The sequence below is a fragment of the Lysinibacillus sp. FSL K6-1151 genome (genome assembly GCF_038630755.1).
In the GTDB taxonomy this organism is placed as follows: Bacteria; Bacillota; Bacilli; order Bacillales_A; family Planococcaceae; genus Lysinibacillus; species Lysinibacillus fusiformis_D.
Window position 1 is genome coordinate 350,686 of sequence record NZ_CP152040.1, and the last position, 115,343, is coordinate 466,028.

The following is a 115,343-nucleotide window of genomic DNA, read 5'->3' on the forward strand; positions in this document are numbered from 1 at the left end:
AGCATGACATGTATGAGCAGTATTGCAGCTATAAAGGAATATAAAGCACTCATAACAAAATTGCCGAAGTATCTTGTGATTGTCCAAATGGATAGAGTGGTTTCTAATGCTATTGCAGGTGATCTTCAGGTGAAGCATGAATCACCACAGCTATTAATATTGCAGGATGGGAAGGGAATTTGGCAAGCAACGCATGACAAGATAAAACAACCTCTTTTAGTAGAGGCTATAAAGCAGTATGTAAAAACAACAACTTAAAAAAGATACCTCACAATAGGTTGTGGGGTATCTTAATGGTTAATCCTCTAAAGCCTCATCTTCGTGAAAGTTCGTAGCGCTAGATTCTATATCCACCTGTAGATAATTTGCCCAGTCTATTTTATGATAATCCTCTTCACTAAAATAAATATTCAAGACCTCTGTCATTGTTTTATCACCATCAGGCTCAGTGAGTGGAGCATACCAAGTAATAGCAGGTGTCTTCACACTTTTTAGCTTGGATAATTCAGCAAAAATTTTAGTGGAATCCTTCAACATTTGACTTTTTGATCCCTCTGTCACATCTGTATCCTGAATGGAAATTGTGACAACACCATCTTTAGATTCCTCTACAGAGAATTCATTTTTCACAATCGCACCTACTATATCTTCAACGGTCGTGTTTTGATCGACGGCTACTTCCTTTGGATCCGCACTTTTTCCACAGGCTGCTAAAAGTAGTGAAGTGAATACAAGTAAATAAATTATTTTTTTCAATATCCTAACCTCCCTTGTTACTCCATATATGCGCAAAATGGGAGGGAATTATACAGGCTATGGAAAGGTTGTACAGACTTTTTAAATTAGGAGGGGAACTAGTCGTATTATATAAAGAAGAAACGTTCCATATTATGTAAAAGGTTATGGCGTTTTCTATAATGAAATTTGTAAAGTGGAAAGTATATTAAAAAAGCAAAGAACTTTAACTCCACAAATAAAAAAAGATGATGTTAATAATAGAAAAAGACCCTTTGGCAAGGCGAGAGGTTGATTTCCGTTCCGCCAGCGTCCTTTCCAGGGGAAGCCCGATGAGTCGCTTCGCTCGGGTCGTTAATCAAAACTTAAACAGTCATACAGGCTTTAACGGAATCATACGAAAGATTTATTATTTAATGCTGGTCGGGTCAATTTACTTATTGCCCGTTGTGATTCCTAGCATTGAGTACGCAGGGGATGAGGCAGCCAATGCCTGACTTTATCAAAAACATTTTGGCAATCGTGAAGGATAAAACAGGAGAGGATGAGGTTAAATGAGTTACTTATTTCAAACAAACTCTTTTACCTTCAAACAAGTATTCACTAAAGGCACCTTTCATCATGGCACCACAATTTATTACAGTACATAGTACAGCCAATGATGGACCAGCTACTAATAAAATTTCGTACATGATTGGAAATAACAATTATGTATCATATCACGTTGCTCTAGATGATAAAGAGGTTATTCAAGCAATTCCTTTCAACCGTAACACTTGGCATTGTGGAGATGGCGGAGGCAGTAGTGATCCTAACGCTTTAAAGAAAGGCAACCGTCTTTCTATTAGCATCGAAATTTGTTACAGCAAAAGTGGTGGTGTACGTTATGGAGTTGCGGAGGAAAACGCTGTTCAATACATTGCAAAGCTTTTAAAGCAATACGATTAGAGCATTGAACGAGTGAAGAAACACCAGGACTGGAATGGCAAATATTGCCCTCACCGTATACTAGCGGAAGATCGTTGGGGTAGTTTCTTGAAAAGAATTGAAGAATCAATGAAACCAAAAGAATCCGATTAACCAACTGAAAAGGATTATGACACAATGAAATTCACAAATGAGACAACTAAAACTGCAGTCCGGGATTACCTCAAAAAAGCAGTAGATAAAAAGCTTATTGATAAGTCACACCTAGACAAATTTGATACTGGTACGTTGACAGGTGGCGATTTTGAAGGAATAAAAATTACAGCGGAATAGTAAATAAGAGAAAAGAGGGGGCACTGAAAAATAAAAACTACATCAAGTGCCCTCATAAAAAAACTATTAATTAATTTCCTATAGCTACGGTATAGCTGATACTCCATATAATTAAAATAAACATTATTGTCATAACACTTGCTTCGACATTTGTATCATTCTGTCCCTTTATTAATTTCTTTATTAATTTTATAAAATAGAAACAAAATAAAAACCCATATACTGGCATAAGAAAAAAGCAGCTGAAAGAAAAGAATGCCTCCATTATCTAAACCTCCCTATCTATGTATTATTATAATAAACTAATATACTTCTGAAAAAACTAGTACTTTTTATTCAAATTTAAAATATTTATCCAAAAATGATAAAATATGTATATAATTAAAATTGTAAAAAATAGGGAGGCATGGAAATGAAGAAAAATAGTATTTTAATGTTTTTAGGTGTCATTTTTGCACTAACTTTGGGATTCAATCATCAAGTTGAAGCTGCAGAAGGTGAATCATCTTTAACGGATGCTGAAAAGGATTATTTATATGGCTTGAATTTTAGTAAGGTAGAAGTTGAGAATATGCCATATGAAGAACTAAAGTTCTTAGTTGATAGTGAAGCTGAAATATTAACAAGTTTTGAAGAGATTTATAGTTTTGATGAAGTAACAAGCGATCCATCAGAAGTTACAACTTTTGGTGATATTCCGAGTGCAGATATGAGTTTTAAAGGTAATGTGTTAAAGCTGAATAATAGTACTGTTTCGGGTTACAATGCATTTTATGCACACGCAAACTTCAGATGGTTAAATAAACCGATTTTTGCTTTGACAGATAAAATAGCTATTGGTTTCCCATCAAGTCTTGGTGTTTATATACCAGCTCAATCAGGAAAACTTCAAGGTTTTAACTCAACATATTCTTTATACAATACTTCAACAGGAGGAACTACGTTAATGTCAAGTAGTACTACACCATCAACGTGGGACCCATCTTTAGGAGTAGCAGGTTCGTTTGATCTTAGTGGAACTTTAAATAAATTCCAAACACATGAAGGCACTATTGCTCAAACATTCTATATTAAGTCTTCATCTTCAGGTAAAGCAACAGTTAAGTTCGAATATGGTCATAAGAAATTTACAGGTACAATAGGTATCTCAGTACTTCCTATTGGAGTAAGTATTACACCTAATCAATCAAATGTCGATATAAGAAGTTATGCTGCTAGCTTTAGTTATTAATTAAAATTAATTGAAATTTATCTTACGAAAAAGACCAGGCGCTCAATTGAGTACCTGGTCTTTTTTAGATGTAAGTGAAAATAAATGATGTACTTATTACGTATCCAATGCTAATACAGTTTATTTTGATGTTACCTCTTATGAAAGTATTAACACAATATATTACTAAAGATAAAAATTGCCCAAACCAAAATATGAATAAAACACTAAACCAAATACCAGTTAACATTATAATCCACCTCCTTTAAAAAACAAAAAAAGAGAGCACGCCCTAACAAATAAACGAATTAACGTCTATTAAATGTTAGGGGTACTCCCTTTTTTGTTTTTAAATTTACATATATTCCAATACCATTTGAGTCTTGTTCATTAATTTACTGCCTTGGAACATAAGAGAAGCATTTGCACCTAAAGACTTACCATTATAGCTGTACATAACTACATCTCCAGATTCAGAAATAACGGCACCTTCACCACCAAGGATTTCAAATACTTGATCTTTTGTCATGCCATTTTCTAATTTGTTAAATTGAACAATAGTGCAATTACCGATACTCATAAGTATCAAAATCGATTGAAGTGGACTATTAGGTATCATAGTTTGCTTACAGATTTAGAAGTAAAAGAGATACGTGATAATTTACGTAAAGCATTTAAGTAAAAACGAACAATATTCATTCAATGGATCCTAGAAAGTTCGGAATTGGAAAGCGAGGTGAAAACGAGGGCATTTGAATACTTAGCAACTTACAAAACATTTGATTCAATAGCAGATATGGATTCAGCTGTAGAGAATCATAAGGCTGCTCATTATTACGATTTAACTGAGTCAGAACGTGTCATCGTTTTCAAACTCGCTAGTCATGCTTTAGAGAATCCAGGAGCTTGTCATTTGAAAGCTGCCACAATTGCTGCAGCAATGGAGATCAGCACAAAGACAGTTTATCGAGCTATATCAAAACTGGAATATTTAGGGATTGTTAAAAAGAAACGACTGTAAAAAGCAAAGGTGGACAAGGAGCAAGCATCTACATTATTTTGCCTTACAATGCCCCAACGTGGAAATGCTGAAAAACCCTGTGAGAGTAAGGTTGAAGCGCAACTATCTGAAAACCAATCATCTAAATATTTTAATCATTTATCTTTTAAAACAAGCACTTTACAAAATATATATAATAATGCACACGCTGAAAAAGAAGCTCATAAGGAATACATGAACGAGTACCAGGTGATGCTATTCGATTTCATGAATAGTTTGCCATTAGCTGATAACTTGAAAGACGAATTGCACAAAGTAGTATTAGCTACTCAGGTTCAAAATGCACCTGACTTTATAAAAGTTAAGAACGTGCTATTTAAAATTGTCATGGATATTAAAGAAGGTGTTCTGACAGTTACAAGCACATTGAGAGCCGTATTTGCAGGAGCGTATAACAAGGCTGTGGAGCGTTCAAGTGTGAAGCTTAGGAAATCATCATCTATTGAAGAAACAGCTAATAGAGAACGTCCAGTACCTTTCTATAATTGGCTGAATGAGCGTGCTAATCGTTCGGAAATATGCAGTAGACCAAACTTAGAAAACTGACTTGAATGGTGAAAGGGGAAATAGAAAATGACGCATTTTGAATATATGGAGCAACAAGGGCAATTATCGATTTTTGATTTAGAGGACCAATATGAGGAAATGAAATTCAAAAAGGCATCCACAATTGTTAGTAAACCTATTGATAAAAAGACTGTGGTTGTCCCATGTAAGGTGGGGCATATTGTGTGTAGGTAATTACTAATATGTGTTAAGTATTATCGTTAATTATTATTAATTTTTGCAACAGTTTTGCAACAATGCCCATTTTGATAATAAAAAACTCACCCTCCAATTAAGTAGGGTGAGTCGCTTCAAAGCCATGTGGCTGTAAGATCAAACTAAAAAGCCGCGTATGCCGTAGTTATTATAGAAAGTTTTAAACCACCACTCCTCAAAGTGGGTGTTCGCAGAAGTTTTCCTGCTTATCCTCATGCACCGTAGTGTGAGGCCCGTCATTCCAACTCCAATAATAAAACTCCCTTTTACAGCTTAAAGGTTAAAACTTAATATTATACGAACAATGCAGCCTTTATGGATATAATAAAGCATGATCGACGAACATGCAAGTAAGATGATTACTGTAAATTAGTCAATGGGCAAGTGTTCCAAATGGTGTAATCGACATCTAGAAATACCTTCAAAATGGTGCCACTGCTTCATATTTTTTTCACAAATACGAACGGAAAATACGAACAGTCTTTACTTATTATGATTGATTATGTAAAGATAGGAGCATAAAGAGGATTTTCCTAGAAAATATGTAAAGGAGGAAGCGGAAATGGCAGCTTATCCAAATTGTCCAAAATGTCATTCTGAATATACGTATGAGGATGGCGTAAACTATGTGTGTCCGGAATGTGCACATGAGTGGAGTATGAACGCATCAGAACAGGAGTCGGATGCACTTATTGTAAAGGATGCAAATGGCAATCTGTTAGCTGACGGCGATTCAGTTACCATTATTAAGGATTTAAAGGTGAAGGGTAGTTCTTCCACTTTAAAAATTGGGACAAAGGTAAAAAGTATTCGTCTTGTAGAAGGCGATCATAATATTGACTGTAAAATTGATGGCTTTGGTGCTATGAAATTAAAGTCAGAATTCGTGAAAAAAGCATAAAAACCAAAAGGCACCTAAACTTTAGAAATCAGTTTAAGGTGCTTTTTGTATAACTATTTATTGAAAAACCCTACGTAGTAGAATGGCAAAAGCAGCACCTAATAAGGCGAAAATTGTATGTAAAAGAGCGATGTAGCCGGCTGCAATCACGAGTGCTCCTATTTCTGCGAAGGAATAGGTTGTAATATAGAGCCCATTATTTAGATTATTAAGGATAGCCCAAACAAATACAGGCACGGAGCTTATGATAAAGACAATCCAGATGTTTTTATAGAAAAGGTAAGAAAGACAACCGAAAAGTGCATATGAGATAACAAAGCCCTTTTGATTGCCGAGTAAGGATGAATTAATGGCAAACATAAAAGATAACACAATAAATATGATGTGAAAAAAGGATAATGTTCTTTTCATGGGTAAGTATTCATCTTGAGTTGGCTGTGAATGGGCTAGCCGCTGACATTGCTGACAAGTTGTTAGATGTTGTTCTACAAATTCTATCGTCGGTGCTTGGAGCTTTTGTTTTTTATAAAGAGGTATTAAATCTTCTACAATCGAGCATTCCTGTGACAATACTTTCCCTCCAATCCATGTCCTCTCATTATACGATTTTTTTTAGAAAATAAAAAAAGCCTTCCGTGAATTTTTCAATCGGAAAACTTGTACATGCATCTTATTTATTTGGCTTTAGTACTTCATCTGTTAAGGCTTGAATATCGATATGCGTTTTTTCCTTTACTGCATCCTTTAAAATTTCTGTGCGGAAATATTGCACTGTTGCTTCAAGTGGAATCGCCAAAAGCTTTGAAAGGGCTGATTGGTACATATAGACAAATTCTTTGTCAGTATTGCCACGCTTTAATTCAGCGAAAGCTTCATAAAATTGATCGAGCTTATCCGCAAATTCGAGCAAACGCCCCTCTAACGTATTGTCCTTACCTTCCTTCATCCGTTCAAAGAATATAGCCTGAAATTCTTGTGGGATTTCATTGATAATAAATTTTTCCATCATCTTTTCTTCCACATGTGCTAGCATTTGCTTTAGCTCTGGACTCGCATGTTTGACAGGGGTCTTTATATCTCCAATAAAAACTTCAGCAAAGTCATGGTTGATGGTTTTTTCATATAAGGACTTCCAATCCACTTCTGCTCCATTCATTTCTTCTAATGTTGCGAAGAACATGGCGTATTGTGAGACTTTCCAAGAATGGGCAGCCACATTATGCTCTTCGAACTTGAAGCGACCAGGGCAGCGAATGATACGCTCTAAGTCATTAAGGTTTGTAAAAAATTGATGAATTCCTATAAAAATCACTCCTTTTTGTTTTATAAGTGCATGTTACTATAAACAATACCCTCTTTGTGCAGTTTTCAAACAAATTAACAATGATTCAAGCTGTGTTTACAAAGGATTCACAATTGCTGATAAAGTAGACTTAGGTTGGGTGCTATAATGTAGAGGACTGATGAAAAGGGGAGTACACATCATGTTTTCCATTTATACACTTCTTCTTTATATACATATTTTAAGTGCCGTTCTTTCGATTGGGCCTTTGTTCGTTGTGTTAACGATTGTTAAAAAAATGCGCACAGCTTCCAATGATGAAATGCCACCATATATAGAAGCGTTTAAAGGGGCTATTGCTATTGTTAAACATTCAGGACATGTCCTAGTAGCCTCAGGTATTTTGCTAATGTGGTATGCAGGCTATCATTGGAATACTTCATGGATTGTCATGACCTTCCTTGTGATGTTTGCATCCATTGTATTTTTAGCTAGAGCGTTTAAACCGACGTTACGTACATTTAATACGCCTTCTTATAATCAACAACAATTTGTTTCTCTTTTACAGCGTAAAACATGGATGTATATTTTATTATTGCTTATCATGCTTTGGTTAATGGTAGCAAAGCCGATTTTCTGGTAAAAAGAGCATGGCACAAAAAGATATTAGCCAATAAAACCCGGACTATTTGACAAAACATAATTAGTGTTTTGTCATAGTTCGGGTTTTCTGCGTATATCTATTTGTTAATTGTATCTAGATTGCATGATGGCCGAAGTTATGGTCCAGCCTTTTTAGCTTACAAGGCGTTTAAAATAGCTTTTACGAATAAATAGGTAACTAATGAGGAAAAGCACAAAGAAACAGCAAGAGCTAGCCATGGAAACCTGTAAAAATGCCGTAGAGACCATTGTACGCATAGACAATAATGTCGTCAGCAATAGCATAATGGCAATAGTGAACGGCACAAATATAAGGATCGCTAACTCTTTGGCAATAACGGTAGCTAATTCTTTTTTGGAAAGCCCTAGCTTACGGATGCCAATATACTTTTCCTTCTCCTGTAGTAATGTAGTTTGCAAATAGAAATACAGTATACTCATGGCAGCACTTAAGAAAATTAAACTTAACATGGAGCCTATAAAGAACATGACGCTTTTGATAAACATCTCCGTGTCATACAAATCAATTTTGGAAGTAACATAACGTTCTCCAGGTAGAGATGGTATGTTTTTAGTAATTATATTCGCCAATTCTATATGGGCAGCCCAGTTGTCTAGCTCATAAATATAGGTTTTATAAACTGGGTAGTCTATGGCTTGGTAGATGCTGTCAGGTACAATGAAATAACTATGCTGGAAACCAGTAGATAGCAGATTTTGCTCAATCGTTTTAGTAAGTTTGAACAACTTTATATACGGGTCACTGGCATTGTCTGTTATAGTCGCTACACCTCGACTTCCTGCTACAGCAATAAATTCATTTTGATGTAGGACATTTTCCTGTTGTTGTAACAGGTTATAATCCGATAATGCCATATAGCCAATGCGTTGATCCTCATTTGATTTAAATTCAATAAAAAACTTTTGTGCACGAACCGATGATAGATTATTTTCAAGATAATCAAGATCAGCCTTTACCATATTGTCGTCAGCCTTTGGATCAGCAATGTATTGAAAGCTATACGGGTAATTTTCTTCACTATCCTTTTTTACATTGTAATAAGAGCTAAATAAAATGCTAGTGCATAGAAAGACACCGCTTAATAGGATAGTGACTAGAAACAGCATATTTGCATGTGATTTCATTTTTGCATTTAAATTGGATGCCAACAGCATATTCGTTTTACGAAGATAGGCAGGGGACCTTTCAAATATTTTTAAAAATAGCCTCAAGCCCTGTGCGATGACTAAATGAATTGTACAAAGAATACTAGTGAAAAATAACAGATAATAGAGAATACCTAGCGTGTCTACAATGGCATGCTCGGTTTTTAAGAAGTACGCTAATATACCAGTTATCATTATGCTTAAAATGAACAACACATAATGCGGCTTAATGGATTTTTCGATAATCGTATCACTTTTTAAGAGCTGAATAGATGCTTCTTTATTAATGAACCTCGTTATGACTGTCGATATCACCACAAATAAAATCAGAAATAAACCAATCGTTAAGCCAATTGCTTGTAGAGGGATGTACATACCAAACGTTTCTGCCTTTAAAACAACCTTGGCCCCCATTAAAAAAAGTGGCGTAATGACAAGTCCGAGAACGATCGCAAATAGAATAGCTAAAATGCCAATTAACAAATTTTCTCGGAATACAAGCTTACGAATTTGCTTCATGGAAGCTCCCGTAATCATAAATATTCCTAGCGTTTTGGTCTTCTTGCGTAAAAACGCCATAATTGAATAGGTGATATAAATAAAAGAAAATAAATAAACGAGCATACTAGCTAACATCAGTGAGATACCAAGTGTCGAATCGGGGTCTAAGCTTTTCAGACTTGGATGAAAGACGATCACAGAAAATAAAAAGAAAATAATAATGGAAAACATGCTACTTAAGAAATAAGAAACGTATGTCCATTTGTCCCGTAAAATATTTTGAAGGACGATGTGATTAAAGCTCATGATGCCCACCACCTAAAAAAGCAAGCGTGTCCATTATTTCTTGGTAAAATTGCTTGCGGTTGTTGCCACGATGTATTTCATTATACAACTTGCCATCTTTCATAAAAATAATTCGATTGGCGAAGCTGGCTACATAAGGATCATGGGTCACCATGAGAATAGCTGTTTTGAGCTCGTGATTAATGGAGGTAAATAAGTTCATCACATCATTGACCGCCTTTGAATCTAGATTTCCTGTAGGTTCATCTGCTAACAATAGGCTAGGTTCATGAATAACAGCTCGAGCTATGGCTACTCGTTGTTTTTGTCCACCTGAAATTTCATAAATACGTTTAGGTAACAGTTCCTCGATACCAAGAAATTGAGCGACATGCTTTAAGCGCTGACGCATTTTGGGTGCAGGAAAGCTATCTAATGTTAATGGCAATAAAATATTTTCTTTCACTGTTAGTGTATGCACAAGATTAAAATCTTGAAAAACAAAGCCTAGTTCAGAGCGTCTAAACTGGGCGAGTTCTTCATCATTTAAGACATAGGGATTTCTATTATTGATGATGATATCACCAGCAGTAGGCCGATCAATAGTAGATACACTATTTAAAAATGTTGTTTTTCCACTACCAGAAGGACCCATGACAGCTACGAATTCCTGTTGACTTAGCTGAAAATCAATTCCGTTTAACGCTTTATATGTGAGCTCACCGATATATTCTTTTTGTAAATTGGTTACTTGAAGTATTGTATTCCCCACTTGAAACAACTCCTTTATGATCATTAGATAACTTTAGTATAAAAAAGGAGCGGGATATAACCTATTTCGCTTGATGACGTGAAGATGACAAAGTTGTCATCTTCGTTCATGTTGAAAAAGGATGACGTCATAGTAGAAAAAGCCCTCTTGGCTGACACAGTTCCTATGTTTATTTTTTTTGGCTGTTTGAAAAATTTATGGAAAAAGTCGTAACACGGTCAGAGGATTGAAGAGTGAAGGGGTGATCTAATGTAGTTAATATCTTTTTCACTAAATATAATCCTATACCTGTTGCTTCGCCACTCGTTCGCCCCTTCATACCCGTATAAAATAAATCAAACACTCGTGATATTTCGCTAGTAGGGATTGTTTCACCATAGTTTTTTATGTGTAAAGTGGCGTTGTCATAATGAATTTGAATTGTGCTTGCTATGTCACTATATTTAATGGCGTTATTGAACACTTGATAAAGTACAATTTTTAACCATTTTCGATCTGAATAAATAATATGGTTTTCAGCAAGCATCATTTTTGGAAAAATGTCATTCATGATAAAGTAATCCTTCAAATCATTGATGACCTCCTGCACTAGTTCCTTTAAAACAATGGGTTCAACTTTTAAATCGGCTACTAAATGAGATGTGCGCTCATACGTTAATAGCTGATTAAGTGTAAATGTCAGTTTATCGCATTCTTTATTAACGATTTGCCATTGTAGTAATTCTTCAGTAGTTTTGTTGGATGCGGATTGAACAATTAATTGAATAACAGATAATGGCGTCTTCATTTGATGTGCAAAATGTGATAGAACCAATTGCTTTTCTTGTGCTTGTTCGTCTAATTGTTGTTGCTGAGTTAAAAATAGATACTGTATTTGTCTCAATCTTTCGCTATAAACTTGTTCAATTGGTGCACGTGGTTCAAACAGATGAAGATCCTCCTGTGTGTGGATATCTTTCTGTAGATGCTTATAAAACTTTCGTCTACGATAATAACGACCTAGTAGCCATATACTAAACAGAAAGCTGGCAAGAAAGATAAAGTAGCCATAGTGTGACGCAAGGTCATCTAAAGTATGAATAATCCAAGGTAATAGCAGAAAGCTTATGCCATAGAGAATAAGAATGCTTAGATGTTCTCGAAAGAATAGCTTCATTTACCTTCCTCCACTAATTGATAACCTAGACCACGAATGGTTTTAATCTCAAGTTGTGAGTGGATTGCTTCCATTTTTCTACGTAGTCGACCAATGTTCACGGACAATGTATTTTCCTCTACAAAGGCTTCATCATCCCAGATAGCACTTAGTAGCTTTTGACGAGGCACAACATTGGGATAGGCTTCAAATAATAGCTTACTTAGCTGCATTTCTTTTAATGTTAACAGGCTCTCATTACCTTCTGCCTGAAGACGAACTGTATCTGGATTTAATGTAGTATTAGCTATGGTCATGGTAGTTGTTTCGGTTGAAGCATATTCACCATATGTGCGTCGGAGTAATCCATTAACCTTTGCCATAAAGACGTCTAATGAAAAAGGTTTCGTGATAAAGTCGTCAGCCCCATTTTCAATACCATATACTTGATCAATATCATTTACTCTGGCAGAAACAATGATGATGGGGCAGGTTGAGAGCTGACGAATTTTTCGTGACCAAAAATAGCCATCATAGGTTGGGAGATTGATATCCATAATGACTAGATGGGGTTGAATGGCATTAAATTCTTCGATAATGTGCTGAAATTGTTGGACAGGATAGCATTCATACTGGTACTTGGATAAATGCTCAACGATTAGTGAAGCAATATTTACATCGTCCTCTATTATGTATATTTTGTACATATCTATCGATCCTTCCTTTCTTCATTCTATATGTATAATGTACCCTGATTCCCTTAAATCTATAGAAGAATTGTAATTTGAAATAAGGAATAAGAGCCACTCCAAACTCGGAAAGAGGATGTAATGACTCTTATTTATTATTTTTTGGGAATATGGAAGGTTACATTTGTGCCTTGATTGACTGTACTTTGAATTTGTAATCGCTGACCATAAATTCTTTTAAGGCGTAAATCCGTATTTCGTATACCTATACCAGAGCATGCAGTTTCGTGATTTGCTTGTAATTCCTCTAATAGACTAGGGCTAATTCCCACACCATCATCAATCACGCTAATGGCTATATAAGTTGTGTAATCTTTAATACGGATACAAACAGTACCGCCTTCTGTCTTTTTTAAAATACCGTGTCGAATGGCATTTTCAACTAAAGTCTGTAAAGAAATGGGGGGTATTTCAATTTCTATATTTTCATCAATATCCCATTCAATATGAATTAATTCCCCAAATCGCTGTTGTTTAATGTAAAGGTAAGAGTGAACTAACTCGAGCTCGTGCTCTAGCGGTACAACTCGTTGAAGATTACGAACATCAAAGCTGGCATGTAAATACTCACCAAAATGGTGCATTAAGTCAATCATTCTATCAGTATCAATGGTACTAAGAGAAGCAATCGTATTGAGCGTATTAAATAAAAAATGTGGTTGGATTTGAGCTTGAAGCCAGGCACTTTCCAAATGTAAGTGTTGTTGAATACTGTATTTTAAATCAATTAAGGCGCGACTTCTTACTTTTAACTCTAATGCATTAATAGGTTTTGTTACATAATCATTGGCCCCATAGGCAAAGCCTGTATAAACATCCTCAGGGTGCTTTCTTATTGTTAGTAATAAGATAGGTAATTCGAGCAATGAGTATTGTTTTCGTATTCTTTCGATTACAGCGTAGCCTGAAATATAGGGCAGCATTGCGTCCACAATCACTAAATCCCATGAGGCTTGCTGAATGAGCGTTAAAGCTTTCTCACTGCTTGTAACAGTAGTAACTTTGTATTCAGACTTCGAAAATATACTTTTCATCGTTGTTAAATTTGTAGGATCATCATCAATCATTAAAATACTGAAATGCTTTTCTGATACTGTGGACAGCCCTTGTTCTATAGTTGGTAACTGAGTATTATCTTGAAACATGTAGGATGTATGTTCGCTCTGTTTACTTTCATCTGCAAGCGGTAATGTAAAATAAATGTCTGATCCTTTATTTTGAACAGATTGTATATGCATCGTACCACCATGTAACTCAATTAGTTTTTTTGAAATGAGAAGCCCAATTCCAATGCCTTCATCATGTTCTTGACCTTGTTCATAAGGTGTAAACACAAGACTTTTCACAAAATCGTCCATTCCTTGTCCAGTGTCACGAATGTGGATAATGGCCATATGCTGTTCCTCACGAGCGGTAATTTCTATAGAGCCTTCACTTGTATATTTTAGCGCATTATGCAAAAGGTTAAAAAGGATTTGAATAAGACGATTTTCGTCAGCTAACACATTTGGGAAATTTCGAGGTACCGATGATACCATATGTATTTGCTTTCCGTCTATAATAAAACGAAGCATATCAAAGACCCCATAAACAGCACCTTGAAGGTTTACACTTTGTGTATGAAGATGTAAATTACCCTCTTTTAAGCGGGTATAGTCCAGTATGTCGTTTAATGTGAAGGACATACTTCTCCCTATATCAATCAGATGTTTAAGATTTCGATGATCTTCAGCTACAAGTCTATTCTTCGGATTATCATAAATAGACTGACCTAGGGTAATCATCCTATTCATCGGACTCCACAGTTTCTGTGCATTACTTGTGAGAAATTCATCTTTCAAAGTATCCTCCTTTTGTAGTTTTGCGACTAACTTTTGGATTTGCTGGGAGTTCTCATGAAAACGTCTAAACCAATAACTAGAAAAACCGAGCATAACAAATAAATAATCAAATGGATAAACAGGTATGTCAAATACGTAAATAGATTTGATTAATCCCCATAAAATACCGTTTGTTGTACCAACAGCTGTTAGAGCAATAAAAGCAGAGCTCCTTTTTTGGTTTTCTAAATACTCTCTAAGAGCCAGTACCACGACGTAGAGAAAGGACACTAGATAAAGTACAAAGAAAATCATTTTAGTAGGTACCAGCCACGACATTGGTAAAATTATAATGAATACAGCGTCTAGTACATAAAAGGCAACAATCCATTGAAATGTTTTAGTGCTGTGATATTTAACCAAGAGGACTCTCATAAATTGAACAAAGAAAAAAGAGGCTCCGAGAAAAATAATAGAAGAAAGCTTATAGGACCATACATAATCAAGGTGCAACCAATCTAGCAGAGAGCGATCAAACGTAATTAATTCATCTGCCAAGGGTAGTAGAAAGCCAAATGTAAATAGTAAAACGATAGGTTTCCTATAGATGAACAGAAATACAAGTATGCTAAAAAGAGCAAACAGTATTAGCATAACGACAATTGTTGAAAGAGATAGACCTGTAATTAATTGATGATGAGTCATCGCTGACGCAGTGCCAAATGAAATCCTTTTATTAATAATTGGGCTTTTAGATGTATCAAAATTAGATACATGAAGCATGATGTTAATTTCAGAATGCGTATTTGTAAAATAAACTGTGTAGGGTGCAGCTTGCCCTTTATGATCCTGCCTGTTATCTGCCACTTTACCTGACTGTCCTACAAGTTCGCCATTTATATACAAGGAAGAGGCGGTTGAGATAGCAGGAATACGAATGGCATATCGGCTGTTATCTGCAAGATTAGGTAGCAGAATTTTTAGTTGATAAGTGCCGTAGGGGTGAATTGTTTTCCCGCCTTTTAGTGTAGGAAGAGTTTGGATAGTATGGTCCTCGATATTGGTCTTTTGACTACTTCCTTTATTTTCAGGATTGACGAACTGTCCAGGGGAATAGAGCCATTCGCCATTTAAAGAAAGAACTTCTTCATTCAAAAGGTCCTGATTGTTCAGATCTACAATACCACCTTGGGCACTAGGCTGATGATTAGAGGGCAGGAAGTAGTTTAACCATAGCAATCGTAAAGAAGTAAGGACTATAAAAATGGCAATTATAATAAGTAGATGTCGGATAGTCGTTTTTCTCAACACAGCCATTTTCCCTCCTAATGTATTTCTTAAATAACTTCATCTACCATGCCATGGAATTGGAAAAAAGGAAATATGAAGGGGTGTAAAAGAATACTTTAAACCTATATAAATAGAACTATATGGGGGTCGTAGTACTATCGATTTTTTCCTATTAATCTGAAAAAAAGTAAAATCTCATTAGTTTTTAAGTTTTCTTTAAGAGATATGGCTTATGATGATTGAATAAATATATTAAATTTTGAGTTGAAACATAGATAAGATTTAACGAAAAAATCATCTCAATGGGAGAAATGATCTATTGTGGGTAAATTCAAGTTAAAGTTATCGTTTCTTATTGTTAGTATGACGATTGTCGTTGTACTCGCGACATCTAGTATTAGTATTTGGAGTAGCTATCGAAATTTTAATGAAATTTTGAAGGAAAATAAAACAGACATGCAAGAAATCTATGTAAAGGAAGTCTCTACAATTACGGAAGACTATTTACAAGGTGCTAAGACAAATGATCATTCATTAGAACCGTATATGGAACAAGTAGTTGATACTTTACTTGATGAAAGAATGGTTTCTTTTAGTTTGTTTTTTAAGAAAATTATTGTCCCAATCATCATAGTTGTAGCAGCTGTATTGGGCCTAGCTATATGGTTAGCTATCAAAATTACACAGCCTCTAAAAGATCTTTCAACAAAAATTGAAGTAGGTGAAGAGGGCCAGGAGACTGAGGAGATTGCTGATTGGTATTATGAAGCAAAGCTGTTGAAAAACAATGTACAAAAAATGGTGATTTGCTCGCAAAGTAAAATTTCTGATTTAACAGAGCAATTAAACTTAGATTCATTAACAGGAATCCCTAATCGCAGAAGAATGGATCAAACTTTACATGAATTGATTGTAGATAAGGTTCCGCATGCCATCATCTTAATAGATCTAGATGATTTTAAAAGTATAAATGATACATATGGTCATACAGTAGGGGATGAAGTTTTAAAAGCCTTTGCTATTAATATGCAAAACAGTGTGGGGGATCAAGGTTTTTGCTTTAGATATGGCGGAGAAGAATTTATGGTCATCCTGCCTTCAATGAACATAGATGATGCTGTACAATTAGCAGAAAGTCTACGGATTAAGCAAGCCTTACAAGAAACTGCATGTGGTAGACCCGTAACCATGTCTGCTGGAATTACGGCTTTTACACCAAATATCCAGAGTCCTAACCAATTGATAGAAATTGCAGACCATGCTTTGTATAAAGCTAAACAATCAGGACGTAACTGTTTATGTGTAGTTAGAAATATGAGACAAATGATTGTTAAATAATGTAAAAGCATGCTAGTACTGTACACTAGCATGCTTTTTCCTATCCTCAACATGATGGGTTATATACTTTTTTCAAGCTCCTTTGCTTGTGCCTGTACAACATTTTGAAAAAGGTCTGTTGTCTCCTGAGTGGGTGATACATTTAATTCTGACAATAAAAGGCTATTAAAAGAATGATACATTTTTATGGCTTCAGCACGATTACCAATCTCAGTGTAATGCCGAATTAATAGCTGAACAGTTTTATCGGAATATGGATTTAACTCTAAAGCTAACAATAATGAACGTTCTCTATTTTTAAAATTCCGGTTTTTAGTGTAATAATGAATCAATTCATCGAGTAATTGAGTAAATTGTTTATTCATTAAGTTAGCTTTACTAGCAGTCCATGAATAGTCCAATGTCGCCATAAACTCACCATGATAATTTTGGATGAGCTCCTCCGCCTTCTCGATATCCAATCTTCCTGTTTCTGCTTTAGTATTTAAAATATACTCCAAATCATGGGCATCACATTGAAAATCCTCTAGTTTCAAAATATAGCAGCCATTCGTATATTCAATCACATCAGAGTAACCATACGATGAAAGCGTTGTACGCAAGTATGAAACGGTAGTATGCAATTGGACTCTTGCCTTTTTAATATCCGTATCACTCCAAAGTGTATCTAGGATGGTATCACGAGGTACTGGCATATGAAGCTGTAAAAAAAGAAAGGCAAACAATTCTTTTGTTTTAATCGTTCTCCAATGAATTGCTTTTTCTTCATAAGAAACGACAAATTCCCCAAAGCATCTGATCGTAAGCGAAGGCTTTTGATGAGTTTGAGCTGCTGATGTTAGATCTTTCTGGAACAGCTCTTGAATTCTATTAATCGTCGTTTCTAAGCGAGATTTCGAAATCGGCTTTAATAAGTAATCAAGAGATTGTACATCAAATGCTTGAACAGCATAGTCTCGATAGGCAGTTACAAAAATGATACAGATGTTTTTGTCCCATGTTTTTATTAGTTGTGCAACTTCTAAACCGCTCATACCTGGCATTTCAACGTCTAAAAAGGCTACTTGAAAGTCTAAGGTAGGTCCTTCTATCAGTAAGTCTTTTGCTGTAGTAAACGTTTCAATGACCTCAATGTCATCAAATGCATTTAAATGTTTTTTTATATTAACAAGAGCTAATGGTTCATCGTCCATCACAATTACCCGGATCATATAAGGACCACCTTCCGCTAAATATAGCTGCATTATCAGACTGAGATGTCTATTCTTGATCCTTTGTATGGATGTGTAGGAACTTGCTGAGGTAGATCTTGTAATAATTCAATAGCTGTAGATGTGTTCAAATTGAGTGCGTTTTGCATTACGCTCATTTGTACGGTTTGTTGAAGCTCCATCAGCTGTGATGACATGAGTGAATTAATTTCCATTTCTACATTCCCCCCCCTTTCTTTATTTATCGGCTAAAAATAGCAAATATCTAATATAAAAAAGTCCGAAACTGTGCTACAAAATTATAGATTTTTTACCCTCAAAATCTGCGAATTACTAAAAAATTAATTGAAATTGTATATTTTTCCGTTTTTATAGTAATAATTCCTAATATCAGGCGGATAACCCTGAGTTATTAATTTGCAAACTTATGGTTGCTGTCATAGTAGAGCTTTCAACTCTAGCGTGCTAGCAGCAGATTTGCAACAAATAATAAAATGATGGAGGTATTACTAAACATGAAGAAAAAAGCATTAGCTTTAGCAGTAGCGATGACCTTTGGTTTGAGTCTGTATGCAAGTCCTTCCTCTGCGAAGGACAAATCACCAGGCAATATACTATGGGCAATTCCTGAGATTTATAATTTAACGGTTGGAGAATTCCAGCAACTAAATGAGATGGAGTCGTTGTGGTTCTATCCAGAGCTGGATTTAGTGAAGGACACGACAACAAAAACAGAGTCGGCAAATGAAGATGAATATGTCATCAAAGGCGGTGACACATTATTTTCAATCGCTCGTACAAATAATGTGACGGTTGATGAACTAAAAGCATGGAATAACCTTGGTTCAGATTTAATTTTAGCTGGTGAGTCATTGGCTATTAAGGCTTCGGCTGCAAAACCAAAGCCCAAAACTTCTGAGGGAATTGCAGCTGCAAAACCTGCTACAACGACTACAACTAAACCAGCAAGTGCTCCGGCAAGTGCTCCAGCAACTGGTTCTGGTAAAACATTGACAATGCGTGCGACTGCATATACGGCCTATTGTGAAGGTTGTTCAGGTATTACCGCAAATGGCACAGATATTAGATCTAATCCCAACTTAAAAGTCATTGCAGTAGACCCTAGAGTTATTCCTCTTGGTACAAAAGTTTGGGTGGAAGGCTATGGTGAAGCGATAGCAGCTGATACAGGGGGAGCTATTAAGGGTAATAAAATTGATGTATTTATTCCTACTGAAGGACAAGCACTCCAATGGGGTGTGAAACACGTAACAGTAAAAATTTTAGATTAACTATGAAAAGGGATTTCTCAAGCTTTGGGAAGTCCTTTTTTGATTCAGCAAAAATATTTCATACTAAAAACGATGTACAGAGATTAAAAATACTCCTTTTTCCTAGGAGAGGAGGAGGTCGTATTTATTTGTTTTGTGCATAAGTACTGGGTAAGTTGGTAATCATCAGAAATAGAGGAGGAATTTTTTATGAAAAAAATAAGTTTAATTGGCATTTCTTTATTAGTTTTTGTTGGTGGTTGTAGTTTCTTTAATAAAGAAGAAAAGTTACCTGTAAATGCGACGTCCCCCTTAACGGCTACTGCAAAAGTGATTGGTGCAAATAACGAAAGCTATGGGAATGCGTTTTTTCAAGAAGAGGATAATGGCGTTAGAATGACGCTGGCCTTAACTGGCTTACCGCCAGGCACACATGGTATTCATATTCATGAAGTAGGGAAATGTGAACCACCTAAATTTGAATCGGCTGGTGGACACTTTAATCCAACTAATAAAGAGCATGGTAAATTAAATCCAAACGGCTATCACTTAGGGGATTTACCAAATTTAGAGATTGGTGAGGATGGTAATGTTGATTTAGATTTCCTAGCTGAGGGATTGACTTTACAAAAAGATCAACCAAATTCGTTATTAGATAGCGATGGCAGTGCTATTGTTATTCATGAATCAGCTGACGATTATAAAACAGATCCAGCAGGTAATTCTGGAGCAAGAATTGCTTGCGGTGTAATTCAATAAAATGATGTGGAAGACTGTATCTAATAATTATTAGATGCAGTTTTTTATTATATGGAATAAAATGGTGTTCTATCTAATGATGAGATCAGTTTTATATTTATAATGCATAATGTGTATTATTTATTGCACTTTGCTAAATTACTATTGTATAATTCTTTTATCAGAAAATTCAATCAAATAAGGAGTGATACAATGGGGAAATTGTTAAATTCAAAATTTGAAACGTATTTAATGGATCAAGAGTTTGATTTCTATGAAGAGGAAGAAAAAAATGAGGAGCAAATGGTGAAGGTACATTATGAAGAATATCCAGAAGGGTTTTTTACAAGTTTATAATGAATATTTGATGGGCTATGTTGAAAGTGATGATAACTTTTAACATAGCCCATTACTTTCTGCACCTCTATTTATAAACGGCTTGTTAGGAGCATAATAATGAAATACATCCCTTTACTATTTTAGTTAGGTCTTAAGGCATATGTACTTTTCTGAAATAGATTCATGTATAATGGGAAACAAAAATGCGTATAGAGGTGTAGTTATGTCAAAAGCTTTAACAGTAGAAGAAACGATTTATCAATGGTTTGATCATTTTCACAAATATCCAGAAGTAAGCTGGAAGGAGTTCGAGACAACTAAGAAAATCGCTTCGATACTGGATGAATTACAGATTAGTTATCGTTTACTAGGTGACATACCTGGGTTAATAGCTGAAATTGGAACAGGTGAAGAAATAGTTGCAGTCCGCGCTGATATCGATGCTTTATGGCAAGAAGTTGATGGAAAATGGCAAGCGAATCATTCTTGTGGACATGATGCCAATATGACAATGGTTCTTGGTGCATTACTACTACTGAAGGATCGCCCATTGCAACATCGTGTGCGTTTCATTTTCCAACCTGCTGAAGAATTAGGAAATGGTGCATGTGCAGCATTCGATCGAGGAGCGGTTGATGGGGTAACACATTTATTTGGAGTCCATTTAAGACCAATTGAAGAATTACCACTTGGTAAAGTTTCGCCAGCAATCCATCATGGTGCAGCTTATTTTTTAGAGGGGACTATTCAAGGCATTGATGCACATGGCGCTAGACCTCACCAAGGTAAAAATGCGATTGATGTCATTATGGCTGTGCAACAAATGCTACACAGTATTCATTTATCTCCATTTGAACCACATTCTGCGAAGTTAACGAAAATTATCGCAGATGGAGGTAGTACAAATATTATTCCAGGTAATGCTAGCTTTTCAATGGATATTCGAGCACAACACAATCAACAACTCGAATTGCTACGCAGCAAAATTGAGTTTGGTTTAACATCAATACAGCGACAATTTGAAATTGATATGACTTGGAATTGGGTTGATTTTACGCCAGGTGCTGAAGTTTCACCAATTGCGGCAAACATGGCGAAGGCTGCCATCATTGAAACTTTAGGTGAAGAACATTTAGCGGATGAAATAACGACACCAGGTAGTGATGATTTCCATTTCTATACAGTGAAAAAGCCAGAATTAAAAGCAGCGATGATTGGAATCGGGGCAAACCTAACGCCAGGATTACATCATCCTAAGATGACATTTGATCGTAGTGCTTTAATGGATGCTGCAAAAGTACTTGCTTGTGTATTAGAAAAAAAACCTGAATAAAAAAATAATTTTTAAGCTATATGAAAAAATGTAATTTATTTTTTCATATAGCTTTTTTTGCATGAACATTTTCTTAAATGTATGGATATTCAAGGGTTTGCATTGCTTTTTATTGCTACTTGAAAACGTTTTATTACGCTAAAACAAAGGGATTTGCTAGAGAGGCATAAATTTTTTGCGTTGACTTTTAATTTTTTGAATATTAAGCTAAAAAACGTAAAAAATTATTTGCGTCTTTGAAAAACCGAAATGGGATTTGGTGCAAAAAAAGGGGATGGAAGAATGAAAAAGGATATTAATGCAGGTTGGGCACTACTAACTTTTGCAATTATGATTATTACAATGTTGATTACAGTAGTTGTTTTAGAGCAAAGTCCTCACGTACCTCTTCTTGTTGGCACAACTGTAGCAGCAATTGTTGCCAAAATGCATGGATACAAATGGTCAGAAATTGAAGAAATGATGTATAAGGGGATACGACTGGCATTACCTGCCATTGTCATTATTATTTTAGTAGGTTTGACAATTGGGGCATGGATTGGCGGCGGGGTCGTAGCAACGATGATTTTCTATGGCTTAAAATTAATTTCTCCAGCGTGGTTCTTAGTGACAATCATGGTGTTATGTTCAATCGTGTCATTAGCTATTGGTAGTTCATGGTCAACGATGGCGACAATTGGTGTCGCAGGTATGGGTATTGGTTTAAGTATGGGTATTCCAGCGGCTATGATTGCTGGTGCGGTTATTTCAGGTTCATACTTTGGAGATAAGATGTCACCACTATCAGATACAACGAATCTAGCAGCAGGTTTAACAGGTACAGATTTATTTGAGCATATTAAGCATATGCTTTATACAACAATTCCAGCGTTAATTATTTCGCTTGTTGTTTTTGGAATTCTCGGTAGAAAATTTGCAGATGTTTCCATGAAATCAGAAGAAATTTTAACAACGTTAAAAGTGATGGAAGAAAGCTTTGTCATTTCTCCTTTACTATTACTTGTACCAGTGGGTGTTATTGTTTTAGTAGCTAAAAAGGTGCCAGCAATTCCAGCTTTGATTATTGGTATTGTTTCAGGTTTCTTACTACAAATTTTTGTACAAGGTGGTTCAGCTGCAAGTGCTGTACAAGCATTGCAAGCTGGATTTGAAATCTCGACAGGTAATCACATGGTGGATGATTTATTTAACCGTGGTGGTTTAGACTCAATGATGAATACGGTTTCAATGACCATTGTAGCAATGACTTTTGGTGGTATTTTAGAGTATTCAGGAATGTTAAAAGCACTTATGAACGTAATTGTGAAGTTTGCTAAATCTACAGGAAGTCTTATTGCTTCAACTATTGCAGCATGTGTAACAACAAACGCAACTTGTTCTGAGCAATATATTTCAATTGTTGTCCCTTCACGTATGTTTGCGGGGGTATATCAACAACGTGGTTTGCATTCTAAAAACCTATCTCGTGCATTAGAAGATGGGGGAACATTAACATCTGTTTTCTTCCCTTGGAATACTTGTGGTGTATTTATTTTAGCCACTTTAGGTGTAAGTGCTATGGAGTACGCACCATATGCCATTCTTAATTTTGCTGTACCTATTATCTCCATCATTTATGGATATATTGGATTTGCCATTGTTAAATTAACACCAGAGGAAATAGCAGAAGCTGAGAAGCGTAAAAAAGAATTAGAGCTAGAAAGTTCTGAGAATGTAGCGATTGCAGATTAAAATAAAATTCTCGTAGATACATGTTTATCTACGAGAATTGCTTTTTCTCTTGATGCCATCATTTAGTAGGTCGCAAAATTCAATTCATAAATGGTACGAGGGCGGCCTTGTTGATGGGTCATTTCCTCACCGACAACGTTTGCATAACCATTATCAACTAATTTTTTGATAATACGTTCGGTTGTTCGTCGAGTAACTTGAAGATATTCAGCAAGATTTTGTGATGTAAATTGTGCGGATTGTCGATCATGGCTGAAATTGATTAGTTTAGAGATATTTAATGGACTGAGGCTTGTTAGCTTGGCCATTTGTAAAACGTAGGGATCATCTGTTTTTAAAGACACTTTACCTTCTGAATTCGGAAAAGGTCCTAATAGATTTTTATGTTCATCAAGAATGAAAATCTCGAAAGGCTTCGTAAATGTTAAAGCTTGCTGTGCATTTTGTGTTGCTTCCAAAATGGAGTAACCATAACCGAATGCTAGCTTAAATGGTTGTTCGATTTGTTGTATTAGTTCTTCTAAGCTTTCCCTTTCTAGTGCATTTTGTAAATGACCTGCGGTTGTGTAGAGCTCAAAGGTGTGGGCAGCAATTTGCTTGTACGTTGAAAAGGTAGCCTTAGCAATTTGATTTAAAATAGTTGATTCGATTGAAGAATCCCCCTGAATTTCTAATAGACCGACAACGGCTTTAAAGGCTTCGGATTTGGTTAGTAATGACTTGGATTTAGTTTCTTCTAGACATTGCAGAATAGAATTTGTAGTATCTAGCATACGCATTGCGGGTATGTGAAGTGCTTGTAATTCATCGAAAACACTATGAATACTTGTAATGACAAATTCTATACTTTTGGCATTCCACAAGGTGATATGACGCTGTAAAATATGTTCAGTTGGTTCTGTAATCGATATATGCTGAACATGTGGCTTAGGTCCAGTATATTCTATTTCTGTTAAAACATTGTAAACGAATGCTGGATTCATGACATCAATGGAAATTCTATCGATTGCTACACTATGTTTGGCTACTAGTGATAAGAGTGTTGTAGAAATGGCTGTTTCATCTTGTTTAATATAATTCCATGGTATTGGGATTTCCGAAAGTAATGACTGGGCATGTAAATAGGGTAATGTTCCTCCTAATAGCAGTGCGTCACATGGTTTAATTTGCTTCATTAAAGTTGGTGCTTCAGATGGGTGGTTGTAAAGATAAAATTCTAATTGAACATCGGCTATGTTTTGTGCGATACTAATAATACGATTCATAAATGCTTTAGAACAAATAATCGCTATTTTGGTAGACATGGGCATCGTTCCTTTTCTATTTTTTTAAATATTTAACGACGTATTAACGACATATATAACGACAAGGGAGATTGATTATGATGAAAATCCAACAAGTAGAAATCTTTGCAATACATTTACCTCTAATTGATCCATTTATCATTAGTTATGCTACATATGATACAATGCCTTCTATTATTTTAAAAGTGACTACCGATACAGGTATTGTGGGGTACGGGGAAGCAGTTCCTGATGAGCATGTAACAGGGGAATCATGGGAAAGCACATATGCTGTGCTAAAACATCAACTTGCTCCTGCGGTTATTGGAGAAAATCCAATGGCTTTTGAAAAGCTGCACGAAAAAATGAATAAAATTGTAAAAGACGTACCAGCTGCAAAAGCAGCACTTGATATTGCTTGCTTCGATATCACTGGGAAAGCATTAGGAGTCCCTGTATACCAACTTTTAGGTGGACGTTATCATGACAAATTCCCAATTACCCATGTATTAAGTATTGGGATGCCTGAAGAGATGGCAGAAGAGGCTGCTAATCGAGTAGAAATGGGCTATCGTTCTTTTAAAATGAAAGTAGGCACAGAGGTAACTCGTGATGTTGCACGCATTAAAGCAGTACGTGAACGTGTAGGTGAAGATATTGCTATCCGAGTGGATGTAAATCAAGGGTGGGGCAATGCGTCTACTACCTTACAGGGTTTACGTGCTATGAAGGATTTAAACATTGATTGGTTAGAGCAACCGGTAGATAGTGAAGATATTGATGGAATGGTTGAGATTAAATCAAAATCCGATGTGTCATTAATGATTGATGAAGGACTTCGTGGTGTACGTGAAATGCGTGAAATTATTGCCAAGCGTGCCGCTGATAAAGTAAATATTAAGTTAATGAAGTGTGGTGGCATCTACCCTGCGATGAAGCTAGCTGTCATGGCAGAGATGGCGGGAATTGAATGTCAAATTGGCTCCATGGTAGAATCATCTGTTGGCTCTGCTGCAGGTTTTCATGTAGCATTCTCTAAGAAAATTATGACAAGTGTAGAATTAACAGGCCCGCTAAAATTCTCTAAAGATGTAGGGAATCTACATTATGATGTTCCATTTATTTGCTTAAATGAACAGGCTGGGCTAGGTGTAGAAGTGGATGAGGATGTAATCCAGGAACTATGTAAGTTCTCAACTGTTGTAACAGCCTAAGGAGGCGTAATATGGAAAAGATTTATGAAGGTATGCTTGATAAGACGCCGTTTTTTGTCATAAAATTAACACCTCAGCATTTACAACAAATTGAGGAGTTACAGGTTGAAGTTTATGAAGCATTAGCAGATCAAAGTATCTTGCAGCCTTTAAGTACAGAGGAATTTGAATATATTCTAAATGGCAACGGTATGATGATTGGTGCTTATGTAGAGGACGAATTAATTGCCTTTCGAGCACTGTTAAATCCGCCTATTGATGAGGAACATCTAGGCTATGATTGTGGAATTACGGAAAATGAATTTCAGCGTGTTTTATATCAAGAAATATCGAATGTTTCACCGAAATATCGAGGTTATGGCTTACAAAAAACATTGGCTACAGTAGTAATGAATGCGATTGATTTAGAAAAATATGATTATGTTTGCTCCACTGTAAAGCCATATAATATACCAAGTTTAAAAGATAAATTTTCGCAAGATCTCGTTATTAAAGGCTTGAAAATTAAATATGTTGATAAGCTCCGTTATATTTTCTATAAAGACTTACAACAGGAATTGTCCCCAGTATTTACTGACAAACAAATAATATCAATGGGGGATACAGCCGCACAACAGCAACTGCTAAAACAAGGCTTTCTTGGTACGAGGATGTTTGAAGAAAACAATGATTGGTTTGTTGTATACGAAAAATAAAGTAAAGCCTTACCCTTCGCATAAATTGGTGGAGGGTAAGGCTTTTTTACGAGAGTCTATTATTTCTTCATTGGACAAAAGCCACAGGCCATTAAACCAGGGATATCTTTAGAAAAACAACAAGATTTTCTAACAGGAATATTGATTAAATTCGTAGGGCTCTGACAGCCTGTATATTGCGCCCACCAAGATTTATTTGAGAAGCGTGCCCATGTTTCTGGATTTTCTAAAGCTTCAATATCGTCCATGGCTTGATCGGCCAAGCCTGGATTAGATAACAAAACATGATAGTGCCATAGCAAATAACCAAAGAAGTTTTCCCAAATGGTAAGAGGGGAAATCGATGTTACTTTACGAAGCTGTTGAACAATCACATGGCCATCATAAAGGATTTTCTCAATGACCGCTTGACGTTCATCTTCCTCAACATAACGCCAATCATTTGGATTGGCGAACATGGCAACGGTAAAGCTATTGAATTCCTTTGCAGCATCGAAACGTAATTCGAGTGGCTTGCCATCCCATACCTCATCATAAGCGGCAAGCATATAAAATTGCATAGCAAAGAACATACCATAGCGGCGAGCAAAATGAGAAATAGCGGCCGTTTCTGTTGCGGCATCTGTTATACCCATCATGAGGTTCAAAAAATCAGGATGGTAAAAATCTTTATGTATATCAGCTAATGTAAATAAAGTCCGCTTAGGTTCAGCTGTGTAGATGCTATAGGAATTTAATTGTTGAACTTGATCCATCGTTAAAGCTGGCATGGTAATCCTCTTTTCCTTTGAACTCTGTTAATTTCATTATAAAGTAATCAATTTTGCTTCACAAATGGAATGTCATGCAGTAAAATAAATTAAACATATCTGAAAGGTAGGTTTTAGAATGTCAGTGCCTCATGCAATTCCAAGACCACTCGTTCGACTGAATCAATGGATCATTCTTTTAAGTGTTATCTTTACATGGCTAACAGGGGTTACATGGCTTCTAGTCATTCCACTGACTGCAAATTTATTGGGTATTATATGCCATTATAACCCTATTATTCGTGTCGGTAAGCTATTTCTAAAAAAGGCCCCATCTGCTTATATACCAGAGGATGCACAACAGCAAAAATTTAATTCCAGCATTGCTAGCTTTTGTTTAGGGGTAGGCTTGTTAGGTTATATGTTGAATTGGGCTGTTGTCGGTTATATCTTTACTAGCATGGTTGCAATCGCATCATCTATCGCAATCGCAGGTTTTTGTATTGGTTGTTTTCTACATTTTCAATTGAAGCAATGGCAGTACCGTCGTTCATTAAAAAAATCTTTTTAAAAAAGGGAAAAATTTTATTAGATTATTGTTGACAATTTAATTGATAATGATTATCATTATCGTATAAAGATTATTCCTCCGCTACAATACAGTGTAGAGAGGATGAACTTTAGCTACTTTTCTCCAGAAGTTTGCTAGTTCATGATTACGCTCCTAAAACCCCCCTCATTTTTTGGGAACGTGAAAATCTCAGACGACTCATTCTATTTAATAGGATGGAGTCGTCTTTTTTGTTGGTAAATTTATTACGCCTACTAAAAAAACAGCCCATAAAAGGACTGTTAGGAAGATATATTCTGTTGAACAGCATTTTTTTTCCCAATGATCATAGTATAGTAACTATGTAATAGCATACCTACGATGATGACGCCCAGACCTGCAAGTGCAATAGGGCTAGGGAATGCAATACCTAATAATAAAACCTCACCGATAATAACAAATAAAATTTCTGTTGATTGGGTTGCTTCCACAGCGGCTAGTTTCCCTTGATGGTCTCTTACACGATCGGTTGCTATGAAAAACAATACTGTTGCAATGACACCTGAACTAATTCCTACGAGTAATGATTGGAACATCTGACTTGCTGAGGGCAGTCCAACTGTAAGACTGGCATAAATAGCTATGATGATCCATGCTGGCATTGAAGCAATGGTCATACCAAGTACTCGTTGAAAAGTATCGATCCGTCCCCCACAAATCTCCATCATCTTGCGATTACCAAGAGGATAGGCAAATGCTGCGACGATGACAGGTAAAATACCGAGCATTAAACTTCTAAACGAAACCGATTGTGCATGAGGTATTTGTATAAGTAGAATACCTACTAAGATGACACATGAAATTAGAAGAGATATGAAAGGTATTTTTTGACGTATTGTTTTACCCGCAATAACTGAAACAAAGAGGGGAGCTAATAATACACCAGCAACAATTGTAAATTGCCATGTGCCAGAAACCAACCAACCTGGACCAAACGCTGCGGCAAAGGTTAATGGTGCATAGAATAAAACAAATCCAACAAAGCTCCAAAGTAACCAAGCTATAGGCTGTGCTTTCATTTCACCTGAAAGCTGTGAAAAGCCTTTGCGATAAAAGACAATGATAAGTAAAAAGGGTAGCATGAAAAAGAATCTTAGTGATGCACTCCATAGCCAACTGCCACCTTGCATTTCCATTGCGTGATTTAAAATAAAAGTCACGGCAAAGAAAAGAGAAGCTAAAATGCCTAAGGCAATTTCTTTCATATCGTTCACCTCAATTTGAGTTTAGAGCTTAAACCCTTTATGTAAATTGAAAATTCAGTAATTATTGCTAAAAAAATGACGAAGAAAGGAAAAGCCTTTCTTCGTAACGATGAGTATTGTTCTTTAGCGTGAGTCTAGAATCATTGAACTTACTCGAAAATTCATCAGAAATAAGATAGACTAATTAGCTTGTTGTTCAAAGAGCTGAACGATTTCAATAATAACTTGTGTTGCCTTTTCCATTGTTTCAGCAGATACATATTCAAATTTACCATGCATGTTTTCGCCACCAGCGAAAATATTAGGTGTTGGTAAGCCCATATAGGATAATTGTGAACCATCTGTACCACCACGAATTGGTAAGGTATTTGGTGTAATATCTAATTTTTCCATTGCGGCACGTGCGATATCAACAATTTCTTTTACAGGCTCAATTTTTTCGCCCATATTGTAGTATTGATCTTCAATAGTAATACTTAGGGCATGTTCGCCATATTGTGCTTGAATTTTTGCAGCCGTATCGAGCATTAATTGTTTTTTCTCTTCGAATTTTTGACGATCATGGTCACGCACGATATAAGATAGCTCAGTATGCTCAAGAGCCCCTTTAAAGCCCATTAAATGAATGAAACCTTCATAACCTTCTGTCTTTTCAGGAACTGCGTCAGCAGGCATTTCATTTTGGAAGGCAATGGCCATTGTGATAGCATTCACCATTTTATTTTTCGCAGAACCAGGGTGTACACTTGTTCCATTTGTAACAACCTTTACGCCAGCGGCATTGAAGCTTTCGTATTGTAGCTCACCAAGTGGTCCGCCATCCATTGTATAGGCATAGTCTGCTCCAAACGCGGCAACATCAAATTTATGTGGGCCACGTCCAATTTCCTCATCTGGTGTAAAGGCTACACGAATTTTTCCATGTTTAATAGTAGGGTTTTTAATGAGGTATTCCATCGCTGTTATAATTTCAGCAATACCAGCCTTATCATCAGCCCCTAATAACGTAGTGCCATCTGTTGTAATAAGTGTCTGACCCACGTAATTTTTAAGCTCAGGGAAGTCAGTTGGGGACATCACTAAATGTTCATTTAACTGAATATCTCCACCATCATAATTATCTATGCGCTGTGGATTCACATTTGTGCCCGTGTAGTCGGTAGCTGTATCAACATGGGCTAAAAAGCCGATAGTTGGTACTTCTTTATCTGTATTAGCCTCTAATGAAGCAAATAAATAGCCATTTTCATCTAATGTAATTTCTGTTAAGCCAATTTCAGCAAGTTCGTCTTTCAGGACATGTAACAGGTCAAATTGTTTTTGGGTAGAAGGAGTTGTTTCGCTTGTGAAGTCTGATTGTGTATCAATTTTTGCATAGCGTATTAATCGCTCGATTACTTGTTCTTTCATAAGTATGGCCTCCTAATGTGTATATGTTAAAATTCTTTGTGCATTCACAAAGTTGATTCTGGGCGCATTATGCCAAGGCATAATTGATATTATTGTAACACTTTACTTCGGATTTCGGAATATTGAAGGATACTTAATGCAATAAGTAATTGAGCGCTATAATAAGTTAGCATGATTACTTCGTGTGAAAAAGCTAGTGGCGTGACAAATTTATTAATAGCTAAATAAGAATCAGAAGCAATAAATAACAGAGCACCAATTGTCGCCAATGTAGAATCGGTTTTTATGGCCGTCCATCCCATAGTGAGAATCACTGAAATATAGGCAATCACTGCGATACCAAGTATCGTTTCACCTGTTTTAAAGACAGACCCTGCAATCCAGATGGCCATGCTCGCTCCGTAAAGCAGTAAGAGTATTTTTGCCCACGTGGGTACTTGCCGCTCGTTTGCGGTAGAGAAAGCAAAAATATAAAAGACATGACCTATAAGAAAGCTAGTCAGACCAATTAAAAACCACTGCAATGTATAGTCCCCAATCATACAAAATATAAGCCCAGCAATAATTAAAAGTTGGTATTTTTTAATATGTAATGGCTTCTGAATCGCAGCTAAAATAATGATGAGCAACATGGGAATCACTTTAAAAATGAGTTTTAAACTTTCGGCAATATGGGAAAAGAGAAATATATAATAAAGACCAAATAAAATAATGAAACCTATTAGAAATTTTTTTAACAAATTTTTCAGCTCCTTTCCTTTTGAAATTCAATATTTATGGTAGAATTCCTTTCTGTACAACGTATGTATGAAACTTTTTTAGTATGTAACCGTAAATAAGTAGACAGAAAGCTGAAGAGAGGATGAACCAAATGACTAAGCTACTGATAGCTTCTGCAGTCATTGCATTGATCGCGAGTGTGTTAGTGACACCGCTTATTACAAAGAAGCGAGAAGATGGTAAATCAAGAAAGGTGATTGGATACTTTTTTATTGGTGTCTTTGTACTAGGATTTTTAGCTACTGCAATCACTCTATATGTAACAAAAATTGATGTAAACTGGCTTGTTTTTTGGCCTGCTATTATTTTATTAACGTTAGCTGGCGCCCTGCTTGCAAGTGGTATTGAACGGAAAATAAAAGGTATTTTATTTTTAGCAAGTTTAGGCGTAGCTGTGTATGTATTATCGGCTCCTCTATGGAATGCTAATGAAAAATTTGAATCCTCAGAAATGAAGGAAGAAGTTGAAATAAAACCATTCGATGAGACACAAACACCTGCAAGTGTACCACCGAAATTTGCTCGCAATAAAATGAAAAAAGCTTTCGGGCAAGTGCCAAACACTAGTTACTATGAGTTAGGACGCTTACAAATCCAAAAAGTGAAGGGTGATTATGTTTATATCGCACCTGTTGAATTTTCAGGATTCTTTAAATGGATGAATGGGGATACAACACCTGGTTACTTTATTATGAGTGCCACAGATTCTGCAGATAATCCTAAATTCGTTAAAGAGGAAATGAAATATGTTCCTTCTGCATATTTAAATGCTAATTTAGAACGTCATATGCGTTTACAACATCCATTCCTTATTTTTTATGGAGACGTTCAGCTTGAAGTAGATGATGAAGGTAAGCCTTATTACATTCGTTCATATGGTGAATTTATTACCGCGCGTAATGGCTTTGATGTGAAAGGGATTGTTTTAGTTGATGCACTAACAGGGAAATCGGAAACGGTTGAACTGGACAAAATACCTGAATTTATTGATGGTGCAGTTTCACCAGAGACAGTAAGTTTACAAAACAGTTATTTTGGTAATTATGTTCACGGTTTTTGGAACAGTATGTTTGGTAAAAAGGATGTAAAGATCCCTTCCGATGAAGGAACAGAATCGAATGTAAGTCCAATTTTCGATGAGAAGGGTGATATGTATTACTTTACTGATTTTACAAGCCCTAAAGAAGGTGTAGATTCAATGTTAGGCTATTCCTTAACGAATGCTCGTACAGGGGATGCCACATACTATACAGGAAATTTAGATTCAAGTTATATGGATTCACAGGGTAATTTACAAATTATCGAGAAGAAATTTATTGAGAAAAAATGGACTGGTGAAATGCCAGTGTTATATAACTTTTATGGTGAAGCAAGCTGGCTGACAGCGGTGCTAGATTCCAACGGCTTTTTACAAAACTACTTCATCGTGTCTGCTGCCAATCCTGAAATATCTGTTTATGCTACTACTCCTAAAGAGGCACTAAAGCTATATAAAACGGCCTTAAGTCGTGGAGGAAATACAGTAGATGGTAGCTCAAATGAGGAAGAGAAACAAGTGAGCGGGAAGGTAATGCGTGTTTACAAAGAACGTCTAGGTGATTTTACAATGGTATCTTTCTTATTAAATAATGGTGAAAATTATTTAATTAGTGCCGAAACAGAGCCTTTAGCAATATATTTACAAGAAGGTGATGAGGTCATTCTCACATATGGCGATACAGGTGAACAATTCTTGCCAGTTCGATCCCTCATGATTAAGGGATTACAATAAAAGAACAAAAGACGATCTTCGATATATCAAGATCGTCTTTTATTATGTGGATTTGTCCTCTTGAATAAAGGTTAGCATTTTTTCTTTATGGTTCATAAAGAGTGTTTTTGCGTGGTCATTTAATGTAAAGATTTCATGTAAATAGCCTTGCAGTAATCTATTTTCGTACGCAAAAGAATGTGTGGATTCGCGTTCTAAAATATAGGATAAAAAAAGAGTATGTAAAACAGCTACTTCTAAATTTTGTGTATTGGTAATAAATTTTAAGTTGAGAATAGAGGTATGGGAAACGAACTGATTAACATAATCAATAGCCTGTTTATACAGTGTCAAATCAACATTAGGCTCTAATCGTTTTCTTAGCTGTGTACATGCATTATTTAATTCCTCTATTTTTAAAAATAAACCTCTTACACTTCTTTTATGTTGTTGTTCTAAAGTACGAGCAAGATGTTTATTGATATTGGACATTATTCATTTAACTCCTTTCATCCATTAGGGATCATTTATTAATATGAATGGAATAGCTGGAAAAGGGAAGAGGCTTTTCGTTTAATTTATTGGTGAACTTACTATCTATATCGAGACAAAATCACTAGCCTTAATATCGATGAGTAATAAAATTATGAAAAAAATGGGGTTCTAATCATACGATAGTAACCCCATTTATATTTGGTTATTTCCAGTTAAATCCTTTTGTAGCTAAAAACTCTTTGATATGAGGACGTCGTTGTTCGACTAAAAAATCAGCCATTTGTTTAGTCCAATTATCAATTTTTCTGTTTGATGAACGATTATTGTAATACATTTCCATTGTCTCATTATAAGCTGGTAAAAGCTCTTCATATTTTTCAACATTGTATTCATTTTCATGTAGTATGGCAGATACAGGTAAACGTGGTTTTACTTCATTGCGACGAGCTGGGACACCGATTGTCAGACCGAATAATGGGAAAACGTGATCAGGTAAATTAAACAATTCACTTATTTCAGAAGGTTTATTTCGTACTCCTCCAATATAGCAAATTCCATACCCCATTGACTCTGCTGCAATAACAAAATTCTGTGCAAACAATGAAACATCTGCGACACCAACAAGGACATTTTCAGCTGAATCAGCCACAATGTCTACTCCCTCTAATTTTCCTGCCATTTGAAGACGCTTGAAATCGACGCAGAAGACAAATGCACCACCTGAAGTTTCATATTGACGTGGGTTACCAGAGAGTAAACCTAATTTTTCTTTTTTATCTGCATCTGTTACCCATATAACACTATAGGCCTGCACAAAATGGGATGTTGCAGCCATTTGTGCTGTTGCGATCAAATCTTCGATGATTTCCTTTGAAATTGGTTGTCCATCATAAATACGTACCGATGAATGATTGCGTAATAATTCTTTAACCATTTAAAAACTCTCTCCTTTATGCGTGCTTTATATCAAGAGCATAGCACGCTTTGTCGCCAAAATCGAATGAAAAAAAGATAGATAGTTATATTTAAATAGTTTACAAATGTAGAAATTATCTCGTAAAGTAAAATATTTCATTTAATATAGATTAAATATTCTAAATAGTTTAAAATTATTGAAGCGACTGTTTATTTGGTTGTGCTACCAAAAAATACAATTTCTTTATTCAACGGATGTTAGTGTTTATCTGATGCAACATTATTTGGATAAAGATATAGCTTCTGACGAATGTCACACATTTAATGGAACCAAATATGCAAGTTGAACAAAAATATAGTGGGATGGGGGAATAAGGAATGGAAGAAAAGTTAGCGAAAAAGCTTCGCCATGAACAATTGCGGAGCAAGATTGTAACAGCAGAAGAAGCAGCATCTTGGATTAAAGATGGTATGGTATTAGGGATGAGTGGATTCACACGTGCTGGCGATGTAAAAGTCGTACCTCTTGCACTTGTAGAGAAAGCTAAAAAAGAGAAATTTCAAGTAGATGTCTTTACAGGTGCATCACTTGGTCCTGAAGTAGACCAATATTTAGCAGAAGCAGGTGTCATTCGTAAACGAGGCCCTTTCCAAGCAGATGCTGGTATTCGTAATAAAATCAATAGCGGTGATATCACATTTGTAGATGCCCATCTTTCTCATAATGCTGAACTTGTTCGCCAAGGTATTATAGGTCCTATTGATTTCGCGATTATTGAAGCTGCTGCCATTACAGAAGACGGCTTATTAATTCCTACAACTTCAGTTGGTAACTCTCCGATTTTTGTACAAGAAGCAGACCAAATCATCATTGAATTAAATGTAGCACAGCTTGATGCATTAGAGGGAGTGCATGATATTTTCGTACCTGCGCCACAAGGTAAGCGTGATCCAATTCCTTTGCAAAATGTGTCTGATCGTCTTGGTATAATTGGGATTCCGCTAGATTTAGATAAAGTAAAGGGCATCGTTATTTCAGATATATTAGATGCGCCATCAACAATTGTTCCTGCTGATGAGGAGACAGATGTAATGGCGAATCATTTATTAAATTTCCTACGTGAAGAGATTAAAGTAGGTCGCTTAACAACGAGCTTGCGACCAATTCAATCAGGAGTAGGCTCGGTAGCAAACGCCGTATTGTTAGGCTTTAAAGATTCTGAGTTCGAGAACTTAGAAGTTTATTCAGAAGTTCTACAGGATGCAGTATTTGAATTAATCGATGCAGGGAAAGTAAATTTCGCTTCCGCTACTTCTATTACCCTTTCAGAGCAAGTAGGAAACCGTGTTTATGGGAACTTTGAAAAGTATGCTGATAAATTAGTATTACGTCCACAAGAAATTTCCAATCAACCAGAAATTATTCGTCGACTCGGACTTATTTCAGTGAATACAGCATTGGAAGTTGATATATACGGCAATGTTAATTCAACACATGTTTCTGGTACAAAGATGATGAATGGCATTGGAGGGTCTGGTGACTTTGCACGTAATGCACGTCTAGGGATTTTTGTGACGAAATCGTATGCTAAAGGTGGCAACATTTCAAGTATTGTCCCTATGGTTTCACATGTGGACCATACTGAGCATGATGTGGATGTCATCGTAACTGAGCAGGGTGTAGCTGATTTACGTGGGCTTGCCCCGAAAGAGCGAGCGGTGCTTATCATTGATAATTGTGCACACCCCGATTATCGTGAGCAACTATGGCAGTATTATAATGATGCCAATGAGGCGACTGGTGGACATCATACGCCACACGATCTAGAAAAAGCACTGTCATGGCATGTTCATTATGCAAAAAGTGGGACAATGAAGGACTCTGCGTTTACGAAACAATAAAATACCATCATTAAAGCCTTGAAGGACAATTGTGCTTCAAGGCTTTTTGTTGTGAGCATATTAGAGTTTTATAATAATCCAATCCATTTCCAATAAGTAGCTGAGAACAGAAGAATTAGAAGGAAGCCGATAATCGTTAATGGAATACCAGATTTCAAGAAATCCTTTGTTGTAAATGCTCCTGTCCCATAGGCAAGCATATTTTGTGGTGCGCTAATTGGTAATAGGAAGCCAAAACTTATGACGAATTGTTGCACGATGACAAAGCCAACCTGATCAACATTCGTTGTTAATGTAGAGGCTAGTACGATGAATACAGGTATCAGTGCAGAGGCTAAGCTTGTTGCACTTGCAAAGCCTAAATGAATTAAAATATTAAATAATGTTACGAGTGCGATGGTTGCTAGTATTGGCATCGTATCTAGCCCAAGTGAACCAAATACTTTATCGGATAACCATGATGCACCTTCCGTCTTAAGTAAAATGGTTCCTAGCATAATACCTACGGCAAAGACGATAATTGTCCCCCACGGGATATGAGGTTCAACTTCCTTCCATGAATAAACACCGATTTTAGGCATTAATAAAATAGCGATGGCAATAATTGTGACTGTAGTTGTGTCAAAGGGATGCAATTTCCCTTCAGTTGCCCAGAAAAATAGCAAAACGATTGATGTTATGATTAAGCGAATTTCAGGAGCCTTCAATGGGCCAAGCTCTGAAAGCTGTTTTTTGATGACCTCTTTACCACCTTCGATATTGCTAGTCTCAGGCTTAATTAAAGCGATCATAATGAAAAATAGAGCTACAGACATAATGATTGAGAAGGGGGCAGCATAGAGCAACCAAGCACCCCAGGAGATATCCACATTAAATTGTTCCTGAATAAAGTTTAAAGCGACCATATTTTGAGCTGCTGCTGTCTTGATACCGATATTCCAAATGGAAACGGCTTGTACCGAAGTAATAACAAGTAAAGCGGCGAGTCGACTATCGCGTGGTAAACCAAATGCTGCGACCATCCCTAGCAATATTGGTACGACTGCGCCTGCACGTGCTGTGGCAGAAGGAACAAAAAAAGCGAGGGCTATAGAAACTAAAATGGCGCCGAATACGATAGCTTTTGTTTTTGTTCCTACAAGTGAAAGGATCCAGAGAGCAAGCCGTTTATGTAAGTTGGTAATTTGCATGGCTGCTGCTAAAAAAAGAGCTGCTGCTACTAATGCGACAGCGGAATTACTAAATCCACTTAAGGATAATTTTAAAGCGCCAGCAGTTCCTAATTCTGTAGCAGGATCGTCCATTGATGGAGCGAGCCCTAGTAGAACAGTTACAAGTGCAATGATCATGGCTGAGCTAACGGGATAGGACACGGCCTCTGTTACCCATAGGATGACTGCGAATGCTAAGATGGCTAAAGCTCGTTGTCCAGCAATCGGTAAGTCACCGTTATTAGGTAAAAAAGTAATGATGATTAGTAAAGCAAAGGCCAAGCCAATCCATAGTGGCTTTAAATTCCGTTTCGTAGCTGTTTGATTGGGTGAAGACATATTTTCTCATCCTTTCTACGATAAATATGACGATTATTATCCATAACATCGGTTAGTAAAATGTTTTATTAAGATAAGAACTTGTCTATTTTATTGTAAAAAAATAAGTATGCAGAATAGCTGCTTTTTACAGCGATATAAGTAGATAAAGAGAAAATATACGGTCATAAAAAATACAAAAATATCCATTGTAATATTATTTCTTTTTCTTAAATGCAGACGTTACTTTAGGCTCTGTACCCTTCACTAATCGTTGGATATTTTCGATGTGCAGGATAATAGCTATGCCAAAAAGAAGGACAGCAATTATAGTTGGGCCAATTCCAGGAATCCATAAATATGTTGCCGTACAAAAAACGAGATAAAACTCTAGAACACCGACAATTAAATAGTTAGTTGCAAAGGATAAAATGACAAATAAAATAAGTGCAAATAAACCAATCTTCCAATCTACAGCAAGTAGAATTCCAATAATAGAGGCAGTTCCTTTCCCACCATTGAAGCCCATATAAAATGGGAAATTATGACCCAAAATAACCCCTGCAGCAATAATGTAGGTCAGGAGCCATATTTCTCCTTCGGTTAAATGCGGAGCATCTGCTAAATAAAAGTGTGCACCGATAATAGCTACAACGCCTTTGCCAATATCGATTAGGGCTACTAAAACGCCATATTTCCAGCCGAGGGAAAGTGTAGCATTAGAGGCACCTGCATTGCCATGGCCAGCTTTTTTTAAATCAACCCCCGATAAAAATTGTGCCACTTTAGAGCCGTGAATACAGCCAATTAAATATCCAACTAAGAGAAAAATGATCACGGCTTTTACCATAAAAATACTCCTTTCAAATTTTTTTCTAAATTAGTGTATGCGTTCATATTACGTATAAGAGCTGACAGAAGTTTCGGAAAAAATAAAATTTACATATTGACAGAAAAAAACTCTATGTTTATACTGTGTTACAACGATGGAAATTGAATCTCATACTCTTATCAAGAGCGGCGGAGGGATAGGCCCTATGATGCCCAGCAACCAGTAAGTGATGAACTTACTAAGGTGCTAATTCCTACAGATTCTTACTTGGATCTGGCAGATAAGGGGAGGAAAACTTGCAACCGCAACCCTCTTCTTAACAGGAGAGGGTTTTGTTTTCTACACATAAATCCTCCTCATCTCCGGTACCATCGTAAAAAAATAATTGGAGGTACACAATGACAAATTTTAAACCAGAAACATTGCTGTTACATGGTGGTCAAGAGCCAGACCCAGTGACGGGCTCTAGAACAGTTCCTGTCTATCGCTCAACTGCTTTCGTATTTAAGGACACTGCTCATGCGCAACGTCTTTTTGCCTTAGAGGAAGCGGGGAACATTTACACACGGATTACAAATCCGACAGTGGATGTTTTTGAAAAGCGTGTGGCCTTATTGGAAGGTGGAACAGCAGCAGTAGCACTTTCATCTGGTGCAGCAGCTATCGCATTTTCCATTTTAAATCTAGCTGGAGCAGGCGATGAAATAGTAGCAGGTAGTTCTTTATATGGTGGTACGTATAATTTATTTGCTAACACATTACCGAAGTATGGCATTAAAACAATTTTTGTAGATGAAACAAACCCAGAGAATTTTAAGGCTGCGATTACCGATAAAACGAAAGCTGTCTTCGCTGAAATTTATGGTAATCCAAGTTTAAAAGTTTTAGATATTGAAGCAGTAGCTAAGATTGCACATGCTAACAGTTTACCATTAATTATCGATAGTACATTTGCTTCTCCTTATGGTTCCACACCAATTGAATACGGTGCAGATATTGTTGTTCACTCCGCAACTAAATGGATAGGTGGTCATGGTACAACTTTAGGTGGGGTTGTTGTAGACGCTGGTAAGTTTGATTGGACTAGTGGACGATTCCCTGGATTTACGGAACCAGATGCTTCTTACCATGGATTACGTTACGGAATTGATACAGCTTCTGCTGCTTTTGCTACGAAGCTACGCGTACAGTTGTTACGTGACTTCGGTCCAACATTAAGTGCTGACGCAGCGTTTAATTTACTACAAGGTTTAGAAACGCTTCATTTGCGTATCCCTAAACACAATGAAAATGCGTTGGCAGTTGCTGAATATTTACGAAACCACCCATCTGTGGAGTATGTAAACTATAATGGCCTAGAAGATTTTGCGACACATGATTTGGCGAAAAAATACTTGAAAAATGGCTTCGGTTCTGTGCTTACATTTGGCATTAAAGGTGGACGTGAGGCTGGTCGAAAGCTAATTGATAGCGTGAAGCTGTTTTCACATGTAGCAAATGTAGGGGATGCCAAATCGCTCATTATTCACCCAGCATCTACTACACATCAGCAATTATCAACAGATGAATTAATTCAAGCTGGCGTAACCGAGTCGCTCATTCGCTTATCCATCGGTTTAGAGGCAGTAGAGGATATTATTGCTGATTTAGAACAAGCCATTACGCTTGCCACAACAACTGAACAAACTGTAGAAGCTTAAGTTTTAGAACGCAAGGGAAGATGTTGTAGAGTTTACGTATTTTCTCATTCGAATTGCCTCATTTGGCATTGCGTCAAACGTTGCTACATCAACCAAGTATAAAATCCATCAATTATCAGAACTTTTTTAAAAATAAAACCAAGTATTTTTATGTGTATTATTGACTTAGTTAATTCCGTGTTATATACTAGGGAATAAGTTAAGAATACGAAAATTCTTGTTATAAGGTAAATGTTTTCATAAGTGCTCCCCCCACTTTTGAATATATAGAAGAAGAGTGGTCGCATAGCCAGTGACTGCTCTTCCAAAAAAACTGATGATAAAGGAGTGTTTAAAATGGGTAATATCTATAGTGCACAAAACATTGCATCCTATCTAATTTATGAGCTGAATGAAGGTCATGTCTTTGTCAACAATCAATCCATTCAACACTTACTTACATCAGTCGATAAAAAATGGAAGCAAGTCTTTGGTCATACAGCATTTCAAGAGTATGTTGTGGCTGAAGAGGAGGGCTATACTGTAAAGGAAGTTTTTGAGGCATATGAACATTACGGTGTGAGCCATATTGCACTTCCTGCAACAGAGCTTTACTTAAAATACGGTACATTTCAATTAGTGGAACGTACGTATGCAATACCAAATTTTACAGAAGAAGAAATTAGTCTTGTTCAACAAGCTTTAACACATTATCGTTATCAATTGCTTTCAAAAGCAAGTTGAAAACCCCCATATATTAAAGCTCATTCTCTGCTGCTACAGGGAATGAGTTTTTTCTTTAGAGGTCATTAAAATAGTAACAAGATGATGGGTGTCCAAGCATACATATATAATAGAAGAAAGACATTCATATATTTAAATGGAAATAGTCAATTTTTGTTCAAATCTTATAGATCAACTAAAAAAACGTATAATAAAGGGAATGAAACCGATTTCTTTTGCACATCTAGAGAAAACAAATGTCCTTCCTAGAAAGATTTTTCTTGTACTAAGTATGTATTTGCGTTACAATTTTCTTTAAGATAAATTTAGAATTATTTGAATTTGTATGTGTTCCAACACATACTAAAATAGCGAAACTCGTACAAAGAAGAGTAATTGGCTAAAGCTTGCGGTGGGTGTCCAATTATCATGACACAACCCCATGGAGAAATTAGCTTTGATGAAACTGCGGAATGTAAGTTGGAGGGAATAACAGAAATGGCAACTATAAAGGCAGCGATTTTAGGATTTGGAACGGTAGGTCAAGGGATCTATCATATTTTAAATGAAAAGCGAGAAGAGCTAAAAAATAAATTAGGTATTGAATTAGAGGTAGCAAAGATTTTAGTGACAGATGCTAGTCGTGAACGTGTACCAGGTACAGCGCATTTAATGACGACGAGTATGGATGATGTCTTAGCAGAGCCAGGTATGCAGGTTGTGTTTGAAGCGATTGTAAATGAAGAGCCTGCATACAGTTATTTAAAAAGAGCAGTTGAGCATAAATGTCACGTTGTTACAGCCAACAAAGTGATGTTTGCTAAACGAGGCTTAGAGTTGCAGGATCTGGCAAAAGCAAATGGTGTTTTTGTAGGCTATGAGGCAACTACTGCAGGTGGCGTACCTGTTATTAAAACAATGAAAAATATTTTACTTGTTAATGATGTGAGCCGTATTCAAGGAGTCCTGAATGGCACATGTAATTATATTTTAACAAAAATGCGTGCACAAGGCTGGTCATTCGAAACAGCTTTAAAAGAGGCGCAAAGTTTAGGTTATGCCGAGGCGGATCCATATAATGATATTTCTGGTCAGGATGCCTTTAAAAAATTAATGATTTTAAGTGCTTTAGCTTTCGGAGAGCAACCAGATTGGGCTGATGTAGAAGTAATTGGTATCGATAGCATTTCGGCTGAACAAGTCCGTGAAGCGTGTGAAAACGGTCTGCGTTACCGCCATGTCGCTGAAGTGGAAAAAAGGGCTGACGGTAAAATTATCGCTAAAGTTGGTCCTCAACTGGTTGATAAAGAACATCCACTTTATCCCGTTGATGATGTGTTCAACGCGGTAGCGTTAGAGACTAACTATATTGGGACATTAACATTAGTTGGCCCTGGGGCAGGAATGTACCCAACTGCGAGTGTCATGGTAGAGGACTATGCTGAAATCATTGGGAAAAGAGCAGGATTTGTTGTGACAATCTAATAAACTTATTTTTTAAAATTACCCGCCACTCAACAATGTTCGATTGTATGAATGGTGGGTTTTTTTAATCTTCATCTTTCACATCTATATCTTCTGGAATAGGGGTAGAACGCCAAATTTCGATTTCCTCTTTAATACGTTCCAATTGTTTAAAATACGTGCTAAATTGGCCGCTATTGATTAGGGTTTGTTCTCCATCGTAAACAGAACGGATACGCCCCTCATAAACTAGACGCATAATTTGATCCTCAGGCATACCAAGATCAACAGCTGTCTCTGCAATTGTTTTGTACATACGATTCGCTCCTTTTACTGTATATATTATAACTGCCATTGTTGAGAAAGCATACTAGGCTAATTGAAAGAAAAAGTAAAAATGATAATTGTTTGATTTTGGATAAATATGTATTATTAGTATTAATGAAGTAATAAAGCGAGGATGAATTGATAAATGTTAAATCCGTTGTTGGTATTACTAGCAGCCATTCTATGGGGAATGACAGGAACAGCTCAAACATTTTTAAATCAAGGGGTATCTCCAATAGCAGTGGCCACTATTCGTTCTGCAATTGGTGGCGGTCTATTATTAGCCATTACCATTTCATTACGGAAAATTAACTTTCGAAAATGGTCATGGAAATGGACGATTTTAGCTGCAGCCAGTATTGCTCTTTTCCAGGGTCTTTTCTTTTCATCTATCCGTCTAACAGGAGTAGCCATTGGAACAGTTGCGACAATTGGTAGTGCACCAGTATTTTCTGGTGTTTTAGAATGGCTTATTTGGAAAACTCGTCCGACAGCGGTATGGGGACTTGCTACACTGATGGCGATTATCGGATGTCTTTTATTATTTATGAATAATGGAGACGAGTCTGTTCATATAGGTGGATTTGCACTAGCACTTTGTGCAGGTGTGTCCTTTGCATTTTATACAAACATTAGTAAAAAATTAATGGCACAGGAAGAGGCATTGCCAGCAGTCGCCATGACATTCTCTATTTGTACGTTATTTTTACTGCCGTTTTCTTTTGAAAATGGATTTGCTTGGTTAGGGAATACACATAACTTATGGACAATGCTATTCATGGGAATTATGTGTACAAGCGTGGCGTATTTATTGTTTTTAAATGGTCTGCAAAAAATTAGTTCATCATCAGCTGTAACACTGTCATTAGCAGAGCCATTAACTGCTGCCATTCTTGGGGTGTTTTTCATTGGAGAACAATTAAGTATCGTGTCCTGGCTTGGTCTAGCAATGCTACTAGGTGGCATTGTTGTTTTAACCATAGGTGGAAGGAAAAAACGAAAACCTTAAGAAATTCTTCATTTTTATAATAGCTGGTTTTTAAGATTTGAAAGGTACACTGATATTTGAGAGCGAGGTGTATATCATGACGAAATTAACAGTTCTTGTTACAGATGACGATCAAGATATTCGTGATGGTATTGAAATTTATTTAAAAAATGAAGGCTATCATGTCATTAAAGCAGCAGACGGCCAAGATGCATTAGAAAAGCTAGAGAACAATGAAGTACATTTAATTATTTTAGATATCATGATGCCAAACATGGATGGCATTACAGCAACCTTTAAAATTAGGGAGGAGCGCAATATTCCAATTATTATGCTGAGTGCAAAGGCAGAGGATGGCGATAAAATACATGGGCTATCCGTTGGAGCTGATGATTATGTGACGAAGCCATTTCATCCATTAGAACTATTGGCACGAGTGAAATCGCAGTTGCGACGTTATGTGCAACTAGGGACGTATAGTGAAGGAGCGACAAAAGTGGAAATTGACGGACTTGTTCTTGATGAAGATGCAAAAGAGGTCATACTAGAAGGAGAACCTGTTCGACTAACTCCAATAGAATATAAAATCACGGAATTATTAATGAAAAATGTAGGGCGTGTTTTTTCGATACGTGAAATTTATGAACGTGTTTGGAATGAGGAGGCGTACAATGCTGAAAATATTGTAGCTGTTCACATTCGGAAGATACGTGAAAAAATTGAAGCAGATCCGAAAAATCCGCGCTATCTAAAGGTGGTATGGGGCGTTGGCTATAAAATGGAAAAATAAACTAGAGAAGTATATGACGATTGCAGGATTTATAGCAGGTGTTGTTGGGCTCATTTATTTTGGTGTTTATGCCTATCAAATCGTCGATTCTCGCTCCTCAGAGGTTTTGCAATTTTTGGAAAGAATTTTTTAGAGGAGTGTAAGAGGTATGATAAAAAAATGGAAATCCTCTCTAGTGTTAATGTGTTTCATTTGGACAATTTTTGGTATTTTTACTTTTTGGCATGTAGGTTATCAGTATATTGGTAAATCCTATTTCCAATCGGAAAATTTCCAGCATGAAATCGATAATTTCACAGCAGAACTAGGACCGTTAGTGTTAAATGTACCGAATGCCGCAGATTTTAAAGATGAAATAGAAATTACGCAATCAGAAATAGAAGATCATCGTAATTACTATGGTACATTGGGACAGCAAATCGATAATATTAAACAGCAATACGGACAGCGAATTCAAGAAGCAGTGGATGCCAATGCTGCAGAATTACAAATAAAGCTAGAGACTGAACGCGATAATAAGATTAAAGATATTACGGCAAACTTTGAAAATGATGAGCATGTGCGAAAGAAGATTCGTGCTGAAAAAGAAGCATTAATTGATAAATATATTAAGTCAGTACAAGCCGAAGCGAAAAGCTTTGGAAAAAACTATGACTACTGGTCCTATGAGTTGACGAATATTGAAACAGGTAAAATATACCGTGCAGGTGATGTTTCAGAAAGCAGTGCCTATAAAATAAAATATTCTGAGCGAAACCCATTATATGCAGGAAATATTAGTAATAATTTAAGGGATATTTTTTACAGTACAGAAGCATATGTGGATGTAGATAATTTTTATGAAACAGCTGAATATATGGGTGTCTTAACCATCTCGAAAAAAGCAGTTCAATCATTAGGCGTTATGCAGGATTATAATCGTTTTCACCGTAATCAATATACCTTTTTCTTTGTGTGGCTGACTAGTATAGTAACGGCAATCTTTGCATGGAGAGGTCGTAAGGTTGTACTACAAACTGTCACGAATATGAAGGAAAAAGAGATTTTAACTAAGGTAAAGTTTGACTTTCAGGTTATTCTAGTATTGATCACAGGATTTATGTATCTTTTTACTTCCCAAATTGTTTTTGAATCTATTGAATACACTTACGATTACAATTATCAATATAATTATGTACGGTCTATACTAGATTCTGCCTTTAAAATAGCTGTGTTATTCGTTATAGGCAGTGCTTTCTTTGTACAATTAATTTGGCTGTATACAAGAGTGGATACTTTGAAAAAGCTAGAAGAAAATATGAAATCAAGTTATTTATGGTCACTTGGCGATTCGATGACTGATTTATTTATCAATCGTTCTATTGCATTGCATTCATTGGTCATGTTAGCTGCAGCCTTCTTTGGGGGAGGTAGCCTTGTCGCTTCTATGTTAAGAGGAGGCGGTTTTCCAGTTCTTGTTCTTGCTATGTGTATGTTCGTAGGAATTCCTGCTCTGGTTGTTTTCCTATCAAGAATGGGTTATTTAAATCGCATTATGAAGGATACGAAGAATATGGCTGAAGGACGTTTAAACCGAGATGTGAAGGTAAAAGGCAAATCACCGCTTGCAGGTCATGCTGAAAATCTTAACCATTTACGAGAAGGTGTTCGTACGTCCATGCATGAGCAGGCGAAAAGTGAACGTTTGAAAACAGAGCTTATTACAAATGTGAGTCATGATTTACGTACGCCATTAACCTCTATTATTACGTATACGGATTTACTGAAAAAGCCCACTATTACAGACGAAGAACGTCAACAATACATTCAAATTCTCGATAAAAAATCTGAGCGTTTAAAAGTATTGATTGAAGACCTTTTTGAAGTGTCAAAAATGGCAAGTGGCAATATTGAACTCCATCGCAGTCGAGTAGATTTGACGCAGCTTATTCAGCAAGCGGTAGGGGAGCATAAAGAGGATTTGACACAGTCAAGCTTAGATTTACGTATGACGATGCCACACGATCCCATCTATGCATATGTGGACGGTCAAAAATGGTGGAGACTCATCGATAATTTAATTGTGAATGTCTTGAAATATGCGTTAGAAGGAACACGTGTATACGTGACGTTGAAACGTACGGCAGATGGTGATGCTGAATTTACAGTGAAAAATGTTGCGAAATATGAAATCAGTGAGGATGCCGAGGAATTATTTGAACGCTTTAAACGTGCAGATGCTTCAAGGCATACAGAGGGCTCAGGACTTGGATTAGCGATTGCACAATCTATTGTCGACTTACATGGGGCAAGAATGAGTATTGATGTAGATGGCGATCTATTTAAAGTAATTGTTCGAATTCCAGCAGTATAATGGAAAGATGGCGGCAGAAATTTGCCGCCATCTTTTTATAAGCCTAAATTTTTGGCGATAATGACTTTCATCACTTCGTTGGTACCAGCATAGATGGACATAACAGGTATATCTCTATACCTTCTAGCAATTTTATATTCCTCCATATAGCCATAGCCACCATGCAATTGCATACATTGCGTGGCAAGCTCACGTGCATTTTCTGTGATCCAGTATTTTGCCATAGATACTTTTGTCACAACCTCTTTCCCAGCAATATGCTCTTCAATCAAGGATTCTAAAAATGATTTTCCAAGCTCAATTTTAGTAGCCATTTCAGCAATTTTAAATTTTGTATTTTGGAAGTCGCCAATTGTTTTACCAAAGGCTTGACGTGATTTTACATAGTCTAATGTCAAGGTAAGCATATCCTCTGCGGCTGTTTGTGCAGCAATCGCTACTGCTAATCGCTCTTGCTGTAGCTTTTCCATCATATAGTGAAAACCTTTGCCTTCTTCTCCAAGTAGGTTTTGCACAGGCACTCGGCAATCTTCAAAATAGAGTTCTGCCGTATCTTGGGCATGCATCCCAACCTTTTCGAGCTGTCTTCCTTTTGTAAAGCCAGGTGTACCTTCTTCAATGACAAGTAGACTGATGCCGCGATGCTTTTTCTCCACCTGTGGATTTGTTTTCACTGCAACAATGGCTAAGTTTGTATGAATGCCATTAGTGATAAAGGTTTTTTGTCCATTGACAATGTAAAAGTCACCATCGCGGATCGCGGTTGTTTGTATATTTGCCAAGTCTGAACCTGTACCAGGCTCAGTCATCGCAATCGCAGTGATATAGTCGCCTGAAATACATTTAGGCAGCCAGCGAGATTTTTGTTCATGTGTACCATAAGCCTCGATATAAGGTACGGCAATATCATTATGCAGTCCAATCCCAATAAGACTTGAACCTATACGTTCTAGCTCCTCTTGAATAATAACACCGAAGCTGAAATCCAGACCAAGCCCGCCATACTGCTCCTCGACCTGTGGGCAAAGGTAGCCCATCTCACCGAGCTTGCGCCAAAAGGAAAGTGGAATTAGATGGTCTTTTTCCCATTGAATATAATGTGGCTCAGCTTCTTCAGCTAAAAACTTACGGAAGGTTTTACGAAATAACTCATGCTCTATTGTTTCAAATTTATAACGTGTCATTCGAAATAGCACCCCTTTTTGCTCGTAAATGCGTAAATTTTCTCGTTCATCTATTATGTTACTGGAAGATTTGTAGAAATTAAAGTGGCTTTTAGTGTGAAAATGACGAAAATGTCATCTAAATATGGTGGAATGTCATGTAGAACGAGAGAATCGAAGGAAATAAAAAGGTAAACTTATAGTTGTCATCTGTAATCAGTTCCTATTTTCAGATAGAAGATTATTCAAGGGCTTCAAGCAATATGATTGTTAAGTATAATGATATAATCAACTAAATTATAGAAGAAAGTAGAGGACTAGGTTATGCCAAAAGTAATCGGTGGTATACTTTTAATTAGTATTTATAGTGCGTTGACTTTCTATTTAGGGTGGGGAGTAAAGCAGTGGCTTGTAGCGATGGGATGGTTCCGTTATCCAGTCCTATTTTGGCTGATCCTGTATATTGTTGCTTTTAGTATTATTATCGGAAGATTACATGAGTCTTTACGGTTTTTTTCGGTCATCAGTAATTACTGGATGTTTCTCTTTGAATACGGCTTATTACTGTGTTTAGCTTCACAATTGATTGTTTGGTTAACTCCCTTTAAAAATGTACAAATAATTGGTAGTATAGCAGTTGCTGTCCTAGTTTTGTTAAGTATCATCGGCTCTTATTTAGCTTATTCACCAGTAGTTCGTCATTTAGAAATAACGGTAGCCAAAAAGGAAAGTGAACTAGAATCACTGAGAGCTGTTGTGGCATCTGATTTTCATTTAGGGGTATTATCGCATAAAAGGCATTTGCAACGATTTGTAAACTTGGCAAATGAAGCGCAGCCAGATATTGTATTGTTAGCTGGCGATATCGTGGATGATGATCCAAAATGGTTTGTTCAAGAGGGCATGGCGGATGTCATGAAAGGATTAACATCTACATATGGAACGTATGGGATATTGGGTAACCATGAATATTACGGTAAAAAAATTCCTGAGTTTGTAAAGGAAATGGAAAATGCCAATGTGAAAATACTGCTAGATGAAACAATTCGTATAGAAGATGCGTTTGTATTAACAGGGCAAGAGGATAGGACGAATAAAGAAAGAAAAACACTTGAAGAATTAAAGGTATCTGATAACTTGCCATGGCTTGTGATGAACCATACACCCGATGACTTGGTAACACCAACGGCAATGGGGGTTGATTTACATATGTCAGGTCATACACATAAGGGTCAGCTATGGCCAAACCAGTATATAACGGCTCGGGTATTTGAACTGGACTATGGTTATAAGTTGAAGGAGCATATGCATACACTTGTTTCATCAGGCTATGGCTTCTGGGGACCACCGATGCGAATTGGTAGTAGATCAGAGCTTTGGGTAGTGGATATAAACTTTCAATAGTGTGTGGTAATCTTGAAATGAGCTACCTAGGTGAAATGACAGTAGTATATGAAAACGTAGTATCTTATAATAGGTGGGTATTTGATTAAAAAAGGTAAGGTGACATGGTGGAAATTATAGAATTATTAAAAGCGTTAATATTAGGCTTTGTCGAAGGTATGACGGAATTCGCACCAGTATCTTCTACGGGTCATATGATTATCGTGGATGATATGTGGTTAAAGACAGAGGAGTTTTTGGGAAAATATCCTGCTAACACATTTAAAATTGTTGTGCAGCTCGGCTCCATTTTAGCGGTTATCGTAGTGATGTGGAAACGTATGCTAAGCTTAGTTGGCTTATATAATATTGACGGTCAATCAAAATCCATAAACGGCCGTTTTAACTTATTGCATGTTATTGTTGGGATGCTGCCAGCAGTTGTTTTAGGTTTTGCGTTTAAAGATTTTATAGACGACCATTTATTTAAAGTAGAACATGTAGTTTATGCTTTAGTGGCAGGAGCAATTCTAATGATTGCTGCGGATAAATTGGCACCAAGAAAACCAAAAGTAGATTCTTTAGACAAGATATCCTATGGTTTAGCATTTAAAGTTGGGTTAGTTCAATGTCTATCTTTATGGCCAGGTTTTTCTCGTTCAGGTGCGACTATTTCAGGTGGGGTACTCTTTGGTATGAGTCACCGTGTTGCAGCCGATTTTACATTCATTATGGCAGTGCCAATCATGGCAGGGGCTAGTCTAGTATCCGTTCTGAAAAACTGGGATACTTTATCGATGGACTATTTTGGATTCTATGCAGTTGGATTTATTAGTTCATTTATCTTTGCCTTACTATCCATCAAGTTTTTCCTAGCACTTATTTCAAAGGTGAAGTTAATGCCTTTTGCGATTTATCGTTTAGTTTTAGCCGCAGTTCTTTGTGTAATTATTTTTATGTAAATAAAAAAGGTCACTCTTGGTCCTGCACCCCTAAAGTTAGAGTCAAAAATCTAAACTTTAGGGGTGCAGGACTCTTCTTTGATAAGAAGCAGTGGCTTTTTTTATTACTCCAGCCATCATTTTTTTGAAAAATGAGTAAAATAGTTATAAAGACTTATTGAATAGTACAAATGTATAGAGGATTATAATGATAATAGCTATCATTTACCTCTTTATTATTCATTTGTTTATTTTGAGATTATAATTGATACATAGAATGTCCAAATATTTGTTGTTATTGAATAGCATTTAGGATAATAGACTTAGTTCGGTATATGATTATAATATGAGGTGGAGAAAATGTTTCAAATTGTAAATAGATCTAAGAAAAATACAATTGAAATTAGTGATGAAGCAGCTGTCGGTATTTTTATTGAAGAGCCAGAACGTTTATTTCAGTTAAATCTTGTAGGATTAAGTGTATACGACCTTCAATTGATTAAAAGCTTAAAGCCTTATGTGGAAAGAAACGTTGTTGAGGTGGTTGGTGCATTTTATCATGCTATTGAAAGCGTGCCCTCTTTACAGGCTGTGATACAAAAGCATAGTTCTAGCGAGCGCTTACGGCAAACATTACGCCATCATATTATTGAAATGTTTGAGGGGCGTATAGATGAAGCTTTTTTAGAGAAGCGAAGCCGTGTGGCAAAGATGCATGTGAAGATTAATCTCTATCCTAAATGGTATTTAGCAGCCTTTTACATTCTTGAAAAATCACTACGTAAAATTATTTATGAGCTTCGACTATCTAAAGACGAGGAAGAGAAATTTTGTGATGCTGTTAGTAAAATATGTAATTTCGAGCAGCAAATTGTTTTGGAAGAATACGATAACTATGCCAGTATATTAATAGAGAAACAACGCAATAGCGTTAGGGAGCATGTAAAGGATGTCATAGGCGGCATTTCAACACAGTTGGAGGTTCAATCTCAAAATACGACTGAAACAGTAACACAACTTGTTTATAGTGCACAGCATGTCAATGATTCTTTGACAGATAGTATGCAAGAGGCACAATCTATGCAAAAGGTGTCTAATGAAGGTTATACTAAAATTGTATCTATCAATGAGCAAACTGGAAAAATTCATCATAAAACAGTTGAGATGGCTAATATGGTGGAGCAGCTAGATGCCTCTTCTTCCAAAATTAATGCAGTTGTAGAAATTGTGAAAAGCATCTCAGGGCAAACCAATTTACTTGCGCTGAACTCTGCAATTGAAGCAGCACGTGCTGGCGAACATGGTAAGGGCTTCGCAGTCGTTGCAAATGAAGTAGGTAAGCTTGCTGATCAAACGAAAAGCTCAGTCGAACAAATAGCTGAACTAATTATGATGTCGAACGGTATTACAACACAGGTGGTCCAAGCCATTCAGGATATACAGCAACTCGTGAATAGTAGTATTGAACGCAATGCCGAGTCGCTAAAAGCATTTGATGCGATTTCTGGTTCTGTGGAAGATTCTATCTCTAACTTTCAAAATGTTGGTAGTCAAATAGCTGAATTAGTAAAGATTATTGAAACTATTGGTGAATCTTCTGGAGCATTAGAGAAAGTGGCCAATCGCTTAAATACAACAATTAGAGAATTTTAATAGTGTTGATGTCAACGGCAGAAAAAGTAAGTTTGAAAGGCGAGGGGTTAATTTCCGTTCTGCCAGCGTCTCAGCTGTGACGCTAAATCCCTAGGAGTGACGCTGGCTCCACTCCAATCAACCATGCGCAAAAGAGTCTTTTCCTAATCTTTCATACGAGCCTTAGTGAACAAAATAGCTCTTTATTTGTATGATTAGAGTAAGGATAGGCTTTTATTTTCAATGTGGAGAAGCGATGAGTGACAACACCCCTCCATAAAGAGTAGTGAATACTTCCACTTTAGTTGAAAACCTTTGCTCAAAAGAAATATTTTTATTGATTGGGCTACTTGATTCCCATGGGGTAGTACTCGCTTACAGAATGCAAGTAGCCTACAATGGAACTTTCACAAAAATGTTATTGAAGGTTTTGTTTTCCAACATTATGAAAAACTATGCATCCAATCTATGCATAGTTTTTTTCGTGCTGTGGATTAGGATAGAATGATGTATTACACGGATAAACTAAAAATGAGGCTGATGAATTAGCTAATAACTATCAGTTATGGAAGGATACAGACTAGAAAACCCTAGAAAATGCTTGTTTTAAGTGTTACGCTATAGGCGAATTAGGGAAATGAGTAGAGGGGTGTTTTTGGAGCATGAAAAAGAAATTATTTATAACACGTAAATTTCCTACACATATTGTTGAACCATTACAGGAGTTTTATGAAATCTCGCAGTGGGAAGAAGAAGACCTGGTTATTCCACGAGACAAATTGCTAGCAGCTGTCGCTGACTGTGAGGTGCTATGGGTAACGATAGCCGATCAAGTAGATGAAGAGTTACTTTCACATGCACCCAATTTGAAATTAGTGACCAATTTAGCAGTTGGCTATAATAATATTGATGTGAAAGCTTTACGGAAACAAGGCATTATGGCGACAAATACACCAGGTGTCTTAACCAATACGACTGCGGATTTAGTATTTGGCTTACTGCTTGCAACTGCACGTAGAATTCCAGAAAGTGAAAGATATTTACGTGAAGGCAAATGGAACAGCTGGTATCCAATGCAACTGGTTGGTAAGGATGTATCAGGAGCAACAATAGGAATTATTGGCATGGGGCGAATTGGCCAAGCTGTTGCTAGAAGAGCAAAAGGTTTTGATATGAAAATCTTATATAATAATCGCAGACGTCGGCATGAAGCGGAAGAAATGTATGGCTTCCAGTATGTTTCATTGGAAGACCTTTTAAAGCAATCTGATTTTGTTGTGATTATGACACCTTATAATACTGATACGGAAGGACTCATTGGGGCACAGGAACTAGCTTTGATGAAGGAAGATGCTGTATTAATAAATGCTTCCCGTGGTGGGATCATTGATGAGGCTGCCCTGTATGATGCTTTGAAAAATGGTAAGCTGTGGGCTGCGGGGCTAGATGTTTTTGAACAAGAGCCGATTGCTATGAATCATCCTTTATTAACTCTTCCAAATGTAGTAGCACTTCCACATATCGGTAGCGCTTCGTTAGCAACGAGAACGGCCATGCTGATGCTAAATGTGAAAGCATTAACGGCTTATGGACAAGGCAAGGCAATCTCCAATCGAATTGATTAAAAAAGAGGAGCATATCATTTGCTGACATGCTACACATTGAAAAAAGACTAGAAAAAACTTTTTAGTAAGCTGTGGGATTGATTTCCGTTCCTCCAGTGTCCTTTCAGGGCGTCCGTTAGCCGCTTCACTCACCACGTTTGCTCTAAATTGTTCTTTCAAGAAGTCGAATAATTTCTTAATAACAAAACATGACAAATAGAAAAACCGAACTATTCCGAAACACTTTATAAGTGTTTCATTGGATAGTTCGGTATTTTTGTTGGTTGAAACATTTTTTGTTCCAGCCTTATGTTTTCTTATTTATTGAATAAATCGAATATGCCACCGATGCCGCCTTCACCTTTAGATTGACCGCCCCCTCCTTGCGAAATAGGTGCTGCTGCAAAGACACGACTTGCTAAACGGCTAAATGGTAATGATTGTACCCACACAGTCCCTGGGCCGCGTAGTGTAGCAAAGAAGATCCCTTCTCCACCAAATAGTGCAGTTTTTACGCCTCCAACCATCTCGATATTGTAATCTACATTTGATGTCATCGCCACCAAACATCCTGTATCTACACGTAGCACTTCTCCCGGCTGTAACGTTTTTTCGTGAATCGCTCCACCTGCATGTACAAATGCCATACCGTCTCCCTCAAGCTTTTGCATAATAAAGCCTTCACCGCCGAAGAAGCCTACACCGATTTTTTTCTGAAACTCAACGCCAACAGAAACACCTTTAGCTGCTGCTAAGAATGCATCCTTTTGACAAATGATTTTACCGTTCAATTGGCTTAAATCCATTGGAATAATCTTACCTGGGTATGGTGAAGCGAAATAAACATGCTTTTTACCTGCACCAACATTTGTGAATGTCGTCATGAATAAACTTTCACCAGTAATTAGTCGTTTTCCAGCACCAAATAATTTCCCCATTAGACCACTTTGTGAGCTACCTCGTGAGCCATCACCAAAAATAGTTTCCATATGGATCGAGTCATCCATCATCATTAAAGCTCCTGCTTCTGCAACAACTGTTTCTTGAGGATCAAGCTCAACTTGCACATATTGCATGTCGTCACCAAATAACTTGTAGTCAATTTCATGATTATTCATAAAGGGATTCCTCCAAAAGTAAATTTAATGATATTGTATACGATTATAAATCACATTAGTTTCAATAGGAAATTAAATATTTTAGAAAAAAAGGGAATTAGCTAGAAAATGTCGAATATAAAAAACTAGAATGTGTATTATTTATTTTCATATAACGAAGGGTATTGTGAATATACATAACCTTAAGTGGCTTCTAAATTTAGAAGTCATCCTCTATATGGAGGTAATGACGTTAGATGAAAATAAAGCCTCTGGTAGTTGTCACCGATTATTAGGTAAATGCTAGTATGACCAGGTATATTGCATCTAGAAAATTCGGAATATTGACATATTTCATTCTGTTACAGACGCTGTACCAATGGAATACAACTGGTACAACAGCCGAGGCATCATAGAGTATTTCAGGGGGTGTATGTAGTGGAGATTAAAAACTATATTGGCGGTAAATGGGTCACACATTCACATTTACAAAGTATAGCAGTGACGAACCCTGCAAATGGTGAGCAGCTTGCTACCATACCACGTTCTACTTCAAATGAGGTAGATGAGGCTGTAGCTGCTGCCAAACAAGCACAAAAGAGCTGGGCACTTGTACCAGCGCCAAAGCGTGCAGACTATTTATATGCCATCGGTCTCAAAATGAAAGAGAAGAAAGAATATTTGGCGACCGTTTTAACAAAAGAGATGGGCAAGGTAATTGAAGAGGCTAGGGGAGAAGTGCAAGAAGGAATTGATATGGCTTATTATATGGCTGGTGAGGGTCGAAGATTGTTTGGCGAAACAACACCATCGGAGCTTGCCAATAAATTTGCCATGAGTGTAAGGGCACCGATTGGTGTTGTGGCACTCATTACGCCTTGGAATTTCCCCGTTGCCATTGCAACGTGGAAGTCATTTCCTGCCATTGTTGCGGGGAATACATTTATTTGGAAACCATCGAATGAGACACCGATGATGGCCTATGAAATGGGTAAAATTTTTGAAGAAGTGGGCTTACCAGATGGTGTCGCTAATATTGTATTTGGTACAGGGCCTACAGTAGGGACAGCGTTAATTGAACACCCTGATGTCAAGGTTATTTCCTTTACTGGTTCCACGACAACGGGCAGTAAAGTAGCCGAGCTTGGCGGTAAGCACTTGAAAAAGATTTCTTTAGAAATGGGTGGGAAAAATGCTGTCATTGTCATGGATGACGCCGATTTACAGCTAGCTACAGAAGGAATTTTATGGAGTGCATTTGGTACTGCTGGGCAAAGGTGTACAGCATGTAGTCGAGTCATTGTGCATAAAGATGTAAAAGAACAATTAGAAAAGCGTCTCTTAGATGAAATGCAAAAGCTAACAATTGGCGATGGTCTAGAAAAGGACGTTAAAATCGGGCCAGTGATTAATAAAGCCGCATTGGAAAAAATTAATCACTATGTGCAAATAGGCAAACAAGAGGGAGCTACATTATTAGCGGGGGGCAAAATATTAAATGAACCACCTTACGATAAAGGGTTCTATTATGAGCCAACTCTGTTTACAAATGTGAAGCCTGACATGATTATTGCCCAAGAAGAAATCTTTGGCCCAGTCGTTTCTATCATTGAAGTAGCAAGCTTGGAAGAAGCAATTGAAGTAAATAATGGTGTGAAATTTGGCTTATCTAGCTCCATTTTCTCACAAGATGTAAATACAATTTTCCGCGCACAACGTGATTTGGACACGGGTATTGTTTATGTAAATGCCGGCACAACAGGTGCTGAAATTCATTTGCCATTTGGCGGCACAAAAGGGACTGGTAATGGACACCGTGATTCAGGTGTAGCGGCCCTAGATGTTTACACAGAATGGAAGAGTATTTATGTAGACTACAGCGGTAAATTACAAAGAGCACAAATCGATACAGAGTAACAGATCAACGAAAGGGGATGTTCTTGATGAAAGTTGTTGTATTAGGTGCAGGTTTAATGGGTAAAGAGGTAGCTCGTGATTTAATAAAAAATGATAAAGTGGAGAGTGTGTTTTTAGGGGATATCGATGTAAAAGTAGCACAGGATTTTGTAGATACGCTAGACTCTAATAAAGTGGAGGTTGTGGAGCTTCATGCAGAGCGTGATGATTCATTAATGGACGTTATGTCTAAGGGTGACGTTGTCGTCAATGCGCTATTTTATTCGTTCAATGAGCGAGTAGCGAGAGCAGCGATTGAGGCAGGCGTACATTCCGTAGATTTAGGCGGTCATATTGGTGGTGTGACAGAGAAGATATTAGATCTTCATGAGGAAGCAAAAGCAAAAGGTGTCACAATCATTCCGGACTTAGGTGTTGCGCCAGGTATGATTAATATTCTTGCTGGCTATGGTGCATCGAAATTAGATGATGTCGATTCTATTAAACTATTTGTAGGTGGTATTCCAACTGATCCAAAGCCTCCACTTCATTATACACGTGTGTTTTCTTTAGATGGCGTATTCGATCATTATACAGAGCCTTCCAAAACGATTCAGAAGGGCAAGCTTGAAGAAGTTCCATCCCTGTCTGGCGTTGAACCTATTTATTTTGATGACTTCGGTGTGCTTGAGGCATTTTATACATCTGGTGGCATTTCCACATTGTATAAGACATTCCCCAATGTCCGCACATTAGAATATAAAACGATCCGCTATAAAGGTCACGCAGAGAAATTTAAGCTTTTAGCTGACTTAGGATTCCTTGATTCCACTAATAAGGTAGAAGTTGATAATCAAGAAGTACCTGTTCGTGCCGTTGTACGAGAGGCACTTAAAAAGAAGCTTGAACTGGGCACAAAACCAGATGCTGTACTGTTACGTGTCATTGTAGCTGGTGAAAAAGCACAACAGCAGGTCACGTATGAATATGAAATGGTTGTACGTAAGGATATGACAATTAATGAAACAGCCATGGCTCGTGCTACTGCTAATACCATTTCTGTTGTAGCGCAGATGATAGGAGCGGGTGCTATTACAGAGCATGGTGTATTTCCACCTGAAGCAATAGTTCCTGGTGATACGTATATCGAAGAGATGGCTAAACGTGGCGTGGTGATTAAAGAGACATCACATAAGTCTGCTATGATCGTGAAATGGTAGGTGCTAACCATGAATTTTGAAATGTCCACTGAACAGGAAATGCTACGAAAAACGGTAAGACAGTTTGTTGATGAAGAAATCATTCCCTACATTGCAAAGTGGGATGCTGATGGAGGCTTTGATGCTAAAATTTGGTCAAGGCTTGCTGAGTTAGGCTTAATGGGTGTTTGTGTTCCTGAACAATACGGTGGTAGTGGTATGGATTATAATGCTCTTGCCATCGTATGTGAGGAACTTGAACGGGGAGATACAGCATTTCGCACAGCTGTATCTGTCCACACGGGCTTAAATAGCATGACCTTAATGCAGTGGGGTACTGAAGAGCAAAAGCAGCGCTACCTTGTTCCGCAGGCTAAAGGTGTTCGTATTGGAGCATTTGGTCTTACAGAACCGGGCGCTGGGTCTGATGTAGCTGCCATGTCAACAACAGCTGTCCGTGATGGCGATCATTATATCCTCAATGGGCAGAAAACGTGGATTTCCTTATGTGATATCGCAGATCATTTTCTCGTTTTTGCCTATACAGACAAATCGAAGAAACATCATGGAATTAGTGCGTTCATTGTAGAACGTTCGATGGCTGGCTTTACGTCAAAAGCGATTAAAGGAAAGTATGGTATTCGTGCTGGTAATACAGGTGAGCTCTTTTTTGAAGATTTACGTGTGCCAGTTGAAAACCGACTTGGTGAAGAGGGTGAAGGCTTCAAAATTGCCATGTCTGCGCTTGATAATGGTCGATTTACAGTAGCGGCAGGTGCTGTTGGTTTAATCCAAGCTTGTATAGAGGCTAGTGTGAAATATTGTCATGAACGAGAGACATTTGGTAAGCCTATAGGAGAGCACCAGCTTGTTGGACAAATGATTGCTAATATGGAAGCCGGCTATCAAATGAGTCGTCTTCTTGTCTATCGCGTAGGTGAACTGAAAAATAAAGGTGTTCGAAATACTCGCGAGACATCCTTAGCAAAGTGGCAAGCGTGTGACTTTGCCAATAAGGCTGCTGATGATGCAGTACAGATTCATGGTGCATATGGCTATTCAGATGAATATCCAGTTGCCCGTTATTTACGAAACTCAAAAGCACCTGTTATTTATGAAGGAACCCGTGAAATTCATACCATTATGCAGGCTGATTATGTATTAGGAAGACGTCGAGATAAGTCTTTATCAAAAATGTTGCCGAAATGGCCGTTTGAAGAATAAACGAGGGGGGAGGGAGTATTCCCCCCTTGTTTTTTTGTGAAGTCATAACCTACATTAAAAAATTCAGAAAAATGTAACTTTCCGATTTTTTATTAGTCTAATGGATAAACAAGTAAATGAAAGAGAGGAAAAATGATGAAAAACAAATGGTTGGTAATTATGTTGATACTTGTTGTAGCTATCGTGCCTGGCGTTTTCACATGGATGGTGAATACGGATGTGACTGCAAAGGCCGCTAGCACCAGCATGGCTACACAAAGCTGGCAAGCATCTTTTTCAGTAGCTTTAAAGAAAAACAAGATTACAGAGGACTATGTCTTTATTACAACGGCAAAAGGCCAAAAAGTGCCTGCAACAATTGAATTATTAGAAGATCAAAAAACAATAGTGGTCAAGAAGTTAGCACCAGGGAATTATCAATTACATGTGAAAAAGGAAGCCTTCGCACAAGGGGGGCTGAATGTCTCTTCACAGACGATTTCATTTACTATTATTGAAACGTTAACAGCCGTCAAATCTGAAAAAGAGCTCCAGCAATATTTTAAAAAGCTGTTAACGACTCAAAGAGTTGGATGGGGAGAGGAAGAGAAAGCTGAAAGTGCAGCAAGTGAAGATAAAGCCACTGCTAATAACGAGTCTACAACCAATAACCAAGTAGACGGTGTAGAAGAGGGTGATATTGTTGTCGTAAAAGACGGCTTTATTTACAGTGTAAAGGATCAGAGTATTACGGTTGTCAATGCTAAAGATCCTAAGCATTTGAAGTTAGCGACAAGCATTAAACTAAAAGAGTCACAATATATTTCTAAGCTTGCATTATATGACAATCTATTAATTGCCATTGGGGATGAATATATTGAAAAGGCTGGTACAGCCATGGTAACAGCCTCATTTTATGATATTTCGAATCCAGGCAATCCAAAACATGTACGTAATGTTGGGCAAGAAGGCTTTTTACAGGATATTCGTATTACGAAGGACACATTATATATAATTGGTAATATGTATCCGAATTATTGGATGTTGCAAGAAGACAAAAAAGCCGAATTAAAGCCTAAAACATTTGATAGTGTAGCAGGATCAGCGTACACAAGCCTACCTTTAGAAAAAATCTCTATATTACCTAATACAATGGATGGTACCTATAGTTTAATTACAGCTGTCGATTTAAAAAATGGAGCTAAGACAACAGCCAATACAAAAGGGTATTTAGGTGGAAGTAGTGGTCTTTATATGTCAGAAAATGCCCTATATTTAACGACACCAATTTATGAAAATAATCAGGCTGCTCCATCCAATAAACGAGTTATGGATATGATTTGGCTACCTAGGTCAGCAGACACTCAGATTTTTAAGTGGAATGTAGATGGAACGACTTTAAATTTTGCTGGAAGTACAGAAGTAAAGGGAACTGTCTTAAATCAGTATTCAATGGACGAATACAAAGGTAATTTCCGAATCTTTACAACCGAGGGCAATACGTGGGATGAGAAAAGTACTTCCTATAATCACCTCTTTATTTTAGATGAACATTTAAAACCACTTGGTTCGGTAAAGGATATGGCGCCTGGAGAAAAAATATATTCTGCTCGTTTTATGGGAGAAAAAGCATATGTAGTGACATTTAAACATGTAGATCCACTATTTGTCATTGATGTAGCAAATCCAAAAAAGCCAGCAGTATTAGGGGAATTGAAGATTCCAGGCTTCAGTAATTACTTACATCCAATAGATGAAACACATTTAATGGGCATTGGTTATGATACAGAGCAACGCTATGATGCTTATACGAAACGTAATTTTACGGTGACAACCAATATGAAGATGTCACTATTTGATGTGTCAGACTTCAGTAACCCAAAAGAACAATCGACAGTAAAAATCGGTGGGAAAGGCTCCTACTCTGATGTACAATATAATCCGAAAGCGCTATTCCGCAATAAGGAATTCAATTATTTTGGCTTCCCAGTAGTACTGTATGATGCAGGTAAGGGTGATGAGATTGTGTACCAAGGTCATGGTGCTCAAATTTATGAAATTACTGCTGATAAAGGGATTGTTTTGAAAGGAAATATAATCAATCGTAATACTAATGAGCCATATGAGAATTGGGAGCAGGTTGTACAACGAGTAGTCTATATAGATGATGCTCTTTATACAATAGCGCGTAACGAGGTAAAGAGCTATCAGCTAAATGACTTCAAGCCTTTAGATACATTAACAATAAAATAATAAGAAAAGTCCAATGAATTCGTTTAAAAATTCATTGGACTTTTTCATTGAATATATGAAAAGGGTTCATACTATTGACGATATGGTAGTATTTCTGATACCGTTACGAATTCATAACCTTGCTCCTGTAAATAGGCAAGGACAGCATCAAGTCCATCTGCAGTAGATTGATGTATATCGTGCATTAGGACAATGGCATTATTGTGCAAATTATTTTTTACATGTGGCAATAATTGCTGTGCATTGCGATGCTTCCAATCCAATGTATCAATCGACCATAGCACTACAGGTATAGGGATCTCGGCATTAATCGTGTCATTAGTTGCACCATAAGGTGGTCTGAAAACTGTAGCACCATGATTAATTGCCTTTTCTATTTCATTGGCTGTAGTATTGTACTCTTTCATCACTTGCTCTTGTGTAAGCTTTGTTAAGACAGGGTGGTTCCACGAATGATTGCCAATTTCATGGCCCCGCGCCAATACATCTCTTGCAATATCAGGATAATATTGTACTCGACTACCGAGCATAAAGAAGGTTGCTTTTGCGTGATACTTATCGAGAATGTTTAAAATTTGTTCCGTCACTTTTGGATGTGGACCATCATCAAATGTTAATGCAATACGTTTCTTATTCGGATCACCTGTAGGCGGTGGATTTGTTGGTTTTACATTTTCCATAGCAATTTGAAACTCAGAGGCTAACAATGGGTTAATAAGTGAAAGGGGTAGTTTCACTATTGGGGCACCTGCTGCTCCGCTAGCAATCTCATATTCATTGAAATAGAATTGTAATGAATCGTCGACAATAGCAAAGCGATTGAAGTTAGACCATTTTGGCTCTGTAGCTTTCAGTAATTCATCAGTGAAAAGCTCATCCTTTATTTGAAGGTTTTTCTGCAAATCCTTTCGTACATTGGCAGCTAACGTTGATAAGTTGTTCTCGTCATTTTGTAGAAGGGTTTGAATTGTAATTTGCTCGCCTGTTTCGTTATTAATGAAGAATGTTTTCGTTGAGACTTCATGATTAGCTCCACCAAGGTACTCCATTTTTGTTAGAACAAAGGAATAATAATGCTCTCGGTATGGAAATGTTTCAAGACTAATATTTAATTCACCCATAGCTTCTTTATCTTTATTTTTTTTCATAGATGCTAGATAGTTTTCTTTTGAATCCGATATGTATTGTAATACGGCGTCATTAAAAACTTTGTTATCTGTTTGTGGGTAATGTATAGCAAATGGTGTTCGTTTATCATTAGAAACGTCTGTAACAATACGTATGCCTGGAAACGCAGAACTTTCAGTCGATAAATTACTATTGACCGATTCTGTCTTAGATTCTTCTTTTGAAGCACTAATCTTTTGAAACTTAAATTCATCCTTTGATAGGATAATAACTAGTATAACTGTTGTTAAGGTTACAATAAGGCCCAGTAATAAAAAATCAATTATTGGACCGCGTTTTTTTCTGCGTTCCTGCATGGTGTTGGATACGCTCCCCTCTTTTTTATTCTCTATACAATCAGACGTGTTAATCATTAAAAAAGTTATACAAATTACGGATCTTTTAATGTTAATTTATAGTAATTATTTTAAATCGGCTATCCTTCTATAGGGTATCAATCGAATGTTGTTGTACTTCTTTTAAAGTGGTTGTAAAATACCTACTAAAATAGAAAAAACATGCTCAATAATTGTTAATTCATGAAAATTAAATTGAAAGAAAGCTAACTGTTTATGCTGAAATTTTCAGTTGAGTTTTTATTGGCAGTTCGATAATATTGGCAAGGAACCTTTTGAAGGAGGCAGATAGCTGTAATGGTCTTACAAGAAGCGGATAATGAACTTACGATTGACTGTTTGTTGCTTGCAGGGCGTATTATGATTGAAAGTGGAGCAGAAACATATCGTGTGGAGGATACGATGCTGCGGATGGCACATACTCAAAATATGCCAGATGCTCAATGTTATGCCACACCAACTGGAATCATTTTTTCGTTAGGCAAGACACAGCCGACGCGAATTACATCAATTTCCAGTAGGGTTACAGATTTACAAAAAATAGCCTTGGTAAATTCAGTATCTCGGAGACTCACATCTCACATCATAACATTAGAAGAAGCTTATGACGAGTTAAAGTCGATACAAAAAACAAATTATTTTTTACCAACTTATTTACAAGTTTTGTCAGCCGCACTTGCAAGTGGGTGTTTCCTGATTATGTTTAAGGGAGGATGGTCGGATTTTCCGGTAGCTTGTATAGCGGGTGGGATGGGTTTTCTAGTACTTGTGATGATCAACCATTTAACAAGGGTGAAGTTTTTCTCTGAATTTACGGCATCACTTGTTCTCGGCTTTGTGGCCTTCTTAGCAGTAAAGTATGGTTATGGAACTGAACTTGATAAAATTATTATTAGTTCTGTCATGCCACTTGTACCAGGTATTTTGATTACCAATGCTGTTCGTGATTTAATGGCGGGTCATTTTATGTCAGGGATGGCAAAGGGAGCAGAGGCCTTTTTAACAGCCTTTGCAATCGGTGCAGCAATTGCCGTCACGCTAGGATTTTAGGAGGCGGACAATATGCAGATGATGGACATTCTTATACAATTAATTGTTAGTTTTTTTGCGACAGCTGGGATCGCTATTCTTTTTAATGTTCCTAGAAAAACATTACTTCATTGTGGCCTTGTTGGAGTTATTGGCTGGATTATCTATTATGTTTTAACAGAGCAAGGAATGGATGTCGTCAAAGCTTCTTTCTTTGGCTCGTTTGTCATTGCCATAGTTGCCCATTTGTATGCGCGACGTTTTAAAATACCAATGATTATTTTTATCGTTGGTGGAATTATTCCGTTGGTGCCAGGAGGGATGGCATATAATGCCATGCGAAATGTTGTAGAGGACGATTACTTACAAGGCTTACAGTATGGCCTAAAGGCATTTTTAATTACAGGTGCAATTGTGATCGGTCTAGTCTTTGCGGAAGTAATTATTCAACTTATTTTCCGTTCAGTCCGTTCAAGTAAAGTAAAATTACAAAAGGTCTATAAAAAATAGAAGGAGGCTGCGTTTAGCTTAACGCAGCCTCCTTAATTACTTATTATTTTTTACTAAGCAATACTTCAATTTCATCTGGTGTAACTGGCTTACTAATATAATAGCCTTGAATGGCGTCACAACCATATGTGATTAATAGGTCTGCTTGCTCAGCCGTTTCGACACCCTCGGCTACAACTTTCAGTTCCATAGATTTACCAAGTTGTACCATACCATGCATAAGCTTTTGGCTCTTTTCAGATTTTAATAGAGAATTCGTAAACGTTTGATCAATTTTTAGTGTATCAATCGGTAAAATCTGCATATATCTAAATGATCCATAGCCAGTTCCAAAATCATCTAATACGAAAGAGATGCCTTCGTTTTCAAGCTTGCGCATTTGCTGTGCGATAGATGTGGCAGCTTCCGCCTCTAAAGCAAATTTTTCAGTAATTTCAATTTGTAGAAGATTTGCTGGACAACCTGTTTTTGCGAGCACTTCAAGTATGGATTTTGCCATATTTTTATCGCGAAATTCGCGAACAGAAGAGTTAATAGATACTTTTAAATCATGACCCGCCTTTTTCCAAAGTAATGCCTGCTCACAAGCTTTTTCTAGCATAAAGGAACCGATATTATTAATAAGGCCTGTTTCTTCCGCAATCGGAATTAATTCATCAGGCGCAACAACGCCAATTACCTCGTCTTCCCATCTTACAAGTGCTTCAACAGCTGTAATTTTACCAGAATAAACATCAATTTGTGGCTGATAAAGTACCTTTAAATTCTTCTGATCAAGTGCTTGAAGTAAACGTTTTTCAATTAAAGCTTTACGATTTAAAGCTTTATGTGTTGCTGTTGACAGGGAAACAACTTTGTCCCCACCAGCCTCACGCACTGTTGAAATGGTAGCAATTGAGGCTTTCATAAGTTGAGAGAATGTTGTTTGGTCTTCTGGATATCTTGTAATGCCACCACTAATAGAAATTGGGACAGCAATATTGCCGCTATAAATAGGGTGCTGTTGTAAGTAAGATAAGAACCCTTGAATAAACCACTCACTTAAAGGGGTAATGACAACAAAATCATTTTCATTTATACGAGCCATTGTGCTATCTTGGAAATACATTTTTATTCGATTTGTAAATTCAATAATAAGGCTTTGATCGATTTGTTGGTCATGTAATTCTTTTAGAGTATAAAATTTATCAATACTTAGATAAACAAAAGAAAAATGTCTTTGCTCTTCAATCATATTGGTAATGACTTTTTCAAGTCGATGTGCATTCATCAGCCCAGTTTCTGTATCGATATAAGCTATTTTTTCTAGCTGATGTTGAATGGTTTTCGATTTAGTAATATCTTTTTCAATTAAGATAAATTGTTGTTCATTTGTTTCGAGATTAAAAGTAGGAATGGCTGTTAGCAATACCCAATAGGATTGGCCTATTTTTGTGATTTTTTCAACTTCGCCTTGCCACGTATGACCATTGTTTAAATTACGCCAAATCGTATTTGTGATTTTTTCGCTCGCTTCATTATCCGGGAATAACTGCCAAAATGTTTTGCCGATTACACGCTTTGGCGTCCATTGACTTGTCTTTAAAAATTCATTATTACATTCTAAGATAAATCCATCGTGATCGAGTGTGACAGTCATGAATGTAGCATCTAAACCTGACTTGATATTAACAAATGTACTGCAATGTGAAACAGCATTCGTCATTAATTCTGGTAGCATAAAGATTAGTAGAATAAAACGTTCTCCTTCTTCTGTATAAGGCTTCGCTAACAGGGCTGTCGTTATTTCTGTGTTTGACGTTGTGTATACTTGAATTTTATCTAAATACGTACTGTCCTCATTTTGTAAAATAGACTGAAATGTTTCTACAGGAAGCTGACGTAGTAGATTTTCGAGTATAGATGGAGTAGTATTTCCTTTAATATCATCGGCTGACAATCCAATCAGATGTTCTGCGCTCTTTCCCCAGATAGTCGCTTGTCCATCTTGATTTATGATAATTGCAGGAAAAGGAAGTGAATTTAAATAATGTTCATCAATCGTAAATGATTTATGCATATGACTCATGATTTTTCGATCTCCTTGGGTAATCAATATATACTAATATTATAGTTAATTATCGGGAATTAGTCATTATGAATATAATTGTAAATATTTGATAATGAAGAAAAATAGGACTTTTCTCGTGATGTGTAAGAAAAGATTTGAAGAAAAGTAACAATTTTTAGTACGTATATAGGAAGCAGGATTGGTATGGAACGTTTAAAAGGAATATTATTTATTGTCTCGGGTGCTATGTTATGGGGAGCAACTGGCCCTTTGATGGAGTGGCTACTTAACCATACACCATTGACCGTCTCCTTTATGTTAACAGTCCGTTTATCGGTTGCAGGTATATTACTACTTACATATTTATTGTTAACAGGAAAAAATATTTTTAGTATTTGGCAGCATAAACTCTGGGGTAGACAGCTCATTACTTTTGGTATTGCAGGGATGCTAGGTGTACAATTTGCTTTTGTTGCTGCTATAAATGAAAGCAACGCAGTACTTGCGACCTTACTACAATTTTTAGCGCCCATTTTTGTTGTGGCATATGTCTCTCTTAGTTTAAAGAAATGGCCACCAAAATATCAAGTGTTAGGGATTATTGGTACCCTTATAGGGTTATTTCTATTACTAACGAACGCTTCGTTTGAAAGTTTGCTTATTAGTCCAAAAGCCTTGCTTTGGGGTATAGCAGTAGGCTTAACATTTGCATTTTACACACTGTATCCTGCACGCTTAATGAAGGAGTGGAGTGTGCTATTAGTAGTTGGCTGGGGCATGCTGGTAGGTGGTTTAACATTAGGCTTAGTGAGCCGTGTGTGGCAGTCCAACCAATGGGTTGTTTTAACAGATTTTAAGATACTTATGTTAGTCGTGGCATTAATATTTTTTGGAACAGTAGCCTTTATTCTGTTTTTAAGTAGTATGAAATATATTACAGCAGTGGAGACGAGTATCCTTTCCAGTATCGAACCATTAACAGCAATGGTTATTTCAGTCATTGTATTCGGTACATCTTTAGGTTTTTGGCAATTAATAGGTGTTTTCGTTATGCTTGTTTGTGTAACCTGGCTTTCGGTAGCAGGCGAAAAAGCATAAATATACTATTGGGTTAGGATTTTTTAACTAGCTTTATATTTTATCTCTGACAAGGGGGAAAGAATGTGAAAGAAGTTTTTTCCTATGTAAGACCATATAAATGGACTGCCATTTTTGCTTTATGTTTAATGCTTTTAGAATTATTTGTGGAGCTTGTACAGCCACTCATTATGGCAAAAATAATTGACGAAGGTGTACGAGCCCAAAATCAAGGGATGATTTTGCAATGGGGAGCTGTTTTACTTGCACTATCAATCGTAGCCTTTATAGCGGGAGTCATTAACTCTTATTTCTCCTCTCATACAGCACAAAGCTTTTCATATGATTTACGAAATGCCATGTTTGATAAAATTCAATCCTTTACACTAGCAACCTATCAAAAATTTTCCACAGCATCGCTCATTACTAGATTAACGAATGATGTCACACAGGTACAAACGGTACTGTTTATGAGCTTACGTATTATGCTTCGAGCACCGCTTGCTGTTATAGGAAGTATCGTAATGGCCTTTGTTGTAAATGCCAAATTGGCGCTGTTTTTAGTGATAGGCGCACCCATCATCTTTATTTTTCTTATTTTTATGGTGGCGAAGGGTGTGTCTTATTTTGGACGTGTACAGAAGAGGGTAGATCGTTTAAATAGGGTATTACAGGAGAATTTACAGGCAATTCGTTTAGTGAAGGCCTATTTACGTGGAGCATATGAGGCTACACGCTTCGATGAAGTTGCTTCACGCTTAAAAATGGATACAGTAAAGGCTTTACGCATTATGGAATATATTATGCCTGTTCTATTATTCATCATGAACATGAGCTTGCTTGCCGTTTTATGGTTTGGTACAAAGCAAATTGCCACAGGGACAACGCCACTTGGCGATATTGTAGCTATTGTCAATTATGCCATGCGTATGACCGGCTCGTTTTCAATGTTTGCGTTTATTATTATTTTTTATGCGCGTGCAAAGGCCTCCGCAGAACGTATGGCAGAAGTACTATCTATGGAAAATGAGGTGGAGGATATTTCCCACTCAGAAGAAGTAGATAGCACAATGCAATATGGAGATCTAACCTTTGAACATGTTTGTTTTACCTATCCAGGAGGAGATGCTCCCGTCCTGTCAGATGTGAGTTTTCAAGTGAGGTCAGGAGAAAAATTAGCGATTATGGGGGCAACCGGTGCTGGAAAGTCAACATTGTTACAGCTAATTCCTCGTTTTTATGAAGTAACGCAAGGAAGAATTCTTGTGGAAGGGCAGGATGTTCAGGACTGGGAATTGCAAGAGCTACGTGAAATCATTGGTTATGTCCCTCAGCAATCATTATTGTTTACAGGAAGTATTGCAGATAATGTACGTTGGGGAGATACTCAGGCTGAAATGGATGCTGTACTACAGGCTACAATGCAGGCACAAATACATGCATCTGTGGAAGATTTCCCAAATGGTTACGACACTAAGGTTGGACAAAAAGGTGTTAATTTATCAGGGGGCCAAAAACAAAGACTATCTATTGCTAGAGCTCTTTTGAGAAAGGGGCATATTTTAATGCTTGATGATAGTACAAGTGCCTTAGATGTTAAAACTGAACAGTCTTTGTGGGAGGCATTAAGTGAAGAGAAGGCAACAATGCTTGTTGTCACACAAAAAATTCGCACAGCTAAAGGTGCAGACCGTATTTTACTGATCGATGCTGGAAAAGTGGTTGCATATGGTACACATGAAGAGCTTTTACAAACTTCAACGCTCTATAAAAAAATTGCAATCTCCCAACAGGAGGTGGAGGATTAATGGGATTTTTCCAAAAACCTTTTGGCTATGAGCCGATTTTGACTAAAGATGATCTGAAGCAAGCTGTGAAGAAAAAGAAAGGGCCTCGTGCAGCAGATTGGAAAAGTACATTGCTTCGACTATGGAAAATTGTCGACGAACAACGCACACTCCTCATTGTGGTTCTTTTACTAGTGATGCTCAGTTCAATTTTAGCTTTAGTTGGTCCTTATTTAATCGGTCAAATGATTGATAATTATGTTATGCATGGCAAGCTTTCAGGTTTAGGTAAGTGGATTGGTGTATTAATTGGTATTTATATTCTGTTAGCTGTTTCACTTTTTCTACAAAACTATTGGATGATTGGTATTGCTCAGCAGACTATTTATAGATTACGAACAAGTATATTTGCTCATTTTCAACGATTGCCAGTTGCGTTCTTTGATCGTCGTCAACATGGTGAACTGATGAGTCGTATGACGAATGATATTGAAGCTGTCAGCTCTACCTTAAATAGCTCTTTTATCCAAGTGTTTTCAAGTGTACTTACGCTTGGAGGAACCGTCATTATTATGCTTAGTTTAAGCCCTTTGCTGACAGTGCTGACGATGACAATTATTCCGCTGATGTTTTGGGCTATGCGCTGGATTACACGGCGTACAGCACCCTTATTTAAAGAGCAGCAAGTAGCTATTGGCGCTTTGAATGGGATGATAGAGGAAACAATTTCAGGGCAGCGGATTGTCAAAGCTTTCTCACAAGAAGAGCGTATGAAAGCAGAGTTTCGAGAAAAAAGCTCGCGATTAAGAAGAACCGGTTTTTGGGCACAGACTTACTCGGGCTATATTCCTAAAGTCATGAACTTTTTAAATAATATGAGCTTTACAATTGTTGCAGGTATAGGAGGCGTGCTTGCGTTATATGGGCATGTGTCGATAGGGGTTATTGTTATATTCACTGAATATGCACGACAATTTACACGTCCTTTAAATGATTTAGCAAACCAGTTCAATACAGTACTATCAGCCATTGCTGGTGCAGAGCGCGTATTTGCCTTGCTTGATGAACAACCAGAGGCAGAAACCGTTCCAGCACAAAAGCATCAGTTATTGGGGCATGTGGCGTTTAAGCATGTGTATTTTAAATATGAGCTGGAAGAAGAAGCTTATACACTAAAGAATGTTAATTTTAAAGTAGAACCTGGACAAACGGTAGCCCTTGTTGGTGCGACTGGAGCTGGGAAAACAACAATCCTCCAACTGATTGCAAGGTTTTATGAGGTAACAAAGGGTGAGGTATTGTTTGATGGCATAAATGTACAGCAAATAGATCGTCAATCCCTTCGCTCACAGATGGCTTTTGTATTGCAGGACCCCTTTTTATTTGAGGCTTCTGTTCGTGAAAATATCCGATATGGTCGACTGGATGCAAGTGATGCAGAGATTGAGAAAGCTGCCAAGCAAGCGAATGCCCATGACTTTATCATGAAGCTCAAAGATGGCTATGATACGATTCTTGCTGCGGATGGACGCGAGATATCACAAGGTCAGAAGCAGTTACTCTCTATAGCAAGGGCGCTTATTGCTGATCCGAAAATTTTACTTTTGGATGAGGCGACAAGCAGTATCGATACTGTGACGGAAATGGCGATACAAGAGGCGCTTGATACGTTAATGCAGGGTCGCACTAGTTTTGTTATTGCCCATCGATTAAACACTGTGCATAATGCCGATATGATTTTAGTTATGCAAAAAGGTGAGTTAGTTGAAGCTGGACCTCAGCAAAAACTAATTGAATCGGGTGGCCTTTATGCGCAAATGCTTCATTCCTCCTCGCATCATCTTGAGGAATAGAGGAAAAAGGTGATATCAACGGCGGAAACAGCCATTTTGAAAGGCAAGGGATTGATTGCCGTTCCGCCAGCGTCCTTTCCAGGGGGCGTCTGATGAGCCGCTTTACTCCAAGCAATCATGTGCAAAAGTACCTTACCCTTATCTTTCAAACGAGCCGTAGTGAACAAAATAGCCTATTATTTTTGTATGATTAGAGAAAGGATAGCCTCTTATTTTCAATGTGGAGAAGTGATGAGTGACAACAACCCTCTATAAAGAGTAGTGGACACCTTCACTTTATTTAAAAATCTTTGCTAAAAAGAGCGGTAGCGGAGGAAGCGGCTCACAGGGAAGCAAGTAGCCTGCTACGTTAATCCATCTTCACCTTTCACAAAAATTCTATGGATGGTTTACGATGAAAAGAGTAATTTCATGTGAAATTACTCTTTTTTCGTTAAATTGAAATGTTATTAATTTGAATAAATAGTATAATATTATAAAAAATACATCTAATAGGAGTTTATGTATAGTTTAAAAGTAACTGTGTAAAAAAGATTAATTATCTCTCATTTTGAGAAATTAGCATAATATTTTATATCTATAATTTCTAGTAAATTTCAGTCATTTTCATGAATTTTTATAGTATAAATCCTTTTATTATTCTGTTTTTTGAAGTAAAATTCTGATTAATAGTGGGTATTTATATATTTTGTTGCCAGTTTATTTTTATTCTTGCTACAATAGGGCAATAGTCTGACACAGGAACGGAGTAAAAGATGAATATTTCAGTGATGACAGTGTCTTTTCCATTAGATGGAGAAACATTGAAAGAAGTAAAACTATTATGTGAAGAAGCAACCATTCATGATTATCGAGTATATGAAACCATTATGAGTGTACCAATGGCTAGCTCTTTTGAGTCAAAGGGCTTTATGGTACTAGCATATGAGGATGAACAGGATTTGTTAGTAGGTGCAGCTAGTGCCATTGATTTGATGGGACTTCATACATATGAATGGTCATTAGTAGTAACACCTGCATATCGACAGAAGGGTATTGGAGCTGCATTAGTTGAGGGTATACAAGCTGGCTTAGCAGATAGAGGAGCGGAGGGGCAATTAGCTGTAGTAATTGATGGCTCTCCTTATGGACATGCATTTATTGAAAATAAAGGTTATGCCTACAGCTTTTCGGAAGCAACATTAGAAACAAAAGCAGAACCAGTAGCATTACAAACGGATATTAGTATTCAACCTTATGCTGGTGAGCAGGGGGAATTGATTGCCATCTATAGTGAAGCTTTTGGTGATTTACCCGAAGAATCAGAGGAACTCATTACCTTTAATACATCTACAAATGGACGAAAGCTTTGGGTTGCTTATCGAGATGGCCTTGTTGTTGGAACTGTGACGACTGCTCAGGAAAATGAAATCCAATGGGTAACAGCACTTGCTGTTCATCCAAATTGTGAGGGACAAGGTGTTGGAACAGCATTGCTTTCTTTTTCAAAGGATTACGCGAGCAAAGTTGGTGCGAAATTTGTTATGCTCGATGTAGAAATTGACAATAAAAAAGCATTATCTGTCTATGAAAAGGCAGGTTTTATGAAGGCACAGCAAATCGATTATTATGTAAAACAGTAGGAAAAAGGGCGAGGAGTGGTATTTAACATCAACTCCTCGCTCGTTTTTTATCATAATTACCTACTATCTTCATATAGTATTAATAAGCTTTAAGAAAGGAGTCGTGATCATGCGCATGCCAGCATTGCCAAAAAAGAAGTCTCCTCCAAAGGAAGCCCCTAGATCATGGTGGAAAGTAGTTAAAGCTTATTTATCGAAAGGGAAGTTTTATCGATTGCCGCCAAGAAACTGATGATGAATGAAAAAGTCGCCTTCTAGCGACTTTTTAATTTTCTAATAAAAATGTATTTTTGGATGGGCCAATTAAATAGAGTTCATGCATTGCTCGTGTGAGAGCTACATACAGTAGTTTCCGATCAATTATTGTATCGTAAAAGGGTGTTTCAAAGGCAGCTACAATGACGGCATCAAACTCAAGCCCTTTAGCAAGATGACTTGGTACAACAAGCAACATTTCCTGATTAATCGATTCATTTTCTGTTAGCAGCTGTGAGGCAATTTTGTTGTCTTTCAATGTATGTTGCATCGAAATGGCTTCAGCAGTAGTTTTGCAAATTAAAGCGATAGATCGATGACCATGTTGACGAATAGCTTCAAAAATTTCTTTAATTTTTAAGGCATCAAATTGATCTGCTTGAATAAAACTTGGCACATTACCGTGACGAACAACTGGCTCAACCAGCGGTAGCTGCTCATTCATTTGCGCTAAAATTTGATTAGCGACTTCCATAATTTCAATGGTTGTTCGATAGCTTTTTTGCAATGTTCGGAAGCTTGCACGAGGAAATAAACTTTGGACAGGTTCCCAGGCAGTTAATGAGCGATAGCTATGAATTCCTTGAGCTAAATCGCCAACCATTGTAAACATGTCTGTATCAAGACCTGTTTTTAAAGCAGCAAGCTGAAACAAACTATAATCTTGTACTTCATCGATAAAGACAACACGCATTTTCCATTCATCTGGGATGCCTTTTAGACGTGCTTGTAAATAGTATAGTGCGGCTAAATCTTCGAGTGCCCATTGTTCTTTACGATGTGCCTGCAAAAATTGCTGTTGTTCAAGATAATGCCATTCAGGAGCTAGCTCTGTTAAAAGTTTGGCGTCGGTAAGAAGGGTGCGATAAAGTGTTTTAATGTTATGTTTAGGAAAGCGACGCATATAGGCAGTTGCAGTTGTTTTCGTTTCTTTTTCTATTGCTGGAATTCGTTCGTCGCGTTCATCGATAAATTTTGTGACAACACGTCGACGCTTTTCATCATCCCGTATACCATTTAAGGCTTTACCCAATGCTTCATCATATTTTTTATGGAGTGTAGCTAAGACAGCCTGTTTTTTTTGGCGGACATGGCTAGCTAACACCTTTTTTATATGTGCAAGGCGTTTTTCAATTGGCATATAAGAAAACTCATATAAAAACAGTTTCTTTAGATGAGCAGCTCGCATAATACAGTATTTTTCAATATAAACATCTTCGAATTGTTGCGCGATTTCTTGCTCCAGCTTCTGGATATAGCGCTCAATGACATCACGATAATAAAGTGAACCTTTCACTTCAGCGATCCACGCAGTAGGCTGATGATTTCCACCAGCAACGAGCAATTCTAATTGCTCATTTGGATTTTGAAGCTTTAATTTTAATTTAGTGGCAGCAAGAACGTAGTCTGTAAAAGTAGTTTGGCATATTTTATCGACACCAAGCTCTGGTAAAACATCACCTATATAATCAATAAATAACTTATTCGGTGCTAAAATCATGAGCTGTTCAGGATTAAAATGCTCGCCCATTGTGTAGAGGAAATAAGATATTCGGTGGAGAGCGATAGTTGTTTTTCCACTACCTGCTGCACCTTGTACAATAATTGGTTGACGAAGATGTGCTCGAATAATTTCATTTTGTTCCTTTTGGATTGTCGAGACAATTTCAGTTAAACGAACATCTGCTTTCCCAGCCAATGCTTCTTGTAGGAGTTCATCGTTTGTTGTTAGATCAATATCCCGTATATCGAGTAATTCGCCGTTCTCGATCTTATATTGTCTTTTAGCAAAGAGATGTCCTTTATGAACTTCTCCACGGACATCGTACTCCATATCACCAAGACGTCCATCATAATAAACATTGGCTACGGGTGAGCGCCAGTCAACAATAATGGGTTCATGGGTTTCACGATGAAATAGTGAGGTTTTCCCAATATAAAGGAATTCTTCAGGATCACCTGTCTTTTGGAAATGGATTCGGGCAAAATAGGGCTTTTTCCGAACGGCTTCTAGACCTTCTTTTTGATTACGAGCCATTTCAAAGAATCTGGCGTTTGTTAAGATATTTAAATAACTTAAACTCGAATCTAAGTAATCAAGGTCAGCCATGGACTTGCGGATATTTTCTTGAGCGGATTGTAGATCTCGTTGTGATTCGTCTAATATTTGTTGCATATAACTTTGGGTATAGGTTAACCGCTCTACCTCAGCCTGAAAATCCGGATGTTGTACAGTCATTTTTAGCACCTCCTAGGTACTTACAAAGTAGATTATCATACTACTATATATAATATTTACCATCAAGTGAAAGCTAAATAGTTAATTATGCTACTATTACATTGGGGTTGGAAAGTTTTTCTTTAAATGATAATAGAGGAGGTTAATGATTTTGGACATTTTTGCACATAGAGGTGTTTCGATAAACTATCCAGAAAACACGATGGCAGCCTTTCAAGCAGCATCAAAGCTTCCTATAGCAGGGATAGAGCTGGATGTTCATTTAACCGCAGATAAAGAGGTAGTGGTCATTCATGATGAAACCATTAATCGTACCTCCAATGGTTCAGGCTATGTAAAAGATTTTACATTACAGCAATTGCGTACATTTGACTTTGGTTCGTGGTTTTCTCCAGAGTTCGGAGATGAAACAATCCCTACGTTAGGAGAAGTGTTAGAGCTTTTTGCAGGTACCAACCATCGTATTAATATTGAACTGAAAACAGATATTATTTCATATGAAGGGATTGAAGCGCTCGTACTCAAAGAAGTGGCTGCACAGCAAATGACTGAAAGAGTAATCATTTCATCTTTTAATCATGAATCATTGCAAACAGTATCAAAAATAGCACCTTATATAGAAAGTGCGGCGCTGTTTGCAGAAGTGTTAGTAGATTTTACTTCTTACATTGCTCTTATTCCAGCTAAAGCGTTACATGTAAGTTTACCAACGTCATTTCGTAAATCAGTTAAACTAGCTCTCGCTGAAGGAGCAACTGTCCGTGTATATACTGTTAATGATCAACGTGATGCTCGCTATTTACAGCAACTAGGTATACAGGCGATATTTACTGATGACCCAGAGAAAATATTACAGGCCCTTAGTTAAAGCAAGGAAGGGGCTAGGAGACAAAAAGCTTCCGTGGAATAAGTAGCATTTTTGTAATACCCACGGAAAGCGACGTCTTCTAGAAGATCCGTTCTACCATTTCGCACGATGTTCTTCAATACATCCGAGCATTTGTTGAATAACAAGTGTTTCACCATTGTCGAGTAAAATGGAGCCATCGTAATAGCCAAATAGTTGATGTACCTCCGATTTAACTAATTTGGCATTAGTTTGAGCAACACGTTCAAAAAAAGGAGAGAAGGTTAATGAAACCTGATTAGAAAATTTCGTTTTCACTTTCCAACGTTGCATATAGTCTCCAGAATCATATTGAAACAAAAGATCCTCATGTATTTTGGTCATTTTACCATCAACAAAAACAGCATTTTCAGTCATGCCAGTACCATCTGTCCATTTACCTCCTAAGTTCAGTCCAATCCGTCTTCCTCGAACTCGCTGAGAGGCCATCCCCCAATTCCATAATGCTTGGCGTGGCCATACACCTCGTCCATAATCTAACACTGCAAAATTCTCTTCGGCCGAAAAATTATAACGGCGTGTACCAATTGTGACAACACCTGAAGTTGGGAGTATATGATGCTTGCCTGTAAATTGAAATGTTTTGCGATTCCAAGGGATGACAACATTTAAGGTTTCATCAGTTGGGGGATGTTGGACGATAAGCTTTGCACGTAAAACATCACCATCAAAGTCTGGTATGGACACCGATAGATGCGTTTCATTTTGTATATATAATAGATCAATCATCATTTCGCTATTTTTAAATGAGACGGATTCTAAAACCTGTGTCGGCATTTTTAATTTACCACCGAAGGGAATGGTAATCGTTTTTTCGAAATAGCGCTGTGTTTCATATTCAAGGAAATAAACAAAGCAGACAGCAGCATAATCTAAATGACTAATCGTAGCAGAAAACAAGATTTCGTCACCATAGATACACCAATAGTTCCATTTCTTTTTGCGCATGAGATGGCCGCTTAAATTGCTGTTAATAAGGGGCTTACGTGCAAATCCGATGGCTGCTGGATTTAAATTACCTTTTTTATCGCATAAAAGAGTAGGCTGTAAAATTTCTTTCTCAGCATGCTGCTTCACAATTAACATCCCTTCCAGTCATAAAATAAAATCTGCATTGTATTACTCTTTATTGTAGCAAAAATGTTCTTGAAAATGGAAAGGAACGTGCTGAATATAATTGATTTCAATAAGAATATGAGTAAGGACCTAACTAATAGAAAGTCATGAATAGACATATGATGGCATGAGGAGGGGATGTATGGCAAAAATGTATAACAGGCAGGCTGCAGTTCAATATGCTAATTTATGGTGGAACAGACGCAATCCAGCTTTTCCAAATTTTGATGTAGATTGCACAAACTATATATCTCAATGCTTACTTGCGGGTGGCGCACCAATGCGTGGCGCACCGAGTAGAGATAAAGGTTGGTGGATTCAACAAGGGAATTGGAGCTTTAGCTGGTCTGTGGCTCATTCATTAAGGTGGTATTTAGAGGGATCTACAACTGGATTGAAGGGTAGGCGTGTTCAATCGGCAGAGGAGCTAGAGCTTGGGGATGTCATTTTTTATGATTTTCAAGGAAATGGGAGAATTGATCACTCCGTTATTGTCACAAGTATTCAAAATGGTATTCCCTATGTCAATGCCCATACTTCGGATAGTATTAATCGACCTTATTTTTACGAGGATTCCACTGCCTATACACCGAGTATGACTTACTTTTTCTATCATATAGATGACAGCTTTGCTTAAGAAGAGATAGTTTTAAAGCATATCATTTTGTGATAATGTGAAAGATAGAAGAGACCAACTCTAATATGTTGTCTTATGGTAGAAGGAGAATAGAAATATGAGCGAACAAATTTTATCGGTTAGAGATGCAATTATTCAACGTCGTTCCATTAAAAAGTTTAATGGTCAGCCTGTAGATCGTGAGGATTTGATGGCTATTATCGATGATGCTGTCTGGGCACCAAATCACGGTAACCGTGAGCCTTGGCGTTTAGTAGTAGCCTGTGGAAAGGAATTAGCAGACCTACACCAGCTATTACGCGACCTGACAATTCCAAAATGGCAGGAGCTTTCAAGTGAAGATTTAGCGAAGCAAATGATGAAATTTACATTACCAGGTGGCTATGCTTTTGTAATCGTACCAGAGGATGCTCGTCAAAAAGAACGTTTAGAAGATTATGCAGCTGCAAGTACGTTTATTCAAAATATACAACTGCTTGCGTGGGATAGAGGCATTGGTTCTTGCTGGAAAACGCCAGGCTTCTTAGATAATCCGAAATTCCGTGAAGCTTTAAAGGTTCAGCCAGGTGAGCGTGTCATTGCCATGCTACAAATGGGTTATTTTGATGAAGTACCGAAAGGCAAGGAACGTAAGCAATCAGCTGAAATAGTGACGATTTTTGGTGAATAACCGAAAAAAATCCCTTCACTTTAAAAGTGAGGGGATTTTTTAATGGGACGATATTTATTTTTGTAAATCAGAAACCTCGTATAAGTAATCACTTAACACACGTAAGCCTTTATCGAAGTTTTCTAAATGGAAGTGTTCGTTCGGTGCGTGGAAGTTTTCACTTGATAAGCCGAAGCCCATTAACACCACAGGTAAATCTAAAATTTCATCAAAGGCAGCTACAATAGGGATAGATCCTCCGCCACGTGTGTATGCAGTTGGTACATTATACACTTTTTCATAGGAACGTCCAGCTGCTTGGATAAATGGATGATCGAAAGGTGTTAAGAATGGACGCCCTTTATCAAATTCAGAAACATTGATTTCCACACCAGTAGGTTTATGTTTTTCAACATGGGCTTTTAATAGTGCTACAATTTCGTCAGGCTCTTGATTTGGAACAAGACGGCATGTGATTTTAGCACCAGCTTCCGCAGGTAGAACCGTTTTGATGCCTTCACCAGAGAAGCCACCAAATACACCGTTAACCTCTAGTGTTGGACGAGCCCAAGTGCGTTCTAAATAAGAAAAACCTTGTTCACCGAATAATTCTTTTACGCCAACTTCCTGTTTAACTGATTCCTCATCAAAGCCAAGTGCTAAATAAGCTTCACGTTCTTCTTCTGATAGTGGCAATACTTTATCGTAGAAGCCTTCAACTTGAATCGTTCCATGCTCATCACGGAAGGATGCTAAAATTTCAGCCAATGCATGGATAGCATTTTGGACGCCGCCACCGTAAAGACCAGAGTGTAGATCTCCTTTAGCTCCACGAACATCAATTTGAATGCCTGTTAAGCCACGTAATCCATAGCATACCGCAGGCTTACCAGGACCATAAAGACCCGTATCAGAAATTAAAATTAAATCTGCTGCGAGTTTTTCCTTATGTTCTTCAACATAAGCAGGTAGATGCGGACTGCCGATTTCTTCTTCGCCTTCATAAATGAATTTGACATTGACTGGTAAAGTCCCTGTTGTTGCAAAGAGTGCCTCAATCATTTTTAAATGCATAAACACTTGTCCTTTATCATCACTCGCTCCACGGGCAAATAATTTATTGTCACGAATCGTAGGATTGAACGGCTCGCTATCCCATAAATTTAATGGATCAACAGGTTGTACATCATAATGACCATAAAATAAAATAGTTGGTTTCCCTTCAGCATGTAACCAATCTGCATAGACAACAGGGTGCCCAGCTGTTTGTGTAATAGAGATATTTTCAAGATTTAGTTTTTCAAACGCATTAGCTAGCCATTGTGCTGCCTGTTGAATATCTTCTTTATGCTCAGATAGAGAACTGATACTTGGAATTCGTAAAAATTCATTCAGTTCATTTAAATGTGCCTCACGATGTTCTGTAAAATAAGCATCTAATTGCTGTAAATTTGTCATCTAGCATCCCTCTTTCCAATATTTCGATAATAGAAATAGTATAGCATAATGTGGTAGGGAAGTGCCGTCATATCAGAGCCACTGCTATTTTTATTTGGGAGGAGTTTACTAGTCATTTTCTAAAACTTTTCAATCAAGTTCGAATGATGATATAGAGTAAAGTAGATTGTTAAGAAAAATGTGACAAAGTCTATAAGAGAGAGCTTTGCCACACTTGGAAACGGTAATATAAACCATTGGAACTATAAAAAGTTCGTCTTATTTTGTTTTCTTATCATTGACACGCTCGATAAATAAGTCAGTTAGATCGTTCATTTGACCAATAACAGAAATGGGATCTGTAAACCAAAATTTGAAATTATCTATTTCGTACACTTCATTATTTTTAACAACATCTAAACTTTTCCATACAGGAGCCGTTGTAAAGTCGACTTTAGGCGTGTCGGCCGCTCTTGCAACGATAACACGGTCCCCTACAAAGTCTGAAATTTTTTCTGAAGAAATTTGTACCCATGGGGTTTTTATAGTAGTTTCTGCTTTTACAGCTGGCGCCATTTGTAAGCCTAATCCCGTATAAACAGGATACCCTGTATAACCATCGCCATAAATAGTGATGGTTCCTTTACCATCCAGTATATCCATAACAGTTATTGTTTCTTCAGGCTTAATAATACGAGCAATTTTTTGGCGAGCGGTTTGAACTTGTTGTTGATAGTTTTTTTGCCACTCCTGGGCAAGATTTTCTCGATTTAAAATAATACCAAATTCTTTAATGAGTTTAGGTATATTTTCTTCGTATTCAATATAGATGGTAGGTGCAATTTTAGAAAGCTGCTCATACATTTCTTTATTACCTGTAATAATTAAATCAGGTTCTAATGAAAGTACTTTTTCTATAGAGTCTCCGATCACCTCAATTTCTTTTTTATCTTTTTCAGGAATATAAGGGTTTTTTAGCTGTGCTTCATTCGAACCAACTGGTTTGACATCTAAAGCAAGTAAGTAACCTAAATAAAAATCAGTAACAATACGTTGCGGATTTTTTTTATACGTAATATCACCATTGATGGAGTGATAAACCATTGTTTCCTCTGATTCTTTGGTAGTGTCGTTGTTTGTACAAGCTGTTAATAATAAAGCAGCACATAAAACAAATGAAGCTACTATAGTATGGTTCCAATTGAATTTCATTGGTAAAAAGCCTCCTTCATATTGATAACAATTATCATTATATAAAGGTCCTCGATTGAATACATCGGAGGATTTTAGCTCAAAATTAGGATTATTCAACACTAGAGAAGTGGGTAAATATAATCTTTTATATTGGCCAGGCGTTAACCCAGTATGTTTTTTAAATAGGCGAGTAAAGTAAGAAGAATCTTCGTAACCAATTTGCTTCGAAACTTCTTGGATTGAATGATGTGTTTCAACTAAAAGCCGCTTTGCATGTTTGATACGAGTATGTAATAAATAATCAATTAGACCATAACCAGTTTGATATTTAAATTGTTTAGAAAGATAAGATACACTGTAATTCATTTTTTCTGCAATTGTATGACGCGATAAATTTTCATGAAAATGCTTATTTATATAATCTAATGTTTGAGAGGTTAACTGTTCCTCATGCAATCTATTTGAATCTAGTGTATACATTTCATAGATTAATTCTGCTAAGTATAATTTTGTCTTATATTTACTAGCATCAGTGTGCATTTCCCATTGTGTGTTTATGTTATCTATTAATGTTAACCAATGCTTCGGTGCATCATAAAAAATGAGAGGCTCTAAGGGCTCAGATATTGTGTTATCAAAAGAAACATTACAATAGATCCATAGACATTCTGAAGATGGTTCCTGCGTGACATGTATGTTTATAGGGTCACGAACAATCAAAAAGATGTTTTTATGGTGTAAAAGGGGAGTATGATGTAATTCCCATTCGCCGGACCCTTGAGCAATAAAACCGAAAATACAGTTACAAGTAATGACAGGCATTAACTGTGGATTTTTAGATATATGTATAATGGTTAATTTTGCCGAGTCCCAATCTGCTAAAGTAAGGTTTTTCAATTGATGGTTCACTTCTTTCAATAGGTTATATTACGATAATACAATTAATGATAATGATTCTCAAATAGATACTTGTATCGTAGAAGTGAAAATTTTCTTAAAAACATACGAAAAAAAGTAAACTGCATTCAAATGATTAGATTGACTCTAATCATTTGAAGTGCAGTTATGCAAGATGTTTCTATTTAATTAGACATATAGCGTTGTATAATTTTCTCATTTTTTTCAGCGAAGCGGTCATTGTGAGAGGATACACCAGCCATATCGACTCCGGTAGGATCTAAATATAGCTTCGCACTATTAACGGCTAGAATGGCATCATTAAACGCACCAGCTATCAGGCGAACCTTACTAGGGTGAGTAATAAAATCACCAGCACCAAATATGCCTGGAATACTTGTGTGCATTTTAGGCGAAACAGATATACCATATTCTTTACATTCAAAGCCCCATTCCATAATAGGACCATAGAAAGATCGTTCAAAGCCGTGATTAACAATTATTTCATCGACTTCAAATTGTGTGCTCTCACCAGATGTAACATGTTGGACAGTAACCCGTTCTATTTTGGTGTTGTTGCCATGCAAACTAGTCACAACATAGGGGACTAGTGATGTGGCCACTTGCTTCATTTGCGAAACAGATGATTCAAACGCTTTGAAATCTTCTCGACGATGAACAACAATGACTTCCTTAGCAATTGGTGCAATGGCAATCGCCCATTCCACAGCAGAGTCACCACCACCTGAAATTAAAACACGTTTATTGGCAAACTTAGATTTATCCGTAACTGTATAGTGTAAATTAGTTAATTCGTAACGATCTGCTCCTTCTATATTTAACTTTTGAATTTTGGTAATACCACGACCTGCTGCTAAAATGACCGTTCTGCTAAAATGACGTTCTCCTGTTTTAGCAATTAACTCAAAAATTTTATCTTCCCGCTGTTCCATGCCAACAATTTCTTGCCCATAAACAATGGTTGGATCAAATGTTTTCGCTTGAGTAATAAGTGCATTTATTATTTCTTCACAGCGGACAGGCTCAACGCCACCTACATCCCAAATTAGCTTTTCTGGATACGTTCTCATAAAACCACCGAGCTCATGCTTAATCTCAATAATTTTTGTTCTCATTTCGCGCATCCCACTATAAAATGCGGAATACATGCCAGCTGGTCCGCCACCAATAATTGTTACGTCATAAATGTCTTGTTCATTTATTGACATTAGGGCACCAACTTTTCAACAATATAGTCGATTAGTAGTTCTGTGCCAATAGGACCTAGTCCAACTGCATAATCCTTTGTATCTAATGGGAACACGCGACCATTCTGTACAGCCTCCATGGATTGCCATAGCGGACTATCTTCTAAACTCTTCATCGATTCATCACTGCTATAATTTTCTAACACTCTCTTTTCAACGAAAATATAGTCTGGTTTAATTTCTGGTAAGATTTCAAGAGATAACGGTGTAAACCAATCTTCTGAATCTACTAATTGTTCTGGAATTTTTAATCCTAGCTGACGATAGATTAAACCACTACCTGGTCCCTCTGCTTTAGCGCCCATGAAGCGATACTGTTTTGGTTCAACCCTTAATACCATGACTGTTTTATCGCCAATGGCTTGTTGTAGTTTTTCTTTAGCTTCTGTCACTTTGTTATTGTAAGCAGTCAGGGTTGCTTCAGCTTCTTTTTCTTTCTCAAAAACTTTACCTAATGCAGGAAGTGCTTCTTCTATAGAACCATTGGCATCCACGGCAAGGGTAGGGGCTATTTTACTTAGCTCTTCATATTTTTTAGCATCGATCACATTCCCTTGCACGACAATTAAATCAGGAGCCAATGAAAGTATTTGCTCTAAATTTTCTTCATATTGAGGGGTATTAATCATTTCTACATTATTTTCTTTAAAAAGCTTTGGACGATAGTCAGGCTCTATTTCATCTACCACTAAAACTTTTTGGGGCACAATGTCAATAGATAGTAAAAACTCTGCATAATTAGAGTTAAACACTAACATATTTTTAGGATTTGTCGGGATCGTAACATCGCCGAAAAGTCCTTTAACGGTTTTGGTAGTAGCCGCTGTTTCTTCTGATGACTGTGTGTTTTGATTGTCTTCCGTTGGCTCACTATTACATGCAGCCAAAGCGAAAACCATCATTAGCAATGGTAAGAAAGCATAATATTTTTTAAACATTTCTCTAATCTCCTTTTTTGATAATGATTATCATTTTCAAATGTTAGCAAATTAGAGAAAGAGAAACCATAGAGGATTGTGTTTATTCAATTGGACTTTAGTGTTGTTCTTTAAAAAATTGATAGAGATTTTGTAGAATAATAGGTTTTCCAAAAATACCACAGTTGTTTAGTCCAAGTGACGTATCAACGAAAAGAATGCGATTGTTTTTAACAGCATCTAACATGTTCCATTGATCACTATTTAGTAAGTTTTTCATATTTTCCTCAGAGCTGAAATAATCCATTATTCGTTTTTCTAGCAATAAAAAAGTAGGGTTGGCTTGTAATAAATCTTCTAGTGACAAGTCATTAAAGCTATATTCTTTCCCTTGTAAATTTGGAGGCATAGAAAGAGCGAGTTCGTTATAGAGTAGCCGAGCAATCTCGCATGATCTTTCACCGATATATCGATAACCAAAATGCTCAACCCTTAAATATACTAGCGTAGGTTTTCTTCGTAGAACATTTGCTAAGTCCTGTTTATACTTTTTAACGTTAGTAAGAGATTCGTTAATTAATGAAGCTGCTTGCTCCTCACAGTGAAATAGTGTCCCGAAATAGTTGATTAAGCTCGTCATTTCATTTGGTAATCCACTAATAACAGGAGCGATTTCACGTAATTCATTTTTAATTTGATCATCTAGTATATTACCAATAATTAATGTAGGCTGTTGGCGTTGAATTTGGTCAATATCAATGATGTAATGCCCCATATCCATAGTATGAATTTGATGGGAGTTAAATAATGACCGTTGATAACCGGGCACTAGGGAAGCAGTAGTCACTACACTATGTGGGATAATGTTTAGTGCCAGTGCAATCTCAGCATACAGGGGAGATAAAAAGCAAATCCGCTGCTGAGCAATTGATTTTATATAATTTTTTGGAGAGACGCCAACTATTGCTTTAAATCGTCTACTAAAATAATGGGCATCTTCAAAGCCGACACTTTTAGCAATGTCCTGTGAGCGTGCTGAAGTAGTGAGTAAAGCCTCCTGTGCACGATAAATGCGATAAGTTGCTAGATATTCTGATAAAGATAAGCCATATTGCTCCTTAAATTTTCGAGAAAAGTGCCATGGGCTAATACCGATACTATTAGCTAATTGTTCTCTCGTAATCAATTCATTGTAATGGTTATGTATATATTCAATTGATAGTTGTAATTTATTTTCGACCGTGAGTTTTTCGTTATTTTGCGGCTGATATACATGTTTTAGTAAGGTGTATAAAATATATTGATTCATAATGATGGAAGTGTTTGAAGTATGATCTATAGGCTCCATTAAATCACGGCTAATCGTAGCCAATACTACCTCAGGAATTTTGGTCATTTGGGATTCATTTTCAAGAATAGGTTGCCGTTCACTAAGGGTATGAGTAGTGAGGTCATATATGTCAAAATAAATGATCCATCCGGCTAATGCATAATTGCTATTGTCCAGTATCTCGACAACAGAATTTTTCTCAACGGCTAATAAATTGCCTAGGTGTACATGTTGTACCTGACCATTTATACTCCATGAAGCTTGCCCATCTGTAATTAAAATGAGTGCATTATTTGTCATAACATGGACAGTCCTACCTTTTATCCATCCATTCGTAATACGGTGTGTAGCTTGCCATTGCGCAAACCAAGATTGATGTGATTGATACATAGGAACACCTCTTCAATGTAAAGTATAGCTATGTATTAGAATAACAAATATTGTGCGAGTAGGAATATAAGAGTGCGATATCTTATAGTAAATAAAAAAAATCTGATTTCTAGAAAACATTGAAATCAGATCTTACTAAAATTAATGAGCAGTATACCCGCCATCAACAAGAAGCGTTGTACCATTGACAAAGCTTGCGTCGTCGCTTGCTAAGAAGAGAACAGCTTTTGCAATTTCTTCTGGTTTACCAAGGCGACCTTGTGGATGAAGGGACGCTAAATATTCTTTCTTTTGCGCATCGACTTCAGCTAGTAGAGGAGTGTCGATATAGCCAGGACATACTGCATTTACGCGAATGCCTTGTTTAGCGTAAGCTGTACATAGATTTTGCGTTAATAATTTTACGCCACCCTTTGCAGAGGAGTAGGCTGTAGGGTTTGGCAAGGCAACAAAGCTATGAATAGAGCCAGCGTTGACAATGACACCACCAGTTCCCTGTGTAAGAAACTGTTCGATGGCATATTTATCAGAAAGAAATACACCTGATAAATTAATATCAATCGTTCTTTTCCATTTTTCGAAAGAAAGCTCATGTGCTGGTGCATCGTCAGCTACGCCTGCATTGGCATACATAATATCAAGTTTACCGTAGTTAGTAACGGTTTCCTTAATCATGTTTTGAATATCTTCTTCGCTAGTTACATCTGTTTTTACGAAGAGTGTATCAAAACCATTGTTATTTAATTCGTCAGAAACAATTTGTCCACGATCTGAAAAATCGGCGATAACTACTTTAGCGCCTTCTTGTACAAAGAGACGAACTGTGGCTTCACCGATACCACTAGCCCCACCTGTAACGATTGCTACTTTATCTTTTAGTTTCATTTCAATGACCACCTTTATTGTTATTTTGCTGTTGCTCCGCCATCAATGACGAATTCTGCACCTGTTGAGAACGAAGATTCATCAGAAGCTAAAAATAATACGGTTTGCGCTACTTCTTTAACAGAGCCTAAACGTCCTAATGGGAATAAATTTTTCCCTAACTCATCTTTAGTGCTTCCAGTTGTTGCTGATGCATAGTCTGCCATACCTGTATCGATATAGCCTGGATGGATCGAATTGACGCGTATCCCATATGGAGCATATTCCATTGCAGCATCTTTTGTCATAATGCGAACGGCACCTTTACTTGCTCCGTATAATACGTGTCCAGCAGCGCCTGTTAAGCCAGCGATGGAAGAGGCATTAATAACTGAGCCCTTATTATGTTTAGCCATAAGTGGCATAATATATTTCATACCTAGGAAGACACCAGTCACATTGATGGACATTAAGCGATTCCAATCAGAAAGCTCGATTTCTGCAAGTGGTTTAATGATATAGATACCTGCATTATTGAAAAGAATATCTACTTTGTTAAATGTTTTGATTGTTTCATCTGCGACCTTTTTCCAGTCTTCCTCATTGCTAACATCATGATGTACAAATAATGCTTCACCGCCAATTGCTTGGATATCGCGGATAGTGTCGTTACCAGATTGTTCATTTATATCAGTAATAACTACTTTTGCTCCTTCTTTAGCAAATAATAGTGCCGTTTCTTTCCCGATTCCTGTACCTCCACCTGTAATAATGGCTACTTTATTTTCCAGTCTCATTTCAAGCACGCACCTTTCATTATTTCTGGTTATATGGTTACCTTGGGATTCAAAAGTATTCGCATTGTTTAGCGATACTTTCATCTTACTCTTTTCAATTTGAAATACTATCCTATAAGATGCTGTATAATATAGTAAGTGAATATCCTCCATTTATAGGGTATTGTTAGTGTGAAGGAGAAGAATTTCCTATGACGCATCCATTTCAGTCAATTGAAGAAGTAACATTACAAGAGTTTGTGTTATTTATTAAAATTCATCATCAACAAATTGAAGAAAATACCAATATTTATCTCAATTTAGCACCTTCTATAGCCGAAGAAGATCGAAAAAGGGCAGCGATGCTACTGGATTCATTTTTGCGTTTGATGACATATACGAACATTGATGAACTAAATGATGGTGATAAGTCTTTTTTTAATACGTGGCTTCAGGCACAGTTATCTATAATCGATCGGAAGAGCTTTAATTTATTCCAATTAATTTTTGAGAAATCATTGATTACCTTTATGATTCAACAAAAGAGTAGCCGAACGAATGCCATCTTAATGTATGTATTATCGTTATTTATGTTTCTCGTACAGCTTTACGATGACTGTGAGGGAGATGACAAAAGGAATAACGGATCTACTGAAAATCAAGAGTTACGGCATTTACAGTTATTAGATAAGCTAGATAAATTGCTGATCAGTTCCTCAGGCTATCAGGATTTAGCCTATATTTTAAAAAAATGTGAAGAGTATTTTAGTTATAAAAGATGCGTATTTTATGCATATGTTCCATGGTCCAACCAATTTTACGGGGTTATTGGGGCGGAACTTCCTAAAGTGCAAAGTATGAAAGGGCAGTTGAATGGGGAAAACGCTATACTTAGTTCAAGAAAACCTATTTATTTGAAAAATCCTAAAAATTACGTAAAAGAGGAGCATATTCAATTATTTAATTTATCCTCCATCATCTTTATTCCTATTATGAGGCGAGACCAATTATTTGGATGGCTAACATTTGATCAGCTAGGCCAGGAATTTGATTGTACAAAGGAAGAATTATCACTTCTTGAAGAAGTAGGGAAGCGTCTAGGTTTATTTTTATCACGTAAGGGCGAGAAGGTAGAAAAAAACACAGAGCTTCATTTAACAGAACGGGAGTCGATGATTCTTGGCTTGCTTGCTGAAGGATATGATAATAAAAAAATTGGTGGTTTATTATTTTTAAGTGAGCATACGGTCAGGGATTATGTTAGCAGTCTCATGACAAAGCTTAAAGCAAAGAACCGTACACAGGTCGTTGCCTCCGCCTTTCGTCTAGGGCTGTTAAGCTAGCATAAATGCACTTCTGCTAGGAGTGCATTTTTTGTGTCTTTATAAACCGAAAAATGCGTCTTTAATTTTCTGATAATAAACGCTATTTAATATATAATGTTAAAAATAGGGAAGTATTGTTATAAAGTGATTTTTAGTAGGAGAAGTAATATAGTAGTAAAACAATTTTTACGAATATTACAAGCAAAAGCGATTAAGCTTACACGATTGTAATGAAATTGAAAGCCAATGCGATAGAGTGTAATACATTATTTTGCGAGAATGTGTATAGAAGCAAGAACAAGAAGCGGAGGCATACACAATGAATGAAAAATTAGAAGGCGTATACGAGGAATACAATCGTTATATATATCACTTATGTTTGAAACTAACTCGCAATAATGTAGAGGCTGAAGATTTAATGCAAGAAGTATGGGTAAAGGTTGTACGCTATGAAGACAGCGTTGCCGAGGTAGAGCATATTAAAGCTTGGCTGACAACTATTACAATGAATACATTTAGAGATCGCTATCGTAAAAAAGTACGTCGAAGCAAATATATGATGAACCAACCTGAAACATTAGACGTACCGATTTTAGATTTGGTTCCCAATAATGAAATTTCGACGGAAGAAAAAATTGAAAAGGATATTGTAACAAAACTCGTACAGGATAAAATGGAGCAATTAGATGCTATTTATAGAAAGACTTTATGGTATTTCTACATAGACCAATATTCGCTTGCAGAAATCTCTACAATTATGAAGGTTTCTATTGGTACTGTGAAATCTCGTTTATTCCGTGCAAAGGCTCGATTAAAAGAAATGCTCATGTCTGATACAGCAATTGTGGAATCTGTGCTACCAGCATAATAAAAACAGATTGGTCGCACACCACAAGTACTTAGGCGGAAGTATTCGGTCGATTAATCTAAAAAAAGATGCACTCGCAAATAGTTGCGATGCATCTTTTTAGTTTGTGCTCTTTATTCTGACCGATTAGATTCAACATCTAATAGACATTTTGAAAAAATCGTTCGTAATGTTTGCAGTTCTTCAGCTGTGAGCATACCAAACATATTGTTAATAATTTCACTCACTTGTTGACGCGATTCTTTTAAGATGTTCTCACCCTCTGTAGTAATAACTAGTTGTGAGGCTCGTCGATCTGTGGCATGCTGTGTTTTTTCAATAAAGCCAGCATTAATCAGCTTTGTTGTTAAAACGGTAACACCACCAGTTGTTACTTTTAACCGCTCAGCAATAGCAGAAGGGCGTTTTGGGCCCTCCTGCGATAAGTAGTCTAAAATTAAAATATGGGATTTTGAAAAGCCGAGCACATTATGATTATTCCACTCGTTTGCCCACTTACGCTCAATAGATGAAACGACTTCAAACAACGAGGTAATGGCTTTTTGTTTTTCTTGATCCATAGAGGTCATCTCCAAAACTGTTTTAACTTTCTTGTGCCAATCTTGTCATCGCATTTAATTCGTAAGCACGTACTTTACGTGGGATAAAACGACGGATGTCCATCTCATTGTAACCAACTTGAATACGTTTTTCATCTATTAAAATAGGGCTACGCAACATTCTTGGGTGTGCTTGAATAATAGCGTATAGCTCTTGGATAGAAAGTTGGTCGATGTCGATATTTAAGTTTTTAAAGTCATTTGAGTTTGTTGCAATGATTTCATCTGTACCATCTTCAGTCATGCTTAGAATTTCTTTGAATTCTGCAAGTGTAAGAGGGTGAGATGTGATACGTTTTTCTTTATATTCAATATTGTGATCTTTTAACCATTTAAGTGCTTTTCTGGATGAAGAACAGCTCGCTTGTGAGTAAATTGTAACTGTCATTCTTCATTCCTCGCTTTCTGTATTAGATTATATTTTATAAATAGCTTATAAGTAAGTTATATAGTTTATATATATATCTTACTAGTAAGCTATATATAAATCAATAGTTAATTGAAAGAATTTCTCAATCAAATTAATATTTTTTCAATTCTATTTAATTATACGAAGAGAAGAGTAAAAAGTTTCGCTCTTTCTGCTTACAATGATGTAAGTTTCAGCTGATATTACAGATTTTGAAGAGAGGCCAGCGTGGCAACTCAGTGAACCGTTATTACAAGAAGTGACTATTATGTAACTTCTAAAAAAACTGTAGGTAATTGATGACGAATTAATAGGGACTACTAGATGAATGAGCTGATCTCGTAGGAGAGCATTAGTTGGAAGTAGGAGTAAAATAGTTAGTCCACTGATTATAGTATGTTTAAATGTGGTCAATTATACATAGAAGTTTGAAAAAAATAAAAAAAGCAGTCCCATAACATGTGGGAACTGCTCTTAAAATGAGCTGGTCTTAGCTTTGTTGTCCAGAAGTGAACCAATCTTGAACGTTCCAGACTTTTGTTGCGAGGCCATCATAGAAATCTGGTTCGTGGCTTACCAGTACAATAGTGCCTTTAAATTCTTTCATGGCACGTTTTAATTCATTTTTCGCATCGACATCTAAGTGGTTTGTCGGTTCGTCAAAAAGAAGCCAGTTCGCTTCTTCCATCATTAATTTACATAAACGAACTTTTGCTTGCTCTCCACCAGATAAAGAATTCAATGGACGTGTAATATGGTCGGTTTTTAGACCCGCTCTTGCTAATGCTGCACGTACTTGAGCCTGCTCCATCGAAGGGAAGGCATTCCAAACATCATCAATTGGTGTTATTTTTTCTGCTTTTACTTCTTGTTCAAAGTAAGACGGATACAGGTAATCACCTCGAATGACTTTCCCATCAAGAGGGTTAATTTTACCTAGCATTGTTTTTAATAATGTGGACTTACCCACACCATTCATGCCAACTAGAGCGATCTTTTCTCCTCGTTCAATAGCAAAAGATAGTGGGGGGAGTAATGGCTTGTCTTTATCGTACCCAATGACCAAGTTCTCTGCCTCTACTACATAGCGGCTGGAAGAACGTGCTTCTTTAAATCCGAATTCAGGTTTTACCGCTGTTTCTGGGCGGTCAATTCGCTCTAAACGATCAAGCTGCTTGGCGCGAGATTTTGCACGACCAGTAGTGGAGTAACGTGCTTTATTTTTAGCGATAAAGTCCTCTTGTTTCTTAATGAATTCCTGTTGCTTCTCATAAGCATCAATATGTTGACGTTTATTGATTTCAGCAAGCTCTAGGAATTTTTCGTATGTTGCTGTATAACGAGTTAATTTTGAAAACTCAAGTTGGAAGATGACATCCACCGTTTCATTCATAAATTCTGTATCATGTGAAATTAAGAGGAAGGCGTATGGATAGTTCTTTAAATAGCTTTTCAGCCAAGTAATATGTTCCTCATCGAGATAGTTTGTCGGCTCATCTAGTAAAAGTACTTTTGGTTTTTCTAGTAACAGCTTAGCTAGTAGGACCTTTGTGCGTTGTCCACCAGAAAGTGCAGCTACATCACGTTCTAAGCCAATAGCATCAAGGCCTAGTCCACGTGCAACCTCTTCAATTTTCATATCTAATGAATAGAAATCTCCTGCATCAAGTGCGTCTTGAACCTCTGCCATTTGTTCTAACAGTACTTCTAATTCCTCAGGTGTAGCTTCTGCCATCTTACCTGTAATTTCATTAAGTTCTTCTTCTTTTTTATATAATGGTAAAAAGGCATCACGCAAAACATCACGCATTGTTCTACCAGCAGTCAGTACTGTATGTTGGTCGAGATAACCATAGTGTGTACCAGGAAGCCACTCTACTTTTCCTGTATCGTGAATCGTTTGTCCTGTAATAATGCCCATTAATGTCGATTTACCTACACCATTAGCTCCTACAAGACCAATGTGGTCACCTTCTACTAATCGAAATGATACATCTTTAAAGAGTGTACGATCACCGAAAGAATGACCTAAATTTTCAACTGTTAATATTGCCATATATGTTCCTCCAACTGTCCATCTTGTTTACATTTTAAAGTGCTGCGAGCTGCTTGTTTAGTTCTGCTAACTTAGCTTCCATATTCGCAAGGCGTTCCTCTGCTTTTGTTACCTGATCGTTGTGCCCAGTAGACTCCAATTTTTCTATATCACCTTGTAAATTCATATAGTCCATTTTTAACTCTTTAATTTGGTATTCAATATCGCTTTTTGTTGGCATGATGATTACTCCTTTTTGAGAATATTTTATCGTGAATGCGTGTAAAAGCGATGGAGGTTTTTCTAATCCCCCACCGCTTAGTCATTAAAATCAATCGGGTACTGGTTGAATTTACTTATATTCCAACGTCCATAAGAGGAGTTGAAGTGAAAAATTCTTATATATTGTATCATAATCATCTTCGAAGTAGCACTAAGTAGAAGCGATATTGTGTCGATCATAAGCAAAATCTAAGAGTAATGCTTGGAGTGTTTCATTGTTACTAGCAAGATTGAGTTGTCGTTGTTTTCTTACAGCTCGTTCACTGCGAGCCTCGTGTAATAGAAATTCCATGACAGCATTTTGGATTTGAGACTGCTTCATTTTACGACCAAGTCCAAGATGAATAAAACCATTATGCTCTCGAGGAAAAGCATGAAGAAGCTCAGCTTCAGTTTGTGCAAGTGTAATGCATGGCACACCATAAGAGGCAATTTTATAAGGCGTATAATTAGCATTACAAATAATGACATCAGCTTTTGGTAATAGTTTGAGAAGTGCGTTTTTATCACGGAGAATGGCCGTATTGCGACGACTAAGTACCATCATTTGCAAATCATCCGTTGCATGGCGATAGCTATCATCAATCATTACTGTAATTTGTAGTGGAATTTGTAGCTGTGTTAAGTGTCGAAGTGTTCGGTAGGTTAAGTTATGCTCGTCCCCATCCTCAAAAGCAACGACGATATGAGGAGGATTTTCAGGTGTTTTACTATCAGGAATATCATCAAATTGTTGGTAGGCCTCTGGTAGTGCAAAAACAAAGCTTCCACCAATATAATGCGATGGTAAATAATCTTTCACTTCTTGATAGAGTGCTAGTAATACACAGTCACAGGCTTGACCACCTTCACCAAAATCATCAAAATGAATCATTGTTTTGCAGAAAGGTCGTAAATCCTGTACTTGCCAGCCTTCAGAATTACGGCCATCTCTAACGATTAAATCAGGTTGAAGTCCTTTGATTTGCTTAGGTAATTCGTTAAAGTGGTCAAATAAAATTGGAGAAAGACCTTCATTCATTAAAATTTGGATGCCATCATTTGAAGGAGTCTTGACAAATATAAAAACTTTCTCATTCGTAAGTAACTTAGCCAATGTTGAAACCCGTTCAAAAGGATACAGCCCTTTATCAATACAGCTTTCAATAATGAAAACAATCGTTTTTTTTGGTTCAATTGCTTGTGTTTCTTTTTGCAAATGTATCCCACCCTTTCCTCTGTCTCTTTAAATTATGGCGAAGAAAGAGCAAGTATGTGTAAAATTTAGGATTTGATAATCGATGACTTTGAGGGAATCTTGCAATTAGCTATCTTGAGGGGGATTATAAATAACTTTTTAATGATCAAAAAAATGGTCGATATATATAGTGAAATCAAGAATAGAAAAGATACATACAACATGACATTATGTAGAAGGGGGGGAGAAGGATGAGCATGCGTGCAGCGATTGTTGTAGGGGCGACAGGTTTAACGGGCTCCTCTTTAGTCGAGCAACTATGTGAAAATGATGAATATGTTTCAGTAACCATAATTGCACGGAGAAAACCAATCTTTACGCATCCAAAGTTAGAAGTGAAAATTCGTGATTTTGATAGAATAGAGGAAAAGGATATTGAATTTGCCCATGAATTGTATTGTTGTTTAGGTACAACCATAAAAAAAGCAGGCTCTCGTGAGGTGTTCGAAAAAATTGATTTTGAATATCCATTAGCGATTGCTTCTTTAGCCAAAAAGCGTGGGATCCCTCATTTTCTTGTCATCACTGCAATGGGTGCTAATGAGAATTCTCCGTTTTACTATAATCGAGTGAAGGGAAAACTCGAGCATGATTTAGTAGAGTTAGGGTTACAACGGCTCTCTATTATTCGACCTTCACTATTAGTAGGAGATCGAGATGAATTCCGTCTAGGAGAGAAGGCAGGAGAAAAGCTATTAAAATTTGCACAACCTTTATTAATTGGACCTTTCAAACGTTCTAGAGCAATTGAAGCCTCACAAGTGGCCAAAGCGATGATTATCATTGCTCTATACGGTAAAAAGCAGCCTGTTACTATTTATCCATCCAATGAACTGGCAACATTGCAATACCCTGAAATACCAGAAGAGGATGCTTCAAGAGAGACGCTATTTCATTGGGATAAGCTTGAAAAAGGTGAGAAAGTAAATCGTGATGTTATCATTAATCGAGATAAATTTAAGATGGAGGAAACGGTTATTGATAAGGAGGTACACTTCCAACATCGTGAACAGGACAAAAAATAATGTGGGTTTGGTTTGTAAATGTTCCGTCTAAAGACTGAATTTATCCCGATCGCTACGACAAACCTTTGCGAGCTACTTTTCATTTGTTACAATATTATTGTAGAAGATGAATGTGGAGGCAAAATAAAGATGAAAATTTTACTCGTTGATGGCACAATGTTTGGTCGTAAAACAGGTGCTATTTTAGAACAAGTGGAACAATATATTAAAGAATTAGATGCTGGTTTCGAATTAGAAATGATGCATTTTAATCAATATAAGCATCAAATTGTGGATGGTTCACCATTAAATGATGATATGAAGAAAATGATTCAACAATTTGAGGAGGCAGACGCTTACATCATTGCAACGCCTATTTTTCAAGCGTCCATCCCAGGTGTTTTGAAAAATGCTTTTGACTACTTACATCCTAAAACGATGCGCTATAAGCCCGTATCTATCGTCGCAAACGGTGGCACATACCAACATCACCTTGTAGTCGAAAATCAATTAAAACCTATTTTAGATTACTTCCGTGCCCTTGTTACGCCTAACTATGTATACACACATACATCACATTTTGATGCAGATAATAACATTGTTGATGAAGATGTTCATAGTCGTTTACGTGAATTAGCACGTGTATTTGTTCAATATTGCGAAATGAGCAAGAACTTGCCGAAGGAAACAATTGATCAACATTAAGATAGCCCTTGTACGGTGGTAAGAAATCACTGTGCAGGGGATTTTTCTTTGTAAGTATTCTTTTAGGATGTGCTAAAATAAAACTTTAGTGACTCGGGAGGGAGGGCTGCTCATGCAGGACATAGCTTTACTAGAAAAACAACGCTGTAGTCTTATTTTGACCAATAAGGCGAAGGAAGCGGTAGAGGAATGCTCAGCAAACGAGCATGCCTTTTTTACGTTACAAAGATCTTTTACTGTTTACATTGAAAAACGCAAAGCAAAAAAAGTTGGTGAAACCTTTTTATCCATCTATTTTAATGCGGAGGACAATGAAAAATTAAGCGATTTACTTGCGGAAAAAACAGTCATTATGGATTGTGTGCTGAAGCTAGAAGGTTTGTTGGCGACTAATATTCGTTTTGTGCATATGCGTGGTCCTATCAATACAAATCGCCGCCTAGCAGCCGCATTACAATTTGTCACAAAGCCTAACAATGGAGCAGGCATTCCACTGGAGCTTCATACAAAAATAAGGCAGTTACCGATAGCGGAAGAACGCACAGAATATGTAAAAAAACGTATAGCTAGCTGGGAAGGCTATTTAAAAATTCAAGAACGTGATGCAACGATTGACGATATTCATACAGAATTTAAGCAAAGCTACTTCAACGAAGACTTTACACGCTTAACGATTGTTTGTCCCTACATAAAGAGTAAAGAGTGGAAAAAGTTAGAGGGTTTAAGTGTAAGTATTCAAGGGGTTCGTGGTGAAATTGGGCAAGTTTTAAAGGCGAATGCAGGAAAACAAACGATTGAAATTGATTTAAAGCCTTTTATACAGGAAATGGCTCGTAAGGATCAGCTGAATCTTCGTTCGAAGCAAGCAAGCTTTAGTAATTTTGCGACCTTAAGTCAAATTCGAAGATTACGAAATGGCTTCACAAAGCTAGAGAAGGGTGAGGCAGTTAACCCTAATTTAGAAACTATCCTGTTTGAACGGCGCCCAACAGTCCGAGCGTCCAAGCTACGAGAAGATATTACGTTTCAAAATAATTTAAATGAATATCAAAGACGAGCAGTATTAGGTGCATTATCTGTTGAGGATTTGTATGTCATACAAGGTCCTCCAGGAACGGGAAAAACGACTGTCATCTCAGAGATTTGTCAGCAAAATGTCAAGGCGGGCTTAAAAACACTAGTAGCATCACAATCAAATTTAGCCGTCGACAATGCATTAGGACGTTTGCTAGCCAATCAAGAAATTCGAATTTTACGCTATGGAAGAACGGAAAGTATCGAGGAAGAAGGCAAAAAATTCATAGAGGAAAATGTCGCTCTCCAATGGCGTGAACAAACACTGGCTGCAATCGAAGAGACAATAGCAATATTTCCAGAACGCGAGCTAGAGCTAAAAGCCAATCTTGCAAAAGCAGAAGATGAACTAGAAAAATTGGAGCGATGGCTAGAACAATTAACTCAGGAAATTGCCGCAAAAGAGCAAGCAGCAATTGAAGAACCCATTCTACAGCAGGAGATTCAAGCATTAAAAAAAGAATTGAAGGCTGCTAAAACAGAGCAACAAACATGTGAAGCACAAAAAGAGCATTATGAGAAACAGCTCGCACAAATCGAACCAATTGTACAGCAGCTTGAACAGGCACTTGCTGATTATCCCTCGGTCGAGCAACTACAGTGTACGATTCAGGAAACTACAGAAAAAGTGGAACAATTAGAAGCGGCTGCTCAGTATAAAGAACTACAAGAACAAAAGCAGCAGTTAACTCAGCAATTTCAAGAAATACAACAGAAATATGAAATCGAAAGTAAGCGTCTAGTCATTATGAAGGAAGCTCAAAAGTATATCTACACCTTAACTTCGTTTGAGCTTATCGAGCGATTTTTACAGCACTATCAAATTCGCCCTTCCCATGTACTTTCTCAGCAAATGAGTCGCTTGCAGCATTTGGAAGATGCGAAAGATTTAGAGGCATGGTCAACGATCAATGCTCGCCTCCAAAAGGCGATTGCCAAGTTAGAGGCTTTAGTTATTCATGAAGTGAAGGAACGAGCCCTTGCTAAAAGTAGATTACAACCCGTACAATCATTTTCTCTGCAAAACCTCACAGGAGTATTCGCAGAGCTGAACACGGCTTTTCAGGATGGTCAATTACCAGCAACTGATGTTCTAGAGAGTTATCTGCTTGGGCTATATATGCGTCGTGATTTCGTTTGGCAAAAGGGAGTAGCACTAAAGCAACAACAAGAGCATAAAGATCAGGAATTTGAATCTTTCCGTAAAAATCTAGTGACTTTGATTCATCAGGAATGTGCAATCACTAGCTTTGATGTGCAAAGTTTACAGCGTCAACTCCAACCATTTTTACAGCATACAGAGCGTTTACAACAGTTAGCAAACGCCTTTCAGATTAATGAGGAGCCAGAAGAATCTGTCGAGTATTTGAAGATTCTTGCCTCACAAGCTCGTGAGTCCCTTCAACAAGCGAAGAAGCAGCTTGAGGCAGTGGAACAGGCTAAAGTACAGCTCGTTCCTAAACAAGCCTCTCTACAGACTATCCAAACGAACTTACTGGAAGTAGAACAACAGTTAACGCAAATGGAAGAACAGATAAAAGACATTAATATAGCTGGATTAAAGAAAGAGAAGCAACTAGCTACGTGTACAAAGCTTTTACAATCTACGCCAGAACGAACGGCTGAAGAGGTGAAGGAAGCTATTCAAGCTGCAAACCAAGCAATCGAAGCATTACAACGTCAGGAAAAACAGCTACCACTTCGCCAAAAACTACAAGAACAATGGCGTGAAAAACTACAAAACGCAACAGAGTATGATTTAGATGAAATTCGAAAATTGTATGTGCGTCATGCGAACGTGATTGGTACAACATGCGTAGCTTCTGCCAGTAAAGAATTTATGGAAAATTATCCGACCTTTGATGTAGTTATTATTGATGAAGTTTCCAAGGCAACACCACCAGAATTACTCTTACCAATGCTGAAGGGGAAAAAGGTTATTCTAGTAGGTGACCATCATCAGCTTCCACCATTACTGGGGGATGATACGCTGGAGGAAACACTAAAGGCAATGCTAGAAGAAAATCCAAACTTTGAAGGTGCACAGGAATTAAAAAATCTGTTGCGTGAATCATTATTTGAGCGTTTATTTAATAATTTGCCTCCAACACATAAACAAATGCTAGCATTACAATACCGTATGCATGAGAAAATCATGCAAAGTATCACACCATTTTATGCGAAAGAAGAAAATGGATTACAATGTGGGTTGCCAGATTCAGATGCAGCAAGAGATCATGGCTTAGAGGGTCAATTTGTAAAACGTAATGATCATTTACTATGGATTGATATGCCAACGGAGAAGCCTTTTTTAGAGGAGCAGGTAAAAGGTGGAACGAGTCGTTATAACGAAGGGGAATTACAAACGATTCGCCGTATCTTAGTAGATCTTAATGAGGCAGTGAAGGCGGCAAAAGAAGCAGGTCGTATGCCGCACGATGCTCTGAAAAGCGTAGGTGTCATTAGTTTCTACGGTGAGCAGGTAAAGAAAATCAATCGTCTGCTGCACCAGGAATTACAGCTACCACACTTGCAGTTTAGAACAGGTACTGTCGATAAGTTTCAGGGGATGGAAATGGATGTCATTTTAGTGAGTATGGTTCGTAATACACCTAAAGGCGGGGATATTGGTTTTGCCAGAGATTATCGTCGTTTAAATGTTGCGCTATCTCGTGCCCGAGAGTTACTTCTACTTGTAGGAAGTGCCGAGATGTTTGCGAAGCGTGCAAAGCATCAAGATACAAGAGAAATGTATACCAATTTATTAAACACAGTAAAATCCTACGATGGCTTGCGTAATCATGAAGGATTGGTGATGTAGAGTGTCAAAATTACAACAACGACTAATGCGTGAACTTCAACAAAATCGCAATATAAAGATTGTCAAAACCGCTGAATGGTGTATTCCTATTCGAACGGTCAGTGTGACCTATGAGCCAGTTAGGCGTTCAACAATGGATGTTTTAATGACTATGTTACTGTTAAGTATTCAGGAGGCTGATTTTGGAAGTGCCCAGGAATTGAGTGAGCTATTACTGGTCGACCCGCTATTTATTGATGACTTAGTTTCTTTAATGATTCGCGTAAATCTTGTAAAGAGCGAGGAACAGTTTTATAGGCTAACTGAAAAAGGGCAACAGCAGCTAGAACGGGGGATTTTTGAAGAGGAGTTAGAAGTAGAAACATCTACACTTTACTTTAGCCCCTGCCACCAATCATTTCTCACAATTGATACAAATAATGATGAATATGATGAATTACCAGAGCTATACCGTTATATCGATAAAGAGGCTGAACAACAGGAGCAGTTTGAGGAGTCGCTAGTGATAGCTGCATTACAAGAAGTGAACGCAGAGGGGGAAGAGAACTCCCAAAAAATCATCTCAAAAATTGTTCAAACAGAAGCCCAACAAATTAATGATAGTCCATGTTTAGAGTTTGTTCTTTATGATAGGGAGCAGGATCTACTCTTTGTACGAGTGTGGAATACATTACTTAATCAATGGGATCATCATTTAGAGCAACAGCTTACAGACAAAGAACAGTTAACATGGCGTGAGCAATATTTAACTTAATTCAACTGGTGTTCAAAAGCCAGAACAAAAACGAACGTGACACACGTTCGTTTTTATTTTTATATGATAAATCATAAAGATGGGTAAGAAATTTATAAAATCGTTTCGATAAAATGTGGCATTAGCATATATTACTTTATGAAAAGGAGGGGACAGATGTTAACGATTAGTTTATGTATGATTGTTAGAAACGTACAATGTACGATTGAAAGATGCTTAGATTCGGTTCAGCATATAGTGGATGAGATTAATATCATTGATACAGGATCGACTGATCGTACGAAGGATATTGTCCAAAGTTATACCTCTCGAATTTACGATTTTCCCTGGTGTGATCATTTTGCCAAGGCACGAAATTTCTCCTTTCAACAGGCAACAAAGGATTATATTTTATGGCTTGATGCAGATGACGTCATGACACAGGAAGACCAGCACAAGTTGAGTCAACTAAAGCACTCTTTATATCCATCTGTTGATGCTGTAACGATGGATTATTACCTAACTCTTGATCAAGATGGTGTAGTGGAGTGTAGTGAACGAAAGTATCGTCTTGTAAAAAGAGCGAATCATTTTCAATGGGAGGGAGCTGTCCATGAAAATTTAAAGGTATCTGGTCAGCTCTATCATAGTGATATCGCTGTCACGCACTTACCAGTAAAAAAAGATATTCATCGTCCTATTCGTATTTATGAGGGGTTAATAAGGGAGGGGCATTCGCTTTCAGCAAGAGACATATTTTATTATGCGAATGAATTGAAACAGCATCAACGTTATGTGGAGGCGATTAATCAATATCATTTATTTTTGGATAGCGATATAGGTACTACAGATGATCGTATTGAGGCTTGTTTACATGTAGGGGAGTGCTATCGTCGACTACACGATGATCAACAAGCACAGCAAGCTATTTTGCAATCCTTCTTATATGATCGACCAAAGCCAGAAGCATGTTGCCGTATGGGCCAATTTTTTATGGAGCAATCAAAACATAAAGAGGCTATTTACTGGTATTCTCAAGCCTTGCAACAAGCTCCTGTCTATTCAATGACGATCCAAAAACGTTGTTACTCCACATGGCTTCCTCATTTACAATTAAGTCTGTTATATAGGGAGCTACGGTTATTTGAAAATGCCTATCAGCATAATCTAGAGGCACAAAAATGGAAACCAAACCATCCCGAAATAAAGGATAACGAAAAATACTTACGCAATCAATTAGGGGTATAAATCCTTTTATTGGAAAGGTACATCAATAAACAGGACATAAATAGCTTGGCCAATTAATACAGATACACCAACAACAATCGTCATAAAAATCACATTACGTGGTCTAAAATTTTTTGCCTCCATTAAAAACCTCCTTTAAGATAGAATATTCAGTCAATTAAAGATATGTTTAGATGGAATGAGTATGCATAAGAAAAGAGCAAATTCACACTAAATGTGAATTTGCTCTTGTTCATTAATCAAGCTTTAACCCTTTCAATGCTTCAGCAAGGGCGTTGTTTACAGGCTCTTCATCTTTTTGTTGTTTTAAATACTTTTGTACGGAGCGTTTATCAACCTTGCCTCCGCCTTCTTTTTTCCGTCTTGCCTCAAAGGCCGATAATTTTTCACGATAACCACATTTACACACAAAAATTTGACCATCGCCTTCTCCACGAAGCTCTAATTTTTTATGACATTGAGGACAGCGTGCATTTGTAGTACGTGAGACATTTTTACGATGACCACATTCACGATCTTGGCAAACAAGCATTTTTCCTTTTTTGCCATTCACCTCGAGCATCGGTTTACCACAATCTGGGCAGGATTTAGTAGAGATATTATCATGCTTATACTTTTTGTCACTACCTTTAATGTCCGTAACAATTTCCTTCGTATAATTTTTCATCTCGCTAATAAATACATCCTTTTTTAGCTTGCCCTTTGCAATAAGCTCAAGTTTTTGCTCCCAATCCGCTGTGAGCGCAGGTGATTTTAATTCCTCTGGCACTAAGTCGAGTAGTTGACGACCTTTAGAGGTAATATAAATATCCTTGCCACCACGCTTTTCAATTAAGAAAGAATTAAAAAGCTTATCAATAATGTCAGCACGTGTTGCCACTGTACCAAGACCACCCGTAGATTTTAATGTGTCGGCTAATTTTTTATCACTCGTTGCCATATATTTTGCTGGGTTTTCCATGGCAGATAACAAAGTGGCTTCATTAAAATGAGCAGGTGGCTTTGTTTGACCAGATGTTTGAGCAAGAAGTTTTATTTTTAAAATATCTCCTTTATCAATACGGGGAAGTATTTGTTCCTTTACATCATCTGCTGTGTCCTCATCCTCGAAGCGATGTTCATACACTTCCTTCCAGCCAGCTAATAAAATCGTTTTTCCACGAGCAATAAAACTTTCTTCGCCAATTTTTGCACGAAGTGTTAGCTGTTCATATTCAAAAGCTGGCAGTAGCACAGCTAGGAAACGCTTTACAACTAGATCATAAATTTTACGTTCTTTATCCGAGAAAGCAGAATAATTCACATAGCCCTCTGTTGGAATAATCGCGTGGTGATCAGATACCTTGCTATCATCGACAAAGGCTTTTGTTGGCTTGATTGGTTTAGTAAGCAGTTTGTTGGCGATGGCGCGATATTCACCTATACCACAAGCCTTTAAGCGTTCAGGTATTGTGGCTACAATGTCTTGAGAAATAAAGCGAGAATCCGTACGTGGATAAGTTAACACTTTATGTTGCTCATATAGCTTTTGCATAATATTCAATGTTTCTTTCGCTGAGTAGCCAAAGATTTTATTGGCATCACGCTGTAATTCAGTTAAATCATAGAGACCTGGGGCAAATGTTTTTTTAGGTTTTTTTTCAATGTCAGCGACGATGGCATGGCTATTTCCTAGTTTTCTTACCAACGTATCTATTTTTTCTTTATCAAAGCTACGACTATTACCATTTTGGTCTTGCCAAGTGAGCTTCAAGTTGTCCGTTGTTTGTGCTTCAATTCCATAATAAGTTTGTGCTTTAAAGTTTTTAATTTCATCTTCGCGCGTCGCAATTATTGCTACAGTTGGTGTTTGTACACGTCCACAGTTCAGCTGTGCGTTAAAGCGGGTAGTTAAAGCACGAGTAGCATTGAGCCCGATATACCAATCTGCCTCAGAACGAGCTACAGCAGAGGCATAAAGATTATCATAGGCTTTGCCTGGCTTTAGATTAGCAAAGCCATCTTTTATTGCCTTATCTGTTACAGAGGAAATCCATAAGCGTTTTAGTGGCTTTTTGATCTTCACCTTATCGAGTATCCAGCGAGCTACTAATTCACCCTCACGTCCAGCATCTGTTGCAATGATAATTTCGTTTACATCATTGCGTGTAAGCTGACTTTTGACCGCATTAAATTGTTTCCCAGTTTGTTTAATAACTGTTAATTTTAAGCGTTCAGGTAGCATTGGTAAATCTTCAAGATTCCACGTTTTATATTTCACATCATAACTTTCAGGGTCAGCTAGTGTGACAAGATGTCCAAGCGCCCAAGTAACGATATATTTATCTCCTTCAAGGAAACCATTTCCCTTTTTATTACACTTCAGTACACGTGCAATGTCACGTGCTACAGAAGGTTTTTCAGCGATTACTACGCTCTTTGCCATTGTTAACACCCTTTCATAGTTCCATGGTTTTAAATATAGCATAGGTTGAGTGGGTTGGCAGTTGAACTGTAGCGAAATTTGCTAAATATCGATGGAAAGAGTAAACATGTCAGACTTGGAGTTGTTATGGTACTGAAAATAGAAATTTCAGAAAAAACATTGAATTCAGAAAATAAATGTGCTAGGCTAGTGTACATAAAATGAAGCGAAGACTTCAAATATTAATAAAAAAAGGATGCACTTCTTTTATGGGGAATCAAACAATTCAGCAAATGATTCAGGAGAAATATCAAGAGTTGTCCAAAAGTCAGCAAAAGGTAGCTACATTCATATTAAAAAATTTACAGATAGTAGGAGTTCACTCCGCTTCATATGTAGGGGAAAAGGCTGGCGTAAGTGAAACGACAGTTATTCGCTTTTGTTACGCATTAGGCTTATCTGGTTATGCACAATTGCAACGTCAGGTGACAATGCATTTATTTAATAAAGGAAATGAAAGTAGTTTACAAAATTATTTGCAATCTAAGCAGGCTTTTTTTGAAAATCCACGTTTTTATGTAAAGACTATGGAAAAGGATGCATCTCGCATTTTATATATGGCTAAAAACATTGATGAGGAAGATTTTAATCGAGCTTCAGTATTGCTCCATGAGAAGAAAAAAATATACATTGCAGGGATTGGCTCCTCTCATTTAGCTGCACAATGGTTCCACTTTACACTAAATCTTTTGCGACCAAATGTTGTACTGTTAAATTTTGAGACAAGTGAGGTCATACGTGCAATCCAAGAGATTGATGAGGATAGCGTAGTTATTATTTTATCGTTTCACCGTTACTTTAAAGAACCGATCCAATTTGCAGCTGAAATACAAGAAAAAAAATGCGAAATTATTGGCATTACGGATTCACAAATTGCACCTATTACCCAATATGCAACCATTACCTTTGTGAACGAACAACAACAAGAAGTGTCCACAATAGATGCTATGCCAGCACTTATAGCATTTTTAAATACTCTAATAGCAGGAATGACTGCACAAAATCATGACTACTATGAAAATCAGCGCGTAAAATATGATGATTTCGAAAATAGCTTTTTAGCAAACCGATGGAGTTGACTACTATGAACCAAGTTTTACAAGAGTTACAGCCACGTCTTGCAGATATTTTTAGACATTTACATGAACATCCAGAAGTTAGCTGGCAAGAACATAATACAACACAATATATAGCAAATTTATTGAGAGAAGCCCAAATGGAGCCGCATCTTTTTGAAGATATGACAGGGCTTTATGTTGATATTGGTAATGGAATACCTAAAGTAGGGTTTCGCACGGATATAGATGCGCTTTGGCAGGAGGTTAATGGTGTCTTTCAAGCTAACCATTCTTGTGGACATGATGGTCATATGACGATAGCTATTGGGACTGCATTGCTGTTAAAGGATATGGAGCATCTACTTTCAGGTGCTGTACGCATTCTATTTCAACCTGCTGAGGAAAAGGCCCAAGGAGCGCGGGCATTTGTCGAAAAAGGTATTATGGATGATTTAGAATATTTATTCGGTGTTCATGTTCGACCATTAAAGGAATTACAGGATGGGGCGTATGCGCCTGCATTGTATCATGGAGCAGCAAAGCTTTTTACAGGGACCATTATTGGGGAGGAGGCACATGGCGCACGACCAGAACTTGCCATTAATGCAATTGAAGTCGGAGCAGCTATTGTCGAAGGTCTTCAAAAAATTTGGACGGATCCAAATATCTCTGCCTCTGTCAAAATGACACAATTTAATGCAGGAGGCACCTCTACAAATATCATCCCTGGTAAAGCAACTTTTAGTATTGATGCACGAGCTCAAACAAATGAAGTGATGCAAGTAATCACAGAGGGCGTGGAGCGTGTAAAAGCATCTGTTGAAGCGATGTATGGAGCCAAGATATTTTTACAGGTAGATGCCCATATAGTAGCAGCGGTAGTGAATGATGAAGCCTTACAGCATATGAAGGCAGCTATTATTGATGTAGTTGGAGAAAAGGCTTGTGCTTCACCAATTGTGACACCAGGAGGGGAGGATTTTCATTTTTATACCTATGAACGTCCAAAGCTTAAAGCAACAATGCTTGGATTAGGTTGCGGGGTTACTCCAGGCTTACATCATCCTCAAATGACCTTTAATCAAGATCGGCTTTTAATAGGTGTAAATATTATGACAAAAGCTATTTTGAGAGCATTATAAAGAATAGAAAGAAGAGATAGGTATGATAGATATTAGGGAAATCAAAACAATAGAACAACTTGAGCAAGTTCAGCAATTAGAGTTTGATGTGTGGGGAATGCCTGCTATTCCTCTCCACCAAACGCTTACAGCAGTGAAAAATGGGGGCATCGTTGTAGGAGCCTATCAAGAAGATAAATTAGTTGGTTTTAGTTATGGTTTTTCGGGTTTTCGACAAGGCAAAAGCTATCTATGCTCTCATATGTTAGGGATTGATGAAAAATATCGATCCCTTGGCATAGGTGAAAAGTTAAAGTACAAACAGCGAGCAATTGCTATTGATCGAGGCTATGATTTAATGGTGTGGACATTTGACCCCCTTGAAACCCGGAATGCTTATCTTAATCTATCTAAATTAAAAGGTATTTGTTATACCTATATTGAAAATTGCTACGGTGAAATGCAGGATGGCTTAAATAAAGGGCTTCCTTCTGATCGATTTGAGGTAAGCTGGCATTTAACTTCAGATTATGTGGTGAACAATACTGTAATAGAAGTAGCAAATGCAATACCTGTGGCAAGCTGTGAACTTACAAAGCAAGGTTTATTATGCTTAAAAATAACTGAAAATTTAAAATTTACTGAAGATTTTTATACGCTACCTGTACCTAAGGACTTTCAAGCTTTAAAAGTACAAAATCCTAGCTTAGCATTGGATTGGCGTTTCAAAACAAGAAATATACTAAAGCAGCTATTTTCAGCAGGCTATACCGCTATTCTATTGCAACAACAAGAATACTTTAACGAATATGTTTTAGTGAAAAAAGCAGCTTTAAATTTGGAAGGGGTAAATTAATATGAAAATGTCAGAAATCACAATACGACAATTGAAGATGAAGTTAAAAGCACCGTTTACAACAAGCTTTGGCACGTTTGAAGAGAGAGACTTTTTAGTCCTTGAGGCTAAAGATGAATCCGGGTTAATTGGTTGGGGAGAATCGGTTGCTTTTCATTCACCTTGGTACAATGAAGAAACACTTCAAACAAACTGGCATATGCTCGAAGATTTCCTAATTCCTCTTATTTTAAATAAAGAGATTCATCACCCAGATGAAGTGAGCCAATTATTTGAGCCAATTCGCAAAAACAATATGGCAAAATCAACGATTGAAGGAGCTATTTGGGATATATATGCGCAGCAAACTGGCCAATCCCTAGCAGCAGCACTTGGTGGTAAAAAGGATGAAATTGAAGTAGGTATTAGTATTGGAATACAAAATTCAATCGAGGAGTTAGTTGCGTTAGTTGACGGCTATGTAAAGGAAGGCTATAAACGCATGAAAATTAAAATAAAACCAGGCTGGGATGTAGAGGTTATGCGTACATTAAGGGAAATATTTCCTGATGTAGCCTTTATGGCTGATGCAAATTCAGCCTACCGTCTAGAAGATGCAGAAACATTGAAACAACTTGATGCATTTCAGTTAACAATGATTGAGCAACCACTTGCTTCAGATGACATTATCGATCATGCTTCATTGCAAAAATTACTTGAAACGCCAATTTGTTTGGACGAAAGTATCCATTCGTTAGAAGATGCACGGAAGGCTGTCGAGTTAGGGAGCACAAAAATTATTAATATAAAAATTGGTCGTGTAGGTGGCTTAACAGAAGCAAAAAAAATACATGATTATTGTGAGGCCCATAACATCCCTGTATGGTGCGGAGGCATGTTGGAGTCTGGTATTGGTCGTGCACACAATGTAGCCTTAACAACATTATCGAATTTTATATTGCCGGGAGATACTGCTGGATCAAATCGTTATTGGGAAAAGGATATTATTGAACCAGAAGTAGTTGTAAAAGGTGGTTATATTGAAGTACCACAGCAAGTAGGAATAGGTTATGAAATAAATAGGGAAACGGTTAATTCCTTAACAGTCGCACAGAAAACATATCAATAAATAGGCTTCAGTTTCAAATATTAGAATAGTAGGTGTTCTATGAAAAAAAGTTGGCAGATAGGTGGAGCATTTGTAGGCTTAATTGTTGGAGCAGGGTTTGCATCGGGTCAGGAAATTATGCAGTATTTTACAAGCTTTGGTTTGTACAGTATTATAGGTGCCATTGTCGCCACAATTGCTTTTGCATTTTTAGGGATGAGTTTAGCGCAATTAGGGACCGATCTACAAACAACATCACATAAAGAGGTTATCTATCATATTGGTGGACGATATGTTGGTATTATTTTAGATATCGTCATCACGTTTTTCTTATTTGGTGTCGCTGTTGTCATGTTTGCTGGATCAGGCTCGACATTTCATCAAATGTTTGGCATCAATCCAATGGTCGGCAGTATTTTTATGGTCGTTATAACCATACTAACATTACTATTAAATGTTAATAATATTATTAATTTGATAGCATTGGTGACTCCTTATTTAATGGGTATAATTTTTATTATTTTGATTTATTCTATTTTTACAATGGACTTATCCATTGCAGAGCAAAATACTTTAGCAAAAGCACAACCGTCTGCAGCGTCCAATTGGCTAATGGGAGCGCTACTTTATGTCTCCTATAATATCGCTGCGGGTGCAGCCATGTTAATTGTGATGGGTGGAACAGTAACAGATCGCAAAGTTGCTGGTAGAGGTGGACTACTTGGCGGTATAATGCTAGGTATTTTAATCGTACTCATCAATATAGCAATGTTTTCTAAAATAAATGTTGTCGATGGAGTAGCAATGCCAACATTAGAATTAGCAAAACAAATTCACCCTATAGTAGGAGTCTTAATGTCCATCGCTTTATTAGGCATGATGTACAATACTGCGGTGGGGATGTTCTATTCATTTACAGTTCGTTTTATTGCACCAGACCATAAATATTTTAAAGTGGGTATTGTAGTTATTGGATTAATAGGTTTTGCTGCAAGTTTAGTAGGATTTACTACATTGGTTGGTAAAGTCTATTCAACAATGGGCTACTTAGGTTTTGCGTTAATTATTGCTGTTATTATTTCATGGCTACGTAAACTACCGAAAGTTTTATAAAGAGGAATTTTTCCCTTGTGTTAAAACGAGGGGAATTTTTTTGTATTTTGTAATGAAAACAAAATGTACATCATACAGTTAATTTGTGTTCGTGAAATCGTTGAATGCTGTTTTAAGTAAACGTTATGCTCGAAATTATAGAAAAAAGCTATTTGTTGCTAGACACCAAATTTTGAGAATGCTATATTTATGTTGTCATAGTATTTTTATAATTAGGAAAAAATAGAATAATCTATGGATTTGAGTAGTTTTTCCTGATTATAAGGAGTGATGGAGTATAGAGCTAGATGAAGGATGATAGGTGCTTATGGTAAAGAAAACGTTAAAACAAAGAATTGTAGAAGCTTCAGTTGAATTGTTTCAGCAAGATGGTTATCACAATGTAACGGTGGATCGCATTGTGGATTATATTGGGGCATCAAAGGGTGGATTTTATCATAATTTTAAATCAAAAGATGAACTGTTATATGAAATTCATGATGTCTTTATTTCATATGTTATTCAACAATCACAGGATGCATATGACAAATACGATACACCTATTAAACGTCTATGTGCCATGCTGCAAACGCTGACACAAGTGTTCGATATGTATCAAGCACATATTACGATTTTTTATGAAGAGAGTCGTTCACTCTCAGATGAATATAGTGATATTATTCATAAAAAACGAGATCACTATCGAGACATCTTGCAAAAAGTAATAGCAGAGGGCCAGGAAGCAAAGGTTTTTCGTACAGAATTACCTTGTACGATTGTCACGATGGCAATTGTCGGGATGATTAACTGGACATACAAATGGTTTAAGCAATCGGGGCCATTAACAATGGAGCAAATCACAGATGTTTTTACTGATATGGTATTGCGTGCTATTGTGACGGAACAAGCAATGGATGAAGCTAAACAATTTATGATAAAGGGGTAGCCAGTAGGAAACACTGGTTTTATTATTTGTTTTTACAAACCGACTAGTCGGTATTTATCTGTAAGTGACGATCATTGAATTCCATCTATTATGGCAAATTTGACATTAGGGGGATTAGGGATGAATTTTGAATTAACAAAAGAGCAAGAGATGATTCGTGACATGGTGCGAGATTTTGCTGAAAAAGAGATTAAACCGTATGCTCGTGAGGTTGATGAGACATCAACAATGAGAATAGAGAGCTTTAAGAAGATGGCAGAACTAGGCTTATTGGGTATCCCATTTCCTGAAGAATATGGCGGCTCAGGTGGAGATACGGTGTCCTATGCTTTAGCTGTTGAGGAAATTGGTCGTGCATGTGGGGGGACAGGACTAAGCTATGCAGCTGCTGTTAGCTTAGGAGCTTCACCAATTTACAACTTCGGCACAGAGGAACAAAAGCAGGAATGGCTAGTTCCATTAGCAAAAGGTGAGACATTAGGATCATTCGGTTTAACAGAGCCTAATGCAGGTTCAGATGCTGGTGGCACACGTACTACAGCCGTTATTGATGGCGATGACTATGTTATTAACGGAGAAAAATGCTGGATTACCAATGCAGGGTACGCTCGACAAATTATTGTAACTGCAGTAACGGGTAAACGTGAAGATGGTAAAAAAATTATTTCCTCTATTATTGTGCCAACAAACACACCAGGTGTAACGATTAACTGTAATTATGACAAAATGGGTGTACGTGGCTCCAATACATGTGAAATTGTGTTGCAAAATGTTCGTGTCCCTAGAGCAAATCTATTAGGGGATGAAAAACGAGGCTTTAGCCAGTTTTTAAACACACTAGATGGTGGGCGTATTTCTATTGCCGCGCTATCTGTGGGGATTGCACAGGCTGCCTATGAAAAAGCATTGAAGTTTGCGCAGGAGCGTGAACAATTTGGTGCACCTATTTCGAAGCTACAGGCGATCCAATTTAAATTAGCCGATATGGCGATGGAAATAGAGCTTGCTCGTACATTAGTACATAAAGCGGCATGGCTAAAAGATCACAAGAAACCATTTGGCAAAGAAGCGGCGATGGCTAAACTATTTGCTTCTGAAATGGGTTTCCGTACATGTAATCAAGCTATCCAAATTCATGGTGGCTCTGGGTATATGAAGGAATACGATGTAGAACGCCATTTACGTGACATTAAGTTAATGGAAATCGGTGAAGGAACATCTGAAATTCAACGTCTCGTCATTTCTCGTCTAATTGGCTGTTAATCATAATCAATTATGCCTTGGCATAATTGTGTCCGGAATTGGCTTTGTGCTTGCACAAAGCAGTCCTTTCCGATTCCGTGACACCCGCTGAACAGTAGCTTAAATCAGCACTCATCTCACCATCTATAAAGGTGGGAGACTTCTGCTGAAAGAAGTTAAATAGCATGAATAAGGGGGATCTTCATGGCAGAGCTTGTGTATCAAACCATTGGTCAGTTGCTAGATGAACAATCTAAAAAGTATCCGCAAAACGAAGCGTTGGTCTATGCTGATAGGGGTTTACGCATGACTTATGAGCAACTAAATCGTCAAGCACGACTCGTGGCGAGAGGTTTAATGGCTTTAGGAATTGAAAAAGGTGACCATATCGCAGTATGGACAACAAATGTGCCTGAGTGGGTGCAGCTTCAATTTGGTACGGGGAAGATGGGTGCTCCTATCGTTACGGTAAATACCAATTATCGTGCAAGCGAGTTGGAGTATCTATTAAAACAATCTGATGCCAAAACGATTTTTTTAGTTGAAAATTATCGAGACCATTCTTTTATTCATACACTGCAAGAGTTATGTCCAGAGCTTGAACATTGTGAACCAGGTAATTTGCAATCAAAGCGACTACCTTTATTAAAAAATGTTATTTTAATCGGCGAAACCAAATATCCAGGTGTACTCAATTGGTCAGATGTTTTGACTGCTGCTGAGCAAGTAACCGAGGAACAGCTAGATCAAAGAGAGCAATCTCTTCATTATGATGATGTCATTAATATTCAATATACATCTGGTACAACAGGCTTTCCTAAAGGTGTGATGTTAACGCATTTTAATTTAGTCAATAATGCAGTCAACATTGCAGAATGTATGCAGTTAACTGCAGAAGATCGTTTATGTATCCCAGTGCCATTTTTCCACTGCTTTGGTTGTGTCATAGGGACATTAGCCATTACAACGAGTGGCGGCACGATGGTACCAGTACAAGAATTTTCACCTGAAGAAGTACTAAGGACCGTTCAGCAAGAACGATGTACAGCATTACATGGCGTGCCAACGATGTTCATTAGCGAACTTAATTTACCGAATTTTGCGTCTTTCGATCTGTCAACTTTACGGACAGGAGTAATGGCGGGTTCAAACTGCCCAATTGAGGTCATGAAAGCAGTCATAGAGAAAATGGGCATGAAAGATATTACAATCTGCTATGGCCAAACGGAATCATCACCAGTTATTACACAAACTAGAACGGATGACCCGTTAACATTAAAAGTGGAAACGGTTGGTCGTGCGTTACCAAATTTAGAAGTGAAAATTGTTGTTCCTGGTACGACTGAGGAGGCCCCAACAAATGAACAAGGGGAGCTATGTACAAGAGGCTACCATGTCATGAAGGGCTACTATAAAAACCAAGAGGAAACAGAGCTTGCTATTGATGAGGCTGGCTGGCTGCATACTGGAGATTTAGCAACGATGGATGAAGCGGGCTATATCCGTGTAACTGGACGGTTGAAAGATATGATTATTCGTGGAGGCGAAAATTTATATCCGAGGGAGATTGAGGAGTTTCTTTACACGCATCCGAAAATTTCAGACGTACAGGTTGCTGGTGTCCCTGACCCTGTATATGGAGAAGAGGCGGCAGCTTGGATCATTTTAAAAGATGGCGAACAGGCAACAGAGGAAGAAATTCGAGATTATTGTAGGGACAAAATTTCTAGACATAAAATTCCGCGACATATTTTCTTTATCGATAACTATCCTATGACTGCATCTGGAAAAGTTCAAAAATATAAATTACGAGAAGATTTTGTTATGACCGTAAAGTAAGGAGGGGCAGTGACTATGTTCAACAAGGTATTAATTGCAAATCGTGGGGAGATTGCTAGACGGGTAATCAGAACATGCAAGCGTCTAAATATTCATACGGTTGCTATTTACTCAGAGGCAGATGTTGATAGCTTACATGTAAAAGATGCGGATGAAGCTTATTGTGTAGGGAAGCCACCCGTTGCACAAAGCTATTTAAACATTGACCGCATTCTTGAAATTGCAAAAGAGAGTGGCGCAGAGGCTGTTCATCCAGGCTATGGTTTACTATCGGAGAATGTGAATTTTGCGAAACGTTGTACAGAGGCGGGTTTAGTCTTTATCGGACCAAGTGCGGAAGTCATTGCGTCAATGGGCAGTAAATTAGAGGCACGTAAAACAATGAAAGCTGCTGGCGTGCCTATTGTAGAAGGAGTAGAGGCTCCTGTGAAGGATGTTGCAGAAGCTACTGAAATCGCTGAACGTTTAGGTTATCCAATTATGTTAAAAGCATCTGCTGGCGGTGGTGGTATTGGGATGCAGCTAGTTGACAATGCTGAGGAGCTGGCTAAAGCATTTGAGGGAAATCAAAAGCGTGCGCAATCATTTTTCGGTGATGGCACGATGTATATGGAGCGTTTTATCGCTAATCCTCACCATGTGGAAGTGCAAATAATTGCCGATCACCAAGGCAATATAGTTCCGTTATTTGAACGGGAATGCTCTATTCAACGAAGAAATCAAAAAGTGGTGGAAGAAGCCCCATCACCGTTCATTTCACAAGAGACAAGAGATAAGATGCTAGAGGCTTCAGTGAAGGCTGTGAGACACATTGGATACGTCAATGCTGGAACGATCGAGTATTTGGTGGATAAAGATCAAAACTTTTACTTCTTAGAAATGAATACAAGATTACAGGTAGAGCATCCAGTCACAGAGGAAATTACAAAGCTTGATTTAGTAGAAGAGCAATTAAAAATTGCGGCAAAACTACCTCTTTCATTTACTAGGGAAAGTATTGCTAAAGATGGGCATGCGATTGAAGTGCGTATATACGCAGAGAATCCCTCCACATTTTTCCCTTCTCCAGGTACCATTACGGTTCTTGAATTACCAACAGGCGAAGGGGTTCGACATGAATGTGGTGTAGAGACAGGTTCAGCAGTTACACCATTCTATGATCCCATGATTAGTAAATTGGTGGTGTGGGGAGAAACAAGGGAAATTGCCTGTGAGAGATTAATTCAAGCACTGAAAGCGTATAAAGTGGAGGGTATTCAAACGAATATTCCGATGCTGTTAAAAACCGTTACACATGAACAATTTTTAAAAGGGAATACAACGACTAAATTTGTAGAGCAATATTATTTACCGC

At 37.2% G+C, this 115,343-nt stretch carries 101 protein-coding genes, 1 other RNA gene and 1 riboswitch (2 of these 103 only partly in view); of the genes, 61 read left to right on the plus strand and 41 right to left on the minus strand.

Features of this window, described 5'->3' with window-relative positions:
• Window positions 1-258, plus strand: the 3' portion of a protein-coding gene (ytxJ, locus tag MHI04_RS01670) for a bacillithiol system redox-active protein YtxJ (RefSeq protein WP_036117923.1). It extends 81 nt beyond the left edge of the window; only the last 258 of its 339 coding nucleotides appear in the window; its start codon lies beyond the left edge, outside the window; the stop codon is at window positions 256-258.
• 39 nt (window positions 259-297) lie between these two features.
• Here the strand turns inward: ytxJ and MHI04_RS01675 are convergent, their stop codons facing one another.
• Window positions 298-756, minus strand: coding sequence for a hypothetical protein (locus MHI04_RS01675; protein WP_058843969.1), 459 nt, complete (start codon window positions 754-756; stop codon window positions 298-300).
• Between the two features lie 311 nt (window positions 757-1,067).
• On the opposite strand from MHI04_RS01675, the gene MHI04_RS01680 reads away from it, so the two are divergent.
• The 4 genes from MHI04_RS01680 (at window position 1,068) to MHI04_RS01695 (ending at window position 3,226) form a co-directional block, all read left to right on the plus strand.
• Window positions 1,068-1,232: a phage holin family protein gene (locus MHI04_RS01680; protein ID WP_155273175.1), complete on the plus strand. Its 165-nt coding sequence runs from the start codon at window positions 1,068-1,070 to the stop codon at window positions 1,230-1,232.
• 124 nt (window positions 1,233-1,356) lie between these two features.
• On the plus strand, window positions 1,357-1,683 hold the full coding sequence (locus tag MHI04_RS01685; RefSeq protein WP_051891571.1) for an N-acetylmuramoyl-L-alanine amidase: 327 nt from the start codon (window positions 1,357-1,359) through the stop codon (window positions 1,681-1,683).
• Window positions 1,684-1,839: 156 nt separating this feature from the next.
• Window positions 1,840-1,995, plus strand: coding sequence for a hypothetical protein (locus tag MHI04_RS01690; protein ID WP_170829845.1), 156 nt, complete (start codon window positions 1,840-1,842; stop codon window positions 1,993-1,995).
• A gap of 412 nt (window positions 1,996-2,407) precedes the next feature.
• Complete coding sequence (locus tag MHI04_RS01695; protein WP_036117894.1) at window positions 2,408-3,226, plus strand: hypothetical protein; 819 nt, start codon at window positions 2,408-2,410, stop codon at window positions 3,224-3,226.
• 334 nt (window positions 3,227-3,560) lie between these two features.
• Here MHI04_RS01695 and MHI04_RS01700 read toward each other — a convergent pair whose 3' ends face one another.
• Window positions 3,561-3,734, minus strand: coding sequence for a hypothetical protein (locus MHI04_RS01700; protein ID WP_244504844.1), 174 nt, complete (start codon window positions 3,732-3,734; stop codon window positions 3,561-3,563).
• A gap of 195 nt (window positions 3,735-3,929) precedes the next feature.
• Here MHI04_RS01700 and MHI04_RS01705 point away from each other — a divergent pair, with 195 nt between their 5' ends.
• The 3 genes from MHI04_RS01705 to MHI04_RS01715 are packed head-to-tail and all read left to right on the plus strand — an operon-like array spanning window position 3,930 to window position 5,006.
• Window positions 3,930-4,226: a helix-turn-helix domain-containing protein gene (locus MHI04_RS01705; RefSeq protein WP_342535291.1), complete on the plus strand. Its 297-nt coding sequence runs from the start codon at window positions 3,930-3,932 to the stop codon at window positions 4,224-4,226.
• Between the two features lie 9 nt (window positions 4,227-4,235).
• Window positions 4,236-4,811 carry a helix-turn-helix domain-containing protein gene (locus MHI04_RS01710; protein ID WP_230593748.1) on the plus strand — a complete coding sequence of 192 codons (576 nt, stop codon included), beginning with the start codon at window positions 4,236-4,238 and terminating at the stop codon, window positions 4,809-4,811.
• Between the two features lie 27 nt (window positions 4,812-4,838).
• Window positions 4,839-5,006 carry a hypothetical protein gene (locus MHI04_RS01715; protein ID WP_155273174.1) on the plus strand — a complete coding sequence of 56 codons (168 nt, stop codon included), beginning with the start codon at window positions 4,839-4,841 and terminating at the stop codon, window positions 5,004-5,006.
• A 144-nt stretch (window positions 5,007-5,150) separates the two neighbouring features.
• Here MHI04_RS01715 and ssrS read toward each other — a convergent pair.
• Window positions 5,151-5,343, minus strand: a non-coding RNA gene (ssrS, locus tag MHI04_RS01720) — 6S RNA.
• Between the two features lie 246 nt (window positions 5,344-5,589).
• Here ssrS and MHI04_RS01725 point away from each other — a divergent pair.
• A complete protein-coding gene (locus MHI04_RS01725; RefSeq protein ID WP_036117890.1) occupies window positions 5,590-5,928 on the plus strand; it encodes a zinc ribbon domain-containing protein YjdM in 339 nt (112 codons plus the stop codon).
• 57 nt (window positions 5,929-5,985) lie between these two features.
• Here the strand turns inward: MHI04_RS01725 and MHI04_RS01730 are convergent, their stop codons facing one another.
• Together MHI04_RS01730 and MHI04_RS01735 are read right to left on the minus strand one after the other, a co-directional pair.
• Window positions 5,986-6,498 carry a zf-HC2 domain-containing protein gene (locus MHI04_RS01730; protein WP_342535292.1) on the minus strand — a complete coding sequence of 171 codons (513 nt, stop codon included), beginning with the start codon at window positions 6,496-6,498 and terminating at the stop codon, window positions 5,986-5,988.
• A 100-nt stretch (window positions 6,499-6,598) separates the two neighbouring features.
• Entirely contained in the window at window positions 6,599-7,240 is a 642-nt protein-coding gene (locus MHI04_RS01735) for a YfbR-like 5'-deoxynucleotidase (protein ID WP_080717022.1), read from the minus strand.
• 172 nt (window positions 7,241-7,412) lie between these two features.
• Between MHI04_RS01735 and MHI04_RS01740 the strand changes: the two genes are divergently transcribed.
• A complete protein-coding gene (locus MHI04_RS01740; RefSeq protein WP_036117885.1) occupies window positions 7,413-7,853 on the plus strand; it encodes a DUF2269 family protein in 441 nt (146 codons plus the stop codon).
• Window positions 7,854-8,005: 152 nt separating this feature from the next.
• Here the strand turns inward: MHI04_RS01740 and MHI04_RS01745 are convergent, their stop codons facing one another.
• The 5 genes from MHI04_RS01745 to MHI04_RS01765 form a co-directional block, all read right to left on the minus strand.
• A complete protein-coding gene (locus tag MHI04_RS01745) occupies window positions 8,006-9,847 on the minus strand; it encodes an ABC transporter permease (protein ID WP_342535293.1) in 1,842 nt (613 codons plus the stop codon).
• Window positions 9,837-10,598 carry an ABC transporter ATP-binding protein gene (locus MHI04_RS01750; protein ID WP_036117879.1) on the minus strand — a complete coding sequence of 254 codons (762 nt, stop codon included), beginning with the start codon at window positions 10,596-10,598 and terminating at the stop codon, window positions 9,837-9,839. Before MHI04_RS01750 ends, MHI04_RS01745 begins: the two co-directional genes overlap by 11 nt.
• A gap of 169 nt (window positions 10,599-10,767) precedes the next feature.
• The gene (locus MHI04_RS01755; RefSeq protein WP_036117876.1) at window positions 10,768-11,754 is read right to left on the minus strand and encodes a sensor histidine kinase; all 987 of its coding nucleotides are present in this window, start codon (window positions 11,752-11,754) and stop codon (window positions 10,768-10,770) included.
• Window positions 11,751-12,440: a response regulator transcription factor gene (locus MHI04_RS01760; protein ID WP_036117873.1), complete on the minus strand. Its 690-nt coding sequence runs from the start codon at window positions 12,438-12,440 to the stop codon at window positions 11,751-11,753. Before MHI04_RS01760 ends, MHI04_RS01755 begins: the two co-directional genes overlap by 4 nt.
• Window positions 12,441-12,577: 137 nt before the next feature.
• On the minus strand, window positions 12,578-15,619 hold the full coding sequence (locus tag MHI04_RS01765; protein ID WP_342535294.1) for an ATP-binding protein: 3,042 nt from the start codon (window positions 15,617-15,619) through the stop codon (window positions 12,578-12,580).
• 294 nt (window positions 15,620-15,913) lie between these two features.
• Here MHI04_RS01765 and MHI04_RS01770 point away from each other — a divergent pair, with 294 nt between their 5' ends.
• The gene (locus MHI04_RS01770) at window positions 15,914-16,930 is read left to right on the plus strand and encodes a GGDEF domain-containing protein (RefSeq protein ID WP_342535295.1); all 1,017 of its coding nucleotides are present in this window, start codon (window positions 15,914-15,916) and stop codon (window positions 16,928-16,930) included.
• 59 nt (window positions 16,931-16,989) lie between these two features.
• Here MHI04_RS01770 and MHI04_RS01775 read toward each other — a convergent pair whose 3' ends face one another.
• Together MHI04_RS01775 and MHI04_RS01780 are read right to left on the minus strand one after the other, a co-directional pair.
• Window positions 16,990-18,141, minus strand: a complete 1,152-nt coding sequence (locus tag MHI04_RS01775; RefSeq protein ID WP_271912197.1) for a response regulator — start codon at window positions 18,139-18,141, stop codon at window positions 16,990-16,992.
• 35 nt (window positions 18,142-18,176) lie between these two features.
• On the minus strand, window positions 18,177-18,356 hold the full coding sequence (locus MHI04_RS01780) for a YjfB family protein (RefSeq protein ID WP_141905175.1): 180 nt from the start codon (window positions 18,354-18,356) through the stop codon (window positions 18,177-18,179).
• Window positions 18,357-18,656: 300 nt separating this feature from the next.
• Here MHI04_RS01780 and MHI04_RS01785 point away from each other — a divergent pair, with 300 nt between their 5' ends.
• The 5 genes from MHI04_RS01785 to nhaC all read left to right on the plus strand — a co-directional run bounded on the left by MHI04_RS01785 (window position 18,657) and on the right by nhaC (window position 23,553).
• Window positions 18,657-19,433, plus strand: coding sequence for a 3D domain-containing protein (locus MHI04_RS01785; RefSeq protein ID WP_036117861.1), 777 nt, complete (start codon window positions 18,657-18,659; stop codon window positions 19,431-19,433).
• A gap of 189 nt (window positions 19,434-19,622) precedes the next feature.
• A complete protein-coding gene (locus MHI04_RS01790) occupies window positions 19,623-20,171 on the plus strand; it encodes a superoxide dismutase family protein (RefSeq protein WP_036117859.1) in 549 nt (182 codons plus the stop codon).
• 192 nt (window positions 20,172-20,363) lie between these two features.
• On the plus strand, window positions 20,364-20,507 hold the full coding sequence (locus MHI04_RS01795) for a hypothetical protein (RefSeq protein WP_170829843.1): 144 nt from the start codon (window positions 20,364-20,366) through the stop codon (window positions 20,505-20,507).
• Between the two features lie 205 nt (window positions 20,508-20,712).
• Window positions 20,713-21,822 (plus strand): amidohydrolase, encoded by a 1,110-nt coding sequence (locus MHI04_RS01800; RefSeq protein WP_342535296.1) that lies wholly within the window; start codon window positions 20,713-20,715, stop codon window positions 21,820-21,822.
• 282 nt (window positions 21,823-22,104) lie between these two features.
• The gene (gene nhaC, locus MHI04_RS01805) at window positions 22,105-23,553 is read left to right on the plus strand and encodes a Na+/H+ antiporter NhaC (RefSeq protein WP_340809782.1); all 1,449 of its coding nucleotides are present in this window, start codon (window positions 22,105-22,107) and stop codon (window positions 23,551-23,553) included.
• Between the two features lie 62 nt (window positions 23,554-23,615).
• Here nhaC and MHI04_RS01810 read toward each other — a convergent pair whose 3' ends face one another.
• Window positions 23,616-24,857, minus strand: a complete 1,242-nt coding sequence (locus MHI04_RS01810; protein ID WP_340809783.1) for a hypothetical protein — start codon at window positions 24,855-24,857, stop codon at window positions 23,616-23,618.
• Window positions 24,858-24,937: 80 nt separating this feature from the next.
• Between MHI04_RS01810 and MHI04_RS01815 the strand changes: the two genes are divergently transcribed.
• Entirely contained in the window at window positions 24,938-26,050 is a 1,113-nt protein-coding gene (locus tag MHI04_RS01815) for a dipeptide epimerase (RefSeq protein WP_340809882.1), read from the plus strand.
• A gap of 11 nt (window positions 26,051-26,061) precedes the next feature.
• Complete coding sequence (locus MHI04_RS01820) at window positions 26,062-26,745, plus strand: hypothetical protein (protein ID WP_036117848.1); 684 nt, start codon at window positions 26,062-26,064, stop codon at window positions 26,743-26,745.
• Window positions 26,746-26,804: 59 nt separating this feature from the next.
• Here the strand turns inward: MHI04_RS01820 and MHI04_RS01825 are convergent, their stop codons facing one another.
• Complete coding sequence (locus MHI04_RS01825) at window positions 26,805-27,515, minus strand: Fe-S oxidoreductase (RefSeq protein WP_036117844.1); 711 nt, start codon at window positions 27,513-27,515, stop codon at window positions 26,805-26,807.
• A 118-nt stretch (window positions 27,516-27,633) separates the two neighbouring features.
• Between MHI04_RS01825 and MHI04_RS01830 the strand changes: the two genes are divergently transcribed.
• Window positions 27,634-28,065 carry a DUF4395 domain-containing protein gene (locus tag MHI04_RS01830; protein WP_058844788.1) on the plus strand — a complete coding sequence of 144 codons (432 nt, stop codon included), beginning with the start codon at window positions 27,634-27,636 and terminating at the stop codon, window positions 28,063-28,065.
• Between the two features lie 281 nt (window positions 28,066-28,346).
• Here the strand turns inward: MHI04_RS01830 and MHI04_RS01835 are convergent, their stop codons facing one another.
• The 3 genes from MHI04_RS01835 to MHI04_RS01845 all read right to left on the minus strand — a co-directional run bounded on the left by MHI04_RS01835 (window position 28,347) and on the right by MHI04_RS01845 (window position 31,459).
• The gene (locus MHI04_RS01835; protein ID WP_036117785.1) at window positions 28,347-29,309 is read right to left on the minus strand and encodes a multidrug resistance efflux transporter family protein; all 963 of its coding nucleotides are present in this window, start codon (window positions 29,307-29,309) and stop codon (window positions 28,347-28,349) included.
• A 180-nt stretch (window positions 29,310-29,489) separates the two neighbouring features.
• On the minus strand, window positions 29,490-30,719 hold the full coding sequence (gene pepT / locus MHI04_RS01840) for a peptidase T (RefSeq protein ID WP_271912205.1): 1,230 nt from the start codon (window positions 30,717-30,719) through the stop codon (window positions 29,490-29,492).
• 89 nt (window positions 30,720-30,808) lie between these two features.
• Complete coding sequence (locus MHI04_RS01845) at window positions 30,809-31,459, minus strand: lysoplasmalogenase (protein WP_036117779.1); 651 nt, start codon at window positions 31,457-31,459, stop codon at window positions 30,809-30,811.
• A gap of 131 nt (window positions 31,460-31,590) precedes the next feature.
• On the opposite strand from MHI04_RS01845, the gene MHI04_RS01850 reads away from it, so the two are divergent.
• Entirely contained in the window at window positions 31,591-33,270 is a 1,680-nt protein-coding gene (locus tag MHI04_RS01850) for a hypothetical protein (RefSeq protein WP_342535297.1), read from the plus strand.
• A 42-nt stretch (window positions 33,271-33,312) separates the two neighbouring features.
• Here the strand turns inward: MHI04_RS01850 and MHI04_RS01855 are convergent, their stop codons facing one another.
• Entirely contained in the window at window positions 33,313-33,741 is a 429-nt protein-coding gene (locus MHI04_RS01855; RefSeq protein WP_036117773.1) for a hypothetical protein, read from the minus strand.
• A gap of 205 nt (window positions 33,742-33,946) precedes the next feature.
• Window positions 33,947-34,678 (minus strand): class II chromate reductase ChrR, encoded by a 732-nt coding sequence (gene chrR, locus MHI04_RS01860; protein WP_141905162.1) that lies wholly within the window; start codon window positions 34,676-34,678, stop codon window positions 33,947-33,949.
• A 359-nt stretch (window positions 34,679-35,037) separates the two neighbouring features.
• Between chrR and MHI04_RS01865 the strand changes: the two genes are divergently transcribed.
• On the plus strand, window positions 35,038-36,561 hold the full coding sequence (locus tag MHI04_RS01865; protein WP_342535298.1) for a succinate CoA transferase: 1,524 nt from the start codon (window positions 35,038-35,040) through the stop codon (window positions 36,559-36,561).
• Window positions 36,562-36,629: 68 nt separating this feature from the next.
• Here the strand turns inward: MHI04_RS01865 and MHI04_RS01870 are convergent, their stop codons facing one another.
• Window positions 36,630-38,111 carry a DASS family sodium-coupled anion symporter gene (locus MHI04_RS01870; protein ID WP_058844783.1) on the minus strand — a complete coding sequence of 494 codons (1,482 nt, stop codon included), beginning with the start codon at window positions 38,109-38,111 and terminating at the stop codon, window positions 36,630-36,632.
• Between the two features lie 196 nt (window positions 38,112-38,307).
• A complete protein-coding gene (locus tag MHI04_RS01875; RefSeq protein WP_036117761.1) occupies window positions 38,308-38,940 on the minus strand; it encodes a glycerol-3-phosphate acyltransferase in 633 nt (210 codons plus the stop codon).
• Between the two features lie 155 nt (window positions 38,941-39,095).
• Window positions 39,096-39,209: riboswitch (SAM riboswitch) on the plus strand.
• Window positions 39,210-39,320: 111 nt separating this feature from the next.
• Between MHI04_RS01875 and MHI04_RS01880 the strand changes: the two genes are divergently transcribed.
• The 3 genes from MHI04_RS01880 (at window position 39,321) to MHI04_RS01890 (ending at window position 42,809) form a co-directional block, all read left to right on the plus strand.
• Entirely contained in the window at window positions 39,321-40,622 is a 1,302-nt protein-coding gene (locus MHI04_RS01880; protein WP_340810241.1) for an O-acetylhomoserine aminocarboxypropyltransferase/cysteine synthase family protein, read from the plus strand.
• Between the two features lie 336 nt (window positions 40,623-40,958).
• A complete protein-coding gene (locus tag MHI04_RS01885) occupies window positions 40,959-41,345 on the plus strand; it encodes a hypothetical protein (protein ID WP_141905157.1) in 387 nt (128 codons plus the stop codon).
• A 477-nt stretch (window positions 41,346-41,822) separates the two neighbouring features.
• On the plus strand, window positions 41,823-42,809 hold the full coding sequence (locus MHI04_RS01890) for a homoserine dehydrogenase (RefSeq protein ID WP_036117793.1): 987 nt from the start codon (window positions 41,823-41,825) through the stop codon (window positions 42,807-42,809).
• A gap of 64 nt (window positions 42,810-42,873) precedes the next feature.
• Here the strand turns inward: MHI04_RS01890 and MHI04_RS01895 are convergent, their stop codons facing one another.
• Window positions 42,874-43,104: an excisionase gene (locus MHI04_RS01895; RefSeq protein ID WP_036117751.1), complete on the minus strand. Its 231-nt coding sequence runs from the start codon at window positions 43,102-43,104 to the stop codon at window positions 42,874-42,876.
• Window positions 43,105-43,260: 156 nt separating this feature from the next.
• Between MHI04_RS01895 and MHI04_RS01900 the strand changes: the two genes are divergently transcribed.
• The 4 genes from MHI04_RS01900 to MHI04_RS01915 all read left to right on the plus strand — a co-directional run bounded on the left by MHI04_RS01900 (window position 43,261) and on the right by MHI04_RS01915 (window position 47,246).
• A complete protein-coding gene (locus MHI04_RS01900) occupies window positions 43,261-44,124 on the plus strand; it encodes an EamA family transporter (RefSeq protein WP_036117748.1) in 864 nt (287 codons plus the stop codon).
• Between the two features lie 76 nt (window positions 44,125-44,200).
• Window positions 44,201-44,893: a response regulator transcription factor gene (locus MHI04_RS01905; protein ID WP_036117745.1), complete on the plus strand. Its 693-nt coding sequence runs from the start codon at window positions 44,201-44,203 to the stop codon at window positions 44,891-44,893.
• On the plus strand, window positions 44,871-45,026 hold the full coding sequence (locus tag MHI04_RS01910) for a hypothetical protein (RefSeq protein WP_155273172.1): 156 nt from the start codon (window positions 44,871-44,873) through the stop codon (window positions 45,024-45,026). The genes MHI04_RS01905 and MHI04_RS01910 overlap by 23 nt, the downstream gene beginning before the upstream one ends.
• Window positions 45,027-45,041: 15 nt before the next feature.
• Window positions 45,042-47,246 carry a HAMP domain-containing sensor histidine kinase gene (locus tag MHI04_RS01915; RefSeq protein ID WP_058844779.1) on the plus strand — a complete coding sequence of 735 codons (2,205 nt, stop codon included), beginning with the start codon at window positions 45,042-45,044 and terminating at the stop codon, window positions 47,244-47,246.
• Window positions 47,247-47,281: 35 nt separating this feature from the next.
• Here the strand turns inward: MHI04_RS01915 and MHI04_RS01920 are convergent, their stop codons facing one another.
• On the minus strand, window positions 47,282-48,430 hold the full coding sequence (locus MHI04_RS01920; protein ID WP_058844778.1) for an acyl-CoA dehydrogenase family protein: 1,149 nt from the start codon (window positions 48,428-48,430) through the stop codon (window positions 47,282-47,284).
• A gap of 303 nt (window positions 48,431-48,733) precedes the next feature.
• On the opposite strand from MHI04_RS01920, the gene MHI04_RS01925 reads away from it, so the two are divergent.
• The 4 genes from MHI04_RS01925 to MHI04_RS01940 all read left to right on the plus strand — a co-directional run bounded on the left by MHI04_RS01925 (window position 48,734) and on the right by MHI04_RS01940 (window position 53,990).
• Window positions 48,734-49,813, plus strand: coding sequence for a metallophosphoesterase (locus tag MHI04_RS01925; protein WP_058844777.1), 1,080 nt, complete (start codon window positions 48,734-48,736; stop codon window positions 49,811-49,813).
• A 107-nt stretch (window positions 49,814-49,920) separates the two neighbouring features.
• The gene (locus MHI04_RS01930; protein WP_036117790.1) at window positions 49,921-50,754 is read left to right on the plus strand and encodes an undecaprenyl-diphosphate phosphatase; all 834 of its coding nucleotides are present in this window, start codon (window positions 49,921-49,923) and stop codon (window positions 50,752-50,754) included.
• A 339-nt stretch (window positions 50,755-51,093) separates the two neighbouring features.
• Window positions 51,094-52,386: a globin-coupled sensor protein gene (locus MHI04_RS01935; protein ID WP_342504173.1), complete on the plus strand. Its 1,293-nt coding sequence runs from the start codon at window positions 51,094-51,096 to the stop codon at window positions 52,384-52,386.
• 641 nt (window positions 52,387-53,027) lie between these two features.
• Entirely contained in the window at window positions 53,028-53,990 is a 963-nt protein-coding gene (locus tag MHI04_RS01940; RefSeq protein ID WP_058844775.1) for a D-glycerate dehydrogenase, read from the plus strand.
• A 296-nt stretch (window positions 53,991-54,286) separates the two neighbouring features.
• Here the strand turns inward: MHI04_RS01940 and MHI04_RS01945 are convergent, their stop codons facing one another.
• The gene (locus MHI04_RS01945) at window positions 54,287-55,087 is read right to left on the minus strand and encodes a TIGR00266 family protein (protein ID WP_089933090.1); all 801 of its coding nucleotides are present in this window, start codon (window positions 55,085-55,087) and stop codon (window positions 54,287-54,289) included.
• Between the two features lie 417 nt (window positions 55,088-55,504).
• Between MHI04_RS01945 and MHI04_RS01950 the strand changes: the two genes are divergently transcribed.
• The 4 genes from MHI04_RS01950 (at window position 55,505) to MHI04_RS01965 (ending at window position 61,617) form a co-directional block, all read left to right on the plus strand.
• A complete protein-coding gene (locus MHI04_RS01950; RefSeq protein WP_058844773.1) occupies window positions 55,505-56,983 on the plus strand; it encodes an aldehyde dehydrogenase family protein in 1,479 nt (492 codons plus the stop codon).
• A 26-nt stretch (window positions 56,984-57,009) separates the two neighbouring features.
• Entirely contained in the window at window positions 57,010-58,182 is a 1,173-nt protein-coding gene (locus tag MHI04_RS01955; RefSeq protein ID WP_036117720.1) for a saccharopine dehydrogenase C-terminal domain-containing protein, read from the plus strand.
• Window positions 58,183-58,191: 9 nt separating this feature from the next.
• Window positions 58,192-59,385: an acyl-CoA dehydrogenase family protein gene (locus MHI04_RS01960; protein WP_058844772.1), complete on the plus strand. Its 1,194-nt coding sequence runs from the start codon at window positions 58,192-58,194 to the stop codon at window positions 59,383-59,385.
• 132 nt (window positions 59,386-59,517) lie between these two features.
• On the plus strand, window positions 59,518-61,617 hold the full coding sequence (locus MHI04_RS01965) for a beta-propeller domain-containing protein (protein WP_249651049.1): 2,100 nt from the start codon (window positions 59,518-59,520) through the stop codon (window positions 61,615-61,617).
• 71 nt (window positions 61,618-61,688) lie between these two features.
• On the opposite strand, the gene MHI04_RS01970 is transcribed toward MHI04_RS01965, so the two are convergent.
• A complete protein-coding gene (locus MHI04_RS01970) occupies window positions 61,689-63,101 on the minus strand; it encodes a polysaccharide deacetylase family protein (protein ID WP_036117713.1) in 1,413 nt (470 codons plus the stop codon).
• A 336-nt stretch (window positions 63,102-63,437) separates the two neighbouring features.
• Here MHI04_RS01970 and MHI04_RS01975 point away from each other — a divergent pair, with 336 nt between their 5' ends.
• Together MHI04_RS01975 and MHI04_RS01980 are read left to right on the plus strand one after the other, a co-directional pair.
• Window positions 63,438-64,190 (plus strand): threonine/serine exporter family protein, encoded by a 753-nt coding sequence (locus MHI04_RS01975; RefSeq protein ID WP_036117711.1) that lies wholly within the window; start codon window positions 63,438-63,440, stop codon window positions 64,188-64,190.
• 21 nt (window positions 64,191-64,211) lie between these two features.
• On the plus strand, window positions 64,212-64,679 hold the full coding sequence (locus MHI04_RS01980; protein ID WP_170829849.1) for a threonine/serine exporter family protein: 468 nt from the start codon (window positions 64,212-64,214) through the stop codon (window positions 64,677-64,679).
• A gap of 43 nt (window positions 64,680-64,722) precedes the next feature.
• On the opposite strand, the gene MHI04_RS01985 is transcribed toward MHI04_RS01980, so the two are convergent.
• On the minus strand, window positions 64,723-66,747 hold the full coding sequence (locus MHI04_RS01985) for an EAL domain-containing protein (protein WP_342535299.1): 2,025 nt from the start codon (window positions 66,745-66,747) through the stop codon (window positions 64,723-64,725).
• 186 nt (window positions 66,748-66,933) lie between these two features.
• Between MHI04_RS01985 and MHI04_RS01990 the strand changes: the two genes are divergently transcribed.
• From MHI04_RS01990 to MHI04_RS02005, 4 genes are all read left to right on the plus strand, one after another.
• Entirely contained in the window at window positions 66,934-67,827 is an 894-nt protein-coding gene (locus tag MHI04_RS01990) for an EamA family transporter (protein ID WP_036117705.1), read from the plus strand.
• Between the two features lie 65 nt (window positions 67,828-67,892).
• Window positions 67,893-69,614: an ABC transporter ATP-binding protein gene (locus MHI04_RS01995; protein ID WP_340810254.1), complete on the plus strand. Its 1,722-nt coding sequence runs from the start codon at window positions 67,893-67,895 to the stop codon at window positions 69,612-69,614.
• On the plus strand, window positions 69,614-71,446 hold the full coding sequence (locus tag MHI04_RS02000; protein ID WP_342535300.1) for an ABC transporter ATP-binding protein: 1,833 nt from the start codon (window positions 69,614-69,616) through the stop codon (window positions 71,444-71,446). The genes MHI04_RS01995 and MHI04_RS02000 overlap by 1 nt, the downstream gene beginning before the upstream one ends.
• 755 nt (window positions 71,447-72,201) lie before the next feature.
• Window positions 72,202-73,068, plus strand: coding sequence for a GNAT family N-acetyltransferase (locus tag MHI04_RS02005; RefSeq protein WP_342535301.1), 867 nt, complete (start codon window positions 72,202-72,204; stop codon window positions 73,066-73,068).
• 265 nt (window positions 73,069-73,333) lie between these two features.
• Here MHI04_RS02005 and helD read toward each other — a convergent pair whose 3' ends face one another.
• Entirely contained in the window at window positions 73,334-75,562 is a 2,229-nt protein-coding gene (gene helD, locus MHI04_RS02010) for an RNA polymerase recycling motor HelD (protein ID WP_330493622.1), read from the minus strand.
• 151 nt (window positions 75,563-75,713) lie between these two features.
• Between helD and MHI04_RS02015 the strand changes: the two genes are divergently transcribed.
• Window positions 75,714-76,430, plus strand: a complete 717-nt coding sequence (locus MHI04_RS02015) for a glycerophosphodiester phosphodiesterase (protein ID WP_058844765.1) — start codon at window positions 75,714-75,716, stop codon at window positions 76,428-76,430.
• A gap of 93 nt (window positions 76,431-76,523) precedes the next feature.
• Here the strand turns inward: MHI04_RS02015 and MHI04_RS02020 are convergent, their stop codons facing one another.
• A complete protein-coding gene (locus MHI04_RS02020; RefSeq protein WP_036117552.1) occupies window positions 76,524-77,546 on the minus strand; it encodes a DUF2804 domain-containing protein in 1,023 nt (340 codons plus the stop codon).
• 181 nt (window positions 77,547-77,727) lie between these two features.
• Between MHI04_RS02020 and MHI04_RS02025 the strand changes: the two genes are divergently transcribed.
• Both MHI04_RS02025 and MHI04_RS02030 read left to right on the plus strand, forming a co-directional pair.
• Window positions 77,728-78,222, plus strand: coding sequence for an amidase domain-containing protein (locus MHI04_RS02025; RefSeq protein WP_036117549.1), 495 nt, complete (start codon window positions 77,728-77,730; stop codon window positions 78,220-78,222).
• Window positions 78,223-78,319: 97 nt separating this feature from the next.
• On the plus strand, window positions 78,320-78,892 hold the full coding sequence (locus MHI04_RS02030) for a nitroreductase (RefSeq protein ID WP_036117546.1): 573 nt from the start codon (window positions 78,320-78,322) through the stop codon (window positions 78,890-78,892).
• Between the two features lie 54 nt (window positions 78,893-78,946).
• Here MHI04_RS02030 and MHI04_RS02035 read toward each other — a convergent pair whose 3' ends face one another.
• The 7 genes from MHI04_RS02035 to MHI04_RS02065 all read right to left on the minus strand — a co-directional run bounded on the left by MHI04_RS02035 (window position 78,947) and on the right by MHI04_RS02065 (window position 87,965).
• The gene (locus MHI04_RS02035) at window positions 78,947-80,329 is read right to left on the minus strand and encodes a dipeptidase (RefSeq protein ID WP_342504169.1); all 1,383 of its coding nucleotides are present in this window, start codon (window positions 80,327-80,329) and stop codon (window positions 78,947-78,949) included.
• 258 nt (window positions 80,330-80,587) lie between these two features.
• Entirely contained in the window at window positions 80,588-82,399 is a 1,812-nt protein-coding gene (locus MHI04_RS02040; RefSeq protein ID WP_342535302.1) for an AraC family transcriptional regulator, read from the minus strand.
• Between the two features lie 185 nt (window positions 82,400-82,584).
• Window positions 82,585-83,628 (minus strand): NAD(P)/FAD-dependent oxidoreductase, encoded by a 1,044-nt coding sequence (locus tag MHI04_RS02045; RefSeq protein WP_342535303.1) that lies wholly within the window; start codon window positions 83,626-83,628, stop codon window positions 82,585-82,587.
• Entirely contained in the window at window positions 83,628-84,605 is a 978-nt protein-coding gene (locus MHI04_RS02050; RefSeq protein ID WP_342535304.1) for an ABC transporter substrate-binding protein, read from the minus strand. Before MHI04_RS02050 ends, MHI04_RS02045 begins: the two co-directional genes overlap by 1 nt.
• A 97-nt stretch (window positions 84,606-84,702) precedes the next feature.
• Window positions 84,703-86,304, minus strand: a complete 1,602-nt coding sequence (locus MHI04_RS02055) for a helix-turn-helix domain-containing protein (protein WP_342535305.1) — start codon at window positions 86,302-86,304, stop codon at window positions 84,703-84,705.
• A 141-nt stretch (window positions 86,305-86,445) separates the two neighbouring features.
• Window positions 86,446-87,189 (minus strand): glucose 1-dehydrogenase, encoded by a 744-nt coding sequence (locus MHI04_RS02060; protein ID WP_036117533.1) that lies wholly within the window; start codon window positions 87,187-87,189, stop codon window positions 86,446-86,448.
• A gap of 20 nt (window positions 87,190-87,209) precedes the next feature.
• Window positions 87,210-87,965: a glucose 1-dehydrogenase gene (locus MHI04_RS02065; RefSeq protein WP_058843600.1), complete on the minus strand. Its 756-nt coding sequence runs from the start codon at window positions 87,963-87,965 to the stop codon at window positions 87,210-87,212.
• Between the two features lie 191 nt (window positions 87,966-88,156).
• Here MHI04_RS02065 and MHI04_RS02070 point away from each other — a divergent pair, with 191 nt between their 5' ends.
• Together MHI04_RS02070 and MHI04_RS02075 are read left to right on the plus strand one after the other, a co-directional pair.
• On the plus strand, window positions 88,157-89,287 hold the full coding sequence (locus MHI04_RS02070) for a LuxR C-terminal-related transcriptional regulator (protein WP_342535306.1): 1,131 nt from the start codon (window positions 88,157-88,159) through the stop codon (window positions 89,285-89,287).
• Between the two features lie 301 nt (window positions 89,288-89,588).
• Window positions 89,589-90,137, plus strand: a complete 549-nt coding sequence (locus MHI04_RS02075; protein WP_036117528.1) for an RNA polymerase sigma factor — start codon at window positions 89,589-89,591, stop codon at window positions 90,135-90,137.
• Between the two features lie 113 nt (window positions 90,138-90,250).
• On the opposite strand, the gene MHI04_RS02080 is transcribed toward MHI04_RS02075, so the two are convergent.
• The 5 genes from MHI04_RS02080 to MHI04_RS02100 all read right to left on the minus strand — a co-directional run bounded on the left by MHI04_RS02080 (window position 90,251) and on the right by MHI04_RS02100 (window position 94,660).
• The gene (locus MHI04_RS02080) at window positions 90,251-90,697 is read right to left on the minus strand and encodes a MarR family transcriptional regulator (RefSeq protein ID WP_036117526.1); all 447 of its coding nucleotides are present in this window, start codon (window positions 90,695-90,697) and stop codon (window positions 90,251-90,253) included.
• Window positions 90,698-90,719: 22 nt separating this feature from the next.
• Entirely contained in the window at window positions 90,720-91,124 is a 405-nt protein-coding gene (spx, locus tag MHI04_RS02085; protein ID WP_036117523.1) for a transcriptional regulator Spx, read from the minus strand.
• Window positions 91,125-91,635: 511 nt separating this feature from the next.
• On the minus strand, window positions 91,636-93,201 hold the full coding sequence (locus MHI04_RS02090; RefSeq protein ID WP_036117522.1) for an ABC-F family ATP-binding cassette domain-containing protein: 1,566 nt from the start codon (window positions 93,199-93,201) through the stop codon (window positions 91,636-91,638).
• A 34-nt stretch (window positions 93,202-93,235) separates the two neighbouring features.
• Window positions 93,236-93,421, minus strand: a complete 186-nt coding sequence (locus tag MHI04_RS02095; RefSeq protein WP_036117520.1) for an SE1832 family protein — start codon at window positions 93,419-93,421, stop codon at window positions 93,236-93,238.
• Between the two features lie 192 nt (window positions 93,422-93,613).
• The gene (locus MHI04_RS02100; RefSeq protein ID WP_036117518.1) at window positions 93,614-94,660 is read right to left on the minus strand and encodes a hypothetical protein; all 1,047 of its coding nucleotides are present in this window, start codon (window positions 94,658-94,660) and stop codon (window positions 93,614-93,616) included.
• A 230-nt stretch (window positions 94,661-94,890) separates the two neighbouring features.
• Between MHI04_RS02100 and MHI04_RS02105 the strand changes: the two genes are divergently transcribed.
• The 5 genes from MHI04_RS02105 (at window position 94,891) to MHI04_RS02125 (ending at window position 102,284) form a co-directional block, all read left to right on the plus strand.
• The gene (locus MHI04_RS02105) at window positions 94,891-95,724 is read left to right on the plus strand and encodes an oxidoreductase (protein WP_342535307.1); all 834 of its coding nucleotides are present in this window, start codon (window positions 94,891-94,893) and stop codon (window positions 95,722-95,724) included.
• A gap of 129 nt (window positions 95,725-95,853) precedes the next feature.
• Window positions 95,854-96,408: an NADPH-dependent FMN reductase gene (locus MHI04_RS02110; protein ID WP_342535308.1), complete on the plus strand. Its 555-nt coding sequence runs from the start codon at window positions 95,854-95,856 to the stop codon at window positions 96,406-96,408.
• 112 nt (window positions 96,409-96,520) lie between these two features.
• Complete coding sequence (locus MHI04_RS02115) at window positions 96,521-100,303, plus strand: AAA domain-containing protein (protein WP_342535309.1); 3,783 nt, start codon at window positions 96,521-96,523, stop codon at window positions 100,301-100,303.
• Between the two features lies 1 nt (window position 100,304).
• Entirely contained in the window at window positions 100,305-101,057 is a 753-nt protein-coding gene (locus tag MHI04_RS02120; RefSeq protein ID WP_036117511.1) for a hypothetical protein, read from the plus strand.
• Between the two features lie 156 nt (window positions 101,058-101,213).
• Window positions 101,214-102,284 carry a glycosyltransferase gene (locus MHI04_RS02125; protein ID WP_342535310.1) on the plus strand — a complete coding sequence of 357 codons (1,071 nt, stop codon included), beginning with the start codon at window positions 101,214-101,216 and terminating at the stop codon, window positions 102,282-102,284.
• A gap of 235 nt (window positions 102,285-102,519) precedes the next feature.
• Here MHI04_RS02125 and MHI04_RS02130 read toward each other — a convergent pair whose 3' ends face one another.
• Window positions 102,520-104,709, minus strand: coding sequence for a DNA topoisomerase III (locus tag MHI04_RS02130; RefSeq protein WP_340810261.1), 2,190 nt, complete (start codon window positions 104,707-104,709; stop codon window positions 102,520-102,522).
• A gap of 248 nt (window positions 104,710-104,957) precedes the next feature.
• On the opposite strand from MHI04_RS02130, the gene MHI04_RS02135 reads away from it, so the two are divergent.
• From MHI04_RS02135 to MHI04_RS02175, 9 genes are all read left to right on the plus strand, one after another.
• Complete coding sequence (locus tag MHI04_RS02135; protein ID WP_036117502.1) at window positions 104,958-105,827, plus strand: MurR/RpiR family transcriptional regulator; 870 nt, start codon at window positions 104,958-104,960, stop codon at window positions 105,825-105,827.
• Between the two features lie 5 nt (window positions 105,828-105,832).
• Window positions 105,833-106,948, plus strand: coding sequence for a M20 peptidase aminoacylase family protein (locus MHI04_RS02140; protein WP_058843608.1), 1,116 nt, complete (start codon window positions 105,833-105,835; stop codon window positions 106,946-106,948).
• Between the two features lie 22 nt (window positions 106,949-106,970).
• Window positions 106,971-107,783 carry a GNAT family N-acetyltransferase gene (locus tag MHI04_RS02145; protein ID WP_036117498.1) on the plus strand — a complete coding sequence of 271 codons (813 nt, stop codon included), beginning with the start codon at window positions 106,971-106,973 and terminating at the stop codon, window positions 107,781-107,783.
• A gap of 1 nt (window position 107,784) precedes the next feature.
• Entirely contained in the window at window positions 107,785-108,891 is a 1,107-nt protein-coding gene (menC, locus tag MHI04_RS02150) for an o-succinylbenzoate synthase (RefSeq protein ID WP_101966475.1), read from the plus strand.
• A 39-nt stretch (window positions 108,892-108,930) separates the two neighbouring features.
• Window positions 108,931-109,983, plus strand: a complete 1,053-nt coding sequence (locus MHI04_RS02155; protein WP_101966474.1) for a hypothetical protein — start codon at window positions 108,931-108,933, stop codon at window positions 109,981-109,983.
• Between the two features lie 307 nt (window positions 109,984-110,290).
• Window positions 110,291-110,908 (plus strand): TetR/AcrR family transcriptional regulator, encoded by a 618-nt coding sequence (locus MHI04_RS02160; RefSeq protein ID WP_036117492.1) that lies wholly within the window; start codon window positions 110,291-110,293, stop codon window positions 110,906-110,908.
• A gap of 120 nt (window positions 110,909-111,028) precedes the next feature.
• A complete protein-coding gene (locus tag MHI04_RS02165) occupies window positions 111,029-112,171 on the plus strand; it encodes an acyl-CoA dehydrogenase (RefSeq protein ID WP_036117490.1) in 1,143 nt (380 codons plus the stop codon).
• 183 nt (window positions 112,172-112,354) lie between these two features.
• Window positions 112,355-113,989 (plus strand): AMP-binding protein, encoded by a 1,635-nt coding sequence (locus tag MHI04_RS02170; protein ID WP_036117488.1) that lies wholly within the window; start codon window positions 112,355-112,357, stop codon window positions 113,987-113,989.
• Window positions 113,990-114,004: 15 nt separating this feature from the next.
• A protein-coding gene (locus MHI04_RS02175) for an acetyl-CoA carboxylase biotin carboxylase subunit (protein WP_036117487.1) crosses the window boundary here: on the plus strand, window positions 114,005-115,343 show its 5' portion. It continues 20 nt past the right edge of the window; the window shows 1,339 of its 1,359 coding nt (coding positions 1-1,339); its start codon is at window positions 114,005-114,007; the stop codon falls past the right edge of the window.

Bases quoted from the DNA above. Each gene is read 5' to 3' on its own strand.
- MHI04_RS01765 (WP_342535294.1), bottom strand. From the start codon at position 15,619: ATGGCTGTGTTGAGAAAAACGACTATCCGACATCTACTTATTATAATT.
- MHI04_RS01780 (WP_141905175.1), bottom strand. From the start codon at position 18,356: ATGGAAATTAATTCACTCATGTCATCACAGCTGATGGAGCTTCAACAA.
- pepT (WP_271912205.1), bottom strand. From the start codon at position 30,719: ATGAAAGAACAAGTAATCGAGCGATTAATACGCTATGCAAAAATTGAT.
- MHI04_RS01800 (WP_342535296.1), top strand. From the start codon at position 20,713: ATGTCAAAAGCTTTAACAGTAGAAGAAACGATTTATCAATGGTTTGAT.
- MHI04_RS02050 (WP_342535304.1), bottom strand. From the start codon at position 84,605: ATGTTTAAAAAATATTATGCTTTCTTACCATTGCTAATGATGGTTTTC.
- MHI04_RS02070 (WP_342535306.1), top strand. From the start codon at position 88,157: ATGACGCATCCATTTCAGTCAATTGAAGAAGTAACATTACAAGAGTTT.
- MHI04_RS02025 (WP_036117549.1), top strand. From the start codon at position 77,728: ATGGCAAAAATGTATAACAGGCAGGCTGCAGTTCAATATGCTAATTTA.
- MHI04_RS01850 (WP_342535297.1), top strand. From the start codon at position 31,591: ATGACTAAGCTACTGATAGCTTCTGCAGTCATTGCATTGATCGCGAGT.
- MHI04_RS02165 (WP_036117490.1), top strand. From the start codon at position 111,029: ATGAATTTTGAATTAACAAAAGAGCAAGAGATGATTCGTGACATGGTG.
- MHI04_RS01855 (WP_036117773.1), bottom strand. From the start codon at position 33,741: ATGTCCAATATCAATAAACATCTTGCTCGTACTTTAGAACAACAACAT.
- MHI04_RS01985 (WP_342535299.1), bottom strand. From the start codon at position 66,747: ATGAGTCATATGCATAAATCATTTACGATTGATGAACATTATTTAAAT.
- MHI04_RS01890 (WP_036117793.1), top strand. From the start codon at position 41,823: ATGGCAACTATAAAGGCAGCGATTTTAGGATTTGGAACGGTAGGTCAA.
- helD (WP_330493622.1), bottom strand. From the start codon at position 75,562: ATGACTGTACAACATCCGGATTTTCAGGCTGAGGTAGAGCGGTTAACC.
- MHI04_RS02080 (WP_036117526.1), bottom strand. From the start codon at position 90,697: ATGGATCAAGAAAAACAAAAAGCCATTACCTCGTTGTTTGAAGTCGTT.
- MHI04_RS01695 (WP_036117894.1), top strand. From the start codon at position 2,408: ATGAAGAAAAATAGTATTTTAATGTTTTTAGGTGTCATTTTTGCACTA.
- MHI04_RS01940 (WP_058844775.1), top strand. From the start codon at position 53,028: ATGAAAAAGAAATTATTTATAACACGTAAATTTCCTACACATATTGTT.
- MHI04_RS01925 (WP_058844777.1), top strand. From the start codon at position 48,734: ATGCCAAAAGTAATCGGTGGTATACTTTTAATTAGTATTTATAGTGCG.
- chrR (WP_141905162.1), bottom strand. From the start codon at position 34,678: ATGGTTAAAGAATTATTACGCAATCATTCATCGGTACGTATTTATGAT.
- MHI04_RS01810 (WP_340809783.1), bottom strand. From the start codon at position 24,857: ATGTCTACCAAAATAGCGATTATTTGTTCTAAAGCATTTATGAATCGT.
- MHI04_RS02130 (WP_340810261.1), bottom strand. From the start codon at position 104,709: ATGGCAAAGAGCGTAGTAATCGCTGAAAAACCTTCTGTAGCACGTGAC.
- MHI04_RS01835 (WP_036117785.1), bottom strand. From the start codon at position 29,309: ATGAAAGAAATTGCCTTAGGCATTTTAGCTTCTCTTTTCTTTGCCGTG.
- MHI04_RS01815 (WP_340809882.1), top strand. From the start codon at position 24,938: ATGAAAATCCAACAAGTAGAAATCTTTGCAATACATTTACCTCTAATT.
- MHI04_RS02095 (WP_036117520.1), bottom strand. From the start codon at position 93,421: ATGCCAACAAAAAGCGATATTGAATACCAAATTAAAGAGTTAAAAATG.
- MHI04_RS01885 (WP_141905157.1), top strand. From the start codon at position 40,959: ATGGGTAATATCTATAGTGCACAAAACATTGCATCCTATCTAATTTAT.
- nhaC (WP_340809782.1), top strand. From the start codon at position 22,105: ATGAAAAAGGATATTAATGCAGGTTGGGCACTACTAACTTTTGCAATT.
- MHI04_RS01690 (WP_170829845.1), top strand. From the start codon at position 1,840: ATGAAATTCACAAATGAGACAACTAAAACTGCAGTCCGGGATTACCTC.
- MHI04_RS01775 (WP_271912197.1), bottom strand. From the start codon at position 18,141: ATGATCCGGGTAATTGTGATGGACGATGAACCATTAGCTCTTGTTAAT.
- MHI04_RS01935 (WP_342504173.1), top strand. From the start codon at position 51,094: ATGTTTCAAATTGTAAATAGATCTAAGAAAAATACAATTGAAATTAGT.
- MHI04_RS02090 (WP_036117522.1), bottom strand. From the start codon at position 93,201: ATGGCAATATTAACAGTTGAAAATTTAGGTCATTCTTTCGGTGATCGT.
- MHI04_RS01865 (WP_342535298.1), top strand. From the start codon at position 35,038: ATGGAAGAAAAGTTAGCGAAAAAGCTTCGCCATGAACAATTGCGGAGC.
- MHI04_RS01905 (WP_036117745.1), top strand. From the start codon at position 44,201: ATGACGAAATTAACAGTTCTTGTTACAGATGACGATCAAGATATTCGT.
- MHI04_RS02055 (WP_342535305.1), bottom strand. From the start codon at position 86,304: ATGTATCAATCACATCAATCTTGGTTTGCGCAATGGCAAGCTACACAC.
- MHI04_RS01870 (WP_058844783.1), bottom strand. From the start codon at position 38,111: ATGTCTTCACCCAATCAAACAGCTACGAAACGGAATTTAAAGCCACTA.
- MHI04_RS01825 (WP_036117844.1), bottom strand. From the start codon at position 27,515: ATGCCAGCTTTAACGATGGATCAAGTTCAACAATTAAATTCCTATAGC.
- MHI04_RS01955 (WP_036117720.1), top strand. From the start codon at position 57,010: ATGAAAGTTGTTGTATTAGGTGCAGGTTTAATGGGTAAAGAGGTAGCT.
- MHI04_RS02115 (WP_342535309.1), top strand. From the start codon at position 96,521: ATGCAGGACATAGCTTTACTAGAAAAACAACGCTGTAGTCTTATTTTG.
- MHI04_RS02075 (WP_036117528.1), top strand. From the start codon at position 89,589: ATGAATGAAAAATTAGAAGGCGTATACGAGGAATACAATCGTTATATA.
- MHI04_RS01895 (WP_036117751.1), bottom strand. From the start codon at position 43,104: ATGTACAAAACAATTGCAGAGACAGCTGTTGATCTTGGTATGCCTGAG.
- MHI04_RS02140 (WP_058843608.1), top strand. From the start codon at position 105,833: ATGAACCAAGTTTTACAAGAGTTACAGCCACGTCTTGCAGATATTTTT.
- MHI04_RS02170 (WP_036117488.1), top strand. From the start codon at position 112,355: ATGGCAGAGCTTGTGTATCAAACCATTGGTCAGTTGCTAGATGAACAA.
- MHI04_RS01970 (WP_036117713.1), bottom strand. From the start codon at position 63,101: ATGCAGGAACGCAGAAAAAAACGCGGTCCAATAATTGATTTTTTATTA.
- MHI04_RS02135 (WP_036117502.1), top strand. From the start codon at position 104,958: ATGGGGAATCAAACAATTCAGCAAATGATTCAGGAGAAATATCAAGAG.
- MHI04_RS02035 (WP_342504169.1), bottom strand. From the start codon at position 80,329: ATGACAAATTTACAGCAATTAGATGCTTATTTTACAGAACATCGTGAG.
- MHI04_RS01790 (WP_036117859.1), top strand. From the start codon at position 19,623: ATGAAAAAAATAAGTTTAATTGGCATTTCTTTATTAGTTTTTGTTGGT.
- MHI04_RS01740 (WP_036117885.1), top strand. From the start codon at position 7,413: ATGTTTTCCATTTATACACTTCTTCTTTATATACATATTTTAAGTGCC.
- MHI04_RS01755 (WP_036117876.1), bottom strand. From the start codon at position 11,754: ATGAAGCTATTCTTTCGAGAACATCTAAGCATTCTTATTCTCTATGGC.
- MHI04_RS01980 (WP_170829849.1), top strand. From the start codon at position 64,212: ATGGACATTCTTATACAATTAATTGTTAGTTTTTTTGCGACAGCTGGG.
- MHI04_RS01900 (WP_036117748.1), top strand. From the start codon at position 43,261: ATGTTAAATCCGTTGTTGGTATTACTAGCAGCCATTCTATGGGGAATG.
- MHI04_RS01875 (WP_036117761.1), bottom strand. From the start codon at position 38,940: ATGGTAAAAGCCGTGATCATTTTTCTCTTAGTTGGATATTTAATTGGC.
- MHI04_RS01915 (WP_058844779.1), top strand. From the start codon at position 45,042: ATGATAAAAAAATGGAAATCCTCTCTAGTGTTAATGTGTTTCATTTGG.
- MHI04_RS01785 (WP_036117861.1), top strand. From the start codon at position 18,657: ATGAAGAAAAAAGCATTAGCTTTAGCAGTAGCGATGACCTTTGGTTTG.
- MHI04_RS01975 (WP_036117711.1), top strand. From the start codon at position 63,438: ATGGTCTTACAAGAAGCGGATAATGAACTTACGATTGACTGTTTGTTG.
- MHI04_RS02030 (WP_036117546.1), top strand. From the start codon at position 78,320: ATGAGCGAACAAATTTTATCGGTTAGAGATGCAATTATTCAACGTCGT.
- MHI04_RS01830 (WP_058844788.1), top strand. From the start codon at position 27,634: ATGTCAGTGCCTCATGCAATTCCAAGACCACTCGTTCGACTGAATCAA.
- MHI04_RS02005 (WP_342535301.1), top strand. From the start codon at position 72,202: ATGAATATTTCAGTGATGACAGTGTCTTTTCCATTAGATGGAGAAACA.
- MHI04_RS01725 (WP_036117890.1), top strand. From the start codon at position 5,590: ATGGCAGCTTATCCAAATTGTCCAAAATGTCATTCTGAATATACGTAT.
- MHI04_RS02110 (WP_342535308.1), top strand. From the start codon at position 95,854: ATGAAAATTTTACTCGTTGATGGCACAATGTTTGGTCGTAAAACAGGT.
- MHI04_RS02145 (WP_036117498.1), top strand. From the start codon at position 106,971: ATGATAGATATTAGGGAAATCAAAACAATAGAACAACTTGAGCAAGTT.
- MHI04_RS01880 (WP_340810241.1), top strand. From the start codon at position 39,321: ATGACAAATTTTAAACCAGAAACATTGCTGTTACATGGTGGTCAAGAG.
- MHI04_RS02155 (WP_101966474.1), top strand. From the start codon at position 108,931: ATGAAAAAAAGTTGGCAGATAGGTGGAGCATTTGTAGGCTTAATTGTT.
- spx (WP_036117523.1), bottom strand. From the start codon at position 91,124: ATGACAGTTACAATTTACTCACAAGCGAGCTGTTCTTCATCCAGAAAA.
- MHI04_RS01745 (WP_342535293.1), bottom strand. From the start codon at position 9,847: ATGAGCTTTAATCACATCGTCCTTCAAAATATTTTACGGGACAAATGG.
- MHI04_RS01715 (WP_155273174.1), top strand. From the start codon at position 4,839: ATGACGCATTTTGAATATATGGAGCAACAAGGGCAATTATCGATTTTT.
- MHI04_RS02000 (WP_342535300.1), top strand. From the start codon at position 69,614: ATGGGATTTTTCCAAAAACCTTTTGGCTATGAGCCGATTTTGACTAAA.
- MHI04_RS01920 (WP_058844778.1), bottom strand. From the start codon at position 48,430: ATGACACGTTATAAATTTGAAACAATAGAGCATGAGTTATTTCGTAAA.
- MHI04_RS02060 (WP_036117533.1), bottom strand. From the start codon at position 87,189: ATGAAACTAAAAGATAAAGTAGCAATCGTTACAGGTGGGGCTAGTGGT.
- MHI04_RS01960 (WP_058844772.1), top strand. From the start codon at position 58,192: ATGAATTTTGAAATGTCCACTGAACAGGAAATGCTACGAAAAACGGTA.
- MHI04_RS02065 (WP_058843600.1), bottom strand. From the start codon at position 87,965: ATGAGACTGGAAAATAAAGTAGCCATTATTACAGGTGGAGGTACAGGA.
- MHI04_RS01700 (WP_244504844.1), bottom strand. From the start codon at position 3,734: ATGACAAAAGATCAAGTATTTGAAATCCTTGGTGGTGAAGGTGCCGTT.
- menC (WP_101966475.1), top strand. From the start codon at position 107,785: ATGAAAATGTCAGAAATCACAATACGACAATTGAAGATGAAGTTAAAA.
- MHI04_RS01685 (WP_051891571.1), top strand. From the start codon at position 1,357: ATGGCACCACAATTTATTACAGTACATAGTACAGCCAATGATGGACCA.
- MHI04_RS01990 (WP_036117705.1), top strand. From the start codon at position 66,934: ATGGAACGTTTAAAAGGAATATTATTTATTGTCTCGGGTGCTATGTTA.
- MHI04_RS01760 (WP_036117873.1), bottom strand. From the start codon at position 12,440: ATGTACAAAATATACATAATAGAGGACGATGTAAATATTGCTTCACTA.
- MHI04_RS02160 (WP_036117492.1), top strand. From the start codon at position 110,291: ATGGTAAAGAAAACGTTAAAACAAAGAATTGTAGAAGCTTCAGTTGAA.
- MHI04_RS02125 (WP_342535310.1), top strand. From the start codon at position 101,214: ATGTTAACGATTAGTTTATGTATGATTGTTAGAAACGTACAATGTACG.
- MHI04_RS02105 (WP_342535307.1), top strand. From the start codon at position 94,891: ATGAGCATGCGTGCAGCGATTGTTGTAGGGGCGACAGGTTTAACGGGC.
- MHI04_RS01945 (WP_089933090.1), bottom strand. From the start codon at position 55,087: ATGAATAATCATGAAATTGACTACAAGTTATTTGGTGACGACATGCAA.
- MHI04_RS01795 (WP_170829843.1), top strand. From the start codon at position 20,364: ATGGGGAAATTGTTAAATTCAAAATTTGAAACGTATTTAATGGATCAA.
- MHI04_RS01965 (WP_249651049.1), top strand. From the start codon at position 59,518: ATGATGAAAAACAAATGGTTGGTAATTATGTTGATACTTGTTGTAGCT.
- MHI04_RS02045 (WP_342535303.1), bottom strand. From the start codon at position 83,628: ATGTCAATAAATGAACAAGACATTTATGACGTAACAATTATTGGTGGC.
- MHI04_RS01680 (WP_155273175.1), top strand. From the start codon at position 1,068: ATGAGTCGCTTCGCTCGGGTCGTTAATCAAAACTTAAACAGTCATACA.
- MHI04_RS01820 (WP_036117848.1), top strand. From the start codon at position 26,062: ATGGAAAAGATTTATGAAGGTATGCTTGATAAGACGCCGTTTTTTGTC.